The 100195-nt window shown below is 35.1% G+C and carries 53 protein-coding genes (1 of these 53 cut by a window edge); 25 read left to right on the top strand and 28 right to left on the bottom strand.

Going from position 1 to position 100195, the window contains the following annotated elements; all coding sequences use genetic code 11:
• Window positions 1-818 precede the first annotated feature (818 nt).
• Together ACFSTE_RS13165 and ACFSTE_RS13160 are read right to left on the bottom strand one after the other, a co-directional pair.
• Window positions 819-1619 carry a head GIN domain-containing protein gene (locus tag ACFSTE_RS13165; RefSeq protein ID WP_254884070.1) on the bottom strand — a complete coding sequence of 267 codons (801 nt, stop codon included), beginning with the start codon at window positions 1617-1619 and terminating at the stop codon, window positions 819-821.
• Between the two features lie 115 nt (window positions 1620-1734).
• Complete coding sequence (locus ACFSTE_RS13160) at window positions 1735-3093, bottom strand: TlpA family protein disulfide reductase (protein ID WP_378253501.1); 1359 nt, start codon at window positions 3091-3093, stop codon at window positions 1735-1737.
• Between the two features lie 691 nt (window positions 3094-3784).
• On the opposite strand from ACFSTE_RS13160, the gene ACFSTE_RS13155 reads away from it, so the two are divergent.
• From ACFSTE_RS13155 to ACFSTE_RS13140, 4 genes are all read left to right on the top strand, one after another.
• Window positions 3785-4516: a sensor histidine kinase gene (locus tag ACFSTE_RS13155; protein WP_378298177.1), complete on the top strand. Its 732-nt coding sequence runs from the start codon at window positions 3785-3787 to the stop codon at window positions 4514-4516.
• The gene (locus tag ACFSTE_RS13150) at window positions 4513-5208 is read left to right on the top strand and encodes a LytR/AlgR family response regulator transcription factor (RefSeq protein WP_378253498.1); all 696 of its coding nucleotides are present in this window, start codon (window positions 4513-4515) and stop codon (window positions 5206-5208) included. Before ACFSTE_RS13155 ends, ACFSTE_RS13150 begins: the two co-directional genes overlap by 4 nt.
• Window positions 5209-5317: 109 nt before the next feature.
• Window positions 5318-6247 (top strand): protein-disulfide reductase DsbD domain-containing protein, encoded by a 930-nt coding sequence (locus ACFSTE_RS13145; RefSeq protein WP_378253496.1) that lies wholly within the window; start codon window positions 5318-5320, stop codon window positions 6245-6247.
• 155 nt (window positions 6248-6402) lie between these two features.
• Entirely contained in the window at window positions 6403-7782 is a 1380-nt protein-coding gene (locus ACFSTE_RS13140; RefSeq protein WP_378253494.1) for a TlpA family protein disulfide reductase, read from the top strand.
• Window positions 7783-7861: 79 nt separating this feature from the next.
• On the opposite strand, the gene ACFSTE_RS13135 is transcribed toward ACFSTE_RS13140, so the two are convergent.
• Window positions 7862-9124 (bottom strand): S41 family peptidase, encoded by a 1263-nt coding sequence (locus tag ACFSTE_RS13135; RefSeq protein WP_378253492.1) that lies wholly within the window; start codon window positions 9122-9124, stop codon window positions 7862-7864.
• Between the two features lie 438 nt (window positions 9125-9562).
• Here ACFSTE_RS13135 and ACFSTE_RS13130 point away from each other — a divergent pair, with 438 nt between their 5' ends.
• Both ACFSTE_RS13130 and ACFSTE_RS13125 read left to right on the top strand, forming a co-directional pair.
• Window positions 9563-9784: a hypothetical protein gene (locus ACFSTE_RS13130; RefSeq protein WP_176027138.1), complete on the top strand. Its 222-nt coding sequence runs from the start codon at window positions 9563-9565 to the stop codon at window positions 9782-9784.
• A 343-nt stretch (window positions 9785-10127) separates the two neighbouring features.
• Window positions 10128-10763, top strand: coding sequence for a class I SAM-dependent methyltransferase (locus ACFSTE_RS13125; protein ID WP_254884072.1), 636 nt, complete (start codon window positions 10128-10130; stop codon window positions 10761-10763).
• On the opposite strand, the gene ACFSTE_RS13120 is transcribed toward ACFSTE_RS13125, so the two are convergent.
• Both ACFSTE_RS13120 and ACFSTE_RS13115 read right to left on the bottom strand, forming a co-directional pair.
• Window positions 10753-11232 (bottom strand): hypothetical protein, encoded by a 480-nt coding sequence (locus ACFSTE_RS13120; RefSeq protein ID WP_378253489.1) that lies wholly within the window; start codon window positions 11230-11232, stop codon window positions 10753-10755. The two genes, ACFSTE_RS13125 and ACFSTE_RS13120, sit on opposite strands and share 11 nt — an antisense overlap.
• 163 nt (window positions 11233-11395) lie before the next feature.
• Window positions 11396-12247 (bottom strand): carboxypeptidase-like regulatory domain-containing protein, encoded by an 852-nt coding sequence (locus ACFSTE_RS13115; RefSeq protein ID WP_176027140.1) that lies wholly within the window; start codon window positions 12245-12247, stop codon window positions 11396-11398.
• Window positions 12248-12624: 377 nt separating this feature from the next.
• Between ACFSTE_RS13115 and ACFSTE_RS13110 the strand changes: the two genes are divergently transcribed.
• Together ACFSTE_RS13110 and ACFSTE_RS13105 are read left to right on the top strand one after the other, a co-directional pair.
• Complete coding sequence (locus tag ACFSTE_RS13110; protein ID WP_378253483.1) at window positions 12625-14091, top strand: sensor histidine kinase; 1467 nt, start codon at window positions 12625-12627, stop codon at window positions 14089-14091.
• Between the two features lie 2 nt (window positions 14092-14093).
• Window positions 14094-14825: a response regulator transcription factor gene (locus tag ACFSTE_RS13105; RefSeq protein ID WP_176027142.1), complete on the top strand. Its 732-nt coding sequence runs from the start codon at window positions 14094-14096 to the stop codon at window positions 14823-14825.
• Here ACFSTE_RS13105 and ACFSTE_RS13100 read toward each other — a convergent pair.
• From ACFSTE_RS13100 to ACFSTE_RS13075, 6 genes are read right to left on the bottom strand one after another with little or no spacing between them, the layout of a single operon-like run.
• Complete coding sequence (locus ACFSTE_RS13100; RefSeq protein WP_176027143.1) at window positions 14814-15317, bottom strand: hypothetical protein; 504 nt, start codon at window positions 15315-15317, stop codon at window positions 14814-14816. The genes ACFSTE_RS13105 and ACFSTE_RS13100 overlap by 12 nt on opposite strands.
• A gap of 30 nt (window positions 15318-15347) precedes the next feature.
• Window positions 15348-16541, bottom strand: a complete 1194-nt coding sequence (locus tag ACFSTE_RS13095; protein WP_176027144.1) for a glycosyltransferase — start codon at window positions 16539-16541, stop codon at window positions 15348-15350.
• Window positions 16542-16596: 55 nt separating this feature from the next.
• Entirely contained in the window at window positions 16597-17424 is an 828-nt protein-coding gene (locus tag ACFSTE_RS13090; protein WP_378253481.1) for an alpha/beta fold hydrolase, read from the bottom strand.
• 12 nt (window positions 17425-17436) lie between these two features.
• Window positions 17437-17745 carry an acyl carrier protein gene (locus ACFSTE_RS13085; protein WP_176027146.1) on the bottom strand — a complete coding sequence of 103 codons (309 nt, stop codon included), beginning with the start codon at window positions 17743-17745 and terminating at the stop codon, window positions 17437-17439.
• The gene (locus ACFSTE_RS13080; RefSeq protein WP_378253479.1) at window positions 17733-22031 is read right to left on the bottom strand and encodes a beta-ketoacyl synthase N-terminal-like domain-containing protein; all 4299 of its coding nucleotides are present in this window, start codon (window positions 22029-22031) and stop codon (window positions 17733-17735) included. The genes ACFSTE_RS13085 and ACFSTE_RS13080 overlap by 13 nt, the downstream gene beginning before the upstream one ends.
• Before the next feature lie 26 nt (window positions 22032-22057).
• Window positions 22058-29008, bottom strand: coding sequence for an SDR family NAD(P)-dependent oxidoreductase (locus ACFSTE_RS13075; protein ID WP_378298175.1), 6951 nt, complete (start codon window positions 29006-29008; stop codon window positions 22058-22060).
• Window positions 29009-29657: 649 nt separating this feature from the next.
• Here ACFSTE_RS13075 and ACFSTE_RS13070 point away from each other — a divergent pair.
• Window positions 29658-30221 (top strand): AAA family ATPase, encoded by a 564-nt coding sequence (locus ACFSTE_RS13070; protein WP_378253475.1) that lies wholly within the window; start codon window positions 29658-29660, stop codon window positions 30219-30221.
• A 26-nt stretch (window positions 30222-30247) separates the two neighbouring features.
• Here ACFSTE_RS13070 and ACFSTE_RS13065 read toward each other — a convergent pair whose 3' ends face one another.
• The 11 genes from ACFSTE_RS13065 to ACFSTE_RS13015 form a co-directional block, all read right to left on the bottom strand.
• Entirely contained in the window at window positions 30248-31315 is a 1068-nt protein-coding gene (locus ACFSTE_RS13065; protein ID WP_378253473.1) for a YncE family protein, read from the bottom strand.
• A gap of 289 nt (window positions 31316-31604) precedes the next feature.
• On the bottom strand, window positions 31605-32336 hold the full coding sequence (locus tag ACFSTE_RS13060; protein ID WP_176027151.1) for a thioesterase II family protein: 732 nt from the start codon (window positions 32334-32336) through the stop codon (window positions 31605-31607).
• Window positions 32337-32406: 70 nt separating this feature from the next.
• The gene (locus ACFSTE_RS13055; protein WP_176027152.1) at window positions 32407-33099 is read right to left on the bottom strand and encodes a HalD/BesD family halogenase; all 693 of its coding nucleotides are present in this window, start codon (window positions 33097-33099) and stop codon (window positions 32407-32409) included.
• Window positions 33100-33283: 184 nt separating this feature from the next.
• A complete protein-coding gene (locus ACFSTE_RS13050; protein WP_176027153.1) occupies window positions 33284-34339 on the bottom strand; it encodes a MupA/Atu3671 family FMN-dependent luciferase-like monooxygenase in 1056 nt (351 codons plus the stop codon).
• 155 nt (window positions 34340-34494) lie between these two features.
• Window positions 34495-35766, bottom strand: a complete 1272-nt coding sequence (locus ACFSTE_RS13045; RefSeq protein WP_378253470.1) for an MFS transporter — start codon at window positions 35764-35766, stop codon at window positions 34495-34497.
• Entirely contained in the window at window positions 35766-43097 is a 7332-nt protein-coding gene (locus tag ACFSTE_RS13040) for an amino acid adenylation domain-containing protein (RefSeq protein ID WP_378253468.1), read from the bottom strand. The genes ACFSTE_RS13045 and ACFSTE_RS13040 overlap by 1 nt, the downstream gene beginning before the upstream one ends.
• 31 nt (window positions 43098-43128) lie before the next feature.
• The gene (locus ACFSTE_RS13035; RefSeq protein ID WP_378253466.1) at window positions 43129-54147 is read right to left on the bottom strand and encodes a non-ribosomal peptide synthetase; all 11019 of its coding nucleotides are present in this window, start codon (window positions 54145-54147) and stop codon (window positions 43129-43131) included.
• 11 nt (window positions 54148-54158) lie between these two features.
• Entirely contained in the window at window positions 54159-65297 is an 11139-nt protein-coding gene (locus ACFSTE_RS13030; RefSeq protein WP_378253464.1) for an amino acid adenylation domain-containing protein, read from the bottom strand.
• 15 nt (window positions 65298-65312) lie between these two features.
• Window positions 65313-75209 (bottom strand): amino acid adenylation domain-containing protein, encoded by a 9897-nt coding sequence (locus ACFSTE_RS13025; protein WP_378253462.1) that lies wholly within the window; start codon window positions 75207-75209, stop codon window positions 65313-65315.
• Window positions 75210-75266: 57 nt separating this feature from the next.
• Window positions 75267-76655, bottom strand: a complete 1389-nt coding sequence (locus ACFSTE_RS13020) for an aspartate aminotransferase family protein (protein WP_176027159.1) — start codon at window positions 76653-76655, stop codon at window positions 75267-75269.
• A 249-nt stretch (window positions 76656-76904) separates the two neighbouring features.
• Window positions 76905-77825 carry a cupin-like domain-containing protein gene (locus ACFSTE_RS13015; RefSeq protein ID WP_378253460.1) on the bottom strand — a complete coding sequence of 307 codons (921 nt, stop codon included), beginning with the start codon at window positions 77823-77825 and terminating at the stop codon, window positions 76905-76907.
• 126 nt (window positions 77826-77951) lie between these two features.
• Between ACFSTE_RS13015 and ACFSTE_RS13010 the strand changes: the two genes are divergently transcribed.
• On the top strand, window positions 77952-78101 hold the full coding sequence (locus ACFSTE_RS13010; RefSeq protein ID WP_217704357.1) for a hypothetical protein: 150 nt from the start codon (window positions 77952-77954) through the stop codon (window positions 78099-78101).
• Window positions 78102-78467: 366 nt separating this feature from the next.
• Here the strand turns inward: ACFSTE_RS13010 and ACFSTE_RS13005 are convergent, their stop codons facing one another.
• The 4 genes from ACFSTE_RS13005 to ACFSTE_RS12990 are packed head-to-tail and all read right to left on the bottom strand — an operon-like array spanning window position 78468 to window position 84877.
• Complete coding sequence (locus ACFSTE_RS13005) at window positions 78468-80195, bottom strand: hypothetical protein (protein WP_378298173.1); 1728 nt, start codon at window positions 80193-80195, stop codon at window positions 78468-78470.
• A gap of 2 nt (window positions 80196-80197) precedes the next feature.
• Window positions 80198-81364, bottom strand: coding sequence for a DUF4249 domain-containing protein (locus ACFSTE_RS13000; RefSeq protein WP_378253454.1), 1167 nt, complete (start codon window positions 81362-81364; stop codon window positions 80198-80200).
• A gap of 7 nt (window positions 81365-81371) precedes the next feature.
• The gene (locus tag ACFSTE_RS12995; protein WP_378253452.1) at window positions 81372-84128 is read right to left on the bottom strand and encodes a TonB-dependent receptor domain-containing protein; all 2757 of its coding nucleotides are present in this window, start codon (window positions 84126-84128) and stop codon (window positions 81372-81374) included.
• A gap of 29 nt (window positions 84129-84157) precedes the next feature.
• Window positions 84158-84877, bottom strand: coding sequence for a hypothetical protein (locus ACFSTE_RS12990; RefSeq protein WP_378253450.1), 720 nt, complete (start codon window positions 84875-84877; stop codon window positions 84158-84160).
• 233 nt (window positions 84878-85110) lie between these two features.
• On the opposite strand from ACFSTE_RS12990, the gene ACFSTE_RS12985 reads away from it, so the two are divergent.
• Window positions 85111-85992, top strand: a complete 882-nt coding sequence (locus ACFSTE_RS12985) for an alpha/beta fold hydrolase (protein WP_378253448.1) — start codon at window positions 85111-85113, stop codon at window positions 85990-85992.
• Window positions 85993-86036: 44 nt separating this feature from the next.
• Here the strand turns inward: ACFSTE_RS12985 and ACFSTE_RS12980 are convergent, their stop codons facing one another.
• On the bottom strand, window positions 86037-86651 hold the full coding sequence (locus ACFSTE_RS12980; RefSeq protein WP_176027167.1) for an FMN-dependent NADH-azoreductase: 615 nt from the start codon (window positions 86649-86651) through the stop codon (window positions 86037-86039).
• A gap of 161 nt (window positions 86652-86812) precedes the next feature.
• Between ACFSTE_RS12980 and ACFSTE_RS12975 the strand changes: the two genes are divergently transcribed.
• The 4 genes from ACFSTE_RS12975 (at window position 86813) to ACFSTE_RS12960 (ending at window position 90231) form a co-directional block, all read left to right on the top strand.
• Window positions 86813-87703, top strand: a complete 891-nt coding sequence (locus ACFSTE_RS12975; RefSeq protein WP_176027168.1) for a LysR family transcriptional regulator — start codon at window positions 86813-86815, stop codon at window positions 87701-87703.
• A 215-nt stretch (window positions 87704-87918) separates the two neighbouring features.
• Window positions 87919-88620 (top strand): YARHG domain-containing protein, encoded by a 702-nt coding sequence (locus tag ACFSTE_RS12970; RefSeq protein WP_378253446.1) that lies wholly within the window; start codon window positions 87919-87921, stop codon window positions 88618-88620.
• Between the two features lie 17 nt (window positions 88621-88637).
• Window positions 88638-89567: a GlxA family transcriptional regulator gene (locus ACFSTE_RS12965; protein ID WP_176027170.1), complete on the top strand. Its 930-nt coding sequence runs from the start codon at window positions 88638-88640 to the stop codon at window positions 89565-89567.
• A gap of 82 nt (window positions 89568-89649) precedes the next feature.
• Window positions 89650-90231 carry a cysteine hydrolase family protein gene (locus ACFSTE_RS12960; RefSeq protein ID WP_378253444.1) on the top strand — a complete coding sequence of 194 codons (582 nt, stop codon included), beginning with the start codon at window positions 89650-89652 and terminating at the stop codon, window positions 90229-90231.
• A gap of 14 nt (window positions 90232-90245) precedes the next feature.
• On the opposite strand, the gene ACFSTE_RS12955 is transcribed toward ACFSTE_RS12960, so the two are convergent.
• Window positions 90246-90878, bottom strand: coding sequence for a MarC family NAAT transporter (locus ACFSTE_RS12955; protein WP_176027172.1), 633 nt, complete (start codon window positions 90876-90878; stop codon window positions 90246-90248).
• A 259-nt stretch (window positions 90879-91137) separates the two neighbouring features.
• Between ACFSTE_RS12955 and ACFSTE_RS12950 the strand changes: the two genes are divergently transcribed.
• From ACFSTE_RS12950 to ACFSTE_RS12905, 10 genes are all read left to right on the top strand, one after another.
• Entirely contained in the window at window positions 91138-91899 is a 762-nt protein-coding gene (locus ACFSTE_RS12950) for a cyclase family protein (RefSeq protein WP_176027173.1), read from the top strand.
• 139 nt (window positions 91900-92038) lie between these two features.
• Window positions 92039-93502 (top strand): catalase, encoded by a 1464-nt coding sequence (locus tag ACFSTE_RS12945; protein ID WP_378253441.1) that lies wholly within the window; start codon window positions 92039-92041, stop codon window positions 93500-93502.
• Between the two features lie 168 nt (window positions 93503-93670).
• The gene (locus ACFSTE_RS12940) at window positions 93671-94426 is read left to right on the top strand and encodes a hypothetical protein (protein ID WP_176027175.1); all 756 of its coding nucleotides are present in this window, start codon (window positions 93671-93673) and stop codon (window positions 94424-94426) included.
• A gap of 18 nt (window positions 94427-94444) precedes the next feature.
• Window positions 94445-94678 carry a thioredoxin family protein gene (locus ACFSTE_RS12935; protein WP_176027176.1) on the top strand — a complete coding sequence of 78 codons (234 nt, stop codon included), beginning with the start codon at window positions 94445-94447 and terminating at the stop codon, window positions 94676-94678.
• Between the two features lie 79 nt (window positions 94679-94757).
• Window positions 94758-95015, top strand: coding sequence for a DUF2024 family protein (locus tag ACFSTE_RS12930; protein ID WP_176027177.1), 258 nt, complete (start codon window positions 94758-94760; stop codon window positions 95013-95015).
• A gap of 31 nt (window positions 95016-95046) precedes the next feature.
• Window positions 95047-95784: an AAA family ATPase gene (locus ACFSTE_RS12925; RefSeq protein ID WP_378253436.1), complete on the top strand. Its 738-nt coding sequence runs from the start codon at window positions 95047-95049 to the stop codon at window positions 95782-95784.
• 12 nt (window positions 95785-95796) lie between these two features.
• Window positions 95797-96393, top strand: coding sequence for a MarR family winged helix-turn-helix transcriptional regulator (locus ACFSTE_RS12920; protein ID WP_176027179.1), 597 nt, complete (start codon window positions 95797-95799; stop codon window positions 96391-96393).
• Window positions 96390-97127: a YggS family pyridoxal phosphate-dependent enzyme gene (locus tag ACFSTE_RS12915; RefSeq protein ID WP_176027180.1), complete on the top strand. Its 738-nt coding sequence runs from the start codon at window positions 96390-96392 to the stop codon at window positions 97125-97127. Before ACFSTE_RS12920 ends, ACFSTE_RS12915 begins: the two co-directional genes overlap by 4 nt.
• 323 nt (window positions 97128-97450) lie before the next feature.
• Complete coding sequence (locus ACFSTE_RS12910) at window positions 97451-99268, top strand: IucA/IucC family protein (protein ID WP_176027181.1); 1818 nt, start codon at window positions 97451-97453, stop codon at window positions 99266-99268.
• 225 nt (window positions 99269-99493) lie between these two features.
• A protein-coding gene (locus ACFSTE_RS12905) for an SDR family oxidoreductase (protein WP_176027182.1) crosses the window boundary here: on the top strand, window positions 99494-100195 show its 5' portion. The gene runs 42 nt beyond the window's last position; only the first 702 of its 744 coding nucleotides appear in the window; it begins with the start codon at window positions 99494-99496; its stop codon lies off the right edge, out of view.

Raw genomic sequence — 100195 nt, 5'->3', positions numbered from 1 at the left:
AAATAACCATTATATTTTCTTTTTCGAAAAACGTTTCTTTTTTATGATAAATGTTAAATAAACATGATTTATTTAACTAAATTTTAACATTTATATTTTTAATCTATAATGTTTTATTTTTTTGCATTATAAATCATCTTCCAGCAAAGCTCATCAAAATAAATATGTAAGATTTTTCTTTGTTTAACATCATTTCATTTTTTTTAGGAATCTTACCTTTTTATTACGTGAAGTAATTATAATAATATTGTTGTTGTTTTTAATAAGACAACATTTTCATTTCTTTGGCAACAACTATACACTTCATACTACCAATTTCTATATAATGCTTTTCCTTTTTTCCCTTTAAAAAATTCTGAAAACATGATGTTGTTAGTTATAAAATACGAGTAAAATATTCCCTATATATACTTTATCTCTTGTGTTAAGTATGTATAATTATGTATTTTAAACTCTATCAATTATACCTTTTTTGTTACTCTCCTCAGCACTATTAAGTATAATTAAACGGTTCTTTTAGAGATTGCCTTTTTCTCTATAAACCATATTTTTAATTCCTTTTAGGAAAACGTTTCTCTCTATGTTTATCTACATAGAATAAAAAGCTTACACGATGTCTCGTTTTTTTGATACTTTCAGGGAATGAATTCTTTTTATTCAACTAATCGAAAGATAAAAAGGAGACTTAACTGAACCAATACACCACCCCCTTTTGTTTCTATTACCCTAGCTAAGTCATTCTATGTACCTACAAAAAAAAGCTTTATCCGAATTAAATTCGGATAAAGCTTTTCTATTTCTACGCCTTATATGAGACTCTATAGTTGTTCTCGAATTTGTTCGATTGTAGCCTCTCCTATTACAATCCCTCTATCTATCTGTGGATTTCCGATATAGGCTACTGTTGCCTCTCCATAGGCTGTTACTTTTATCCTATCAGAAACATTCACCCGAAAACTTCCCTCTCCATAAGCCGTGATTTTTGTTTCTTTGTTTTTAACGGATAACATACTCACTTTGCTTTCTCCATACGCTGTAATTTTCTGATGCGCTACTGCCCCGTTCTTCACTTCTAAAAAGCTTTCCCCGTACATGGTAACTTTCATATCTTTTAATGCTACTTCTTTCATGATCAACTGGGATGCTCCATAAATACTCAATTGCAATCTATCAGATACAAGTGGGCTTTCCATCACAAACCGTTCTTCTCCTCTCAATGAGAATGATTTGATATTTTTATACGTTACTACTGCTTTTACAACAGTCCCATTATACAGAGGTTTACTTTGTTTCCAACCATCTTTTTTTATTTTCTCATTTTTGGTTACCATTTTAGCCCCATCTAAATATATACGAAGTGTTTTCCCGTTGACCTCTACATTTAATTTTCCTATATCTTCCGTAATTTCTTCTACAATAACAGCTTCTTCCTCTCCTTTTCTGAAGATCACTTCTATATGAGGACTTATAATTACTTTATCAAAAGATTTTACTTCATAACTTTTTATCTGAGCTATAGAGGTATATACTCCTCCTATCACAAATAAAAGAAAAACTAAAACAGTAGTTTCTGGTCTCTTTCTCTTAATGTGTTTTACTCTATTTTTAATTTTAGACATAACGTTTATTTTTTTATTGATTGATATTTAAATATACTATAATTCAAATAGATAATTAGGTGGTTACATATAGTAATACTCTTTATCAAAGACCACTAACACCTGTTGATGTTCTTTACAATAAACCGTTCAACGTGCTTTTTAGCTCAGGGCTTGAAGGTCTTTTTGCATTGGCCGTGATAATCTTTCCTTCTTTATCCAATAATATAAATCTAGGAATAGCTTCAACCAGGTATTTTTTTACAAAATCCGAATCCCAATCTTTATCTGCAATCAACTGAACACCTTTTAGTTTTTGCTTTTCAGTCATTTTTTTCCATTTTACTTTATCCTTTTGTTCATCTACTGAAATACTTACAAATGTTATTTCTTTATTTCGGAATGTTTTTTCCAGTTCTTTTAAATACGGAAGTTCTTTCTTACAAGGTCCACACCAGGTAGCCCATATATCAATGTATACGTATTTTCCCCGCAATTCTTCTAGTGAAGTAGTACCTCCATTTATATTTTCGTATGTAAAAGAAGGTGAAGGTTTTCCTTTTTCAATTTTTTCAATTTTACTATAGATTGCTTTCAGTTCTTTTTTCAGACTGTCGTTCTGAGAAACTTCCATGATTCTATCATAAATAAGCTTTACATTTTCATTTCCAGGGATAATTGCCTCTTCACTTAAATATTGAATTATATTTTTTTGTATTAGAGCTGAATTGAAGTTTTTTATCTCATCAAATGCAGTTGTTATTGTTTCTTTATTTTTTAACCGATCTTCATAATACACATGAATCAAGTTCTTATAAACTCCAATCGTCTTATAATCTTCTTCATTATCTTTATTTAATTCCTGCAAAGCTTTTCTAAAACTAGCTGGCATAGGAGTCCCTTCTATATTCTTGTAACTATCATAATAATACGGATAATCATTCATCTGTTGATAATAATGATATAGAATGTTCTTTTTCTCTATGACTTTAAAAGTCTCTGAAATATCCTCAGTCGTAGATGCTAACAATTTTTCTGAAATGTCTTTCGCTTTTTTTATCTTCTCGTCAAATGATTTTACATCGTTCTCAAACAAAGTCTTATGTTTCCCTGTAATTGCGAATATGGTTCGTTTTTTATTTTTTAAATAATTATTTTCACCCGCACCTTCTCCTGTAAATGAGATTGATTCGTCAAAATTATCGACATCTACCGTTATATTAATGTTATCCCCAGGTGTTAAAAACAGATTTGCTCCTTTCTTACCATTATATAGCACATAATACCCTTGTTCAAGTTTTAAGGTATCTAAAAAAGTTCCATCTTTTTCTATTTCAATTTTTTGAATTCCTCCGTCTTTATACAGTATTAGGTTATCTTCTTTATGGTGTTGAATATTCCCTGATATAAGAACATAATCTACTGCTTTTTTTTCTTCTTTTTTGCAACTAAATAAAGTAGCCATTAACGTCACCAGTACAATTTGTTTTTTCATTTTATTAGTTTTTCTATAAATAATTTAGGATTCGCTTGTATATTCCTAATATCAATTCTATAGGCGTCAATTAATTTTTATTGACATAACTTCTTCCATGACTTTGCAAAAGGCATATTTACACTTTAAATTTTAGATAGAAAGCAACCTCACAATATCTTCATTTTCTTTATAGATATCATTTTTTTTCGGTTGTTACACTTATTATGCAGGTAATTGACATTTCTTTATTTTTTCTTCCTATTTCGCTTTGTCAGAAGGTACTAATTTTGCAATTTTGAGAAAGATCGGCAGCCTATAGATCCTTCTACAAGACAAACAACTGCTATAAACAATACAGTTATTACTTATGAATTCTCTTTTTGTTTCTCTTCAAAGTAAGTTTTCTAAGACTTTTATTCTAATTGTATGTTTTCACGTTTTTTTCTGGGTATCCTATTTCTTCTTTCCATTATTACAATTTTGGGGAATGGAAGAGTATCATTTTCCTATCAAAAAATTACTGCTTGACATCGTATTCAAGCTCATTGTTATTTATAGTGTATTTCTTATAGGTCTTCCCTATATTTTCAGGCACAAACTTTATAAAAAAAAATGGTTATATCTACTGGGTATTGCTATTCTCATTTTTTCTGCATATCTAAATTGTCTTTTTATTGATTCCTTTTTTACCTGTAATACATGCTTCAATATGTTTTGTATCACACGAAGAGGTGTCGAAACTTTTTATTTGATTGTTTTCTTTACTCTCTTCTTTTTGTTTGAACGGTTTACAGCTCAAGAGAAAGAGATAGAGGCTGCTAAAACAGCACAGTACCAATCAGAATTAAAATCACTCAAGGCACAGATTCACCCTCATTTTATTTTTAATACTCTTAATGCTATTTATTCTCATGCTATTGTAGAAAATCTAGATTCTAAGTTTTCTAACCTGATTTTTCAGTTTTCTGACATTCTAAAATATGTTGTGTATGAAGGACAGGTTAAAGAGGTTGCTTTATCTCGAGAACTAGAAATTATCGAGAGCTATATTACCCTACAAAGTTTTCGACATGAAGAACATGTTATTGTCCAATATACTAGCGAAATAACAAATAATCGATTGTATATTGCTCCTCTTTTATTAATTACCTTTATAGAAAATGCTTTTAAGCATACAGGAAATCTGACAGGAGAACAACACCCAATTACTATCGAGATTCGGGAACATAGTAATGTCTTACATTTTTATTGCAAAAATCCATATGCTAGTAAAAATGACGACATCCTTTCTTCTATTCGAGAAACGGAATCTTCTGAAAATGGAATTGGTCTAGAAAACACCAAAAAACGATTAGACATTTTATATCCAGAAAAGCATCACTTACACATCACTAAAGAGGCTTCTTTTTTTTCTGTCCGACTACAAATACACTTATTATGAAATGCATTATTATAGAAGATGAAAGACCTGCTCAAAAATTATTAAAAAATTATATCGAGCGTTATCCCAAACTAAAATTAATAGCTATGTATACTTCTGCTCTAGATGTAGACATGGGTATGATTGCCAGTTGTGACCTTCTCTTTTTAGACATTAAACTACCACATATCTCTGGTTTATCTTTTTTGCAAACATTACCTGTAAAACCAGAAGTAATTATCACTACGGCTTTTGCTAATTATGCCTTAGAAGCATTCGAATTAGAAATGACCGACTATCTGCTAAAACCGTTTAACTTCGAGCGATTTTTTAAGGCCGTTAGCAAGGCTGAAAACCAATTTCAGTTAAAGAATAAACAGAAAGAAGGAAAAACAGAAAGAACATTTTTTTTCATCTATGCCGATAAAACTTTTTCCAGAATAGACCGAGATGATATTTTATTTATAAAGTCTGATGATGACTATATAACAATCCACACTTCTCACAAAAAATGGCTATTAAATGACACCCTGAAAAGATGGACACACAAACTTCCTAACAATATCTTTGTGAAAGTACACCAATCCTACCTTATTAATAAAAGTAAAATTGATACTGTTAAAGGGAATCAGGTATTAATCGGAGCTCACACAATTCCAATAAGCAGAAGTCATAAAAAATCTTTCTTAGATCAGTTATCTGATTATTTATAACCTCTAAACAACAGAATACCTACAGATTTCATACAGCTACCGAATATTTTTCTGCGCTCATTTTGCTATTTTCATTTTTGCCTCCTTAAATATCAATAATAAAGCAATTATGAGGCTGATAATTTTTATCTTTTTCCTAGGTTGTTCGACTTTTCTTTTTGCTCAAATACACCACCCCGTACGCCGGGATACATCCATCAAAAAAGATAGTAAAAACAGTTATCTATTAACTGCAATTGCTACTATTCAAAAAGGATGGCATACTTATTCTCTTCAGGTACCAAAAAATGGTCCTCTCCCTACTGTTTTTTCTTTTAACAAAAACAACAACTATCAATGTATTGGCAGTATTACTGAGAGCAAAGGACATATGGCTTATGATCCTGTTTTTGATATGGTAATTACTTATTTTGAAAACAGGGCGGTTTTCTCTCAGCGTGTTTATACTGAGACTCCTCCTAAAGTTATTACTGCCGAAATTGAATATATGGCATGCAACAATAAGGAATGTCTACCACCTCAATATGAAGACTTAACATTTTACCTATCACATCCTGTAAATCTAAAAAACACAGAACAAAGCGCTCGCTCTGATGAAATACTTATCTCAATTTCATCAAAAGATAAAGAATACCAGCAAGGGATAGCATATGCAAAAAAAACAAACAAACCTATTCTCCTAGATTTTACAGGTTGGGCATGTGTAAATTGTAGAAAAATGGAACAAAATATCTGGACAACTTCTAATATCTTATCCCTATTAAAAAACGAAGTCGCACTTATTTCTCTGTATGTAGATGATAAACGTCCTTTTAAAAACGGAGAACGCGTCCCCTCTAAACTATATCCGGGAAAAACACTTCGGTATAGAGGTCAAAAATGGAGTGAACTACAGGCAATACGATATAAGACTAATTCTCAACCTTTTTATGTATTGATGGATCATCAAGAAAAAAAACTAAATCCACCAATAGGATACACTCCTGATCCAAAAATATATTATCAGTTGTTACAGGAAGGAATACAAAATTTCGAATAGGATTACTCCTTATTTAAAGTAAAACACTTCTTTACATATACACGAAACATTATATAGGAAGTTGTTCTTAATTCTAGATAAACTTCCAGGTATTTACAGCTCGATTACTGAGCAATTTCAACAATAAAAAAAGAGTTAATCAAAAACATACACTAATGAAATATATTATATACAGTATCTTATTTTTGACCTTAATCAACTGCAATACTAAAACAAAACAGGCAGTTGATAAGGTAATTACAAATGACAAAATTATTATAAAAGGAAATGTGAAAAATGTCACAAAAAACAAACTTTATCTGGTAGGAAATAATTTTTCTCAATTTATCGATATTGAAAAAGACGGAAGTTTCGTCGATACACTAACTACTTCTAGTGGTTATTTTTATGTTCGGGACCTTAAAAATTATATTGAGTTATACTTATCTCAGGGAAACTCCTTGGAACTTTTTTATGATGCAGATAATTTTGAAAAATCCATCCGTTTCAAAGGAAAAGAAAGTGTTATTAATGAATATCTACAAAAAAAAAGTGAACTCAAAAATACCATTACCGGAGGAGAGGCTCAATTTAGCCTCCTCAATGAGATAGATTACAAAAAGAAAAACCTAACACTCAAAAAAAGAAGTTTAGATTTGGTAACCCCTTATGACGGGCTTCCTGAATCATTTATAATCAAAGAAAAAAAAAATATCACCTATCAATATTATCTTAGATTTTTTAAATACATATACCTTCATGCATATTATATCAAAGATAGAAACTTCAAACCTTCTAAAACATTCTATAATGAACTTGAAGAAGTAGACATAACCAATGAACAAGACTTCTTAGAGCTTTCATCATATAACAAATTAATCAGAGATTATTATAATCGTCTTATACATAACTGTTCTACAAGTAAAGAGGTGAGTCAGCTTTATAATGGTATTAATTCTAATATTATACAAAAGGAAATTCTGGATATGACGCTACGATCCATGGGCAAAAAGGATTATGCAATTGATACTTTATATTCAGGGTTGCGTTCTTTGAATCTGGATAGACAAACGCTGGCTGATCTGGAAAAGAAATACCGTTCTATCAAAAAATTAGACATCGGTACTCCTTCTCCCAGTTTTAAGTATTATAATATAGATGGGAGTAATACCACATTAGAAGACCTCAGAGGTAACTATGTCTTAATTGATGTGTGGGCTACCTCGTGCGGTCCTTGCAAAATAGAAGTTCCTCATTTAGAAAGGTTGGAAAAGAAATATCACAATCAGCAAATCAAATTCGTAAGTATTTCAGTAGATAAAAAGAAGCATTTCGAACGATGGAAAAAATATGTACATAAAAAAAAGCTAAAAGGAATACAGCTTTTTGCTGATGAGTCTTTTGATTCTGATTTCATTAAATACTTCCAAGTAACTTCACTTCCTAGTTTTATCTTACTAGACCCTGAAGGAAATATTGTTTTATCCAAAGCTCCCTATCCCTCTACTCCTGAAATGGAAAAACTATTAGATGATCTATTATCCAAAAAAAAATGACGTTATTAATTAGCTAGTTACAACAAGCCTCATTACTCCATCGATATAAATCGAACATGTGAATGAGGCTTGACTATTATTATTTGTTCTTTATAATTGTTGTTACTTCCTTAAGCCAGTTATCACTTTTTAATTCAATATCTGGCACAACCCCTTTTGCTTCTATTGATTTTCCTTCTTTCGTTTTAATTTCACAAATCGGAATATATAGGTTGTAATGCTTTAAAGAGACACCTGTAACTGGATTTCCTGCTCCTGCTGTTGTTTTCCCAACAATAGTTGCTCGTTTCATTTGCTGTAATATAAATGCAAAATATTCAGCCGAAGAGCCCGTATTCTCAGAAACCATAACATAGACTGGTACATCAAAAAAGTTAGGACCATCCGTATAATTATAAGGCACTTCACTTTGATGCCATTCCTTCTCTCCTATGCAGCGTTTTTTTAAGAGATGCTGATATTCTTTTGTAGCGAATAAATGCTGATTGATAAATCCACTAAGTTCCCCATACCCTCCTCCATTAGAAGTAATATCAAAAATTAAAGAATCACATCCATCAAGAAACTCCAACATCGCTATAACTTTTTTAAAAGCTACGGTCAGGTCAACCCCAGAAGTATCCCACTTAATATATCCGATATTTTCATCTAGTATGCTTACCTGACTAAAACCACCGTTTTTATTGTGTGTTTTTTTCTGACCTTTTATTTTTCCTGTCTTATAAGCGGCTGGGATCTCTTTAACTCCCATATAAAAATGAATATCATTGGTGGTATTCCTCAGGGTTTCTTTAATCTTCTTTGCTATTTCGGGAGGTGTCATTCCTACCAGTTCTTTATCTTTAATTTGTTGTAAAAGAACTTTCTTTACTTTTTTACTTTTTTCTTTATCAAAGTACGTTTGCTCTAATTTTGCTATAATATCAGTAACCAACGTACTAACCTGCTCCTTATTTAATCTTGAATTCAAAAAACGCTGGTGTTTATCATTAATTTTTGATAGCAATTCTCGCCAAGGTTCTTCTTCATATAGAGATTTCAAGTCTGAGTCTTTAATCAAATGATGATAATTATCCCACCCCATATCGACTGCTTTGTATACATAAGATATTGCCAACTCTTTTCTATCAGACAATGCGGCACTACAAGCAGCGTTATACATATCTTTTTTATTCAACAGTTGGGGTTCACTAGTATCAAAAGCTTTTTTATAAAATAGTATACTCTCTTCATATGCTTTATTCCTATATGCTTCTTCTGCACTCATTACAAGATCATTATATGATTGTGCTGCCAGTATTGTGGTTAAAAAAAATGTAATTACTACTGATATATTTTTCATAGTTGTTTTGTTTAGAAGCAACAAAACTACACGACCAAAACACAAAAACACTATATAAAATACTCATTAACCGATTATTAACCTTTTGTTAACGAAGAAAAAAATCTTCTGTATAATTGGGACTTTTCTTTTTTTTGACTATATTATTATATCTAATATATTAGAAACGGTATTGAAAATTTCAGATGATAAAACGTAATTTGGAGATGTCTCAAACATATTATTTTTATCTATGATTTGGGAATATACAAGGATTTTTGATCTGCTAAAAAAGAAAAAAAGGGTGTTTTTATACTGAAAAAAATATTCTTCCTATTATATTCGTTCCCGAATACCGGAAATGGACTATATTATTCATAATGAATCCAAATAAGAAGTGTTTTGTATAAGTTATGAATAAAAATATTAAACATTTTGTAATTTTATAAAAAAATAGACATGGAATTAATAGAAAGAGCCTTAGAATTCGAAAGTAGAAAGATGAGCCATATGTCTACAAGTGATAGAGTAGCAGCTTCTAGAGAAGCAAAAGAATTGATTTTAGCAATCAATGAGATTTATAAAGAAACAAAAGATACCAAATTAATGGATATCATGAAATTGCTTACTGAAAAGAAACGAAAAATCGAAAAGCGATTAAAAGGAGCAACTGATATATAAATAAAATCTTTTCTTTAATACACTGGCTTATATTATTTCAGATGCTTTTTATAAGCTGTAAATAATATCAAAACATACTGAAAACCCTCTCGTATATCCCACGAAAGGGTTTTACGTGTTTCCTGTAACAAAAACTACTATAGGTATCGATCTTTTCGTTATACATTTTTATACTAGTAAATACCTTCAAAATATTGCGTACTTCCCATATAAATTTTACTTTTGTAGTAGGGAAAACAAAAAAATAAGGGAAAAACGAATACATCCGTCCCCTTGATAAATTCATTCATTTTTTATCGAATAAAAACATTCGTATTCATTATCTTAAAACACAAAATCAAGGATGATGAATACAGAAAATGCATACAATTTATGGGCTAGTCATTATGATGATATGCCTAATAAGACAAGAGACCTGGAAAAAACAGCTGCTCTGACCACTTTACAATCAAAAGAATACCCTTTTATACTGGAACTGGGATGCGGAACTGGAAAAAATACTACCTGGCTCCGACATAAGGCTACCCAACTTACTGCACTTGATTTTTCTGTTGAAATGTTGAGAAAAGCCGAGGAAAAAATTAAGGATAACAACGTTCTTTTTGTACAATCAGATCTAACAAAAGTATGGCCTGTAGCCGATAACACATTTGATTTAATCTCCTGTAGTCTGACATTAGAACACATTCAGGATATTGATTTTATTTTTCGGCAAGCAGTACAAAAGTTACAAAAAAATGGTTTGTTTTTCTTATGTGAATTACATCCGTTTAAACAATATTCAGGAAGTAAAGCGCGGTTTACAGATAAAGGGCAGCTCAATATTTTGCAGTGTTTTACTCATCATGTCTCAGAATATACTGATTGTGCCATTCGAAATGGTTTCAGTATTGAAAAAATAGATGAATGGTTTGATGCTGATGATACAACTACTCTTCCTCGTTTGATTTCTTTTGTTTTTAGAAAAACTACTGTCTAAAAGTAGCTTCTATAAATTGATTATAATCATATTGCAAATCCTCGTGAAGCGTTGCTATTTTTTTTCGGGCATTTTTCAACTCTCGTACATACATTCCGTTAATCACCTTATGCCCCAGTATATCTATTGGAAATGCTTGTAACTTTTGGCAAAAATGTAAAAGTATTTCTATTTCGGTTTCAACCACAGATGAGTATCGGATATATTTTTTATTCGTTCTTAGAATCCGCTGTATGCTTTTCTTTATATAATACATACTCTGTGTATTAATCATTTCAAACGCTTCATCCATTTCTTCTTTAATTTGAGTAATGAATTCCTCTTCATCAGCAGCCTCAAACAACAAATATGTTAATAGTTCCTTGTTTTCCTTCTTGAATCTGGACAAACGAAGACAAATGGCAATCAATTCACTATTCGAGTATTCTGACAGTGCTGATTTTATTTCCTTTACAGTACTACTTTTCACGAAATTAATTTCTAATTTTCCTTATACATTCTTAATGTTTTCCCTCGTCAATATAACCGTTCCTGCAAGGTACTTAAAAGACACTTCTAAATAAAAGAAAGTTGTACAACAAATAGGTCGTACAACTTTTCTATAGCATATTAAAAAAATATACAAGCGTTTCTTATTTCAATACAACACTTTGTATCGCAAAATTAAATCCTCTTTCTTTCTTCCATTTTCCTAAACTAATGGAGCGTGTTCGTATAGCGTCCCCCGTGTATAACGACCCTTTTAGAGCTATAAATGGTGTTGCTTTCCCTGTTGTCAACCATTCATAAGAGATATAAAAAGGCGCTTCGACAACGATTTTCTCCTTAAAAGTATGACGTAACCATCCATCTGATCGTGTAGATGTTATATATACTGGCTCACTAAGAAGTATATTACCTGGGTTTCCTTCTTTATCGACATCATATACATTAAGTCTTAATGTATATGGTTTCTTCTCTATATCCATGTTTTTTACATACACTGAAGCAGAAACTATGGTAGCGCGTCCCCGGGGATGCATCTTCCTAGCAATCTCTGCGCCAGCTTTTTTCTCTCCTCCTATATAGCCCAGGTAATAACTGGAGGCACGTTTGATTCCTAATGTTCTCGTTTTATATTTTCTTTTTTTTCTTACAGAAATTAGTACCTCATCTAATATCGTTTCTTTCTCTTCTAATACAATTATTACCGGCGTTTCTTTCTTAAGCAATTCAGAAACGGCAATCTCTTTTGTTTTAAATCCAATACTTGAAAAAGTGACAAACTCTCCCAAATATTGAGAATTTAATATAAGTTCAAACTCTCCGTTTTCGGTAGTTACCGTTCCTATATTCTTATCAAATATCCCTACATTAACATAAGGAATTCCTTCTTTTGTTTTTTGGTTTATAACACTTCCTTTAATTGTATTAGAACCATATAACGTTATACTACAAAAGCATAACAAGAGGCCTATCATCAATGGGGTATTCACTTTTTTCATTTCTTTATTCTTTATCATTTAATCCATCTGCCGTTTATTACAAAAAGAAGCAGACATTCACTAAAATGGCTTCTGGTACCACTGATACCTATAAGACATGAATCCTTCTACGCCTTCATTATAACAATGCTGATGTTGAAATTCTTTCGGAAGCAAAAATAGAGACGAAAATCGCGGATTTCCTTAATAGAATTTTAATCCATTTTAATGAAAAGTTAATATATAGGGAAAGAACAAGTGCGTTTTCCTTCTATTTTTTTAATGATATTTCGTCAATAGCTAAACGCAAAGAAATTACTGATTTACAAAACCTTAATCTTTGTTAACAAAACCTTAATCAGTTAGCACATAGAACCTTCTTTATTAATTTTGCCTTTATGATTAAAAATAAAAAACTGACATACTGGTTAAGTACTTTAATTCTTCTTTCTATCATCAGTATTTTAATATTACAGGGGTATTGGATTTCTCATTCCTATACCAAAGAACATAACGAGTTTAAAGAAAATGTTCATAAAGCTTTATCAGAATTTGATCTAAATCTATCAATTAAAAACCGTCAGATAATTCTTCTTGATGACCATATCGAATATGAATATGAATATTACTCTCCTGATTCTACCTATAATTTTTACGGGAGCTATAGAATCGAAAAAGAACAAACAAAGGATGTCACTTTTGACAATCAATTATTCGCTGTAAGAAAGGAGCAATTCAGACAAATCAATCAATTTTTCAAAAAAGACAGCCTTGCATTTCCCAATCTACTGGAAGAAGTCGAACTTACTATCACGCAACAGTGTGTAAAATGTAGGGATTACAAAGTTTTTAATCTGGATAGTATGCTAACGGTATCCTTAAAAAAATTTGGAGTTTCTCTTCCTTTCCAGTTTGGCGTCTATAATAAAAATAAAAAGAAATGGGATTATTTATCCGATAAGCAAATCGATACACTTACCCTAAGTCAAACCACATATCAAAAACCATTTCAGGCTTCAGTAAAAAAAGACAAGAGCTTTCACCTCTTATTGCAAAAAGAGGACCGGTTTATCCTACAAAAGATACAAACTGTCATCGCATTATCTATTGCGCTGTTACTTTTGATTTCGGCAAGCTTCTTCTATCTCTTACGATTTGCCTTGCAACAAAAAAAATTATCTGAGATGAGAACCAGCTTCATCAATAATATGACACATGAATTCAAAACCCCTGTCGCTAATATTCTACTAGGAGTGGACAATATCGAGAATGCTCATATCATCAATAAACCAGCAGCAATTCAAAATTTTACAAAAATTATTCGCAAAGAAAGTATTCGAATTAATGAAATGGTCAATACCATTCTGGAACACGCACAATTAGACAGAGGTCACTGGAGGCTTAACCTAGAACATGTAGACATGCATCAGCTTATCAAACAGTTATTAGATATATGGGTTCTGCCTGTTCAGGAGAGAGGAGGAAAAATCACGGTTGATCTCGCTGCTACAAAAATGACGTTATTTGCGGATGAGGCTTTACTATATCAGGCGATTTCTAATATTCTGGACAATGCGAATAAATACTCTTTAGACACGCCAGATATTACCATTCAAACTTATAATACGATCCACTCATTACATATTAAAATTACAGATAAAGGAATTGGTTTTTCTGCCCTTGAAAAAAAGCATATTTTTGAAAAATTCTACCGTATTCCTACCAAAAACTTACACGATGTAAAAGGATTTGGGCTTGGGCTTAATTACGCTGAAAATATTATTCATTTTTTTAAAGGAAAAATTAATGTAGAAAGCGAAAAAGGAAAGGGAAGCTCTTTTGAAATTGTATTACCAATATCTTAATTATGACAACCGTTTACAAAGATAAATTTCAAGTTTTATTAGCCGAGGATGACAGCAGTTTTGGTATGCTGATGAAAAGTTATCTGGAATTACATGAGTATGAAGTTACGTTGGCTCCTGATGGGGTGCAAGCCATCACTGCTATTACTAATAAAAAATTTGACTTGTGCATTCTGGATGTAAACATGCCGCGAAAAGATGGGTTCACTCTTGCAGAGGAAATAAAAAAAAGGTACCCTGGGATACCTTTTATTTTTTTAACTGCTAAAGCCTTAAAAGAAGACCAGCTTAGAGGTTACCAGATAGGAGCAGATGACTATCTCATTAAGCCGTTTGACTCCGAGTTACTGCTGATGAAGATTTCTATTGTCATTCATAGAAACAATGCTATTAAACAGGTAACTACGCCTCTTTTATATACTATTGGTAGTTTCGAGTTTAATTATGAAACCAGGCAACTTTTTCTCGATAAAAAAACAAAAAAACTAACTCCAACAGAAGCTGAATTGCTTCGATTGTTATGTGAGTATGATGCCAGAAAGCAAGTACTTCCCAGAGAAAAAACGCTTCTTTCTATATGGAAATCTGACGATTATTACACTACCAGGAGTATGGATGTTTTTATTACCAAACTCAGAGGGCACTTAAAAGAAGACCCTAATTTCCAGATTGAAATCATCAATATTCACAATAAAGGATTCAGGCTAGAAATCCAGCCCAAATCAAAAAATTAGTTTCTGCTTTTTTCGCAAATCAATAATGGGTAAATATGTATATACTACTGCCAAAACCCCTGCTAATACGGGAACTACTCCGAGAATGTATGCTTTATCAAATCTAAAGCCCTCTGGTAATAATTGCAAGGTAACCAATAATAGTACAAAGCCTATTCCTATGGCTATTCCACCGTTTTTCACCCCTTGAATTCTGGCAAATCGCAACCACTTAAAATCTTCTTCATGTAATATTGACAATTTTTCTTTCTCGATTTCCTTATACGTTCTTTTTACTACATCCAGGGTCACAAAAAACGGAAGTAAAAACAGTAAGGGTAAAAATACCTTAGCCATTGATTGCTCTCCTTCAAAAAACGCCAGCGATTCGAACTTTAACAAGGAGTAATATTGTATCAAATAATTCAAAATACAATTAAAAATTCCATTAACAACAGCCCTTTTAAATAAGAACTTACGTAATGGTTCATGATTCTTTAATACGGTCAGCATACTAATTTCAGGTCTTAAGAAGATTATAGATCAAAGTGCTACTTGTTGTGGTACCAATCTTTCCAATTGTTTTACCGCTGCTTCAATGCCTCCTGTGGCTACAAAAGAATCTCTCACATTTTCTGCTGCCATTCGATAAGAAGCATTCGTCAATATAGAGGTTATAGCTGTTTCCAATTCTTCTTCCTTTAATCGTTTGAAACGCAATCGAATCCCACAACCTAATGCATCTACTCTTTCTGCGACTCGAGATTGATCAAACGCAATCGGTAGTACAACAAGAGGCAAACCATTGGCTATACTCTCACTAACAGTATTGTACCCGGCATGACAGACTACTCCATCCAGATAAGGCAATACTTCTAATTGAGGAATCCTTTTTTGGACAATAAAATTATCCGGCCATTCTTCGAATAAATCCGGATCTGAAATTACCACCACAATCGTATCTGTATTGCCCATAACTGCGATTACCTTTGACAGAAAATCTTTCATTATTTCTGACGGAAAAATAGTCCCTATGGAAACTAATATTTTTTTGTGGTTACTTTTTTGTAATCGATCAAAGTCAAATTCCATATCAGAAGGACGTTTTCCTATAGAAGGACCAAAAAACTGGTATCGTTTATCCAGATCATTTGCACCCAAAAACATCGATGACGCAAATACCATTGATAAGGTTTCTGAACAGACAATTGGTTGATCTGTCAATACTCCTAATTCTTGTTGTAATCCTACTACCTTTGAAGCTTCCCACTCTACAAATTTCGGATATTCTTCAGAGGGCATTATTGCTGTAGGAGCACTGAGAGAGGTCACATACGGAATCTTATTTTTATACGCATAAATTGCTCCTGCAAATGCCTGATGATCTGAAATAATTACATCTGGCTTAAACGCTTCGATATACTCAGGTATATGCTTACTCATATATCGTGCTAATGGCACCAGTACATCTTCAAACAGAACTTTTACGCTTTTTAATCCAAATGTTCTGGGAATATCTTTAAACATTTCCTCCAGATACTTCTTTTCATCTTCCTTGGTTTTATATTTTTCCTTTTCTATCTGATAAAAAATAGCTTCATCAGGTAGTAAATACGAAAAATCAGTAATACTAACCCATCCTACCTGATGTCCTTTCTCCAGTAAAGAAATTCCCAAGCTCAAAGTAGGGTTGATATGTCCCCAAAACGGAGGAACTATAAATAAAAACTTTGCCATTGTGATTTACTATTTTGTTAGTTCATATTAATAAGTGAATGTCTATACGCTATTACTAGTTGATTAATTCTCTTACTGGGGTTTGCAAAAAATGTAAGATATTATCAAAGCTATCTCCGGGATTTTCCATAATAAACCAATGTCCTCCATTTTTCAGGAAATACGATGTACTTTCTATGTGATTATGTAGCCTTTCTGCTTCTTTGAGACAATCAGATTCTTTTCCAAACAGGAGTAATACCTCGGATGTAATTTTCTCTAAATCTTCTTCGGGAAAAATATCTTCGCTGAGTAAATCTTCTAATAAGGTTGTCTGCTGACACAAGAATTCGAATGTTTTGAACATTGAAATTCCCAAAAATTTTCTCTTCTTATCTGTTTGCCCTTCTACAAAAGCAGTTTCTCTTTCTATGTTATATCTTTTTAATACATCATTAGGGAGTTCTCTTTTCACCTTCTCGATATCTGTGATCTTATTTTCTTTCATATATCGATGGATCATAGTGTGCTGTGTACTAGGACACTCTATAAGAACGATTTTATCGAATCGTTCTGGAAATTGTATTGCGCATTTTAGCGCTGTTTGCGCTCCAAAACTATATCCTAAAATATGAGCTCTTGCTATTTTTTTGCGATCCATAAGACCAATCACATCTGATGCAATTGTTGTCAAATCATACCCATAGGTTACTTTTTCTGTTTTTCCATGTCCTCTTAGATCAAACATCAGTACATGATATTTTTTGGCTAATACAGGGGCTAATGTAAAATACCATTGTGCCAATGTGCTTACCATTCCTGATACCATTACAATGGTTTGAGAACCTGAAGGGTTAAGCTCCTGTACATGAAACTTTACATTATTAACAGTGATAATTGCCATATTGCTATTTTTTTAGTTAGTGGCTAATATTGCTTTTTCCAGGTAAGCAACTACCTCTTTTAATGTCAGGTTAAAAATCTTTTCCATTTCCATAGAGGACATCCAACCTGCTAGATCTACATGTTCTCCATACATGCCTTTTACCTTATCTGCAAATTGTACAATTTCAATACTCTCCATCTCCAGATCGTCCGTAAATGAGCAATCTTCATTAATATCTTCCAGACTTAAGAAATCTTCGCCTACTACCTCTATTATCATCTGTTTTAACTGTAGTAATATTCCGTCTGCTGTAACAGGTCTTTCGTTTACTTTATCCATGCTATTATATAGTTTTTATATCGTTTTGTTTGAATCCAGGTATCTTCTATTTTGATACGCTCGTCCTTAATTTCATTTATTCTTATTTTTTTAGGAGCTCCTCCTAATCCTATTCCCATTGATTTTCCATAAGCTTCTTTTGCCGACCATCCTCTGGTGATCCATTCCCAATAAGCTTCTTTTTCTGACAGAAGAGCAACTTCCTGCTCATGAAATGAAACTGCTATAAAGCCTTCTCCCCTATCTTTTATTTCTTCTAAATCGATGCCCGGATTTCTGATTGATGAAACAGTGGCTACTGCCAGTTTTTCTTTATGTGATAAAGAGACATGGATTCCCTCCAACTCATTTCCTTCTCCGGTAACATATGGTTTTCCCGAAGGGTCAGAATGTACTGTTATCTCCCCTGGGAACAACTGATTTCCTGTCGTATCAGCAATATACTTACACACTGCATCCTTGATAGCTACTTTTCCCATTAACCAAGAACGTTGTTGAGAAAGCTTTAACGAATTAAACACTTCTTTTTCTTTAGAATTCAGGTAACGTCTCATGACATACCCCCAGGCAGTAACTCGCTTATAGTGTCCGTGAAATAATGAGATTCCTGGCAAAATTCCATCTGACAATTTATGTGCTCGTATTGATCTATAAGTTTTAGACATAATAGCATCAAAGCCCAGTCGTTTATTTTGCCAACCTGTAATGGTCGCCCATACCTGATCTCCTTTGTAAAGAATCATTTTAGCAATCAATATTTCGTCAGTTTCTTTTTCCAGTCTGCATACACATTTTATAATTCCGTCTTGTTTCAGAAAATCATCAAAAAACTGAATCTTTCTGATCTTCATTGGGAATGCCACATAATCATCAGATAACCCCCAATGGCACCATAATCCGAATAGTTGTCCTGCATTATCAAGTAAAGAACCTTTTCCTGTTCCTCCTGAGATTAACGCACTCATTCCTTTGGTTCCGTTTTGCAAAAACTGTCGAATTCCCTGATAGGCTTCGCCATGAAACATATGACGTTCTTCATACACCTGCTTTTCTGTTAATGGGGCTGGTCTCTCTTCTCCCAAATCTTCAATCTTAGTATAGGGAGGTGTTTTATATTCATCACCTATGCTGATCGTTGCTGTAGCATACTCTCCAAAAGAAACTACGGCATTATTCGCATCTTTCCAGGTTCCACTGAGCGTTATATGTACAGGACTGGCTGCTTCCATCCATTTAAATGCCTGTACATCTCCTATCGCAATGATTTTTTTAGCGACAGTCTGCTCCAATACACTTTCTGCCATAATCTCAATAAGCATGGTCATGGGAACTACGGGAAAGAAATCTTCTGGATATATCCATCCTTCTCGTTGTTCATACATTGCATGGTCTTTCAGCTCGGGGTATTTCGTTAAAGAGATCTCTATTGTCTTAGAGAAATCCTCAGGAATCGGTTCTTTTGTCAAAACAGTATCTCTATCAGTCAATTTCAGATAATGATGCTTCTCCCCTGCTGTTTTTAGTTGTTTTTCCAGTACCTCAGTAATTGCTAACTGTGCTTTCTGAATGCTTTCAAAATTTTCCTGAAACTGTTTCAATACCGGGTGTTTATGGGTAACTTTCTCATGAGTAGGAATTCGTTTCTCATAGTTTGAAGGAATTTTTATATCTCCAAAATCCTTGATCAACGTTTGCCCTAATGCCAGTTTAATTTCTTTATTTTTTACTTCTTTCTCTATACGATTCAAGAATGAAATCCCTTCTTCTCTTCCTTCTACAAACAAAGCTGCTATCACTCGCTGAATCTGATTAATTCCCGTTCGTTTTGTACTACTTGCCGATATTCCCGAATATTGCATTCCTTTCAGTATATCATCTGTAAAGCCTATCAATCCTCCTCCTCCTATTTGTATAAACACACGCGCTCCCTCTTCGTACAATTTTTGTGTTAACTCTCTAAAACGTACTGGTTTTAACAAATTATCAACGGATAATTCTTTTATTCCCTCGATATCATCCGGATATGGAGCAACAGTGGTAGCAGACCAAATAGGAATACGGGGAGCGTTTTGTATACAAACATTAATATCTTCCAGTTCTTTGGCATACTCCTGAAAAAAAGGAGAGTGAAAACCGGACTGAAACGGCAATACCTGATTGAATATTTGTGCCTCGTCCAATATTCTTTTGCAGATATCCAGCGCATATTTTTTACCACAAAGAATTACCTGGTGATGACAATTATCATGAGAAAGGTATATATCTTTTATCCCTTCAATAATTGGACGAACTTTCTCTAAACCACATCCAACTACCAGAAAAAACACATCCGGAACACTTATAGAGCTCAATCGTTGTTCTGATAATGTTTGTAAGGTGGTTTCTTTTTCACAAATTCCTGAAGACATATATCCAACCCATTCTCCCAGACTATGACCTGCTATCACATCTGGAGTTATATTCATTTTTTTAAGAGCCGTATCTAAAATAATACTACAGGCAAATACACTCATTACAGAGCCTACCAACTCTGTATTCTTTTGATACGTTAATGCAGGAATATCAAAATAACGACAAACATCTTCTGTCGTACTATCTTCCAATCCATCCAGCCCCGGAAAAAGAAAACATACTTTTTCTCCATTTTGAAGTAAAGGAGTACTCGTATACCAAATGTCATTTCTATTTCTCCAGGATCGACCTCTTTTTATAATCTTAATTGCCTTCTTTATGCGTTCAGGAGTAGGGTTGAACAATACAATACGGTGATCTCCTCTTCCCAGTTCCGTTTCTTCATTCTCCAATGCATGGATTAATGCACTCCCGGAGGTTCTTTTTAATAAAAGCACAGGGTCTTTCTCTATGTTACTTTCTATTTGCGAAGCATTTTGTTTCTTAGCAATATCTCCTCCCTCTAATACGACATGGGCATTAATCCCTCCAAACCCAAACGCATTGATACCCGCATATCGAGGCGTATCAGATTGTTTCCAGTCAATTTCTTCTTGCAAAATTGAGAATTTACTCCCCGATAATATATCTAAGGGTTCATCACAATGTAATGTCGGAGGTTGTTTTTCATGATATAAAGCCAGTGCTGTTTTAATCACACCTGCAATTCCTGAAGCTGGCATTGTATGACCTATCATAGACTTGACGGTTCCTAAACCGACTTGCGAGGTTCCTTCTTTCTCTCCAAACACCTGTTTAAGGGTTGTTATTTCTGTCTTATCTCCTAATACTGTTGCTGTACCGTGCGCTTCTATATACCCTATATTTGTTTTATCGACTCCTGCATTTTCCCAGGCTTGTTCAATTGCTTTGGTTTGTCCTGATACGGACGGGCTCATCAGGCTTGTTCCTGCTCCATCACTAGCAATTCCCACTCCTTTTATCACTGCGTATATTCTATCGTTATCTGCTAGTGCCTTTTCCATTTTTTTCAGGACAACCATTCCACACCCTTCTCCAATAACAAGACCATCTGCTTCTTTATCAAATGGTCTGATCTGTTGCTTTCTTGATAAAGCTCCTAATTGGGTAAAAAGGCTATAAAAACTCTCATTCTGACATAGATGAATCCCTCCCGCAAGAACAAGATCACATCTTCCTGAATTGAGTTCTCTTACGGCATGGTCAATGGCTATCAAGGAGCTGGCACATGCTGCATCCACAGTATATGCCGTCCCTCCAAAATCCAACCTGTTGGCTATTAATGATGCTACCAAATTAGGGATTAACCCCATTGTGGTATCTGCTCCATAGCGTCCTGTTTGTGCTAAAAATGTTTCTTTTACTTTGATTAATTCTGAGGGAGCAATATCAGGAAGTACTGTTTTTAATAAAGTAACCAAATGCTCTCCGGTTCTCATTTTTTCTGATACCATGGAAGAACGTATTCCTGGATAGTTTCCTTTCCCTAAAATAATTCCGGCTTTGTCCAGCGCAATATTTTTCTCAAAAACCCCTGCATCATCCAGAGCTTTTTTTGCCATTTTTAATGATAGCAGGTGATCAGGATCCATCCCTTCTACAGCTATGGGTAAAATTCCAAAAGCTACCGGGTCAAATGCTGCAAATTCATCTACAAAACCACCTCTTTTGCAATAAAATCTATCTATTGCAGAGGAAGAAGGATCATAATATGTTTTATCCCATCGATGGTCAGGGACTTCTGTTATGGCATCTACTTTATTAATAATATTTGACCAAAAAGTGTCTATATCTCCTGCTCCGGGAAAAACACAGGACATTCCTACTATAGCGATATCAGTTTTATTCGTCATGGTTTTTTTATTGTGTGAACTATTCTTTACTCAGCCATGATCAATACCTGACTATCTGTTCCGTATTTTACTTCATTTATAAAAGTTTCTATTCCTTCTTCCAGCGGAATCAAGCCTATTCCTCTACGTTCGTATTCTTTTTCTAGGGAAGAGGATACCATGCCTGCTCCTTTCCAGGGTCCCCAATTGATTGAGATCACTTTTCCTTGTAAGCGTTCTTTTAATTCCCAGGCATATTCATCCAACACGCTATTGGCTGCAGCATAATCAGTTTGTCCTTTATTTCCATAAACGGATGCTACACTGGAGAACAATACCACAAATTGTACATCTTCTCTCAATTTTTCTGCGATGATTCTAAGCGGGGTAACCTTCGTCGTGAATACTCTTTCAAAAGATTCTATGGTTTTGTTTTGAAATAATTTGTCTTCCAAGAGTCCTGCGCCATGGATGACCCCATCTATTCTTCCAAATTGGTCATACAGGGAATCTATTAATTCTTCCAGCCTCTTTTCTACTCTGAGGTCTATCGAATGATAGGTGACTATGGCGCCATTTTTCTCTAAGGATTTTATGGTGCGTAGCACTTGATTCCTTTTGAACAATTGCTTTGCTTTTGCTTCTATCTGTGCCGGTTTCTTTAATATTCCTTCCTGGATTAGTTTCTTTTTGATTTCTGCTATTGAATAGGTGGTTGTCCAACGATCTTCTTTTTCTTTTCTAGGATCTGAAGATCTTCCTACCAGCACATAGTTACACGGATATTCCTGAGAAAAGCGCACCATCATCTCCGCTGTTATTCCCTGAGCTCCTCCTAGAACAAGAACGACCCCATCTTTATCAATAGTCATCTCAGGTGTTGATTGATTCGTTAATGTTTCCCGGACTAACTCAAATGTTTTCCGCTCTGTATCATCATAAAAAACTTCTGCATGATCATCCACTAGTACTAACTCATCTATTAGTATTTCTGCAATGCGTTCTTCGGATAATTGGGTCTCCAGATTTATGGTTTTGCATTGTACTTGTTCCCACTCCTTATCCAAACTTTTTAAGAAACCGGCATATCCCTGAAAGTTTCTTAGCATTTTTAGATCTTTTGATGTCTCCAAATAACTTTTTAGATCAGATACCGCATATACCCATATTGCTTTTTTAGCATCTAACTGCTGTACCTGTGATACAAAATCGGTGATTTTAGGTCTTTTGGGAGATGTTAATATGTCTAGTAATATCAAACCATCATATGTATGCAGTTCTTCATTTTCTGACACAATGGTTACTAACATTCCTTTATCTTCCAGTTGTTTTTTTATGGTTTGAACCAGGCTACTCCCTTCGTCCGTTATAGCAATTTTCTTCCCCTCCAATATTCTTTTTTCTTTTGGAGCCCCCGCTTGCCTGGTCAAAGTGATTTTTTGGCGTGTCAGTATATTTTCTTTTGTAACTGAAGCCTGTTCTTCCATTATGTGATCAGTTGAAGTATCTGAAATATCATTATTGGAGATCCAGGTGATCAATCCCTGTATGGTTTTAATCGCTGTTAACTCTTCTATCAATTCTTCTTCTGTTTTACCCTTTACTTCAAAACCTCCCAAAGCCGTTCTCAACTCTCCTATAATTTCCATTCTTTTTATAGAATCAATACTCAAGTCTGCTTCCAGATCCATTTCCATTCCCAACATCTCTTCCGGATATCCTGTTTTATCTGATACGACCGCTATTAATATTTCTTGTACATTTTTCTTTTTAGGCATTTCAGTTGCGGCTACAGTAATATCCGTAGTTTCTTTACTTTTCTGATTGTGTTCCTGTAACCAATTGATCAATCCTTTTAGCGTTTTGATTGCTGCCAGTTCTTCTATCAATTCTTCTTCTGTTTTACCTGCTACCTGTAACCCTCCTAATGTTTCTTTTAATGCCCCAATGATCTCCATTCTTTTTATAGAATCAATACTCAAATCTGCTTCCAGATCCATTTCCATTCCTAACATCTCTTCCGGGTACCCTGTTTTATCAGCTACAATACTCAGTAGAACAGTCTTGACATCTATTTCTCTTTGCACTTCTTTAACAGGAGTTTCATTACTATGAACTTGCCCATTTTGTGGTGTTCTTTTGAGAGCTTCAATTGTATGCATTACTTCTTTCGAACCTTCATAGTGTCCGGGAACAGGCTGCCCCAAGTATCCAAGAATAACATCTCGCTGAGCATCTACCATGGATTTTACATTGGATAGATATTCGTGAATCAGAGCTTCTCTTTGTGTGATATCAGGAGTATACATTGTTGTTTGTTTGGCGTTATGTAACTGAATTGCGGATGTTATTGGGAATGCTCCATGCTTAGGCATCTCTCCATAGAGAGGTCTTGTATAATGTCCATTCACCAACCAGGTTGTTTTTGGTTTCTTATAATGTTCTGGTTGATCTAGATCTATCAGTGCCTTTTTTCTTCCTTCGAATAGTTTTTCATAGAGAATCGTTTTTCCGGTGGCTATATATTGGGCGATTGCATGCAACAGATATGGAATTCCTTCCTGATTTCGATGTTCTGTATCAATTGCAATTACTTCATTACCCAGACAGCTTTTTACTAATGAGGTCAATACATTCCCCGGTCCTACTTCTATAAATATTCTCGCATTGTCATCATACATTTGCTGCACCTCTTCCTGAAATTTTACAGGTTGTATCAGATGATCCGCCAACCTTTCTTTTATAGCTTCTTTACTTGTAGGATAATGTGTTGCTGTTGTATTGGACCAAACCTGATATTTTGGTACTTCTATATCGATGGTTTTTAAATACCGCAGATAATTTTCTTTTGCTTTTTTAATAAGAGGACTATGAAATGCGCAAGCGACTTCTATTCTCCTGCAAGCTATTTTATGATCTTTTAATTTCTTTTCCAGTTTTGTTATCGCCGCTGTCGTACCTGCTACAATTTGTTGTGTCGGAGCATTATTATTTGCCAAGGTTACTCCTTCTTCTGTAGCTATTATTTCTTCCAGTCTTTCTTTTGCTATAGATACAGACAACATGGTTCCGGGATCTTCTTCTATAGCGTCTAAAATTGCCTGTGCTCTATGAATACTTAACGGAACTAATGTTTCTTGTTTGATAGCTCCGGCAAAACACAGGGCTGGTAATTCTCCATAACTATGACCTGCCACCATATCCGGGACAATTCCCAATTGCTTTAAAAACGAGGCTATAGCCATATCTACAATTCCTAAAAGAGGTTGCGCTACCTCCGTACTTTTGATCGCTTCTTTTTGTGCCTTTTTAGAGTCTGTATCAAAAACAGTAGCTGGAAATACCAGCTGCTCCAGCTCTTGGTGCTGTTCTATTATTTTTCGCATAGATGGTAAGGACACAAAAAGAGCTTTGGCCATATTCACTCGCTGGCTTCCCTGACCTGGAAACATAAAGGCTACTTTTCCTTTTTGAGGATGGGTTCTATATACTCCGGATACTTTTTCTGACACCAAGGTTTTTTCCATTTTTTGCAAAGCATCCAAGGGCGTACTCGCTACTACAGTAACCTGAATCGGAGCTTCATTATATCGAAAGAGACTATAAGCGATATCTCTTAGTTTCAGTGTTTCATTTACCGAAAGTATAGCTACTGTTTTCTTAAGAACTATCATCGCTTCTTCATAGGTTGTTCCTCTGAATACTAATAATTCTGATGGCCAAACTTCCAATACTGACTTTGGAGATATTTCTTTTCTGGAAGCTTCTAAAACCGTATGAAAATTAGTTCCTCCAAATCCAAATGCACTTACTCCCGCATATTTCTTTTCGTCATTCCATAATCCGGCTGTAATATTAAATGAAAAAGGGCTGGTGGTTTTATTATAAAACGGATTCGGATTTTCTAACTGAATTGTCGGAGGTTTTATTCCGTGATATAATGCCAAAGCAGTTTTAATAAGACCTGCTAACCCCGCTGCACATTTAGTATGCCCTATTTGCGTCTTAACCGACCCTAACTGCACTTGATTTTTTAAAGCACCTGCCTGTACCATCAAGGTATCTAATGCACTGATTTCTGTTTTATCACCTACTACAGTTCCTGTTCCATGTGCTTCTATCAGAGTGATTTCTCCAGGGGAAACCCCTGCTTGTTCGTAGGCTCTCTCCAGAGCTCTGAGCTGCCCTGTTTTTCTGGGAGCAGTAAGTCCCAAACTTTTTCCGTCACTTGCTCCTCCCACTCCTTTGATAACAGCGTATATACGATCGTTATCTCTCTCTGCATCTTCCAATCTTTTTAGTACGACTACTGCTACGCCTTCTCCCAATGCGATCCCATCTGCTTCTTTGTCAAAGGTTTTGCACCTTCCTTTTTTTGACAATGCATGGGTGTTGGAAAACATTAAATAGTCATTGATCCCATTATGTAGGTCCGTTCCTCCTGCCAGTACCATATCTGATTTTTCTAAAACCAACTCCTGACAGGCTAATTCTAAGGCTGCCAAAGACGATGCACAAGCTGCATCTACAGTATAGTTTCTTCCTCCGAGGTCTAACCGATTCGTAATTCTCCCCGAAATAACATTGGCTAAAATCCCGGGAAAAGAGTCCTCGGTAAACTTTGGTAATGCTTCGTCTAACTCAGGAGGAAGTGTCCCAAATACTTGTGGGTAAAATGCTCTGAATCCATAACTTGTCGCCAGATCATTTCCTCCTTCCGCTCCAAAAATTACAGATACATTTTCCCGTTCTGTAGTATGATCCGAATACCCTGCATCTTCTAATGCACGCTTAGCAACCAGCAGGCTCAACAATTGTGAAGCATCAATAGAGGCTAATGATTGTGGAGGAATCCCAAACTCCATAGGATCAAAATCTATTTCCGGAATAAATCCTCCCCATTTTGAATCCGACTTATCGCATGCTACCGAATCATTATTATAATAAATATCTTTATTCCATCGATCATCAGGAACTTCTGTTACACAGTTTTTCCCTGTAACAATATTTGTCCAGTATTCGTCCAGATTTTTAGCTTCGGGAAATACACATGACATTCCTACAATTGCTACATCAAGAGATTTCTTATGTCGCTGGGGGTACGCAGGTACGCTTGCCTTATGTATCATCTCGATACTACCTTCAGTAATCTCTTTGTGTAACTGATCCATGGTAGTAACTTTATCTCTCAAAGCTGCCACATCGCCAATCATATACATTCCTGTCTGTAGCTGCTCCGCATCAGAGACTTTTTCCAGTATACTTCCTTTTCTTTCTATTCCTTTGGAAGCTATTCGCAATCGACCGACATTTAATTGTTCTAATTCTGCCCATATTTCTTTTTTATCGGTGCCTTTGGAGATATAATTTCTTTTTTCGCGTGTAAAAAAATCAACATAAGGGGTTTTTAGACAACGGGTCTCATGCCCTGGAGCTGTTTCCAGTAAAGTTGTTTCACTTTTTTCTATTGCCTGATGCTGAAATTGAGGTAATATGGCACCACTTTCTACGGCTTCTTGGGTAAAGAGATATGAGGTTCCCATCAAGACCCCTATTTTAGCCCCTTTAAATGCTAATGGAGCTGCTATTGTACTTACCATAGCTGCGGATCTTGCATCGTGAATTCCTCCTGCAAAAAGAATACGGATATCTTCCAGGTTATCTTCTTGTAATAATCGCTCTACTTGTCGCTCCCATAATACCAGACTCGATAGTGGTCCGACATGCCCTCCACATTCTCTACCTTCAAAAACAAACCCTCTGGCTCCTTCTTTGAGATACATATCTAATAAACTGGTAGAAGGAACATGTAAGAATGTTTTGATTCCAATAGCTTCCAGGGGCTTTGCTTGCGAAGGTCTTCCTCCTGCAATTAATACTACCGGAGGTTTTGCTTCTTTTATATAACTTAATTGTTCTTCTCTTACTTCTGCCGGAGCAAATCCCAGAATTCCAACCCCCCATGTTTTATTTCCTAATAATTCTTTAGTTTCTGAGATCATTGTCTTGGCTTTTTCTCCTTTGACCAGAGATAAAGCGATAAAAGGGACCCCTCCTGCTGTTGCTACCGAATTAGCAAACTCCGGGGTATCACTAACCCGGGTCATTGGTCCCTGAGCAATCGGAAATCGAATAGCCAAATCTTTTGCCAAAGGATTTCCTTCTTTCAAAACCGATTCTGATTTTACTTGTTTAATATGTGCATGAATGGCTTCTTCTAATCCAAAAATCATTTTTTTAAGACTTCTGAAACGCTCTTTGAACCCTTTTGCAAAAGAAGCATCCTGCCCCAAAGAAATATAACCTTCCTTGTGATTGAGTGCCCCCAGATACGATCTTATACTTCCGGAAGAAATAGCTGGTGAATCCGGACGAACCAATACTCTATTCCCTTCTATAATTTTGGTAGTAATACCATCCGGCTTTTCTAGTATTTTTTTAGTTTCATCCGATAATCTTCCTTTAGAAAAAAGAGCTAACTGACTGTCTAGAACTACTCCCCTTGCTCCAGATAAAATAAATGCAGGCGCTGTATGCATTCCTATTCCTCCCTGAATCCATATGGGTTTTTCTATTGTATTTATTAACTGCTGAAACATGATAAAAGCGGAGGTATCTCCTACAAAACCACCAGACTCGTTCCCTTTGATAATAAGCCCATCAACAGCCTTCTTTTTTGCTATTTCTATCCCTTCTTGTGCACTATTCGCCTGAATAAAGACTTTTTTATTTTCATAATTATCAATAGCTGTCATTGTATCAGAGATAACCAATGTTACCTGTTCTGGAAGTGATAGATCTATCACTCCGTTTTTAGTCATACAAACTCCAAAAGGCTTAGTGGTCTTACGAATAATTGATGAAATCGCTTCTTCTGCTATTTTTTTATTATATCCTAAATGTAGAATGGGAAATGCAGTTGTTTCTAATAGTGCTATAAGAAAATCTGAACATGGGTACTCAAAAGGAGTAATAGCTATAATCTTGTGTGAATTCATAATGCTGGCAGCGTTAAAAAGGTTCATAAGAATTTTAATCAGAAGTAGGTACAATGATCCGATACATATAAAATGATGTACACTGAACCTGCTTCTCTTTTTTTAAAAAAGCAAAAGAAGCTCTGTTCTCTAATCTATTTATTGAGAACTTTTATAAAAAACAATTACGTGTATACCGAATAGAACAACAGAATATATCTGAGCTATGAAACAAATTGTTTTATAAACTTTTTAGGTGTAATAGTTGTATTAAAAAGGAGAGTATCGAGGTTACATATAATATTATATAAAGAAAAAACAACCCTCCTTATTAAAAAGAAATCAGTATTCTATATATTGAGATTCTTTCATAATTAAGTTTAGTTTAGGTTTAAAAAGTAATTTAATTGGTTTATAAACAATCAGCGGTTATACTGAAGTACCTATTATTAATACTGATTGATTATTTGGTTATCTTAAAATTACAATAACTTTTTTCTAAAAATGTTATCGAATTGTTAATTTGATTTTTATGAATCTAAAGGGGCTTTTAATGTATTTTTTCTCAAAAAAGGTGTTTTTTTTTACTTCATTATCAACAATAAAAAAAAGGAGAATTATCATACAATAATTTATTTTTACACTTTATTGATTTTGAAGCTACTAAAACATGAAAATTATAATTTTTGGCGCTTCCGGTTCTGGTACTACCACATTGGGTAGAGAATTAGCAAAAGTGCTTTCCTGCCCTCATTTAGATGTTGATGACTATTACTGGAAAAAAACAGTTCCTCCTTTTCAGCTAAAAATACCTCTTAAAGAGCGTAATCTTGCCTTATGGAAAGATTATTCCTTACATCCATCTGTCGTTCTTAGTGGGTCATTAGTAAGCTGGGGGCCTGAATGGGAACATGCTTTTGAGCTTGCTGTATTTTTATACATTCCTCCAGGCATTCGATTAGAACGCTTGCGAAAAAGAGAAGAATTGCGTTATGGAACTTCCCTGAATACTGATATAGCAATCCGGAAAAACTCTTCTGATTTTCTAAATTGGGCAGCTCAATATGATGATCCTAATTTTGAAGGAAGGAGTATCAGCATTCATCATCAATGGATACAAAAACTCAGCTGTCCTGTTCTAAAAATTGAAGGAGATACCACCCGAAAAGATCGCTTACACAGTACCTTGGAACAAATACACATATTAAAAAATAAAAAAAAGCCACTTGAATAAGCGGCTTTTATAAGTTTCCTTCTTTCTTAATAGCTTAGAACTCCAAACGGATTTGTTCCCGAATCATGTGCTGAAATTTCTTCTAATTGTCCATTTCTTTTTATGCGATAAAAAACGACTTTGGTTGCTGTCCCTCCTGAATGAGACAAAAATAAAATGGTTCCTCTCCTATTGACTGCCAGATTGTGAGGTATATCATATGTTGTTGTTATCTCAGAAACTACTTTATTCGTATATCGATCTAAAACTCCTATTTTATTTACACCAATTCCTGTGGTAAAGATAAATCGCCTGCTATTGGCTACTCCATGTGTAGACTCAAACGGAACTTCTCCCAGTTTACTCAGGTTAAAACGGCTAAATACTGTCAATTTATTTTCATTTTGAGCCGGCACATATAATTTATAGCCAACTGGTAATAAATGGGCATCTCCCCCTACTTCTTCATGTTTTAGATATTTCATTGTTCGCGTACTATACATCACTACATAGCTTTTATCAGCTCCATCTAATATCGTTACATATGCCGCAACTCCACTAGGTGAAATGGTCACATCATGCTGTACTGCATTTTCTGTCAATTCCGGAATTTCATTCACCGGCAAAGACAATGTTTCTATAACTGTATTGGTATTCAAGTCAATGACAGAAGTTGTTTTTGATACGATATTATTAACCCACAACTGTCCTACACGGTCATTCAACCACATATGAAAAGCACCTTCTTCTATATCAATTTCTCCCTCTAACTCAAAAGTAGCACTATCATAATACACGACTTTCTTATTAATGAAATCTCCCACATATATTCTACTTTTTCTTCTACTATGTGCTAAATAAGTGGGTTGTGCTCCTGGATCAGGAAGTGTGATGTCTTTGATAAATTCTGTATTTTTTGCATTAAAAACACTCACAGTAGCAGAACCTCTATTGGCTACCAGAAAATATTCTTTTCCCGAATACCATGATCTATCGTTCTTTTTTTGATCCTGATCCCCTTCTATTACTTGATTCTCGGAAGTTGCAATATCCGTATCACATGATAACAATAATACGCATACTCCCATCATTAAAAATAAAACTGCTTTTTTCATTGTGTGAAATATTAAATAATTAGATAATTTGGTTTGTATAACATTATTAATTTACACATAAAACACAGATTTACAGACAAAAAGAAGAAACACCCTCTTTTATTTAATGTTAAAAAAAAATTAAAAATGTTAAATAAATTATACTGTTTTCACTGATAATATTTCAATTTTTCCCGTATCTCATTACAATTATCTTCATAAAAAAAACGTATTGAATAATGGAATCATTATTCAATACGTTTTCTCTATTCAGAAAAAGTTATACCGACTGTACGAAGTAATTTTATGCTTAAAAATTAGCTATGACACCAGTTGCTTCATGAAATGCATTGACAATTCTATCTACAATTTCTTTGGGATTTTTCAGAATAAAAAAATGATCTCCATGCATCCACTGTATTTTTTGAGGAGCATCTGTTTTTTCATTCCATGCTTTGATACAATCAATTGAAGTTTTTCCGGGACCTTCTCCTATTTCTTCTTCTCCCATACAGACATATAACGGCATTGGAAATAATGAAGTCATTGGAGTAAATACGTAGTCTTCAATAGCTTTGAAATCTCCTTTGAGAATCGGATAATTCAAATCCAAAAGATCTTCATACTCCAGTAACTCTTTGGGTAACCCACCCATCTCTTCTACTTCTTTCCAAAAAACATCTTTGGGAAGTGTTGATTTCTTGGTAAAGGTGACTTTATTCGGAGCTCCCCTCCCGGTAAAAAATAAACATTCCGGAAGCTTATATGATAACTGCATTAATGCTTTTGTTAATTCATATCCCAACAATGTCCCCATACTATGACCATATATCATATAAGGGCTTTCCTCTATATGAGGTTTTATCTGCCTAAGCAAATCTTCTATCATCAGAGAAATATCTTCCAGACGTGACTCTTTAAATCGACTCCCTCTTCCTGGTAACTCTAATGTTATCCACTGTATAGAAGGGGGAACATGTTTTTCTAGTTTTCTAAAACTATACTTATTTCCTCCTGCAAATGGCAATGCTATAATCTTCATGAATCTTTATACATTAATTTTCTTTCTCTAAAGATATTCTATTTATACCTAAACTGATTTTTTTTCTTTTTTAATCGTATAACAAATTTGATGAATACGACTCTATAATATCTTTGGATACCTCATCTGCATATGTAAAAACCACCACCGTCCTGTTGACTTCTTTTTTTAGTGGTAATACTCTATGTACGGAATCACTTGCTCTCATAAAATAGCTTTCGCCTTGATCCAGATACCCTCGAACAGCTTTATCAGTTCCCAGGTCTTTTATATCCAATGAATTGGGAACATATTCTAATTCCCCTCCTCCATCTTTTCCGGGAGATTCCAAACAGGTAATTAATACAAACGGATATGTGTCAACATGTCCTCCATGAATATCATTTTTTTTATGGAGTCGATGTATTGCATGTCTATCCGCAATATCAGGTGTTGGGAATAACTTATCTCCAGAAATTTCTTCGAGAAAAGCAATCAATTCTTCTTCCTGATATAGTTCTGTAATCATTGAGGATTCATTGAATATAACATTTCCTGATACTGTACTAATTTTTCTTGGAGTAAATTCCGTATCCTCCATTAAAAAGTCTTTTCTTTTGGAGTATGTATCTAATAAATGTATGGCTTCATTAAATAGTGTCTGAAACTTGTCTTTGGTAAAAAAGCCCGGGAGTTTAACGTACTTATTTTTCTGAAACTCTTCTTTTAGGCGATGCATATCTTCATACGCTATAATGGGTGTTTTTTTTGCTATTGTTTTCATTGTGTGAACTTGTTTTAATACATTATTGATATAAACAAAGCTGTAATGGCTTTCTATTTTTGCCAGAAACAGTCGTCTTTTAATATATGCTGGTTATTTATTTGGTAATTGAGATTGTAAATGCTTAGGACTTGCACTAATGGTAGTTTACTTCATAAAAAAAGAGATAAGAAACTCCCTATTTTCAGGCCTCAACTAATTGATATGCCTCTTTTAATTCTTTTATATTTTGAAGATTCTCTAGAATTTTATCAGCTGGGGGACCAAAATCCAATAGGCAAACGATTTCGTCTACTCCTGCCTCCATAACTTCTTTTACTAATGCATGACATGATTCTTTATCCCCTATCATGCCTTTCGTATTTGTAAACCGATCGTATAAAAAATCTACAAAATCATCTAATTCATCCTCTTCTAAGTTACTTAGAGAAAAACTTCGATCTCTATTATGTGCCAAGCCTTCAAAGAGTTTTCTATTTCGTTTCAAAAAGCTACAATACGGATCTCTGGCTTCTTCTTTTGCTTTTTCATCATCTGTTCCTATATACGTATGAAGCATTAAAGATACTTTTCCTGCTTTTGGATCAAAACCATGCTCAAGCCTTGCTTGTCGGTATATTTTAATTTTTTCTGCCAGCTCTTCCACTGTTTGATCTAATACAGATGTCAGAATATTAATCCCCAGTTCTCCTCCTTTCCTAAATCCATCTGGGTTTCCACTTACAGTAAGATGTAATGGGATTTCTTCTTGAACTAATGAAGGATAAATGCGAATGGGAGTCATCTTCCCGTCACCACTCAACCTATCAATGGTTTCTCCCTTCCACAGCTTCCTAACCACTGATAAGTTTCTATGCATTACCTCATGTTTGTTTTTATAATTGGAAGGAAAAAAAGCAAAATCACTAGGGTTCCAACCAGAAGCAATTGCTATTCCTGCCCTTCCATTAGAAAGATTATCTACCATTGCCCATTCCTCTGCTACTCGTATGGGATCGTGAAGTGCCATCACCACACTACCACTATTGAGTCTTATCCTGTTCGTAATACTAGACAATGCTGCCTGAAGTACAGCCGGATTATTATAAGCTCCTCCGAATTCTGTAAAATGTCTTTCGGGTACCCATACCGATGAAAAACCATTTTGATCCCCATAAATGGTACATTTTTTTACCAAATCATATATATTGTTTGATAAGGAATCTTCGCTACTGGCGAAGAACATAATTCCAAATTCCATAGTTTTGTTTTTAATTATCTAAATTGTATAGTTGATATCGACTACTATACGATGTATACTTAGGTTGTGATTTTTTGCTTAATTACAGAGATATATTGCTTTCATACCAAAGGCTTCCTCATTCTTTGTGTAGCTGTATGGCAGTTCTAATCATATTATTTCTTTTCCAATGCTATTTTATACAGTGCATCTAATTTTTTTAGATTAGGGTTTCTTCTGTATATAAGAGATAATATTGTTAATAATGATCCTGCGATAACAAATACAACTACGATGGATGTCGTAATACTTGTCCCTGGAAAATGATTCATAAAATCAATGGTATTAGCTTTGAAAAAATGATTCAATTGATCTACTACAAATCCGGATAGTAAAAATGATAAAGGAGCTGCTGTTCCTATAAAAAAGCCAGAAAACCCTGTTAACCTACCGAGTATTTTTGTAGGTACTACCGTTTGAAAAAAAGCCTCATTAACTATGGCGGATACTGAGATGAGTGCTAAAATCATCATCCCTCCTATCCCTAAAATCCAAGGATTAACCTGAATGAAAAAACTAATCAGTATCAGCCCTACAAAAACATTCGCCCATATAATGATTTGTATAGGGTTATTAAATGTTTTTTTACTGGCCATTGCTCCTCCTCCTATAAGACTTCCTACACCTACACAAGCTAATACTAAGCCCAATACGTATTCATTAGAAAAATCCAAAATCAAAGGGGTAAACAATACGGTAATAAGTCCTACTAAAAAGTTAATCAGAAAAAAGAAAGAATACAGATATAAAAAGCCTTTTTGTTGTTTTATAAACTCCTTGACAACTTTGTAATCATTCTTCATACTGAATTTCTCTGATGATATTTCTACCACTACAAAACTCAATATTGAAAAAGCAATTACAGAGGTAAAGAAAGTTATTCCATCAAAAAGAAAGATATTACTCATCCCTATCAGCTTATACAAAATAGGAGCAACAATGGGTAACCCCATCTGAATTGTCGCATTAAGAGTACTTGATAACCCTTGCGCTCTTACTAATTGATCTTTGGGAACTAATGCTTTTGTAGAAACATAAAATGCTTGAAATACAAAAGTACTGGCAATCGATCCTACTCCTGCCACAATCATAATATGCCATGGGTGTAATTGCCCTAAATAATGAAGCGTCATAAGGATCATACTGCCGATCCCCGCTACTAACTGACCATATATGATCATTTTCTTTTTATTCCACCGATCGATTAAACTTCCTATAACAGGGGCTAAAAAAACGGCAGGAGCTGCTTCACAAAACCAGACAAAAGAATATAATGATATGCTCCCATCTGGTTGATCCAATATCCAAATGCTGAGTGCAAAATCAGTAAGGTCAGTCCCCATTAATGAAAACATTAACAGGGATAAATACGTGATATACTTCTTCATTATGAAATCAATGCTGTTTCATACTCTTCTTCTGATACCTTTTTATCTAAATGACCTGCTATCAAAATCGCATTAGCGGGATCTAATAGTGTTAAATGATTTCCTGGAATTGTATGAATACATACCTCGCTATCTATATAAGCACTCCAGCCATAATCATTTTTACTCAGCAAGGCTGCTTTTTCAAATCCATCATCCTTCAACACCTCTTCATCGACCTGTTCCTCCGTTTTAAACAACACAATACTGGTTCTCAATTTTTCATCTAACTGAGGTGTATATGAACAATTAATATTGTTTTTGTGTACTGCTACATAGGCTTCTAATTGTTTTCTGGTTAATCCTAAATTTGACATTTTCACAATGTTGTATAGCATGTCTAATTGTTCTTCACTGGATTTTCCTTCCAAATCAGAAAGCGTTAGTATTGTATGCGTGTTAAACTCTTTATTAATAAATACTGTTATCCCTGCAATAAGTTCTTCAAAGCTCAGTTTGATATCTTTTTGATGTGGAGGAATCGCATCAAACATGATTATTTCCTCTATCTGATACCCTCCTCTCTGTAATTGAATTGCCATTTCTAATGCGACTTCGCCTCCAAAAGAGTATCCTCCTAATCTATAAGGTCCTATAGGGTCTATTTTCTGCATTTTGGAAATATATACCGACGCCATCTCTTCTACAGTTTCCAGAACTTTTGTTTTCCCATCCATTCCCGGGGCCTGAAATGCATAAAAAGGCTGCTCTTCTCCTAATGAGAGGGCTAATGAACGGTAACATAATACCGTTCCTCCTCCTGGAGGAGCACAGAAAATCGGTTTTCTACTTCCTTTTCCATTTAAGGTTACTAAAATCTCATCCTGAATATCTATTCCGGAGAAACGCTTCTCTGCTAACTCTATAATGGTTGGGAACTCAAATAAACTAGCCAGACTTAGGTTCATAGAAAATACATGATTAATCTTTGCTATTAACTGTACTGCTAGTACAGAATGCCCTCCTAATTCGAAGAAATTATCATGAATTCCTACTCGTTCTACATCTAACAACTCTTCCCAAATAGCTACTAATTGTTTTTCTGTTTCTGTTCTTGGGGCAACATATGCATCTTTATAAAGAGAAGAAATATCTGGATCAGGTAATGATTTTCTGTCTAATTTCCCATTACTGTTTTTAGGGAGTTCTTTCATTGAAACCCAAACATCAGGTACCATATAGTCAGGTAGCTTTTTTCTCAACTCTTTTTTAATTTCCTGAGCATCTATTTCCTCATTTTCTGATACAAAATATCCAATCAAACGGTTATCGTTATTGTGATCTTTTTGTACGATGACACAGCCTTCTTTTATCGTTGATATGGCTGCTAATTGATTCTCTATCTCTCCCAGTTCTATTCTATGTCCTCTAATCTTGACCTGAGAATCTTTTCTTCCTATGTACTCTATCTTTCCATCTGCCAACCATCTTGCTAAGTCCCCTGTAAAGTACAGTTTTCCTTCTTTTTCGAATGGATTATCAATAAAGCATCTTTCTGTAAGTTCTTTTTTATTCAAATATCCTTTTGCAATACTATCTCCTCCTATACATAGTTCTCCGATGACTCCCATTGGGACTACATTGGTATTGGCGTCTACGATATACGCAGAATAATTAGGAAGCGGCACCCCTATAGTCACATCATTATCAGATGTCAGTTCTTCTATAGTTGCCCAAATGGTTGCTTCTGTCGGACCATACAAATTCCACAATGAATCACATAGAGGAAGTAGTTTATTTTTTAACTCATCACTAACTGCTTCTCCACAGCATAGCATGGTTAACCCTTTATTATATTTCAACCCACTAGACACTAACATCTTCCAATTAGAAGGGGTTGCCTGAATAAAGTCTGCATTATACTTTTCTATTTGTTTATGTAATGCCACTCCATTCGCTGACACTTCTTTATCAATCAATACTACCTGGGCTCCGGTTAATAACGGACTGAATAATTCCAGATAAAAAATATCAAATGTGTATGTCGTAATTGATAACAAGGTTTTCATATTCCTCATCTCTAACTGATCAATTGCTCCAAACAGAAAGTTAACTAAGTTTTTATGCGTTACCATTACTCCCTTAGGTTTTCCTGTACTACCAGATGTATATAATACATAGGCTACTGAAGCTGCTGTGGGAGCATACATATCAAGTTGTGCTGGTTCTTCTTCCATGAGTTCCTGAGCAATTTGATCCCATAATACTGTTGTTACGGTAGGGTTTTCTATTGCCGTTATCAAATCACTCTTACTCAATAAAAAGGCTATTTTGGCATCTTCTACTATATAATTAATACGATCCTGAGGGTACTCTGGACCAATTGGAACAAAGGTTCCCCCTGCTTTTAAGATTCCTAAAATGCTTATCACCATTTCCTGAGAACGATCCATCAGGATTCCGACCTTGGATTCTTTCTGAAGCCCTCTTTTTCGTAAATAGGTTGCTAATTTAGCAGATGCTTCATTAAGTGCTGCATACGACCATTTCGTATCTCCGAAAATCAATGCGGTTTTTTCCGGAGTTTTTTCTACTTGATCAGTGAATACATCGATTACGCTTTGATCTAAATCAAAACTTTTTGCTGTATCATTAAAAACATGAATTAATTGCTCTTCTTCTGCCTTGGTCAACATTTCTAGTGCCCCTATTGGAACTGTAGGGTCATTAACGATATTTTTTAACAAATTATCATAATGAAGCAATAACAGTTCGATGGTATTTTTCTTAAAGAGTGTTGAATTATATACCACATTCATCGATATCCCATTCTCTGTTTCTGTCGCGGTTAAAGTAATGTCAAACTGAGCCGTTTCTGCTGTGTATTCATAAGGAGATAATGTGATATCGTCCATTACAACATCCTCTATGTCCGGTGTATTCTGAAGTACAAACATTACCTGAAATAAGGGACTCATACTCATATCACGAGTGGTAGTTACCTTATCTACCACCTTCTCAAATGGTACCATCTGATGCTGATATGCTCCTAATGTAACTTCTTTTACTCTTTTCAATACCTCTATAAATGATACGTCCCCATTTACCGTTGTTCTCAGCGCTAATGTATTTACAAAAAAGCCTATTAAATTTTCCAGCTCCTGATAAGGGCGGTTAGCAATTGGAGTTCCGACACAGATATCCTCTTGTCCGCTATATCTATATAACAATACCTTAAAGGCTGTTAACAGGGTCATAAACAAGGTTGCTCCTTCTTGCTTTCCTACTTCTGCCAGACGTTTACTTACCTCTTCGTTTAATTCATATGTTATACTGCTTCCTTCTGTTGTTTGTTGAGCAGGTCTGGGATAATCTGTAGGAAGTGATAAGGAAGGAACTTCTTGTAATTGTGTTTCCCAATACGCTAACTGCTGTTCTAATACATCTCCAGACAAATATTTTCGCTGCCATATTGCATAATCGGCATATCTGAATGACATTTTTTCTACTGGAAGCTCTTGCTCCGCTGTAAGGTACTTATAATTATTCACCAGTTCGTCAAACAAAATTCCGTCTGACCATCCATCACTGGATATATGGTGCATTACCAATGCCAATACATATTTATTACTATCTTTTAATGTATACAAACACACCCTAATCATATAATCTTTTGCAAGATCAAAAGGCATATCTATAAATGTTGCAATTGCTTCTTCCAAATGAGATTCGTCTGTGACTATTTCTCGTGACATTAACCAGTTGTCACTATCCAAAATATCCTGATATCCGATTCCTTCCTGACTTTTTATAGTTGTTCTCAGAATATCATGTTTCTCTACAATCGCTTTAAATGATTTTTCTAAAACATCGATATTTAATACTCCTTCAATATGAAATATTCCTGGCATATGGTATTCTCTACTTCCTTGAAGGGTATCTAAAAACCATAAGCGTTCCTGGCTAAATGACAATGGAATTACCCCATCCCTTTCTTGCGGGGTAGGAGCAGGAATTGTTATATTTTGAGTTGTTCCTTCAATAAACTGACATTGTAATACTATTGTAGGATGTGCAAAAATATCTTTGATAGCGATCTCTGTATCAATAGCTTTCCTTATCATAGAAACCAGACGAGTCGCCAGTAGTGAATGCCCTCCAATCTCAAAGAAATTATCCTGAACTCCTACCTTATCTAATTTTAATAGTTCTTGCCATATTCCCGCCAATTGTTTTTCTAATGAAGACACTGGTGCGATATAAGTCGCTTCATCGACTTCCTTATTTTCAGGGTCTGGGAGGGACTTTTTATCAATTTTACCATTAGCTGTCAAAGGCATTTTTTCTAGGCTTACCCATACAGAAGGCACCATATATTCTGGTAATTTGCCACCCAGGTGTTCCTGTAATACTTCTTTTTGCAATGCTTCTTTGGTCACTACATAGGCAACTAATCGATTGTTATTACTTGTATCTCTTTTAGCTAATACACAACAGGTAGTAACAGAAGGGTGTTCTGATAAAACACTATCAATCTCTCCCAACTCAATTCTATGTCCTCTGATTTTTACCTGATCATCTTTTCTTCCCTGGTATTCCAAATTACCATCTGCTAACCAACACCCCAGATCTCCTGTTTTGTACAATCGATCTCCAAACACATCTGAGAAAGGGTTTTTCACAAAGCTCTTATTGGTTTTTTCATGATCATTTAGGTAGCCTCGTCCAACACCAACACCCGCTACGCATATTTCTCCTCCCACTCCTATTGGGGCTAAATGTCCCCAATTATCTACTACATACATTTTCATATTCGCTACTGGTTTTCCTATAGGAACTGAAACTGTTTCGGGGGATGCATGCATGAAATAGAAACTCACATCATCCGCAGCTTCTGTCGGACCATATGCGTTTGCTACAGGAATAGCAGGGTACGTATTAAACCATCGATCCAACAAAGCCTTTTGAACAGCTTCTCCCGTTACTAAGAAATACTGTAGGTTATTAAGGCTTTGCTCCTGATCAATGGTTAAAAGGCTATCTAAATAAGAAGGTACTAATTGTAATAAATTTACTTTTTCTTCAACCAAAGAGGATAGTAAATTCGCTGGTTCTAGGATCATTTCTTCATTATAAACAATCACCTGTCCTCCACATACAAGAGGGCTTAATATCTGCCATACAGAAATATCAAATGTAAAAGGAGCGGTAAACGCCATGACAGTTTCTTCATTCATTTTGAACTCATCAACCATAATCAACAAATGATTTAATAATCCCTTGTGCTCAATCATAGCTCCTTTGGGCGTTCCTGTACTTCCCGAGGTATAGATAATATATGCTAAGGAAGAAGGGGTCGCATACGGTGTATAAGTAACTTCAGTTGTTGTTTCCGTCGATGCTAAAAATTCATCTAATACAAGAGGGGTCACATTTCTGGCTGCAGTTATTATTTCTTTACTGGAACGATCAGTTATTACCACTTTTGCAGTAATTTCTTCCAGAATATATGCTAGTCTGGAATTTGGGTAATCCGGTTTCATAGGTACATATGCTGCACCTGCTTTTAGGATTCCCAGAATTCCTATTACCATTTCTGAGGTTCGTTCTAAACAAATACCTACTAAAGTGTCTTTTACAACTCCCTCGGCTTGTAACTGTGCAGCTACCTGATCTGATTGAACATCCAGTTCTTTATAGCTTATCTTTTTATCGTGATATACTACTGCAATTGCATCTGGATTTTTATTGACTTGTTCTTTGAATATCTGTGTTACTGTTTTGTCTAACGGATAACAAACTTCCGTATCGTTAAAATCATACAAAATCTGAGCATTCTCTTTTTCTGTCAACACATTAATAGAAGATAAAGCTCCATTAGGAGCTGCTAACATCTGTTCCAAAACAGTTCCGAAATGTCCTTGAATCATTTCTATTACTGTATCTTCTAACAAAGCTGTATTATAACTAAATTTCACATCCAATTCCTCGTTTAAGGTAATAGATATGGTTATAGGGTAATTGGTTTGTTCTTTTCCATCTACACTATCTATTGTAAGGTGAACATCTTTACCCTCTGATGTATCTGTAATAGGGAAATTCTCAAATACAAATAAAGTATCAAATAAATCTTCTTTTACACCAGTAAACTCCTGTATTTTTGCCAGGTTGATATACTGATATTCTCTACATGAGGTATGATTTCCCTGTATTGTTTCCAACCAATCGACAATGTGTTCTTTTTCGCCCAGTATGGTTCGTAAAGGAAGGGTATTTATATATAACCCTACCCGCTGCTCCGGGTTTCCGATCTCTGCAGGTCTCCCTGATACGGTTACTCCAAATTTTACATCTGTATATCCAGTATATTTAGACAATAAAAATGCCCATACTCCCTGCAGAATTGTGTTCGGAGTCAAACGATAACGTTTTGAAAAATCAATTAACTTCTGAGTGACATTTTTATCTACAACCAAAGAAGATTCCTTGAATTCCCCTGTTATTTTATTTCCAGAAGTTTCTGTTTTAGAAAACGGTAATAAAGTAGGAGCCTCTACTCCTTCTAAATACGTTCTCCAAAAATTTTCCTCTACTTTGGTATCTTTATTAGCGATGTATTTTATGTAATCTTCATAAGAATCCTCTGCAACATCCTCTGGTGTATTTCCAACTATGTAACAGTTATAAGCATATAACAATTCATTAATCAAAATAGGTAATGACCATCCATCCATAATAATATGATGATTGGTAAAGACCATCTTATAAGTGGTTTCATCTAATTTGAGTAATGCGATTCTTATCAGTGGAGCTTCATTAAAAGAAAAACCCCTTGTATAGTCCTCTTCCATAAAGTGGGCTACGCGTTCTTCTTTCTCTTCTCTAGAAAAAGAGCTAAGATCTATTTCTGTAAAAGGTAGTTCAATACTTTCATACACACGTTGTACAGGTAAACTGATTTCTTCATAAAAAAAGGCTGTTCTCAAAATCGAATGTCGACTGATCACATATTCCCAGGATTTTTTTAATACCTCAACATCTACTTTTTTTGTAAAATCGAATTCAAACTGAATGGTATAAGAACTAGAATCCGGATCATATAAGCCATGAAATAGCAATCCTTCCTGCAGAGGGCTCAATTTATAAAACACCTGCTTTTTTGCTTCATTTCTCAAGTGTTCAATCAATCCAGGTTTATTATCTCGTATAAACTCTATAATTTCTTTATTCTTCTTTACTTTTTCAGTTTCTTCTTTTGTCAGTTTCCCCTGAAGTCCTTTTAAAACTAATTTCCCCTCTTTTTCTACTAAGAAAAGATTTAACTCTTTTAGTTTCTTTATAAAAAATTCCATGTTGATGTTGATATTTTTAAGCGTGTGTGAATTAAAACTCTAATATGTCACTTCCTTTTTCTGATAAGTCTTCTTCTAAAAAAGAGGTGAACTCTTCGAGCTCTTTGTAATTTATTTCTTCTTGTAACCCATAATCAGAAGGGGTAAATTCTCTGGTAGTATGCATACTGCAATACGCAATAATTGCCTGGAGGTTTTTAATAAATTGCTGAGCTATTTGTTCTATTGTCTCACTCTTGTATTCTGCTGTCGAGTAGCTCCAATTTAGTTGTAATGTTCCTTGTGTTATTGAACCATTTATTTCTATTTTGTTTTCAAAAACAAGGGAATCTCCTACCATACCTCCCGGAGATTCTTCTGCTGTAGCAATCATAGAGTCTTTCTCAATAATATTATCCAACTGTCCCAGATAATTAAACACAATATCCCAGCTTGTTTTCGACAGTCCTTCTTTTATCTCCTGGTTTTCGTGTAGATATTTCAGGGCTCCATAACTCATTCCTTTTTCAGGGATGTTTCGCAACATCTCTTTTACTGACTTTATAACCCCTCCTAGGTCTTTGGCATTTTCTACCTCTAGCCGAACTGGATAGAGATTCGTAAACCATCCTGCTGTATTACTGATATCCAATCTATCCGATATCTCTTCTCTACCATGCCCTTCCATTCCAATCACCAGATTTTTATTTTTTGTCCAATCAGTTATGGTAATTGCCAGACAACTTAGCAGAAGATCGTTTATCTCTGTTCCAAACAGATGATGAACATCCTGAAGCAATTTGGTCGTATCTGTATTACTCAGAGAAACAGTATAGTGTCGGACACTTGCTCTTGTTTTATAGCTTTTATTAATATCTACAGGTAATGGATTATAAGCACTTATTACTTTCTTCCAATAATGTTGTTGGTTTGTAATTGCCGGGCTATTGGCAAACTCCTGTAGTCCTAAAGACCACTCTCGGTAAGAGCTTCCCTTGCTTCCTAAATCTATTGTCTCTTTTGAAAGCAATGCTGTAATTACTCTGGCAAAATCATCTAATATCGTTCTCCAGGATACTCCATCTACAACTAGATGATGCCCTACTAATAACACCCGATTTTGTCCATCTCTCTCGGGAGTTTGTAATAAAACTGCCTGAAATGTATTCGCTGGAGTTATTTTCTTCTGATATGTGTTACAGATTCTTGTGATCTCATTAGCTGTTGTCGTTTCTGGAGTAGCTTTGACTGAAACGATTGCCAACTCACAATACCTTTCCGTATATTGCTGTATCCAGTTTTCTTCTTTTTTGATATATGAAAATCGCAAAGCATCGTGATATGCACTAATCAATTGAAGCGCTTCTTCTAAAATCGCTATTGTTATGGATTTATCAACAGCGAGTAATACAGACTGATTAAAAGGGGCTCCTGCTGTATGTAAGGTTTCAAAATACCAGTGCTGTATCGGAAGTAAATCACTTTTCCCGCTCAAGATTCCTTGTTCCCCCTGAGTCATTTCTATCTGATTAACAACAAACTGTGCTAAACTCTCTATAGTTTGATGATCAAAAACATCTCTGGGTTTAAGTTGATACCCTAATCGCTTTATTCTACTTACTAACTGAATGGTAATAATAGAATCTCCTCCCAATTCGAAGAAATTATCCTTAATCCCTAACGTATCTACAACTAACAGTTCTTTCCATACAGTTACCAATGCCTTTTCAATTTCTGTGGATGGTGCTACATATGCTGCTTTAGAGGTCATGGTGACCGCCGGATCTGGCAGTACCTTCTTATTGATTTTTCCATTACTGGTCAAAGGCATTTCGTCTAAAAATGTCCAGATAGCAGGTACCATATAATCTGGTAATTGCGCTCCCAGGTATTTTTGAATTTCATAGGTATCAATCGGGGAGGTCGCTACTACATATCCAATTAACCGGTTGTTATTATTTTGATCTTTCTTAGCCAGCACACAACAAGATTTGATAGCTTTATGCTGAGAAAGCACATGTTCTATTTCTCCTAATTCTATTCGGTATCCTCTGACTTTTACCTGATCATCCTTTCTTCCTAAAAACAGTAAATTTCCATCTGAAAGCCATTGTACCATATCTCCTGTACAATACATTTTTGCTTGAGGACCAAATGGGTTTTCTATGAATTTTTGCGCAGATAATTCAGGACGGTTAAGATATCCTCTGGCAACTCCGGCTCCTGCTATACAAAGTTCCCCTGGTACTCCTATCGGTACAATATTACGATCATTATCCAACACGTATACTTGTGCATTTGCTATCGGACGTCCAATAGGAATTAAGCTTGAGAATTCCTCTTTGAATATAGTGGCACATATACTAGATTCTGTCGGACCGTATGCATTGATAAACTGACCTACTTGGGCATATGCTTTTGCTTTTTCAAAAGCAGCTTGTTCTCCTGCTGTTACTATCGTACGAAGACTTTGAATATCTTCTGTTTCTAATAACCTAAAAAACGCAGGGGGTAATGTTGCCCAATCAATTTGATTGCTGACTATATATGCAACAAAGCTTTGTATATCTGATTTAGTCCCTTCATCGATAATATATAATGTTGCTCCTTTTATCAAGGTGATAAATATCTCAGAAACAGAAGCATCAAAAGCCTGACTCGCAAATTGCAAACAATGATCTTCTTTATGAATCTCAAAATCTTCTATCTGGGCATATATCGTATTCATAATACTTTGATGCTCGATCATAACCCCTTTAGGTTTTCCGGTACTCCCTGAGGTATAAATCACATACGCTAATTGAGCTGATTCTGGTGCAGGAAGTTTTTTTACCGGTGTATTCATTACTATTTCCCAATCCTGATCGATTGCTAATTGCTGTATATTTTCTAAAACGATATCAGGACAGGTCGAATCTTTAACAAGTATTGTTGCCCTGGTATCTTCCAGAATATATTGTACTCGTTCCAGAGGATACGAAGGATCAATAGGAACATACGCTGCTCCTGCTTTTAATATCCCCAGTATACTTACAATCATTGTTGTGGAACGTGCAGTACAAATACATATTAACGTTTCTCTCGTTACTCCTTTTTCCAGTAAGTACATCGCCAGTTGATCAGACTGCTTATCTAATGCATGGTAGGACAACTTTTCTTTTTCACCCACTACAGCTATCCTATCAGCAGAAAGAAGTGCTTGTTTTCTAAAAGCAGTTACCAGATTTTTTTCTTCCGGGAAGGGAACAGCTGTATTATTAAACGTGGTAAGAAGTTGTTTTTTCTCTTCCTCTGTTACGATATTGATATCTTTTATAAAAGTTTCCGGAGCTTCCAGCACCTGAGATAAAAGTTTCTCATAGTGTTGCATCATACGTTCTATTCTGGCTTCTTTAAATAAATCTGGATTATAAATAACATCTAATGAAATTCCTTTTTCCGATTCATTTGCTGTTATCGTCAAATCAAATTGAGAAAAAACTTCTTCTACTTCATAGATATTCAGGGATACTCCTCCCATCATATCAGACTCCTCTTCAGGTGTATTTTGTAATACAAACAGTACCTGAAATAAAGGACTTATACTTCTATCTCTGGTGTCAACCACCCGATCTACTACTTTCTCGAATGGAGTATCCTGATGTGTATAGGCATCTAAAGTTGTGTTTTTTACTTGCTGTACCAGGTCGCTAAAGGAAGTAGTTCCCCGGACATCAGATCGCAATGCTAATGTATTAGCAAAAAAGCCAATAATCTCTTCTAATTCACTATGGGTTCTATTCGCCATAGGAGTCCCAACACAAATATCATTTTGCCCACTATATTTATATAACAATACCTTAAAACCGGCTAACAAAGTCATAAAAACAGTACTTCCTTCATTTTTTGTAAGTACTGCCAGTTGCTTTCTGATATTTCCTGTCAATTCATATGAAAAAATCGCTCCGGACGTTGTCGGCATAGCAGGTCTGTCAAAATCAGTAGGCAATAAAAGAGGGGGAGTTCCACGTAATTTCTCTTCCCAATACGACAATTGACTCTCTAAAACGTTATGAGACAACTTTTTGCGTTGCCAGACTGCATAATCCGTATATTGAATCGGTAATGGATCTAATATTCTTTCTTTTCCTGACTGATATTGATTATACGCTTGGATAAGTTCCTTTTGCAAAATTCCATTAGACCACCCATCTCCTGAAATATGATGAATTACAATTCCCAATACGTATGATGTCTCGCTTTTTTGAAAAACAACAGCTCTCATCATATAATCATCAGAGAGATTAAAAGGACGTACAATAAACTCTGAAATAGCTGACTTTAACTCAGATTCATTTGTTATTTGTTCATACTGTAATTTCCATGACTCCCAAGGTTTTATTTCCTGATATCCAATTCCATCACTCGATTTTATCACTGTTCGTAATGCCTGGTGTCGTTCCATCACTGTATAAAAAGCTTTCTCCAGCAATTGTATATCTAGTATCCCTTGTAAGGAAAATACGGTAGGCATATGATAGGCTGTGCTTCCTTCTAACTGATCTAAAAACCAAAGACGTTCCTGACTAAAAGATAAAGGAATCTTATCCAGATTGTCTGTTATCTTTTCTATGGGTATTGAATTATCTACTGCTTTTTGATCTAGTATATGAGAGGCTAATGTTTCTACTGTTGGGAATCTGAAAATATCTTTAACCGTAATTTCTGCTTTCGTTTTATCTCGTATCGCTGCCATCAATCGGGCTGCTAATAAAGAATGTCCTCCTAACTGAAAGAAATCATCTGTAGTCCCTACAGTATCCAGATGTAGTAATGCTTCCCAAATTTCGCAAAGAAGCTGTTCTGTATCATTTTTAGGTGGTGTATAAGTGGTTTGTAAGGCTGAAAAATCAGGAACAGGAAGTCTTTTTTTAGCTACTTTTCCATTTTCAGTAATCGGTAATTCATCAATTGGGATCCATACTACAGGTACCATATAATCAGGTAACTTTGATTTGGCAAATTTGATAAGCTCCTCTTTCTCCAGTTGTATATCATTTACCCAATACCCTATTAAGCGTTTATTTTTATTAGTATCTTCCTGTACCGTAACAACAAGCTGCAACCCTGAAGTATATTGTTGTAGGACGTTTTCTATTTCTCCTAATTCTATTCTATGCCCTCTGATTTTTACCTGTTCATCTTTTCTACCTGAAAAATGCAACGCTCCATCAGTCCGCCACTTAACGATATCTCCTGTTGCATACATAATGGTTCCCGGACGAAACGGATTCTGGATAAATCGTTCTTTTGTCAATGTTTCTTGATGCAAATACCCTGCTGCAACTCCTTCCCCACTTACATATAACTCTCCTTCTACACCTATTGGAACGAGCTTTTTTTCTTTATCCAATACATAGACTTCAGTATTTGCTATTGGGCTTCCTATGGCAATTTCTCCTATATCCTGACCAGTAACTTTATAATACGTACTCACTACCGTATCCTCTGTTGGTCCGTAATTATTGTAAATATTGAGTTTTGTAGATTTTGGTAGCTGCAATGCCTCTCCTCCTGTCAGGATAGTAATCCCTTCTATCTCTATTTCTTTTTGTACGATTCGCTGGCATAACTGGCTTGGAATATAAGCATGTGTGATTTCATGCGTTTGCAAAAAGTGTATTAATGCTTCTATATCATACCGTACCTCATCTTCTGTAATTGGATACAGTGTAGCTCCTGACATAAGATATGGAAAAATCTCCCATATTGAAGCGTCAAATCCAATGGCAGAAAATAAAGTCGCTCTACTCGTAGCATTTACTTTATACACTTCTTTATGCCAACAGCACAAATTGATTAAACTACGGTGTTTAATCTTGACCCCTTTAGGTTTTCCTGTACTTCCTGAAGTATAAATAACATATGCTATTGCCTCTGCATTAAAGTGTTCTGTTTTTTCTCTTTCTTTAGGCTCTCCTGCTACTGATTGAACAACAGTATCCAAATCAATGTATTCTACTTCTTTATCATGACAATCCCTAAGCAGAATTTCTGAAGTCTTGACAACCCAATGAAGCTGTGCATCGTCTATTATATGTTGAATCCGTTCTGCTGGATATTCCGGATCAATTGGTACGTAGGTTGCTCCAGACTTGAGAACTCCCAAAATAGTCCGAAGTAAATTTGATGATCTAGAAATACAAACTCCTATCAAATCACCCGCAGCAACTCCTTGTTTATTGAGGTAATTTGCCAATTGGTTTGATTGTTCATCAATTTCTTTATAGGAAATTTGCTCTTCAACTGTGACCACTGCATACTGTTCTGGGTGTAGTGATACTTGTTCTTCGAACAGATCTACAAAAGAAGTAGTTAACGGATATGATTTTTTAGTAGCATTAAATTCTTCAAGTAATTGATACCTTTCTTCTTCTTTTAGTATATCAACCTTTCCTACTGGCACTTCAATATCAATTACAATTTGCTTTAAAAACTCCTGATAATGAGCAGCTATTTGTTGAATTGTTTCTTTTGTAAACAAATCGGATTTGCTAACGAAGCTTATTAATAACTCATCATTATCTGTTTCATTAACGGTTAGTGTGATATCAAAATGAGAAGTGTTTTCTGTAAAATCATATGGTGTAACCATTATTCCTTCTAAAGGGACTTCTTTTGTTTCCGGCAGGTTTTGTAATACAAACATTACCTGAAACAAAGGACTCATACTCATATCTCGTACCTTGATTACTTTATCAACAATTTTTTCAAAAGGCACCAACTGATGATCATATGCTTCTAAAGTAGTTTTCTTTACTTCTTGAAGAACGTTTTTAAACGTAGTTGTTTCTTGTATGGATGTCCGTAATGCCAATGTATTGACAAAAAAGCCTATCATTTCTTCTAACTCCTGCTGTAGTCTGTTTGCTATCGGAGTTCCTACACAAATATCTTCTTGACCACTATACTTATGTAAAATCACCTTGAACGAAGCCAATAAGGTCATAAATAAAGTAACACCTTCTTGCTTACTTATGTTTCGTAACTTTTTAGTGATTTCTTTATTTATTCTTCCTGCTACAGTAAATCCTGCTGTAGTCAACTCAACCGGTCGGGAATAATCTAGAGGGAGCTTTAATGGGGAAACCTCCTTTAGTTTTGTTTCCCAATATGTCAGTTGATCTTCTAATTGTTTTTCCGATAAAAATGAACGTTGCCATATTGCATAATCTCTATATTGCAATTCCGGAATTTTGGGAATATAAGAACTGTCCTGGTGGTATTTTTGATACAACTCCATTAAATCTTTGATCAAAATACTGTTAGACCATCCATCTCCTGCGATATGATGCAGAATAAACCCTAAAACATAACTTCCTTCTTTGAGAGTGTACAAAGTGGCTCTCAACATATAATCTTCTGACAAATTAAAAGGTGTTTTTATATCCTGCTCCAACACCTCTTCTATTCGCTCTTTGGAGGTCAATACTTTTTTATGTAATTCCCATTGATCTGCAGGAATTAGCGACTGATAAGCCACCCCTTTTTCTGAACGAATAACTGTATGTAATATCTGATGCCTGGTAACAATTGCTCGTAAAGATTTTTCGAGCGCTTCCATATCCAAGTCTCCACTTAACTGGATAATTCCCGGTATATGATATTCCAGACTTCCCTGAAGTTGATCTAAAAACCAAAGGCGTTCCTGGCTAAAAGACAAAGGGCTCCTCTCTACTCTTTCTTGCACTGTTATTTCGGGCAGAACTGGCGTTCTTTTTTCTGCTGTTATAAACTTCACTTGTTCTGCCAACGTTGGGAATACAAATATATCTTTGATCATAATCTCAGTATCCATCGCCTTTCTAATCATGGCTACCAAACGTGTCGCTAATAATGAATGCCCTCCCAAGTCGAAAAAATTATCAAACATTCCAATTTTTTCTATCGACAATAATTCACTCCATATTGCTGCCAAGGAAATTTCTAATTCACTAGCAGGTGCCACATATGATTGTTGAGAAATTGTAGCAAATGCTGGTTCAGGAAGTGCTTTCTTATTCAGTTTCCCATTACTATTCAAAGGAATTTTATCTACCTGCATCCAAACATCGGGGATCATATACTCAGGAAGTGTCGTGCGGATTTCAGCTTCTATATCGGTTGACTTCAATTCGCCTTGTACCGTAACATAAGCTATTAATCGTTTGTTTTTTGTACCATCTTCATGTACCAATACACGGCATTCTATTACTTCTTCCTGAGCAGCTATGGCGCTTTCTATTTCTCCTAATTCAATTCGATACCCTCTGACTTTTACCTGAGCATCTTTTCTTCCGATAAATTCGATGCTTCCATTAGGAAGCCATTTTGCTAAATCTCCGGTACGGTATATTTTTCTGCCTTTTAGGTATGGATTCTCAAGAAATTTTTCTGCGGTTAAGGCGGCTCGCTGAAGATAACCTTTTGCCAGCCCTTCGCCTCCAATACAAAGTTCTCCAACAGCACCGACCGGAACCATTTTTTGCTGTGTATCCATAACATAGACTGAGGTATTAGAAAGCGGATATCCAATCGGAACAGTATCTTTTATTTCATCTTTGCTATCAACCGAATAATAGGTAGCATATACAGTTGTCTCTGTAGGACCATAAACATGAATGAGCTTACCTGCCCCCAGGATAGATAGTGCTTTTTGTACATGTCCTACGGATACCATCTCCCCTCCAAACAATAAGCTTTTGAGACAGGAAACCGTTTCTATACCACAGTCGACCATCGCATTAAACAAAGCTGTAGTAACAAAACATTTTGTGATTTGATAATGTTTAATAGTTTCTGACAATCGCAGTCCATCTGAGGCAACCTCTTCTTTTATCAAAAACAAAGTAGCTCCTTTTAACAAACTGCTAAAGATCTCATAAACTGATCCGTCAAATGCATAATTCGACCATTGGAGTACGTGGTCTGATGCTGATACCTGAATAGGGTTTGCGTCATATACCAGCTTCAAAATGTTATGCTGTGTTATCTCAATTCCTTTTGGCAATCCTGTTGTCCCCGAAGTGTACATTACATACGCCTCTTTTTGATAGGCTATTTCTTTTGCTTCTTTCGTATATGAATTCAGGATATTGGTATCTAAGAACTTTGCTCCGGTGATTCCTATGTCCAAGCTCATCGCATAGTCATTGCAAACAATGTAGGTCAAAGCTGCATCCGCAACAATATGTTTCAACCTACCTAAAGGCAAGGTTGGATCCAAAGGAACATAAGCCCCTCCTGCTTTTAGAATTCCCAGAATACTAGCAATCATATCCATATTACGCCTGGAAAGTATTCCTACTTTTTCTCCTGGCATAACCCCTTGTTTCTGTAGGTAATCAGCTATCTGATTTGATGAATCTTCTAGCTCCTGATATGTCATTTCTTCATTTTCAAAAACCAACGCTTTTTTGGATGCATTTTTTTCTACCTGTACCCGGAAAATATCCACTATGGATTGATTTTTAGGGTACGTAATTTCAGTTGCATTAAAAGTATGTAGTAATTTATGTGTTTCCTCTTTCGTAAGAATTGTCAGATCTGCTATTCGCTGATCCGGAAGAATCAGTTGTTCTAAGACAGTTTTGAAATGTTCCTGAATCGAGCAGATACTGGATACAGAAAGCAAATCTGCATTATAGTTAAACTTTATCTCTAATTTATCTCCCAGACTAGCTACAATTGCTAATGGATAATTGGTTTGTTCTTTATCATCCATATTCCCTATGGAAAGTGCATTGTCTACTTCTGATAATGCCTCGGATATCGGGTAATTTTCAAAAACAAGAATACTATCAAACAACTCTTCCTTTACCTCACAAAAACTTTGAATGGTCGCCAGGTTGGTGTATTGATATTCTCTACAAGCTGTATGCTCGGATTGTAACTGTAATAACCAATCTGCTACTTGCATTTCATCTTCCAATCTGGTTCGTAAAGGAAGGGTATTGATAAATAACCCCACTCTATCTTCAGAATCTTTTAGATCTGTGGGACGTCCTGATACTGTAACTCCATATACAACATCCTTATTCCCTGTATATTTAGTCAATAAAAAAGCCCATACCCCTTGTAAAATCGAGTTGACTGTTACATGATTTTTTCTGGCATATGACCTGATCTTTTCTGCTAAAAAATGATCTATTAACAGGGTTGATTCTCCTGATTCCCCTTTCGTTTTATTTACAGAATTCACTGTTTCTGTAAAAGGTAATAAGGTAGGAGTTTCTATTCCCTGAATATAGTTTTTCCAGAAATTCTCTTCTGTATTTTTATCTTTTCCTGCAATATATTTTATGTAATCTTCATAGACATCTTCTTCTTTTACCGGAAGTTTTTGTCCTTTTTCTAATGCATGATAAGCTTGTAACAGTTCTGTAAATAAAACCGAAACAGACCAACCGTCTAACAAGATATGATGGAATGTCAATACCATCCTGTATGAGGTCTTACTTCTTTTTATCATTGTCACTCTAAGCAATGGTGCTTCATTAAACTGAAACCCATTTTGATGATCTGATTTCATGAAGGCTTCAAGCGCTTCTTCTTGTTCCTTCTCTTTATAAGAACTATAATCTAATCGTATAAAGGGAAGGGAAACATTCTCAAAAACGCGTTGCACTGGTATTTTGAACTCTTCATGAAAGAATGCCGTTCTAAGAATACTGTGATTATTCAACACATACTCCCACGCAGCCTTTAGTGCTTCAACATTTATTTCCTGAAGAAAGTCCAGAGAAAACTGTACGGTATATGCTGTCGCTTCTGGATTGTATAACCCATGGAACAAAAGCCCCTCCTGAAGCGGGCTTAATTTATAAATCCTATCTCTGGAAGAATTCTGTTTCTCTTTAGTTTTTTCTTCTTTCAGGTGAGCTAAAAGTGCTTCCTTATTCGCCTTTATAAAAGCTATTATCTCATGTTTACTTGCTTCAAATGAGGCTTGTTTATTATCGGTTCTGTTTTTATATTTTTTTAAAACCAAGCTATCATTTTCTTCGATGATAAAAAGGTTTAACTCATCAAGTTTATTGATAAAATCTTTCATTTTATGCCCCCTTAAAATTTAAATAATTCTTCTGATTCTGATGTTGATTCAAAAAATGCATCTAACTCTTCATGGCTTACTTCTTTTTCTAACCCATAATCTGATGGTGTCAGCTCCTGATTCTCTTTTTGTAAGCAATGCATAATTAACTCTTGTAAATTAGTGATGTATTGAAGTGCAATTTCTGCTATAGTACTTTCTTTATACTCTTTAGAAGCGTAACTCCAGGTAATTAACAATTGCCCGGAAGAGATAGAAGCATTGATTTCCAGTTTACTGGTAAAAGAGAGTCCTGCTGCTATTTCTATTCCGGAACTCTCTTTGGCATTATCCAACCAATCAATAGTGTCCAGGGTATTATCTAATTGTCCCAGGTAGTTAAAAACAATGTCCCATCGATTATCTGTAAATACTTCTCTTACCTCATCTGACGGATGTAGGTATTTAAGTGCTCCATACCCAATCCCTTTATCCGGAATCAATCGAAGTTCTTCTTTGGTCGACTTTATTAAAGTGCCATCATCCATTTGATCGTCATAGGACAGACACACCGGATATAAACTCGTAAACCAACCTACCGTATTACTAACATCGATATCGGTGGCTATTACTTCTCGCCCATGTCCTTCCATCCCTATGACTATTTTGGAATGACTTGACCATTTTCCTATGGTCTTACTCAGGCAACTTAAAAGTATGTCATTAATTTCTGTTGCATATACCTGATTGATCTCCTGCAATAACATACTTGTGTATTTGGAATCCAGGGTTATGGTATAGTCCACAACGTCTTTTCTCTTCTTAGGAAGTGCTACCTTATAGTCTGTTGGTAAGACTCTATATGATTGAGTAATGGATTTCCAATAAGATAACTGACTATATACAGACTGGCTATTGGCTATTTTTTGCATCGCAGTAACCCATTCTCGGTAAGAGCTACTTTTAGCTCCAAGCTTTACAGTTTGTTCTCTTTTCAAAGCATTAATAATCGCCTGCATATCATCAAGCAATATTCTCCATGAAACTCCGTCAATTACCAGGTGATGTGCTACCAGGAATAACCTGTTATTTTTTTCCTTCGAGGGTGTTTTAATAAGTACGACTGCAAAAACATGTTCCTTATCAAGTGTGGTTTCATTCTGATAGGTATTACAAACCTGCTCAATAGAAGATCCGAGGTTTTGCTGTGTTTCTTCTTGGAGATTTTCTATTAGTAAAGACGGAATCCTATCGGTATAATCCTGTTTCCATCCTTCATTTTTCCTTGTGTACGCAAAACGTAATGCATCGTGTTGTAATACCAGTTCTTCAACCGCTCTTTCTAAAAATGCCTCATTAATCCCTTTATCTATTTCCATTAAAACAGATTGATTAAATACCTGTTTATTCTCTACATGTACCTCATCAAAATACCATTGCTGAATAGGTAACAACGCACTTTCTCCTCGGAGCAATCCTTGCTCGCCAAGGATCAGATCTGTATGATTAGTAATCATTTCAGCTAATGATGCAATGGTCTGGTGTTCGAAAATATCTTTTGGTTTTAAAGTATACCCCAATCTTTTGATCCTGCTTACCAGTTGAATGGTTATAATTGAATCTCCTCCCAACTCAAAAAAGTTATCTTCTATCCCTATTTGAGAAGCACCTAAAAGCTCTTGCCAAATTTGTGCTAATTCAATTTCCAACTCTGTCTCAGGAGCAATATATTTAGACGTTAGTAACGTTGATATATCTGGATCAGGCAGTGCTTTTTTATCCAGTTTACCGTTAGCTGTAAGAGGCAGCTTTTGTAATGGTACCCATATCGCAGGAATCATATAATCCGGTAATCGTGATTTCAGATATTCCTTTAACACTTCTGTTTGCAATGAATCATCCATAACAATATACGCCACGATACGTTTATTGCGATGCTCATCTTCTTTTACTAAAACACAACATCCTTTTATATCTGTATGCTCGGAAAGGCAATTTTCTATTTCACTCAATTCAATCCGGAATCCTCTTATTTTTACCTGAGTATCCCTTCTCCCTATAAATTCAATAGTTCCATCCACTTGCCATCGAACCAAATCCCCAGTTTTGTACATTTTTTCTTGTGGATTGAATGGGTTTGCTACAAATTTCTCAGCTGTCAATTCAGGCTGATTAAGATACCCTGTAGATACACCAAGACCAGCTGTACACAATTCTCCTATGACCCCTACAGGGCAAGATTGCATATTTTCATCTAATACATAAACGGTGGTCCCGGAAATAGGAGGTCCTAATGGGATACTCTTGTTGGTTTCCAAACTTCTTGGGATAGTATAACAACATGTAAAGGTGGTATTCTCTGTTGGTCCATATCCATTTACAACTTGTACTGATGGTAATGTGTTATAAACTTTGGCAACACTCTGAGGATTCAGAACATCTCCTCCACTTAAAATATAGGCTAATTTTAGAGAAGCGATATCACTGTTCGCCCACTGATCAAAAAGGGCTGAGGTTAACCAGATGGTGTTAACATTATGTCTAGAAATACTTTCATTGATAATCGATAAATCAATTATATCAGATGGATATAATACTAATGTTCCTCCTTGTAATAAAGAGCACCATATCTCGAAAGTAGCTGCGTCAAAAGATACGGATGATAATTGCAGTATGGTTGTCTGGTCTCCCAGCGGAATTACATCCATCTGTGATAATCTGACAACTCCCCTATGTGGAATCAATGTCCCCTTGGGTTTTCCTGTTGATCCAGAAGTATATATTGCATATGCGATATCTTCTGAAGAAATAGAAATCTCAGGAGATCCCATTGACATCTCTTCAATAGTCTCCCATTCACTATCTACTAAAAGTAATGTTGCTTTTGATATAGTTTTTATACACTCAGGACTGGTATTATTTCCTAAAACAGTTCTTACATCTGCATCTTCCAGCATATACATAATACGTTCCGATGGATAGGAAGGGTCAATAGGCAGGTATCCGGCTCCTGCTTTTAAAATTCCTAAAATACCAACTATCATTTCTAAAGAACGAGACATACATACTCCTAATAATGCTCCTTGCTGCACCCCGGATATTATCAGATAATTTGCTAATTGATTTGACTTCTGGTCTAGGACTTCATAGGTAATTCTTTCTCCGTTAAGGATTACTGCAGTTTCCTGCCCTCTTACGTTCACTTGCTCAGAAAACAAATCAATTATTGTTGTCTCTAAAGGATAGGTAACCGATGTATTATTAAATTCCTGAAGTAACTGTGTTTTTTCTTCTCTGGAAATAATCTCTATAGCACCAATAACTGAAGAAACATTTTGGGTAACCGTCCTTAAAACATTCTCGTAATGCTTAAGAAAACGGTGCATCGTTTCCTCTTTGAATAGGGCTGTGCAATACTCTAACTCTATAATGAGTTCTTCTTCTTTTTCGATCGCTATTAATGTTACATCAAACTGAGAGGTTGTCGCATTATGTTCAAATGGAGTTAATGTTATATCATCCATAACTACATCTATTGCTTCTGGTGTATTCTGTAATACAAACATTACCTGAAACAACTGATTCATACTCATATCTCTTGTTTCTACCATACGATCCACGACCTTTTCGAAAGGCACAGACTGATGTTCATATGCTCCTAAAGTCACTTCTTTTACCTTTTGTAAATACTCCAAAAAGCTATAGGTGCCTGTAATAGGTGTATGTAATGCCAGGGTATTCACAAAGAAACCTATCAATCCTTCAAGTTCCTGATGTGTCCTATTTGCAATAGGAGTTCCGACACATATATTCTCCTGACTTGTGTATTTGTAAAGCAACACTTTAAAAGATGCTAACAATACCATAAAGAGCGTTGTACCTGACTCTTTTGCTAGCCTGTTTATTGCACTGGTTAATTCGGCATCCATTGTATATCGAAGTGCTGATCCTTCTGTGTTTTTTATAGAAGGTCTGGAAAAATCTGTTGGTAATAGCAATGGAGTAATTCCCTCGAGACTATTCGTCCAATACGATAATTGTGCTTCTAACAGGCTGGGAGTAAAATACTCTCGTTGCCATACAGCGTAATCAACATACTGCAATGGAATATCTGACAGGTTTGGTGTTTTTTCATTTTTATACTGTCTATACAATTCAGAAAACTCACTAAACAATACCGTATCAGACCAACCATCACTGGAAATATGATGAATTACCAAAGCTAAAACGGAAGAAGTCCCTTCCTGTTCGTACAAACAGCCTCTCAGCATATAATCTGAAGACAGATCAAAAGGTCGCGCGATAAACGCTTCTACAGCTTCTTGTACGGTTTCTGATTCTTTTAATCGAACACACTCCAAGGACCAGGCATCAGCCGCTATTTGCTTTTGGTATCCCACCCCTTCATTAGATCGAATAACAGTACGTAATACTTCATGTCGTTCAATGATTTCTCGCAGCGATTTCTCCAAAGCTACAAAATCAATATCTCCATGTATCGTAAACACCTCCGGAATATGATATTCCAAACTTCCTTGTAACTGATCTAAAAACCACAATCTTTCCTGACTAAAAGACAAGGGCATAAACTCGGTTCTTTCTCGCTTTTCGATGGACGGTAACACTGCTCTATTGCTAGTTGTATTGGCCAACAAATACCTTCCTAAATCTGCAATTGTTGGGTATAGAAATACATCTTTTATGGCTACTTCTAATGAAAGTGATTTTCTAAGAACTGATACCAATCGTGTTGCAAGAAGGGAATGACCTCCTAATTCAAAAAAGTTATCATGCACCCCTATTTTCTCCACCTGTAATAAATCTTGCCAGATAGTGACTAAAGTTTCTTCTTGTTCATTTCTGGCTGCTACATAAGTGATTGTCGATAATGAAGCAGTATCAGGATCTGGTAATGCTTTTTTATCTAATTTCCCGTTATTGGTCAGAGGCATTTCTTCTAAAAACACCCAAATCATCGGAACCATATATTCTGGTAATGTTTCTTTTAGGTACTCCTGTAGTATTTCTTTATTTTCTGTTGTGATGGTTGTAACCACATATCCGATCAAACGCTTGTTTCCACCTGGATCTGGTTTAGCGACTACACAGCAACTCTTAACTGATTCATGGGAGACTAATACTTTCTCTATTTCTCCCAATTCAATGCGGTATCCTCGTATTTTTACCTGATTATCTCCTCTTCCAATAAAGTCAATATTCCCATCTGGTAACCATCGTGCTAAATCCCCTGTACGATACATTCGCTTTCCTTTATCAAAAGGATCTGAAACAAACTTTTCTGCTGTTAATTCCGGGCGGTTTAGGTATTCTATAGCAACTCCTTCTCCTCCAATACACAATTCTCCTATAACACCAATGGGAAGTAATTGTAGCGCTGAATCCAACACATAGAACTTTGTGTTTTGCATTGGTTTTCCAATAGGTACATTGGGTAATTTTTCTAAACTGGAAGTTTCTGTAGTTTCGAAAAAAGAACTATCAATCGTTGTTTCTGTTGTCCCATAACTATTAATAATTCTAAATGCTTTTCCAAAACGTGATAGCAACCGCTGAAAATCAGCGGAAGTACATACATCCGATCCCAGAATTAACAACTTCATCCAGGAAAAATCCAGTTTTTCTTCAAAAATGTGATCCATTAACGGAACTGCTAAAGCGGGCGTTAGCTCTACTATATTTGCCTGATGTGTTGCTATCAATGTATATAAACTTGGAGGATCGAATCGAATATCGGTAGGGCAGATAATCATTGTCCCTCCTGATAGTAAACTACGACAAAGATCTCCGGTAAATACATCAAATGAAAAACTAGCCATTTGTAGCAAACAGGTTGTATTATCCAATGAATATGCTTGCAACCAGCCATGTGCTATATTGTATACCCCTCCATGAGAAACTGCCACCCCTTTTGGTCTTCCTGTAGTCCCGGAGGTATAAATAACATAAGCTGTTTGCTCTTGTCCGATTTCTACAGATAAGGTAGTAGTAGGATATCTACTAAGTTTATCCTGATCAAGATCTAGTATGATTGCTTTTCCTCTATTAGAAGAAGTTACCTTCTGAATATCGACTTCCGTACTGAGTAACGTATGTATTCCTGCATCTTCGATCATATAGTTAATTCGATCTTCTGGATATTCCGGATCGATAGGAACATACCCTCCTCCTGATTTTAAGACCGCCAATACACTTACAATCATCTCAACAGATCTGGATAGACAAATCCCAACCATTGTATGTCCGCTTACCCCCCTATCCAATAACAACTGTGCTAATTGGTTTGACTTTTGATCCAGTTCCTGATATGTGAGTGTATGTTCTTTGTATACCACCGCAACTTTATCAGGTACTAAAAGCACTTGTTTTCTAAACAAATCACAGATTGTTTCTTCTGTGGAAATCTGTATAGAAGGAGGATTGAATGCTGTTACCAACTGTTCTTTTTCTTCTTCTGAAAGCATAGGTAATTCTAACAAGGAATAAGAAGTATTTTGAACGACACTTTTTAATATATTTTCATAATGTCGGATCATACGATGTATCGTATCTTCCTTAAACAAATCTGTACAATACTCAAACTCTAGAGAGATTCCTTTTTCTGACTCTGTTACGGTTAATGAGATATCAAATTGAGAAGTGATGGTTTCAAATTCGAACTGAGAAAGCGTTACTCCTTCCATTGTAATATCATCCACATCTGGAGTATTTTGTAATACAAACATCACCTGAAACAGTGGGGTTGTACTCATATCACGAACAGAAACTACTCTATCTACCACTTTTTCAAACGGAACCAACTGATGATCATACGCTCCCAGTGTTACTTGTTTTACCTGATTAACGAGTTCTTCAAAGCTTCCATGCCCATCTAATTGTGATCGCAATGCCAATGTATTAATAAAGAAACCGATTAGCCCTTCAAGTTCCTGGTGTGTTCTATTGGCAATTGGCGTTCCCACACAAATATCTTCCTGTCCGCTATATCGATATAACATCACTTTAAACGCAGATAACATTGTCATAAATAAGGTTACCCCATGTTCTTTACTCCATGAAAGAAGTTGCGTTCTCATTTTTGCGTCCAGCTCATAATTAATAATAGCACCGGAAGTACTTTGAATAGCCGGTCTGGTATAATCTGTAGGCAATGCAAGACTAGTTGTATTCGACAGGCAAGCCTCCCAATATGATAATTGTTGTTCTAAAATATCCTGAGTCAAATACTTTCGCTGCCATATTGCATAATCGATATACTGTAATGGTAACTTTTCAATATCTGGGGAAGTATTATTTTTATATGCATCGTATAAACGCACAAAGTCTTTGACCAAAATAACGTCTGACCATCCATCATTAGCAATATGATGCATCACTAATGAAAGAATATGTTCTTCTTCTGAAATACGATATAAACACGCCCTCAACATATAATCTTTTGATAAATCAAAAGGTTGTGAAATAAAAGCTGGTAATAGTTGTTGCAATGTTTCTTCTGATGGGACCTGCACACTGGTCATTTCCCATTGATCAATTGTTAACACTTTTTGATACCCCACTCCATCTACCGGTTGTATTACTGTACGCAATACTTCGTGCCTTGACAAAATTCCTTTCAGCGTTAATTCCAGTGCAGTAGCATCTAACTTTCCTTTGAGACGAAATACTTCTGGAATATGATATTCTAAACTTCCTTGTAACTGATCTAAAAACCACAATCTTTCCTGACTAAATGACAAAGGGATCAACGTTTCCCGAACCTGTGGTTCCAAAGGAGGTAACAACAAGGTGTTTTGAGCTTTGCTAATAACTTCTTCTGTCAGCTTTTCGATCGTCGGATGTACAAAAATGTCTTTAATAGCTATTTCTACTCCCAGTTCATTTCGTATCATAGAAACCAATCGGGTAGCCATTAATGAATGTCCTCCTAAGGTAAAGAAATCATCTGTAACGCCGACTTTAGTTACCTGTAAGAGCTTTTTCCAAATATCTGCTACAACTGACTCGGTTTCATTTCTGGGGGCTACATATTCATTTTGTAATAAAGCAGAAGCATCCGGGTTGGGCAAAGAACGTTTATCCAATTTTCCATTGCTAGTTAGGGGCATTTCTTCTAAAGGAACCCATAATGCAGGGACCATATACTCTGGCATATTGGCTTTTAAATGAGCTTCCAAATAGGCTTTGTCAAACTCATTTTTTGTAACTACATACCCTACTAATCGTTTACTCCCGGCACTGTCTTTTTTTGCTAATACACAACAAGCACTTACTGCTTCTAATCGGATCAGTACATTTTCTATTTCTCCCAATTCAATACGATATCCCCGAATTTTTACCTGATCATCTCCTCGTCCTATAAAATCTACATTCCCATCTGGTAACCATCTGGCTAAATCACCTGTACGATACATCAGTTCGTCTGATGCATACGGATTTTTTACAAATTTATCTCGTGTCAGCTCGGGTCTATTAAGGTACCCTTTTGCCAATCCTGCTCCTCCTATACACAATTCTCCTACGACTCCTACTGGCAATAAGTTTAGAGCAGGATCTACAATATAAAAACACGTATTTTGCATCGGTTTTCCAATGGGAACATTGGTCAAATCATCTAAATATGCTGGATCTTTAATTTCATAATAAGAACTATCTACGGTTACCTCTGTTACTCCATAGCTATTGATGATTCGAAATTGATCTCCAAAGCGTCTTTGTATTCTCTGAAAGTCTATTGAAGAGCATGTATCAGATCCCAGATTAAGGATCTTTACCCAGGAAAAATCAAGTTTATTGTCATAAATGTGATCCATTAATGGTACTCCTAAAGAAGGAGTCAATTCTATAACATTTGTTTTTCTTTCTGCAATGAGGGCATATAGACCTTCTAAATCAAAACGAATATCATTTGAGCAAATAATCATTTGTCCTCCAAACAACAGGCTTCGGCAGACATCTCCTGTAAAAGCATCAAAAGAGAAGCTTGCCATCTGCAATAATCTGGTGTTACTATCTAATTCGAACTCTTTTTCCCAACTAAGAGAAATATTATACAGGCTAGCATGCCCTACTTCGACTCCTTTTGGTTTTCCAGTGGTTCCTGAGGTATAAATCACATAAGCTGTGGTATCCGGCATTACATGTACCGGTGTCGAATGCATTGGATAGGCATTAATTTTTGCCCAATCATCATCCAGTAATACTTTCTGAATAATCTTTGGTGAGCTCACCAAATGAGCATCCATACGACTACTCACAACTACCTGAATCCCTGAATCTTCTATCATATATGCTATTCGCTCTGCCGGATAAGAAGGATCTATTGGGATATAAGCATTTCCGGATTTTAAAATTCCTATAATTCCAATAATCATCTCAATGGATCTGGAAATACATATTCCTACAAAAGATTTCTCTTCTACTCCTACAGCAATCAGGTAATTTGCTAACTGGTTAGATTTTTCATCCAACTCTCTATATGTCAATTTCTGATGCTCATAAATCAGCGCAATTGCATCTGGCGTTTTTTCTACCTGCTCTTTAAAAATATTCAGAATTGTCTGATCCTGAGGAACAGGAAATGCTGTATCATTAAATGTTTGAAGCAACTGATACTTTTCTTCTTTACTTATAATTGATAAATGTGCTACAGCGGTTTCTACCGATGATACCATACTGTGTAATACATTTTCAAAATGCACAAACATTCGCCGCATTGTCTCCTCTTTAAAGATGGCAGTGCCGTATTCTATTTCTAGGGAGATTCCATGCTGTGTTTCTGTAGCTGTTAAAGAAATATCAAACTGAGCAGTTGTCGCTCCGTATTCATAAGGCGTCAATACAACATCCTCCATTGTGATTTCCTGATTATCCGGAGTATTTTGTAATACAAACATCACCTGGAATACAGGAGTCATACTCATATCGCGAGAACTGACGACTCTATCTACCACTTTCTCAAAAGGAACCATTTGATGATCATATGCTTCCAGGGTCGTTTCTTTTACATCTTGTAATACTGTCTTAAAATCCGCTTGACTATTGACTGTTGTTCGCAACGCCAATGTATTGATAAAAAAACCGATTAACCCTTCTAATTCCTGATGCGTTCTATTCGCTATTGGAGTCCCAATACAGATATCTTCTTGTCCTGTATACTTATGAAGAACTACTTTCAAAGCAGTAATCAATGTCATAAACAGGGTAACTCCTTCTTTTTCGCATAAGGCGATGAGTTTATCTTTTAGCGTTTCTTTCAATTCATAATGAATCACAGCTCCTTCTGTGCTTTGCTGAGAAGGTCTAGGAAAATCTGTCGGTACTAAAACCGGAGTTACATTCTCTAATTTGGACTCCCAATATTGCAATTGATCCTGAAGCGTTTCTTCTTCTGCACTGCTTCGCTGCCAAAAAGCATATTCTTTGTATTGGAATTGCAGATGTGGTAACGTTGGAGTAACTCCATTTTTAAGAGCACTATACAAGCTTACAAATTCTTTAATCAGGATATTATTAGACCAGCCATCACTGGCAATATGATGCATCACCAATACCAAGATATAGGTCTGTTCTCCTGTCTGATACAGCCTCCCTCGCAACATATAATCTTTTGATAAATCAAAAGGTGTATTTATGTATTCGGACAGTATATCGTCAATAACTGCTGTTTCAGAAACTGTTTGTATTTCCAAAGACCAGTCATCTGCCGGCATAATCGTCTGAAAGCCTTCTCCCTGAGAAGAAGTAATTGTCGTACGGAGAACTTCATGTCTGGTGATTATGGTTTTAAAGGAAGCTTCTAATGCAGTACAATCTACTTTTCCTTTGAGATAAAACACTCCAGGCATATGGTATTCAGTACTTCCTTGTAACTGATCTATAAACCAAAGACGTTCCTGCCCAAAAGACAAAGGGATTGGATCCGAAGTTTCTAATTTATTTGCTTGTAAAAACTCTGTTATTGAAGATTTTCTTCGGTTGTTAAACCGTTCCAGATAGGCTATAATATCTTCTTTATTTGCTTTTATAGATTGGAGCAATTCGGGATCAATTGAAGTTTTCTTTGATTTTATCTGAAGTGCTCCTTCATTAAGTACCAGTTTTGAATCCTCTTTTTTAACTTTCTTAAGGATTTCGATTACATTATTTTTCATTTTTAAAAAGCAGCCTTATAAGTTGATAGTTACAGCATATTCTTCTTCTGAAGTCTTGTTTTCTTCCCGGAAAGCATCTACATAAGCCGCTAACTCTTCTATTGTTCTGGAAACAAAAATGTCTTTGATATAGATTTCTATTTCGAAAGTGGTTCGCAGTGCTGCAACAAGCCTTGTTGCTATCAGAGAGTTCCCCCCCAGTTCAAAGAAATTATCTCTAACACCTATTTTTTCAACGCCTAATAAATCTTGCCAAATACGGGTAAGTTCCTGTTCAGTCTCTGTAGTAGCTGCTATATATTCACTTCCTGAAAAAGTAGAAACATCTGGTTCTGGAAGAGCTTTTTTATCTATTTTCCCACTAGTATTCAGTGGCATTTCTTTCACTATAATCCATATTGCAGGGATCATATATGCTGGCAATTTTTCTTGTAACTGCTGCTGTGCAATTTTTTTATCAAAATTTTGACCTACAACATAAGCTATCAGGTTATATTGTCCATTACTTCCTTCCTTAGCTATTACGCAAGCATTTATTACTTCGGTTAATTGATCTATTGCATTTTCTATCTCTCCTAATTCTATTCTATACCCTCTTATTTTGACCTGATTATCCATTCTGCCTACAAATGCGATTGTCCCATCAGGGAGCCATCTGGCATAATCTCCAGTTCTATACATACGTTCCCCCTCACTAAATGGATTCGGTAAAAATCGTTCTGCTGTCAGCTCTTCCTGATTTAAATATTCTCTTGCTATTCCGGCTCCTGACACACATAATTCTCCTACTGCTCCTATAGGAAGTATTTCCAGATTCTCATTTAGAATATAGGCTTTGGTATTAGCAATAGGACGACCAATCGGAACTCCAGAAGACATGATTGCCCCATCAAAAACAGTCGCGCATATTGTTGTTTCTGTCGGTCCATAAGCATTGAAGAATATACCGCCTCCTTTGACATATTGTGCGGACTTCTCTATATCTGCTTGCTCTCCTGCCGTTATAATTGTTTTAATTCCTACAATTTTATCTGTGTCTAGAAGCTTAAAAAAACTAGGGGGTAAAGTTGCCCAACTAATTTGATGTCTTTCGATAAAATCACTAAATAGTTCTGTATCTGCTTTTGCTTCTTCTTCTATAATATACAAGGTTGCCCCTCCTGATAATGTGATAAATATCTCCCATACAGAAGCATCAAATGAAGGGCTTGCAAATTGCAAACACGCATCTTCTGGGCTTATTCCGAATTTCTTTACCTGAGGAAGAATGGTATTAGAAAGATGACCATGCTCTAGAACAACTCCTTTGGGGTTTCCTGTACTTCCCGAAGTATAAATCACATAAGCAATATCTGATGGCTGTATAGTCTGTGCTAATGGGTTTCTGGATTCGTTTTCTATATCTTTTTTATCTCTTTGCACCGATATTTCCCGAACGTCACTATCTTTCATATACGGTATCGGTTCTTCTTGATCTGTAAGGATCATTTTTACCTGTGCATCTTTAATAATATATTCCTTTCTTTCCTGAGGAAGACCAGGATCTATAGGTACATATCCGGCTCCTGATTTTAACACCCCAAAAATACTTACCAACAACTCAGGGGATCTGCTCATCATCATTCCGATCAGTTCTCCTGATACTACATTGTTTTTTCGTAAATAATGTGCCAATTGATTTGATTGCTCATCAAGTTGATGATATGTCAACTCTATATCTTTATATACAACTGCTACAGCTTCCGGGTTTTCTATTACCCTTTTTGTAAATTCTTCCAAAACCAGGTTCCCTATGGGGTATATATCCTTAGAAAGAGAGAAATCATTTAATATCCTCGCTTCTTGCTGTTCGGATATCAATGTCAAAGTGCTTAATTTCTCTTCAGCTTTCTTTGTAATTTCATATACCAGGTGCTGAAATGACTGTAGCATTTCTTCTGCCAGTACATCACTTAAAAAAGAGGTTTTATAATCTAGCGTAATATGGAAATTTCCGAATTTTTCCAGGGTATTAATGGCTAAATCAAAATTAGCATATAGGGGTTTATGCTCATGTATATTAACCGCCAGTCCATCCATTTCCAATGCATTTAATCCCACATCAAAATTAAAAAGGACATTGATTATGTTATCAGTAGCATCGTAACCTTTATCCTGTAACAGTTTTAAAAATTCAGCATATGGATAGGTTTGGTGGTCATATGCTTCGAACAATCGTTTTTTTAATTCCTGCTGATATGTTTTGATAGTTTGTTCTTTATCATATGAGGTCGCTAATGGCATGATATGAGAATAATACCCTATGGAGTTTTCTACTCCTTCCATATCTCTTCCTCCAACTGGAATTCCCATGACCAGTTCTGATTGTCCTGTTAATTTTAGCAACAGTATTTCAAAAGCCGATAATAGTGTCATAAATAATGTTACACCATTTTGCTGACTCCATTTCTTTACGGTTTCCATTTCCAGAGAAGAGATACAAATCTCTCTGGAGTGACTTTGATGGCTTCCTTCTCCATTATTTTTCTCTCCTGAAAAAAGCGAAACTTTACATTGTTTTGCAGAAAACGTATCTAATAAGTACTGCTCATGCCCCTGCCACTCTTCTGTTTCTTTTTCTCGCTCCAGCCAGCTTGCATATGCATTAAATTGTATGTATTGTTTCTTTTGCTTTCTTTTTCCTAATGCTATAGCATTATAATTTTCTGATATTCCTTTTAAAAACAAGGAGCAAGACCACCCATCTGCAATAATATGGTGTATTGATATCAGGAGTATATGTTTCTGTTTATTCTGTTTTATAAAACTCAGGCGTACTAATGGTCCTTCTTCAAAAGAGAAAGGAGTTGCTAAACTTTCATCTACCAGCTTCTGAAAAGCGATTTCGAAAGTATCTTCTGTTTCGGATAGATCTACTTTTGTAATAGGGATTTTTACCGTTTTGTCAATAATAAATTGTTCTCCTCCTGGGGCTACTTTACTTTTTAAAATCCAATGGTCTTCTGCCAATTCATTAACTGCCATTTTCAAGGCTGTAAAACTTACATTCCCTGTTAGTTCTAAACTAAATGTTTGGGTATATGCCAATGAATTTTCCTGATGTATCTCATGCAATAGATATAATTGCTTTTGCGCCAAAGTCATGTCAAAAGCCATTATTTTTTCTTCCTCTACAGCGACTTCTTCTGGAAACACATAATCTTCTGTTCCATCTGACTTATATACCATATAAGCACTCTCGCAAACACATCTGTATATTTTTTCCAGATCACTATCATCGTGTGCAAAGTTTATAAAGAGGTTATTTGCTGCCCAGGCATAAACTCCTTTGGCAATCATATGATACTTAAATAACTCGAAATTTCCTCTGAACTTAAACCGGAACAGAGAACCAAAATTTACAGCTTCGACCGGAATGTCTTCTTTCTTGAAGAACTCATTTATCCTATTCATCAAATCATCTGCTTTTTGATTTAATGCAACATACGCCTGATACCCAAATTCTTTTATTTTTTCCAAAACCGCTTTTGAAGCTGCCATAGCCAGCGGATGTCTTGCAAAGGTTCCCGCTACTAATGTTTTAGTCGTTTCCGGATAGGATGTATCTCCATACTTCCATACACCTCCATCTACTACATCCAGATATTTTGCTGCTCCTGCAACGATTCCAATAGGCATTCCTCCTCCGGCAATTTTACCATAGGTAACAATATCTGCTTTGATTCCAAAATATTCTTGTGCTCCTCCTGGTCCTATTCTAAAGCCGGTAACCATTTCATCAAAAATCAAAGGAACCTGTAATGCTGTTGCAAGTTCTCTTAATGCCGTAAGAATTTCTTTTGGTTGAAATTCCGGAAACCTACTGCGTACCGGTTCTACCATGATTGCTGCCAATTCATCTTTATGAGCTCGGATCTGATCCAGCATATCTTCATCATAATAGTTTAATACGATAATATCTTCTACCATATTATGTGTAATACCTGGAACCATTGGATCTGTCTGCTCATCACCCTGAATTCCCAATACACCATCCAGGTGTCCATGATAGGATCCAGAGAATATTACAATCTTATTTTTCTGAGTAACGGTTCTTGCTAATCGCATAGCGAATGAAACTGCTTCTGTTCCCGTATTGGCCAGACAAACTCTCTCTAATCCCGTCAGTTCTGAGACTAAAGAAGCTACTTCTCCCGAGAGTTCATTCATAGGACCTATATTGATCCCTTTGTCGAGTTGTGCTTTTATCGCATTTACAATAAAATCCGGTTGATGACCGAAGATACAGGATCCATATCCCATAGTGATATCTATGTATTCATTCCCATCAATATCTATAAATCTTGCTCCATGTGCTGATTCACTAATAATCGGATATACCATTTCTTTTACTGACATTCTAAATCCTGCCGAAGAAAGATACTCCGCATGAACGTCTCTATATTTTGCAGTATATGCTTTTGATTTAGCTGTTTTTGTCGTATATGCTTCTATTAATTTCGGCAATTGTTTTTCCTGATTATCGGGTAGTTTTTGAAAGAAAATATCAACACTTCCCCCTCCTCCGGGCAGCACTACTTCTTTGGACTTTGATCCAGACTTATTCTTAGGAGTCGCTACGATTTTTTTGTCCGACATCACCACTGATTGCGCGACTTTTACTCCTTCTAATCCAGAAGAAGATTGTATGTATCTTGACAGAATTTCATTTTGTTCTGAAATATGTTTAGACAATAAGGAATTTTGATTCGAAAATTGATGTAACAAACTATCTAATCCATTATTCTCCTGCAAGATTGTATTCTGAGAAGAGATCGAAGGCGTCGTCTCTATAGGTTTTATTGATGATTCAGATGTTACTAGTGGTACCGTTGCTGTTACACTCGTTTCTTCTTCCAAGAGCCCTTTTTCTTCAATAATAAATCTGATAATATTATTTAGGTTTGATAAATCTTCAAAAACTCTTCTTATCGGAATTTTAATTTTGTACTGTTTCTCTATTTTTTTTGTCACTTCTAACAGGACTAGGGAATCTGCTCCAAAATCCAATAATGACTTATCTAACAATATCTCATCCTGATCCATTTGAAGGGTTGCAGAAATTGTTTTTCTCAGATACGCTTCTATTTCTTTAAATATTGTTGATGTGGATGATGACATAGGTTGCTTTTTTTCAGAAGTTGTGGTTATAGCAATGGGAATATTTTGTTCTTTTTTGGTTAAGGGAATTGCCCAGAAGCGCTTTCTTTGGAATGGGTACGTCGGGATCGTGATTGTTCTGGTTTCTCTGTTAATAAAGACTTGATCCCATTGTACATTTCCTCCACATAGATACCACTCAGAGAGACATTCTAACAATTGGGTATTTTCTTCTTTTCCTTTAATCATAGAAGCTAACCAGATTGCTTTTGTGCTATCATGGACACACTGACTCCCCTTAGTAGTTAATACCGGGTGAGGTCCCATTTCTATATAGGCATCTATTCCTATCTTTTCCAGAGTCAACATTCCTTTAAGGAAATCCACCGGAGCACTTATATGATTAACCCAATAAGAAGGGGTTGTGATCTCTGCGTCAACTAATTCTCCATTAATATTCCCTATTAATTTACAGTTTGGTCGATGATATGTTATTGTAGCAGCTATTTTTTCAAATTCTGCTAGCATTGGATTCATTAGCGGAGAATGAAATGCGTGAGATACTTTTAGATACTTATATTTAATTTGCTGATCTGTAAATACCTCGCATAAGGCTGCTATTTCCTTTTCTGCTCCTGATATCACGGTATGATTAGGGCTGTTAATTGCTGCAATGGAAACCCTCGGATATGAATCCAGGTATTTTATAACTTCTCGATGTGAGTGGTGCAGGGATACCATTGCTCCTTTTTCCTGAATATCTTGCATCAATCTAGCCCTGTGACAAATTAACTTCGCTCCATCTTCCAGACTAAATATCCCCGCTATACATGCAGCAGTTATCTCTCCTACACTGTGCCCCATAACAGCTTCCGGGGAAGCTCCCCAGCTCTCCCATAATTTTGCTAATGAATATCCGATCGCAAATAATGCTGGTTGGGTATACACTGTTTGATGTATTTCTTCTTTTTCTTTGAATAAGAGGCTATATAAGTCTTTTGATAAATAAGGGTTTAATACTTTTATACAAGTGTTTAATGTCGCTGTAAAAACAGGTTCTGTTTCATACAGTTTTTTTCCCATTTCGAAATACTGAGCACCTTGTCCTGTAAATAAAAAAGCTGTTTTTACAGGGTACTTCGGATCTGATGATTCTACTATATAATCTGCCTTCTTAATCGCTGAGAGGAATGCCTCTTTATCACGACAGACAATGCTTGTTCTTGTGTGATACTGTGTTCGTCTGGTTGCCAGGTTATAGGCTAATTCTTTCAGCTCAATATCCGGGTTATTTTCTACATATTTTGCTAATTGCTGTAATTGTTGAGTTACTGCTTTTGCTTCTTTTGCTGCTACTGGTAATATCGTTACAGCTCTATTGTTTATATCACTTTCAATAGATAAATGATTGGTTACTTCTGGGGCTTCTTCCAAAATTATATGTGCATTAGTTCCTCCAAAACCAAAAGAGCTTACTCCTGCTCTTCTTCTACTCCCTTCATTTTTCTTCCAAGGTATAATCGCATTCGGGATTTGTATATTCATACGCTCCCAGTTAATATGATGATTTGGTGTTTGATAATGTAATTGCTTAGGGATTTCCTGTTGTTGAAAACACAATACCGTTTTTATTAACCCTGCAATCCCTGCTGCTGACTCCAGGTGACCAATATTTGCTTTTACTGAACCTACTACCAGAGGAGCCTCTTTTTTTATTCCATTTCTGTACGTATTGTGGAGGGCTTCTATTTCTATTGGGTCTCCTAAGGAAGTACCTGTTCCATGACTCTCTATATATGATACAGTTTCCGGAGCTACATCTGCTACTTTTAGAGCTTCTTGTATCACTTGTTCCTGAGCCAATCCATTAGGAGCTGTAAGACCGTTACTTTTTCCATCTTGATTGATAGCTGATCCTTTAATAACACCTAAAATGGTATCTTTATCTTCTAAGGCAGCAGATAATCGTTTTAACAAAACCAAACCTCCTCCTTCACTCCTCACATATCCATTAGCGGTATTATCGAATGTCTTGCATCGTCCATCTATCGCCATCATATTAGATTGAGATAAAGCCACTGTTGGTTCTGGAGATAAAATAAGATTCACTCCTCCTGCAATAGCCATACTACATTCTCCATTTCTAAGACTTTGAGCCGCCATATGAACACCTACTAAAGAAGAAGAGCAAGCTGTATCAATAGCCATACTAGGACCATTTAGTCCGAATTGATAGGAAATTCTATTCGCAGCAATGCTTAATGCTACTCCTGTTCCGGAATAGATATCTTTTTCGCTATCTTTTAATAAGGCTCCATAATCACTATGTACGATCCCAATAAATACACCTGTTTTAGAGTTTTTAAAACCCTTTGGCAAATATCCGGATCGTTCTATCAATTCATTCGACAACTCAAGTAGCATTCGCTGTTGAGGGTCCATATTATTTGCTTCTCTGGGAGAAATGTTAAAAAAACCTGCATCGAAAGTATCAACTTCTGAGAGAAAACCTCCCCATCTTGTATTCATTTTATCTCCTCCAAAGTCTTCTTGGTCAGAATAAAACGTATTCGCATCCCAACGATCTTTAGGAACCTCTACAATCGCATCTTTTCCTGTCTTTAGGTTTTTCCAAAATTCCTCAATAGAAGTTGCTCCCGGGAATCGCCCTGCCATACTAATAATAGCAATAGGTTCTTTATGAGAAGTAGTTTCTGCTACAATGGAGCTTTCTTCTTTACTTTCAGGGAATAAATAATTCGATAATTCTTCAATTGTAGAGTAACTGTATAAAGATGCCGGAGAAATTTCTTTTTCTACATACGCTGATAGCATTCCTGAAAGCCTGATCATTTGTACCGAACTCATTCCTAATTCAGAAAAAGATGTCGTAGGATATATTTTATTCTCAGGGATTTGTAATTCAGTGCTTATCGTTTTTTGCAACCAAAGTGTAATATGAGTATTGCTAATTTTTCTTGTATTCTTTACCTCTGCTCTTGGGGATATTTCATTCGTCTCAGTAGTACGATATACTGTTTTCTTATCCCAGCTTTCTAATACACCATCTATTTCTCCTGCCTCATAGGCTCGTTTAGCACCTACACGTTGTATTTTTCCACTAGACGTTTTAGACACACGTCCTGGTTTTACCATAAGAATACCATACACTCCAAGCTCATGTTCCTGAAATACTGAATCACAAATGCTTTTTACAATTTCTTTGAAATTATAATTTCGCATACTGGTTCGTTTTACTTCCTGAACAATTACTAATTGCGCAACTCCATCAATAACTGTTTCAAAAGCAGCTCCCGCATTATTCTGAAGATCTGGATGAGCTTCCTGTATCGTTTTCTCTATATCTTGCGGATAGTAATTTGCTCCATTAAATATCATTACTTCCTTTAACCTTCCCGATACAAATAATTCTCCTTCATGAAAAAATCCCATATCTCCGGTTCTCAAAAAAGTACCGGCTTTGGTATTTTCTTTTCCATTAGCATATACTGTTGTCGCCAAGAAAATTTCCTGGCTTAGTTTTTCACGGTTCCAGTACCCTTTGGCAATACTTTTTCCTGCTACCCATATTTCTCCAATTTCTCCTTTTTTGCAAACTTGTCTGGTTTCCGGATTTACAATTTTTACTTTTAAATCTCCTAAAACAGGTCCATTGCCGACAAAACCAATCTGGTTGGTCTTTTTTTCTTCGCGATGTATGCTAATTATTCCTTGATGGAATTTATCTTTTTCCAGATATAACATATTCGGTACACTTGTGTATTTACTCGAGCTTACCACCAATGTTGTTTCTGCCATCCCGTAACACGGAAATAGTGCTTTTTCTTTGAACCCTACTTTTTCAAACTTATCGACAAAACGATGTAGTGTCTCTAGACGAATAGGTTCTGATCCATTAAATGCAGATTTCCATCCTGAAATATCTAGTTCCTTAAGTTGTTCTTCCTGAATTTGATTGACACATAAATCATAGGAGAAATTGGGACCTCCACTATAGGTTGCTTTATAGTCTGATATTGTTTGTAACCATCGTATTGGTTTCTGAATAAAAGAAGTAGGAGACATGATAATCAATTCGAACCCTACACACAGTGCTTCCAGAATATTACCAATCAATCCCATATCATGATAGATAGGTAACCAGGTAACCCCGATTGATTTTGGACTAAGTCGAAAAGAATCTTGGATCAATTTGGTATTATGAAGGATATTTTGATGAGTTACCATAACCCCTTTGGGATCTCCGGTTGATCCAGAGGTATATTGTAAGAAAGCAATAGTTTGCGCTGTGATCTCTACATTTTTTGAGACTTCTTTAATAGTTGTCAAGACATTTGTTTGTAACCATTTTACTTCAGAAAACACCTCATCACTAAACCAACTATGGCACTTTTTATAAACTTCATCTGTAGTTATAATAAGCGTCGCATTACAATCTGCTACAATTGTTTCCAGTCTCCCTATACGTCTTTTTCCTTGCGGAGGAAAAGCAGGTACCGCAATAACTCCAGCTAATAAACAGCCAAAAAATGCATCGGTAAAATCCAACCCTGAAGGGTATAATAGCAGTACCCGGTCTCCGGGAGTTGCTTTTTCTAAAATATGAGATGCAATTACCTTTGATCGTTCATATAATTGTTGAAATGTTCTCGAAGCTGTTTCTTCTTCTCCGTTTGTTAGAAAACGATATATGGTTTTATTAGGAAACCGGACTAAGTGTGTATTGAATAAGTCTACAATTGTTTGTTCCATGAGTGACTTCTCTTGACTAAGTGATGATTTATAGTGTGTTTTTTGAAATTTAAATGTCTAGTATACGTCTAAGGCTACATATTTCTCCATGCAGCTTTCAATGGCTATCTCCATAACATTTATGGCTGCATCAATAATTTTATGAGTAGTTACTAAAGGAGGAACTAACCTCATTACATTGCTATGATGGCCTCCTACTTCGAATAGCAATCCTTTTTGAAAACATTCTTGTCTAAACTCTTTTAGTAATTCGGGGAAAGGTTCTTTGGTTCTTTTGTCTCTGACAAATTCTACTCCAATCATCATTCCTCGTCCCCGTACTTCTCCGATAAAAGGATTTTCTCCCTGAATGTTCTTGAGCTTATTCATTAGGTAGGCACCTACTGTTTTTGTATGTTCTTTAATTCCGTGTATTTCTACAAAATCAAATGCTCCTCTTGCTGCCGCAATACTCACTTGATTTCCTCTAAATGTTCCTATATGAGCAGCAGGTCCCCAGGCCTCTATTTCTTTCTTATAAATCAGACCGGATATCGGAAATCCAACACCTCCAAATCCTTTTGAAAAAGTAATAATATCAGGGATAGCATTGGTATTCATGAATTCCAAGAAACTCCCTGTTCTAAAGAAACCACTCTGAATTTCATCGAATATAACCAGTACATCATTTTCGTGAGCAATATTGACCAATGCTTCTAAATACCCTTCTTCCGGAACAATGTTTCCTCCTTCTCCCTGAATAGGTTCTACAATAATCGCGGCGGGTTTAGAAATTCCGGAATGACTATTGGTAAAAATACTTTTGAAAGCTTCTATTCCATCAATCTCATTAGTTCCTTCGGTTTTACTTCTATATGGATAGTTGTATGGAATGAAATGTACATTAGGCATTAAAGAAGTTAGATGATTTCTGAAAAAAGTATCTGATGTTACTGCCAGAGCTCCTGATGTCATCCCATGATATCCTCCTGTAAATGCAATTATTCCATCTCTACCTGTCTTTATTTTTGCTAACTTAATAGCTGCCTCGACTGCATCTGATCCTGTAGGTCCTCCAAAACTTACTTTATAATCATCCTGCATATGTACTGGCAGATGGTTTAATATTTTTCGGATAAGCATCATCTTATTCTCTGTAGGAAAATCCAATGCATGGATTAAATTTTCTTGTTGCTCTTTCACATAGTCCAATACAAAATCATTTCCATGTCCTACATTTAAAACACCACACCCACTAAAAAAATCGATAAATCTATTACCATCTACATCTTCTATAATACTTCCTTTTGCCTTTTTTATGGCAATAGGCATACTTCTTGGATATGAAACCACATTCCCTTCTATTGCTCTTTGCTCTTCTAATAAAATGGCAGATTTTTCACCCGGAACCGAAGCTGAAACAATGCTAGGTTCTTCTGATAAGTGGTATTTACTCAATGAATTCATAATTAATTGTTTGTTATATGTGTTATTATTGTATCTCTTACATATGATTCCTTCATCAAGGTGTGAATAATGAAGACCCACAGAGATCGTATATTTTGCTATTTCATAGCAAATAGGCTTTTAGCCCATGATTTTTCTCTTGGAAAATCACAGGAAAAAAAGAGTTATAAAATAGTATGAGGTAAGGGGGGAACTCTGGTTTTTACTATTTATGCTAAATAGTATTCGGAGTTAATCTGATCATTGCTTTTAAAAGCTAATAATCTCTTCAAATTTATTTTTGAAGAATGCTACGATATCTTCATTTGAAGCATCTGGACGGATTTCATCTTTTAGAAAGAATCGCAAAATTTCTAACTGATCATCCTCTGGATTTTTTTCGATATGATTACATAAACCTATATATTCCTGATCGTATAAAAAATTCCAAGTTATAGAAATACTATCTGACTGGCTTGTCACATCATGAAACCAACCTGATGGAAATAAAACAATTTCTCCTGGTTTCAAAACATCTTCATAATCATATGTTATCTTAGAAAAATCAGGAAACTTCTGATGATCCGGTTGTTGGATATCAACAAATTCTTTTCCGTTCATTACCTGAGACTCTTTTTCCGGGTTATAAAGAAAAATCTTTTTTTCTCCATAAAACTGACACAAGATAGCATTGCTATTAAACGGATCTTTATGTAAGCGTGTTCTGGATCCTTTTCCTGAAACAAATAACCCTTTATAAGGATATCGGTACTTGGTTATATCCCTTTGTTGACCACTTTTACTATATGGAACTACTAAGGATTCATTAGGCAAGAAATAAGGGTGGCTCCAAAAACCCTCAAGGGACTTAAACACTTTATCTGACCAATAAAAGTCAACTTCTTTTAATTTTGTATACCATCGCATATACTCTTTGGTTAATCCTTCTTCTTCTGTCCTTCCAAAGTTTTTATCTATATATTCTCTAAAAGGAACAACTCCTTGTAGATCAAAAAGCTCATCATACACCTGTACCTGTTCTTCTCCAAATTCTTTCTTAAAATAGTCTGGCGTAAATTTACTCAAATCCCAGTCTTTCATTCCATCTGTAACGATTACTGGCTTATTAGACATTATATATTCTTCTATATATTCTTGTTTAGTAATGGCATGAATTCTTTCTATTTTCATCGTGTTGTAATTATTTTTGTCTTAGAATTGATTGTATAGAAATGTCGTATTGATTATAATTTGCCAATTAAAAGCTGACATATTATAGTTACTGAAGAAAAATCGTTTCTATATTTTTTGAAAAAAATGGTCTTATCAGATGTAGTAATTATTATTTCTAAAATACTACACTTGGATACTGAGCAAAGCTTCGCTTCTTTAACTCACACAACCATGGGATCGTTAATGATTAAATTTAGTATTAGAGAGCTTCCTAATATTGGAAAAGGAATATAAAACTAAATGAATGGGGATTCCGTACTTATGTGTTTCTAAACACGTACCAAATATAGATATTTTACCACGTCAATATGTACGCTTAAACCTCACAAAGTATACGGTTAAAAAAATCAAAAACAAGCCAAAAAACCAAAATACTGAAAACCAGCAACATAACTAATTAAAAAAGAAGGCGGTATTTATTTTTTTACTTTTTTTTAACATTGATATCCCTAAATCTAACCTTAACTAAAGGCTTTTTTTATGTTTATAAAACAAGAAAACAACCTGCTATGCTCTTTTTCTAACTTTTAGTAGCGGAGGACAGTTATAATTATTGATTTATGTAAAATAATTATACCCTCATGTTAAATGCAAGCAATATTATTCTACGATAAAGTAATTTGTACTATTTATATACACTCCGTCATTAGTATACCCGCTGAGTTTGATTTCATATTTCCCAGGCACATCAGAAGTATAAAAGTTTACCGTTTTACTTTCTGAATCTAGTATAAACTCGGGATCCCAAAATAACTGCACTCTATAATCCGGAATTCTGTCTAACTTTTTATCCGTATAATCAGGTGTATATATCTTTTTATAAGGAGTGATCCCTTGTAGTTCGACTTCTTTGATATACTCCCCGTTTAGTATAGGTTTGAAGTCTCCTTTTTTAGTACTTACAGCAATTATTCCACTATAAATCTTCGGACCATATCGATATGATTCATTTACAATCCGTATACTTTCTACTTTTTTAGGATCATAATCGACAAGCTCTTTAGCATTTTGAATTAAAACTCCATCTATTAAAATTAAAGGATCCATTTTACTAAACAGAGACCTATCTTTATCTGTTCCTGTTGTAATCATCACAAACTTTTCTCCTTCTTTCCGCTTTCGAATCCCGACATTTTCTATGATTTCTACAAAGACTTCTTTCATTGTAGGAAAATGATTATACTCTGATAGCACATAGTTTTTTCCTTGTAATTCAAAAAATGGTGTTGTTTCTTTTTTCTTTTCCGCGATCGTCTTTTTTGTGTCGTAATAGGCATTTTCTATTTGTAGTTGAATACTCCTTTTTTCTAACCAGTTTTTAATCGTTGCATCCAATATAACAGGAGTTTTCTTATCTTCTTTCTTTTGACGAAAGACAACCGTATTCACTTCTAATGAGTAATCGTCCCTATCTTCTTCATGCACTTGAAAAATACTATTTGCCTTGGTATAATCTTCAGGAACTACAAAAAAGAAATGTCCTTTACTATTTGTTTTTGCTAATTTGAATATGGTATTATCTCCGGAAATTGTCAAGGATATTACTTTATCTTTAATACTTTTATCAGGGCGAGATGTTTGTATATAACCTGAAATAATCTCTCCCCGGATTTCTGGAACAAAGAAATTAGTTTGTTCATTATTAAAAGGCTCATTTATCTCTTCTTCTGAGTATACGTTTATTGGAGCAACTTTTCGAACGGATAAAACGCTAGATTTATTGACCTTATTCATATTCTTAAAAATAAGCTTCACTTTTTCCCTGGGTTTATATACTTTTTTATCCGTTTCTAAACCAGCTACTTCATCATATTTCCTTTTTACAGATATCGTGTCCCGCTCAATACTTGTTTTTACTTCTGTTATTCCTTTTTCCTCCTTATCCATTATCAATGGAGTTTTTTTAAAAGGGTTTATCAAGTATATCGGACTCTTCGCATATGGGGCTTTAGTATTGTTTAGCGAAAAGTTAGTATATGCTATCAAATGGTATTTTCCTGTTTTTAATGTTCCCGGAATAAAATAAGCTCCTACAGATTTTCCGTCTTTCAATTTTAATCTATGTTGAAAAACGATGGAATCACTTTCATTTCTCAACGATACATATCCAATAGCACTTACTACTTTTTTCCTAACAGGATCAGACATACTAAATATTTTATATAGTAGTTTTTCTCCTGTTAATAATACTTTATCATTCGTAATTAATTTTGGAGATTCTCTTATCGTAAACTGATCCATATTGACTGTAGCTCTATCGATACTCACTTGAGCAGATACAAAACTACATGTCCAAATCAACCCTAAAAATATATATTTCGTACTCATAATTAATCTTTCCAAAAATCTGGTTTTGTTTCCGTTGATATATCCGTACAGACAGTACATAGCTCTTGCATGAATATTGGATCTCCTGTCATTGTAATCTCTATTACCTGAAACCCTGAATTCAGCAAAGAAATAATTTGCAATCGCTTTTCTGGTACCACTTTTACACAATCAGCTATAAAATCAGGTTCTTCTATATTGAGTTCTAAATGGTCAAAAAATATTCTTTTCATGGAAACAGGAGAAATTTCAAAATACCCTAACACTTTTTCATCTGGATTATTTTTAGAATTGATGTTTCCTGGTAAATACCCTGGCTGACTCTGAGTCAAAAGTCCTTCTACACTTCCTAATTCCTTCATTTTTTTATAAAATGTATATGCTTCAAGACTCTGAATATATTGTTTTACCAAAATACTATATCGTTCTTTGATCATGATACTATTTTTATCAATCTTCCTCACTGGAAACCGATATACCCGATTTTCATTTAATTCAGAAGTTGCTGTTTGATTAATTCCTTTAGAATACTTTGTTTTAGAATAGCAGACTTTATCCCAAACTCTTAATTTATAATCTATATCAAAAGTTAGAGCTATTGAATCATAATTTTTGATTGTTGTAATATAAGATGACGGATATGGAGGTTGAACTTTATAGGTTTCTTCATATTCATACCTAAAATACTTTGCCTTTCCTGTTTTATCATAGCTATCAACCAAAACCTGGACTTCTTCTTTCCCGTTTGTAGCAATTACCTCTGGATATACCCTTTCTATTGCCACTGTTTGTGGCGTTTCTACTGTTTCAGATTTGTATTGATTCCCATCTGAAGTACGTATTGTCAATGTATACATAGTACCAGGCATCGCCTTAAATGCTTTATCTGAGACATACGCTTTTGTACTATCCTGAGAGAATGTAAAAACTTCTCCGTTGCTAGCTTCTACTATCACATCAGCATTATTTTCATAGATAATATCTTTACCTTCTAAAGCAGAAGTTCTGGTTAGTTTCACCACTTGTTTTTTTACTTCATTAGTGATACTACTCTCTACGACTAAAACATCCGTAAAATCAAAAGTTTTTATCTCAAAAGGTTCTGTACAAGATATTTGTAAAAATGATAAAATGACACAAATCGGAATTATTTTTATAATTTTCTTCATTACTTTCTTAGAACTTAAAATTATAGGTAATTGTAGGAATTGGAACAGAAAAAATAGTTGTTTTATATGCCTTTATGTCTCCTCCTTTATTGACAAAGAATACAGAATAAGGGTTATTTCGTCCTAACACATTATATATAGAGATATTTACAAAGCTATGCGCCAATTTATTTCGCTTATGGTTCCCTTCTATATTAATTCCAATATCTAATCGGTAATAATCCGGAATTCTAAACTGATTCCTATCACTATATAATACTTGTTCCTGTCCTGCAAATGTAAATTTCCCTATGGGATAGGTAACCGGTCGTCCTGTCTGATATATAAAATTAGTAGAAATACTATAGCGTTTCGTTATTTTATAGTTTGCTACTAAAGAGAAATCATGAGGTTTATCAAAATTAGAAGGGAAAAACTCTCCATTGTTTACGCGTTCTTCGTCAAGCTCACTATCCAATTTAATCATTGATCTAGAATAACTATACCCTAAATGTCCATTAAGCCTTCCTTTTGTTTTTTTGGCTAAAAACTCAACTCCATATGCCTTTCCTTCGCCCTGTAATAAATCGGTTTCTAAATTATCATTTAAAATTAATTGGGCTCCAACTTTATAATCTAACAGGTCTTTCATCTTCTTATAATATCCTTCTAGACTAAATTCCAGGTCTTTATCCGGAATATTCTTAAATACTCCTAATGAAAATTGGTTTGCTGTCTGGGGAGCTATATTAAGATCAGATAATTTCCAGATATCCATAGGAGACATCGTTGTATTCGTAGATAATAAATGTAGATACTGCGCTGTACTGGTATAGCCAGCTTTTATTGAGAAATCATTTCCTAACAAATATCGACCTGAAATTCGAAATTCAGGGTTCCCATAAGTTTCTATTACTTCATTCGATTTATAATCTCTCACTTCGATAACCGTACCTTCATTTTTTGGCTCTCCTGGAGCGTATTTTTTTTGAGTGGAAGCTCCTAATGCTGCATAAATAGAATATCTAATTCCTATATCTAACAAGAGTTTTTCGTTTACCTTGTAGAGGTCTGAAATATACAAGGCTGACTCTAGTCCCTTTTCACTTGCTATCGTTTTAGGAACAATATCTGAACCTTCTCCAACTGGAAATATTCTTCCTGGATCTATATTGTATAATTTACTACTTACACCATAACTAATCTTATGTTTCTCGCTATGGTCATAATCAAAATTAAACTTTAGTTGTGTCTCATTTAATGTGTACCCGAAGTCAAAGTTCTGATTTCCTCCTCCTTCATGCAAAATGTTATATTTATACTCGCTATTGACTAAAATTGCATCAAATCGATTAGCATCATTAAAACTATGACTCCATTTCACAGACCCTAATCTATTGGAATATGTCAATAAAGAATCTTGTGTAATACTGAACCTATCCTTGCTGTAATACAATGTAGCTTGTACTGCATTATTATTGTTAATTGTATGTTTATATTTCAAAATACCGTCATAAAAAGAAGCTTCACTATGTTTCAATGCTTCTTCATCTAAATTTCGCAAGATATAATCTGAATAGGTAGCTCTTACTCCGGCAATAACTGAGGCTTTTTCTTTTACTACTGGTATTTCTAGCGCCAAATTCCCTGTTACGGGACCTATTGACCCTTCTCCCGCTATCTTTTTTGTATTTCCTCCTTTTGTTTTTATGTTAAATACTGAAGATAATCTTCCACCGTATTCTGCAGGTATGCTTGCTTTAAATATATCCAGACTAGAGGTTGTAAAAGGGTTTACCGCAGAAAACAACCCTAAAAAATGAGATGGATTGTACATAACTGCATCATCTAACAAAATTAAGTTTTGATCAGCTCTTCCTCCTCTTACATTAAACCCATTTGCCCCTTCTCCAACAGTTTTAATTCCCGGTAAAGTCGTTGCCACTTTTAATACATCTCTTTCTCCTAATACCAGAGGAATAGTTTTAATTTCTTTTACTTTAATTTGGTTTGCTCCTACAACTGCGTCTTTTACATTCGCATCTTTTTTAGATTCAATTACTACTTCATCCAGTGCTTCCGCATTTTGCAATATCTTCAGATTTAAAGTTCCTGTCCCATAGAGAATTACTTCCTGATACAACTTTTCATATCCGAGTATATTTGTTTCTAGCTTATTATATCCATATGGCAATTGAATCCTATACCTTCCGTTCTTATCTGTAATTGCATATTTTAGTTTATCAGTTGTATGAATGGAGACATTTGGTATTGGTTTATTGGTTTTAAAATCCTGAATAACCCCAGAAAGTTCAAATGCCTTTTTTGAGATATTCAGCTGTTGCTTCCCTATAGTTACTAGTTTATTTTTTCTACTGACAGAAGTAGTTACATACGCTTGCTGAAATATGGGGATATTATCCTTTTCTTCTGGCTTCTGATTTTGCTCCTTCTCTTCAAAAAAGCTTTCGGGAAGTTTTGCATAAATAATACTATTGTTCAATAGTATTATTCGATCATCCGTAAAATAAAAGTTAATATTTGTCTCTTCAAATATTCCTTTTAGCACATTTTTTATCGTTTCCTGATGATATTTTTTGGTTACTTTATGGCTTTTTAGCCAATTTTCTTCAAAAAAGAATTTTTGATGTATTTGACGTTCTAATTCCAAAAGCGCCTCTTGAAGAGGAGTATCTGCAAATTCTATAGAAATCTTCTTATTCTCTTGGCTGATTGCAATAAAAGTAGAAATACAAAAAGTAAATAAAATTGTTATTTTTTTCATGAATGTAAAGAAAATTAAGTGCTTCTATCCTAGTTTATATATCCTTCGAGATACTTTATCAAACTGACCATAAAAGCATCCAAATCTTTTTTATATACTTCTTTATAACTTTTATAAAAGCTACGAACTTGACGTTTTTCCAATTCAGGGAAAACAGAAATAACATCTTTCGGTGTATCTATACGATTATATGTGTTTTTATAATATACTATATATTTATTATCTCCTTTGAAGCTGTATTCTATTTTCTTTCCAATAATTTTTCTGCTTACTCTTTTAGCTTGTTTTATATAAAGCGTAAGCTCCTCTCCTACATATGCTTTCTCAAAGAAACCGTTATTCTCAAAGGGCATTGTAGTGTTCATCAAACGAACAAAATCTCTCCCCTCAATGGAAAAATTCGAAATATTATCAGGTAATAATTTGGTATTAAAAACACTCATATTATCCGCTGATCTAATGATAACATTATCCTCTAAAAGGTCATATTTCAATAACACTTCCGGATAAAATTGTTCTTCGTACACTATAGTTCCTAACACATAACCTTGATGTTTAAAAAATCGATTACTCCCATCCGTATACAGAAACAGGTCTCTAAATTCTGTTCCATTATATAAGCTTGTATTAGCTAGCCCCATAAGTTGATCATAAGCCGCATATACTTTTTCTTTGGACTGTTGCGAAAATGACAGAAAACCGATACACATAAAAGCAAGCAATAGTAACTGTACTTTTTTAGTTTTCATTTTTTGATTTTTTTTGTGAAATTTCTTCCGAATCTACATATTTAACTCAAATTTGTTATTGTTTTTGCACAAAAAGCAACAAACATTAACACACTTTAACAGGACTCATACAGCGCAGCCTTAACGAAAACCTTTTCGTTATTTTTTAAATTAATCCCTCTTTCATCAATTTATTTTTTATTTTAACATTCTAAACATCAAAACATAAGAATTAAAAAGTTCACCCATATACCATGAAAACTTCTTACAATATCTTTCCTACCTTATTTTTCTTTTTTTCTTTTTCATTATACATATCTGCACAAGTAGAGATGAAGATGGATTTTACTACCCCATATGGGAATAATCCTATAGCTGGAAAATATGTAACGGTAAACGGGGCTAAAATCTATTATGAAGAATATGGAACTGGAAAGCCTATGTTTTTAATTCATGGAAACGGTGGTAGTATAAAAGATATGGGAAATCAAATTGATTATTTCAAATCTAAATATCGAGTAATCATTGCTGATAATCGGGGACATGGAAAATCTGAACTAAAAACAGACTCTTTAACCTATACTCAAATTGCTCATGACTGGAGCGAGCTCGCAACCAAACTACGCATTGACTCTCTCCACATTATTGGATGGAGTGATGGAGGGATCGTTAGTTTATTAATGGGAATTTACCACCCAAGCAAAACAAAAAAAATCGCTGCAATGGGTGCCAATCTTCGACCAGACACAACAGCCGTGTATCCCTGGGCGGTTAATTGGGTAAAAGACACCCGAAAATTGGTTGCCCAAAAAATAAAAGACAAGGATTCTTCTCAAAACTGGGAACAACAACGACAACAACTCGGATTATTAGGGGATCAACCCATGATTAGTATTGCTTCTTTGCAGACTATTTCTGCCCCTGTACTTATCATTGCGGGGGATAAAGATATTATACGAGAAGAACATACTGTAGAAATGTATCAAAATATACCAAATGCACATTTATGCATTCTACCTGGAGAAACTCATTTTACACCTGCTACGGACCCTGATACATTTAATAAAACAGTAGAAACTTTTTTTAACAAGCCTTTTTCTCGACCAGATTCTGATTGGACCAAACAAAAAAAATAACCTGACATTTTATGCAGGTTATTTCCTTTAAAAAAAGAAATATGTTAGTACCACTGATCACTAACAGCCGTGATTTCTTTTTTGGCTTTTTCCAATATTTCAGAAAGACGATCTCCATATTGTTGTAAACCAAATGCGCTAATGTGCTTACTTGGTATACCAATAAATTCCAGATCCGTTTTTATCAATGGAGTAGCATAATTCATGCTATCTAATGGAGGCACCCCAAAGTCACTCCCCGTAGTCATAATCGTTAGGGCTTGTTTTCCCCTACATAACCCCACATACCCTTCTTCTCCCAGCATAAATGTCTTCCCTGTCTGGATAATAGCATCAACCCATGCTTTGACTGTAGCCGGTAATGAGAAATTATACATAGGGAATCCGATTACAATGTAATCCGCTTCCAAAACCTGTGATACCATCTTATTATTTTTTTCTAAAACCTGCTGCTCACTATCAGATAAAGACTCCTCTGTATAATTATCTTTAAAAATTAATCCAAGGTTTTTTTCCAATAACAAGTCCGGAACTTCTTTTGTCAGATCTAAAATCGAAAATTCCGTTTTTTCCTTATTGATAGATATAAAATGATCTATTAATTCTTTGGTATTGGAACCTTCTCTTGGCGTATACGTTACTACTAGTGTTTTTTTCATGTATGTATTTTTGTGCGCTTATTAATTAATACATAACACCCTCTTTTAAATTATCAGAAACGATTAAAAAGGTGCAATAGTTTTCTTTTCAATACAATATTAAAACTTCTAATCATATAATTAATATTATATTTGTTTACTCAAACCATAATATTTGTTATATGATTAATTTTGAATGGTACCGAACCTTTAAAACAATCTATGAATGTAATAGTATCTCAGAAGCTGCAAAATTGCTTCACATGACACAACCTGGAGTGAGTAAACATTTGGCCGCTTTAGAATCCAGAATAGGCAAAAAACTATTTATCAGAACAGCCAGAAAAATTCTTCCTACAGAATTTGGAAAATTTTTATACACTCAGATATATTCTTCGGTTTCTGGATTAGAAAAAGCAGAAGCTACCTTTAACAAAAAAGGAAACGAGCATTGTCCTTCTATTGTTATAGGATGTCAATATGAGTTTTTTAAAAGCAAATTACTCGATCTTATTTCTTCACTGGACATGTATATCACTGTAAAATTTGGCATCAATGAAAATTTAAAAAATGCACTCGAAATAGGACAAATCCATCTGCTTATAGGAACATACAGATACAATACATATCCTCATATTTTTTCTCCATTAACTACTGAAAAATTAGTGCTCATTGCTTCGAATGATCTCGAAGTTCCCGAGGTTATACAAAATAACCAAGCAGGACCAAAAGCATTAGAATCCTGGTTAAAAGAACAAAATTGGTTTGCGTTTGATAATGAACTTCCTTTTATCAGAATGTTTTGGGAGCATCATTTCAAAAAGCGTCCTCCTATCAAAGCCAAAATTGTTTTTTCTTGTTTTGATGGAATTATGCAAATTATGCAAAAGACAAAAGGTGTCTGTATTCTGCCATATCACTCTTTCGCTAATGAGCTCAAAGATCAGAAAGTAAAGTTAATTTCTCCCAGCCTGGAAACAACAAATAATAAGCTTTTTTGTGCCCATAAATCAACCAGTGAAAATTTATATGAAATACGATTATTTAAGGAGCGAATGGGGCTAGAACTCTGAAATTAAAATTTCCATTTCTGCTTTTCATTGTATCAGGGCTCTATAACCGGGTGACCCAAATGAGCAAAAAGGAATCTTTTTTAGGGGATTTATTTTTTAAAAATTTCATTAAAATAAGCAAGAAGAATTCGTTTATAATATCTTTATTAATTACTTTTGCGAAGTACTCTCTAAAGCCTCATAAAAACTCGTTATCCCCATTTTTAGCCTAGCTTATGAGAAGATCATTAATAGCGATTCTTATTAGTATACCCACTCTCATCAATGCACAAGTAATTGCCTTCGAAAAAATTGATGAATCCGATATAATCAATCGAAGCTCTGATGTTATAGAAGATTATGAAGGCGTCTATCAATTTGGTAATTCTGAGACCGCATCAGAAATTGTATTGTTATTTAATGGTCATTCTATAATTGCCCAAATCAAATCCGGATCTTGGAATACAGAAAAGAATCAATGGGTAGATACTTTCGAAAACTTAACGAATACTAGTATTAAGAATGGGGTCTTCTCTTCTGATCAATATCAAGGTCGTTTCATTACCTATATAAAAGAAGGAAAATACCATTATGGACTGAAAATAAAAAAACCCTGGACGCAGGGAATCCCTGAAGGACAGTATGAAATTGGTTTAAAAGAAACCGATGTTTTTTATTTTAATGGAGAATATACCGAAGCATCTATAAAAGATTTATCCGAAGACCACCTCAAAAACCTATCCAACAAGGAATTACAACTCATGAGAAATGAGATTTTTGCACGTTACGGGTATATTTTTAACTCAGAAGGAGAAATGGATATTTATTTCAAGTCAAAAAGCTGGTATAGACCACAACACGAAGATGTCACTAATTTTCTCACTAGCATTGAACGAAGAAATATCCAACGAATCCGTAATTTAGAACAGGAAGAATAACACTAAAATCTGATTTTATGGAGTCATCAAAAAAAACAACTCTTTATTTTTATGTTACTGACCAAGTGCATTTACTAGATTTAGGAGGAGTTTTACATGTATTCCAGGAAGCTATTGATCTTGGGTTTCCATATCAATTAGAGTTCATAAGTAGCTCCCAAAAAATCAAAAGCTCTGCCGGGTTATGGCTCTCAGGAATCAAACTTTTTACAGAAGTGAGCCTGACACAGAATGATTTTATTTTTATCCCCGGATTCAGCAGTCATGATACAGAATTCTCTTTCCCCACTACGGCTTTTAATGATTGGCTGATAGCAAAACACAACCTGGGATGTACAATTTGTAGTATCTGTTCAGGTGCTTTCATATTAGCAAACTCAGGAATTCTTAATCATTTACAATGTACAACACATTGGTCTTTAATCGATCGATTAAAAAAAGAATACCCTACTCTACACGTAAAAAAAGATGTTCTTTTTACTGAGGAAAATCGCATCTATACCAGTGCAGGCATTGTTACTGGTATTGACCTGGCTCTCTATCTTATAGAAAAAAGACACGGAAAGGAAGTTGCTATTAAAATTGCTAAAGAACTGGTTGTTTATAAGAGGCGTAAAGGAACTGAATCTCAAGAAAGTGTGTACCTCCAGCATCGCAATCATATAGACGAAAAAATTCACATGGTTCAGGATTGGATCATTCACAATCTAGAAAAAACCGCGACCATTAATGATTTGGCAGCATTGGTAAATATAAGCCCTAGAAATTTAACTCGTATTTTTAAAAAACAAACCGGAACTACCATTGCTGCATATCGTACAAAAATAAGAGTAGAAAAAGCAAAAAGCCTACTCATCCATTCAGACCATAAGATTGCCTACATTGCTACTTTATGCGGTTTCAAAACGACTAAACAACTACAGCATATCTTAAAGAATCACCTTTAAACCTGTCCCGAAACTCCCTCTTTTTGTCCTTTTAATCCTCTGTCAATACTCCTAATTTTGTTTCTATCAAAAGAACAAAGTTATGTTATCAAAAAATCAAAAAACACTCCCCGTTTTATTACTAATCGATATCCAAAAGGGATTCGATGATATTGCATATTGGGGCGGAGAACGAAACAATCCGACTGCAGAAGAAAACATAAAAAAAATTCTCGATCTATGGAGAGAAAAACAACTTCCTTTATTCCATATTCAACACTGTTCTGTTAACCCAATATCACCATTAGCTGCAAAAAACCCAGGTAATGAATTTAAAGATATTGTCACTCCATTACCTACAGAAGTTGTTATTAAAAAAAGCGTAAATAGTGCATTCATAGGAACAGATTTAAAAGAAAGACTGAATTCTTTACATGCAGACACAGTTATCATTGTGGGATTAACCACCGACCATTGCGTCTCCACTACAACACGAATGGCAGCTAATTTCGGATATAATACTTTCTTAATCCACGATGCTACTGCCACATTCAACAAAAAAGATCACAATGGACAGCTATATAGTGCTCAAGAAATTCACGATACTGCCATTGCGAGCCTTCATGAAGAATTCGCAACAATCCTGAATACAGATACACTTCTATTAAAAATAACCTCATCATAAGTGAATACTTTTTTTTAGAATTCAATTGTTTTTATAATTCCTAAAACAGCAGAAATAATGTACTCTACACCTATCGCTATAACAATAAAGCCAATAATTCTAGACAAGCCATTAATCCCGGAAGCACCGAGCATTTTTACGATCAGGTGAGAGCTTTTTAATATTCCATAAATCGTTATAGAAGTAAATATAATAGCTCCTGCAATGATCAGGATATCCTGCACCCTGATATATTCCTGATTATACGTGATCAATAGTGAAATTGTTCCTGGACCGGCTAACATCGGAATCGCCAGAGGAGTTAGAGATATTTCTGACCGGGAATTAATATCATCCTTTACTCCTTTTTTCTTCATCCCCTTATGTTCTGCAAATTTTCCTGTAAGCAAAGCAAAACCCGAAGAAGTAATAATCAGTCCTCCTGCGATTTTCAGAGAACTAAGGCTAATTCCAAAAAACGTAAGAATATATTTACCTGCAAAAAACGATAAAAATAAAATCACTAAAACATTTACAGCGGTCCAGAAAGCAATCACAGATCGTTCTTTTTTGGAAAGATCTTTAGATAACCCCACAAACACCGGAACTGTCCCTAAAGGATTCATTATTGAAAACAACGCTCCAAAAGCATACACAAATAACTCCATTTTTTTTTCGCGCAAATTTCGCTGCATTATCAATAGCTATAATTCAATAAAAAATCAAAATTTAATTAAATAAAGGTTAAGAGAAACCAATAGTGGTTATTTTAAAAAACTGTTCATTATCTTAGAGATAGATTAACGCTAACTAATATAATTCCACTAAATTAATTCATTCAAATGCTGCTCGTAGCGACATTGATTATCTATATTAGCCAACTCAAAAAACTTAACACCAGATGTACCTTAATTTAAACATTAGTAAATGAATATTATAGATCTATCAAAACCCATCCAATATAACAAGACCGACCCTTGGTTTATGAAAGTAAAAATCAAGCATAAACCACACAAAAAAGCAAAGTGGTTACTCCGATTTTTAGGATTACCTTTTAGACTATTCCCTAAGAATTTTACTGGATGGGCTGATGATACTATTCAGAAAATGGGTGTACACTCCACTACCCATATTGACGCTCCCTGGCATTATTCCCCTACCTGCAACGGAGCTCCTTCCAAGACAATCGATGAAATTCCTCTCGAGTGGTGCTATGGTGACGGAATTGTTATAGACATGGCACATAAAGCTGATTTTGATGAAATTACCGCTGAGGATCTCCAACAGTTTTTACAAACACACGAGCTTACACTTACTAAAGGAATGATTGTTTTAATAAAAACAGGAAGAGATAAATTCAATGGAACTAAAGACTTTCATAAAATAGGTACAGGAATGAGTGCAGAAGCCACAGAATGGCTAATTGATCAAGGAATAAAAGTCATGGGAATTGATGCCTGGGGGTGGGATCTCCCCTTGCCTTATTTAATACAAAAAGCTAAAGAAACAAATGATTCAGAACTTTTCTGGGAAGCACATTTAGTGGGGCAAAGAAAAGAATATTGCCATATGGAACAATTAGTCAATCTGGACAAACTCCCATATACAGGCTTTAAAGTTGCGGTATTTCCTCTAAAAATTGTAGGAGCCTCTGCAGCACCTGCCAGAGTTGTTGCCATGATTGAATAATCAATTTTATCACCGGTACACTTTATATGAGTACAAAGGCATTTATACTTGTATAGTTTTTTGTTATTATTATATTAAAACAATCGATTTTGTTTATACATATTAATACTGTAGTTTTGAAACTATAAAACAACTAGTTATGGATGCGAATAATAAAAAACTAACATCAGTATCGGGGAAACCGATTGCTGAAAACCAAAATGTACAAACAGCAGGAAAAAGAGGTCCTATGTTATTACAGGATGTATGGTTCCTGGAAAAACTGGCGCACTTTGACAGAGAGGTAATCCCTGAAAGACGAATGCACGCAAAAGGTTCTGGGGCATACGGAACCTTTACTGTCACTCATGATATCACCAAATACACAAAAGCCAAAATATTCTCGAAGGTCAATAAAAAAACAGATGTTTTCCTTCGGTTTTCGACAGTTGCCGGAGAAAGAGGAGCTGCAGATGCAGAAAGAGATATTAGAGGATTTGCCGTTAAATTTTATACAGAAGAAGGAAACTGGGACTTAGTAGGAAACAATACACCTGTATTTTTCTTACGTGATCCATATAAATTTCCAGACCTAAATAAAGCAGTAAAAAGAGATCCTAAAACAAACCTTCGAAGTGCTAATAACAACTGGGACTTCTGGACATTATTACCAGAATCTCTACATCAAATCACTATGACCATGAGTGAACGAGGGATCCCTAAAACTTATAGACATATGAATGGCTATGGTAGTCATACATTTAGTTTTATCAATCATGATAATGAACGGTTTTGGGTAAAATTCCATTTCAAAACAGCACAGGGAATTGAAAACCTAAGTGATCAGGAAGCTGCAGAAGTTGTCGGAAAAGATAGAGAAAGTCATCAAAGAGACTTGTTTGACAGTATCGAAAATAAAGATTTCCCAAAATGGAATCTAAAAGTGCAAATTATGCCGGAAGCAGAAGCCAAAGATTATCACATCAATCCTTTTGACTTAACTAAAGTATGGCCACATAGTGATTATCCGTTAATTGATGTTGGTGTCTTAGAATTGAACCGAAATCCCGAAAACTATTTTGCAGAAGTTGAACAAGTAGCTTTTAACCCGGCGAACGTTGTCAATGGAATTGGTTTCTCCCCTGATAAGATGTTACAAGGTAGATTATTCTCATATGGAGATGCACAACGATACAGATTAGGAGTTAATCACTACCAAATCCCTGTTAACGCACCTAAATGTCCTTTCCATAATTATCACAAAGACGGAGCAATGAGGGTAGATGGAAATGAAGGAGCTTCTGTTCATTATGAACCTAATAGCTATGGTCAGTGGAAAGAAGAAAAATCACATGCAGAACCCCCATTGGCTTTAGAGGGAGATGCATACCATTGGAATCACAGAGAAGATGAAGATTATTATTCGCAACCTGGAGCTTTATTTCGAATTATGACCAAAGAACAACAACAAACTCTTTTCGAAAACACCGCCAGACAAGTAGGAGGTGCTGAACGATTTATTCAGGAACGCCATATAAGCAATTGCTTTAAAGCAGATCCTGAATATGGGAAAGGAGTAGCAAAAGCACTCGGTATTAAAATTACCGAACTGGATCTCGTATAAGAGCTCTCAATCATCTAAATTCGATTAAAGGTATTCAATCAGTATTGAATACCTTTTTTTATACCATATAATATCCATCTATGACATTATAAGAAAAACGTATACATAATAGTTAGGAATCCTAACTATTATGTATACATTCGCATTATAACTTAATAACAATAACCCATGACAAGCAATTCTTTATCAAAACTACATGTTGTTTTATACATTGTTTCTATGTATTGCATATCAAGTTTTGCAAGACAACAAACAAATGAACATGAGTCCTTTTCTACCAGCGAGGACTTAAAGATCATTGCAACAGAAGTACAGTATGATCAAGCACTGGAACAGCTAATTTTTTCAATACAGGTTAAAGGGACTGCCGGACAAACAACCCCTATAACTTATGGAAAATTAGACGGAGCCCCTGTACTGGGATATGTATTCCCCACTACCCTCTCTCCTATTGATGTTGGATTCTCAGCTACTACCGGTATTGTTGCCCTAGCGATAACATCTCATCCGGATTTTGATGACACGCCATTATGGGATGAGAATTCCAATATGAATTATACCGATGATGGAATTATATGGCATCCGCACTGGGTTATTTTACAGGAAGATAAAAGAGTCCCCGGAGGATTTTCTGTGAAACAATTCTCTAAAGGCGATTCATCAATAAAACTTCCTCCTACAAATCCCGGAATGCCAATGTTTATGGATTCTCCTGGATATTCTGTACTCAAGAAAGAGAACTATATAAAAGTACTAGTTCCCAAATCCAGAATAAATAACAAGACACAATTCTCTTTTGATGCTGTCACTGCTTATATGCAAGTAAACACTTCTAAAAAGGACATTCCAATGCTTGGGGTTTATAGTGTATATAGCATAGCGTCAACCAACCTTTCACTTCCATATACTGTCACTATTAAATAATTATTATAAATCAATGTTATGAGTAAATCAATTTTTTATCACGCCGGATGTTCTGTATGTGTTAGCGCAGAGCAAGACCTATTATCATTAATTAATCCTTCTGAAGTTGAGATTGTAAACTTTGCAGAAGACACTTCCAGACTTCCAGATGCAGAAAAAGCTGGAGTACAATCAGTCCCTGCACTGGTTACCCCTAATGGAAATGTACTCCATATCAATTTTGGAGCATCTTTAGCCGATGTAAAAGGCTAATCAACAATAGGGTTGCCAAAAAATCTTTAGCTGATTCTTTGGCAACCAACTTTTTAAACAATTTTAAATAAAAGAAAAAATGAAAGTATCAGTATACGACACCTATGTACCTAAAAATAAATCTGTAATTATGCATTTTGATATTCTTGTTGAAGAAAATACGCCTGTAGAAAAAGTATATGAATATGGAAAAGCATATTTATCTTCAAAAGGGGTGTCTGACATTGGTTTAACGACCTCAGCTTGCAGGTTTTGCCACATAGAAACGGCCCCGGAAGAAATCGAAAATCACATTAAAAAAAATAATTTTTATATTATAGAAATGGAAAATTGTTAATCCATTTATAACAGATGATTACATTAGCACTATGACATTATCCGATTTGTATTTTGAAGAGGAAGGGACTGTTGACCTTAATGATATCACTTTCGATGCTGAAGGAAAGGAAAAAATAGATCAGTTTATCAAAGAATATTCCCATGCAGAAGCCTTAAAACAGTATAATTTACCTATTAACAATAAATTATTTTTTTTCGGACACACGGGTTGTGGAAAAACAATGACCGCAAAAGCGCTTGCTAAAGCACTTGGTAAAAAAATTATCGTCGTTAATCTTGGAGCAATTGTTTCTTCTCGTCTTGGAGAAACCGCTAAAAATATCACTACACTATTCAAAAAAGTGACCCGGCAAGGTTCAATTCTGTTTTTGGATGAATTTGATTCTTTAGGAAAAATCAGAGATTATGACGATACTGATTCCAGTGAGATGAAGCGGATTGTCAATACACTAATCCAGTTAATCGACTATCTCCCGGATAATGCAATCATTATTGCTGCTACCAATCAATCTCATGTCATTGACACAGCATTGCTGAGAAGATTTGAAATTAAAATTCATTTTCAACTCCCTCATCACCAATTATTAGACTCTTATTACAACCATATTCTGGATAAGTATCCAGCGAAATTCAGAAATATCAAACGAGAATATGACATCTCTTTTGCCGAAGCTAAAGTGCTTGCTATAAATGCTGTCAAAAAACAAGTCATTGAAGAGGAAGAGAAAAAGAAAGCTGCTCTGATCAATATAAACATCACGAACTAATATTTTTGTACTATGGATAGTATCTTTAATCCCAATGCTGATGACATTACGAAGAAGATCATCGTATCTCTGGAAAGAATTTCTCAATCTTTTCGGGTACTTTTATGGGAACAAGCCAAAGAATATCGATTAAGTCCTATCCAAATACAAATTTTGATTTTCTGTATGTTTCATCCGGCTGAAAAAAGAAAAATCGGGCATCTGGCATTAGAATTTTCTCTAACAAAACCAACGGTTAGTGATGCCGTAAAATCACTAGAAAAAAAAGGGTTGATTCTCAAAATTAAAGAAGAAGATGCCCGAAGCTATTCCATTCAATTGACAGAGAAAGGGAAAGAAATTACTGAAAAAACAAGCCATTTTGCTAATAGCATGGAAAAAGGGCTTTCTTCTCTTTCTGTAAATGAGAAAAATACTTTTTTTATGAGCCTGCTACAAATGATTCATTCACTTAACAAGCAAGATATCATTACGGTACAACGCATGTGTTTTACTTGTTTTCATTATCAAAAAGAGAAGGACAATCATTATTGTACGCTTATCAAAAAACCATTAAAAACCAAAGAACTCAGGGTCGACTGCCCTGAACATCAAGCCATTTCTACATGAAAAAACACATCATTAACAACCTACATACTATACAAAAACGCATTCAGACTGCCTGCCATAAATCTAATAGAAACCCTGAAGAAGTTCGTTTACTACTTGCTACAAAAACCGTTTCTCCTGATCGGATTCAAATTGCAATCGATGAAGGATTTTCTCTGATTGGAGAAAATAAAGTACAGGAATTAAAACAAAAGGCGAGTACCATTTCTGTCGCTAAACCGGAAATCCACTTTATAGGGCATTTGCAAACTAACAAAATTAAGGAGGTCCTGAAATGGGCACATTGCATAGAATCCGTAGACCGAATTTCTCTAGCTCAAAAGCTCCATAATCGGCTTGCTCTGGATAATAAAACACTAGATATTTTTGTACAAGTAAACACCTCCGGAGAAAAAAGTAAGTTTGGTGTCTCCCCAGAGAATGCGATCCCTTTACTCAAAGAAATATCCCAGTTCGAGACATTAAACATCAAAGGGCTTATGACTATTGGTCTATTAAGTACAAAATCCGAAGAAGTACGAAAATGTTTTAAAACACTTAAAACAATTCAGGAACAGGTAAATGCCTCAGCTATTCCCAATATAAAAATTGAAGAGCTTTCTATGGGGATGAGTGGAGATCTGGAGATAGCAATAGAAGAAGGCGCTACTATCATTCGGGTAGGGACTGCTATTTTTGGAGAAAGAGAATATCCAGACACTTATTACTGGAACGAACAGAAAACCATCATATAAAAATACAATATTTCTACAGTCAGGTATTAATATTTTTAATTCTTAAACAAAATATACACCTCTAGATAAGTTGATATATTCGGATATCAGCTTATCTTTCTTTATCCCTCTCCCTTCCTATTACTTATTAAGAACTCACAATCAAACAACTATTTTTTTTAATACAAAATTCACCCCTCAAAAGTCATAGATATAGGCAGGTTTATAATATATTTGCAATCACGATTATTAATTTTAATAAATCTAAATAAAAATATCACACTTTAACTTCTAAGTGATATTTTAAAATGTATTCTCATAAACCTAAACCTAAAAACCGTTTCATGAAATCAACAGCATATAGAAATGAAGCAGAAAAAATTTCCTTTACCGCCCTACTTAACTGTTATATTGTAGATATTCACAAAGGAGGAACTGTACTAAACTCTCTATCCAAAGAAAGTAGTTCTTTACAAAATCATTTTAAAGACACTTCGTATACAAACTGGATACATCTACCTTTAAATTTTGTCAACAAGGATATTTACTGTCCGGTTACTTTTAAATCCTTAAACAAGTGGAGATATTCTTTGCAGCTTCCAGTAATAGTGGTAGATCGGGTCTCAGATACGATTAATTTCCCAAACCTTTCTGATTTCTCAGAGATAGTATTAGAAGACCTAACGAAAGGGCAATCTACTACTAATGAAACTATGAAGGATTTCAAAAATAGCATCCTTAATAGTTGTGATAATACTGAAATGTTTCTAAAATACAGAGACCTCAATTTTAATGACATAGAAAGCATTCATGCTATAAAAACTAATTTTATAGATGCAGATCAAGCTATCATCCCCGGACCTCCGGCACATCCTGTTCCCAAAAGCAGATCTGCCATTTCTGATGATGATTTAATTAAATACTCTCCTGAAACAAAAGCTAAATTTAAAGTTCATTATTTTTTAGCACATCCGGAGTACATCCTAGAAAATAATGCAGAAGCTTCCCCTGTTTCTACCATATTGATGAAAGCGTTAAAAGATAAACATCACTTAACGCCATTAGCCAAACAAAAAATCACAGAAAATCCTACATGGAAACTTCTTCCATTACACCCTTGGGAAGCCACCTATCTGCAAGAAAATGATGATGTCTTTAAAGAACTATTAGAAAAAGAAGTATTGTTCTCTTTAGGAGAAATGGGACCTGACTTTACAGCTACCTCTTCTTTTAGAACTGTATATGCAGAAGACAGTGATTTTATGTTAAAATTCTCTTTGCATATCAAAATTACCAATTCAGTACGATGTAACTTATATCAAGAAATGGTTACCGGATATGAGATTAGTAAATTAATGAATTCGGAATTCGGAAGAAAGTTTAAAGAAGCGCACCCTAATTTTGTCGTAATAAAAGATCCAGGCTATATTACATTAAAAAGTGGAGATCATATCATCAAAGGATGTAACACCTGTCTTAGAGAAAATCCGTTTACCAAACTCGATCAAAACATTTTTATGCTTGGTCAATTATGTCAGCAAGGGGTATTAGGCTACTCAGATCGTCTGCATAATATCATATCTCATATCAGTAAGCAGGAACAACGTTCTCTTTCTGAAGTATCCCTTATCTGGTTTAAGAAATACATTCATATTTTCTTAGACACAATCATATCGGTATACAATGAATTTGGTCTTATATTCGAAGCCCATCATCAAAATACGATGTTGGAAATTGATGAAGCCGGATATCCTTATAAAATCTATTTTAGGGATAGTCAAGGGTTCTATTTTAGAGAATCTAAATCCGAAGAAGTTGCTGCCTATGTACCCGATATCGAGCTTCCTACAAAAGCATCGGGAGCAGATGATGAAGTAGGGGCCTGGTATGCCTATTACTTTTTTGCCCGAAATGTAATGGAAATCGTCACTAGTTTTGCGATACAAGATCTCATTGAAGAAAAAGTACTCTTAGAACACCTTCGTGAACGATTAGCATATTGGAAAACGAAGGATGAAACCCAATTAGCATCCTACTTATTGGATAGCGATACCTGGCAATTAAAAAGTAATTTACTAACTCGACTTAGTGGAAAAGATGAGGCTTTAAATCCTGTAGGAGCTGTAACTCATATTCACTTCCCGAACCCATTAGCAATCTAAACAAAATACGTCCTTACTTTTTTTTTAAAATCACGGAAAGCTTCTCTTTTATTTTTTATAGTAAGAGAAGCTTTTTCTTTCAGGTTATCCCATATCAACGGACCTCTCCCCTATCTGAATCCAATCATTTACTTTTCTTAAAAAACAAAAATAATGCGATTGATCTAAATCAATGCATATCTGTTGTAATCACTATTTCTTTGTTGTCATTAATTCAATATGGTTATGATACTTAGAAACAACACTATTTTAATTACCGGAGGAAGTTCTGGAATTGGCTTAGCACTTGCCAAAAAATTGATTCACCAGAACAATACAGTTATTATCTGTGGAAGATCTGAAAAAAAACTTGAACGGGTAAAAACTGCTTATCCTGATATAATTACTTATTCCTGCGACTTATCCAGGCAACAAGATTGTGAATCTCTCGCGCATAAAGTAGCAAGTATTTATCCCAGGTGTAATATTATTATTAATAATGCCGCACTAGTTCACAATACCAGTTTTATGGACGACCCGAATATGATCGATAAAGCAATTACAGAAATCAATACCAACCTTATCGCTCCTATTACACTCTCTAAACTTTTTTTACCCATATTAGCTCAAAATAACAAGGCTACGATCATCAATATCACCACAGGTTTAGTGTACGCTCCTAAAGCCAGTTACCCCATTTATAACGCGACAAAGGCCGGGTTACATTCTTTTACACAAACATTGAGACTACAGCTAAAAAACACTCCCATAAACGTAATAGAAGTATTATTCCCTCTGGTAGACACACCATGGCATAAAGGTGCTAAACTCCCTTCTTTTGCAATTCAGCCAAACCAGGCGGTCTCAGAAATGATACAAGCCATTGAAAAGGGTAAAACTGAAGTTAAAGTAGGAAAAGTAAAGCTTTTTTACCTTATATCACGTCTA

It is taken from the genome of Aquimarina hainanensis, from assembly GCF_042684685.1.
Taxonomy (GTDB): Bacteria; Bacteroidota; Bacteroidia; order Flavobacteriales; family Flavobacteriaceae; genus Aquimarina; species Aquimarina hainanensis.
Note: the sequence above shows the minus strand (reverse complement) of the source record. Positions and strands in the feature narration are given on the sequence as shown.

What these genes read in the sequence shown, in the direction of transcription:
- ACFSTE_RS13165 (WP_254884070.1), bottom strand. Translation starts at nt 1,619, where the DNA reads ATGTCTAAAATTAAAAATAGAGTAAAACACATTAAGAGAAAGAGACCA.
- ACFSTE_RS13160 (WP_378253501.1), bottom strand. Translation starts at nt 3,093, where the DNA reads ATGAAAAAACAAATTGTACTGGTGACGTTAATGGCTACTTTATTTAGT.
- ACFSTE_RS13155 (WP_378298177.1), top strand. Translation starts at nt 3,785, where the DNA reads ATGTTTTGTATCACACGAAGAGGTGTCGAAACTTTTTATTTGATTGTT.
- ACFSTE_RS13150 (WP_378253498.1), top strand. Translation starts at nt 4,513, where the DNA reads ATGAAATGCATTATTATAGAAGATGAAAGACCTGCTCAAAAATTATTA.
- ACFSTE_RS13145 (WP_378253496.1), top strand. Translation starts at nt 5,318, where the DNA reads ATGAGGCTGATAATTTTTATCTTTTTCCTAGGTTGTTCGACTTTTCTT.
- ACFSTE_RS13140 (WP_378253494.1), top strand. Translation starts at nt 6,403, where the DNA reads ATGAAATATATTATATACAGTATCTTATTTTTGACCTTAATCAACTGC.
- ACFSTE_RS13135 (WP_378253492.1), bottom strand. Translation starts at nt 9,124, where the DNA reads ATGAAAAATATATCAGTAGTAATTACATTTTTTTTAACCACAATACTG.
- ACFSTE_RS13130 (WP_176027138.1), top strand. Translation starts at nt 9,563, where the DNA reads ATGGAATTAATAGAAAGAGCCTTAGAATTCGAAAGTAGAAAGATGAGC.
- ACFSTE_RS13125 (WP_254884072.1), top strand. Translation starts at nt 10,128, where the DNA reads ATGATGAATACAGAAAATGCATACAATTTATGGGCTAGTCATTATGAT.
- ACFSTE_RS13115 (WP_176027140.1), bottom strand. Translation starts at nt 12,247, where the DNA reads ATGAAAAAAGTGAATACCCCATTGATGATAGGCCTCTTGTTATGCTTT.
- ACFSTE_RS13110 (WP_378253483.1), top strand. Translation starts at nt 12,625, where the DNA reads ATGATTAAAAATAAAAAACTGACATACTGGTTAAGTACTTTAATTCTT.
- ACFSTE_RS13105 (WP_176027142.1), top strand. Translation starts at nt 14,094, where the DNA reads ATGACAACCGTTTACAAAGATAAATTTCAAGTTTTATTAGCCGAGGAT.
- ACFSTE_RS13100 (WP_176027143.1), bottom strand. Translation starts at nt 15,317, where the DNA reads ATGCTGACCGTATTAAAGAATCATGAACCATTACGTAAGTTCTTATTT.
- ACFSTE_RS13095 (WP_176027144.1), bottom strand. Translation starts at nt 16,541, where the DNA reads ATGGCAAAGTTTTTATTTATAGTTCCTCCGTTTTGGGGACATATCAAC.
- ACFSTE_RS13090 (WP_378253481.1), bottom strand. Translation starts at nt 17,424, where the DNA reads ATGGCAATTATCACTGTTAATAATGTAAAGTTTCATGTACAGGAGCTT.
- ACFSTE_RS13085 (WP_176027146.1), bottom strand. Translation starts at nt 17,745, where the DNA reads ATGGATAAAGTAAACGAAAGACCTGTTACAGCAGACGGAATATTACTA.
- ACFSTE_RS13080 (WP_378253479.1), bottom strand. Translation starts at nt 22,031, where the DNA reads ATGACGAATAAAACTGATATCGCTATAGTAGGAATGTCCTGTGTTTTT.
- ACFSTE_RS13075 (WP_378298175.1), bottom strand. Translation starts at nt 29,008, where the DNA reads ATGAATTCACACAAGATTATAGCTATTACTCCTTTTGAGTACCCATGT.
- ACFSTE_RS13070 (WP_378253475.1), top strand. Translation starts at nt 29,658, where the DNA reads ATGAAAATTATAATTTTTGGCGCTTCCGGTTCTGGTACTACCACATTG.
- ACFSTE_RS13065 (WP_378253473.1), bottom strand. Translation starts at nt 31,315, where the DNA reads ATGAAAAAAGCAGTTTTATTTTTAATGATGGGAGTATGCGTATTATTG.
- ACFSTE_RS13060 (WP_176027151.1), bottom strand. Translation starts at nt 32,336, where the DNA reads ATGAAGATTATAGCATTGCCATTTGCAGGAGGAAATAAGTATAGTTTT.
- ACFSTE_RS13055 (WP_176027152.1), bottom strand. Translation starts at nt 33,099, where the DNA reads ATGAAAACAATAGCAAAAAAAACACCCATTATAGCGTATGAAGATATG.
- ACFSTE_RS13050 (WP_176027153.1), bottom strand. Translation starts at nt 34,339, where the DNA reads ATGGAATTTGGAATTATGTTCTTCGCCAGTAGCGAAGATTCCTTATCA.
- ACFSTE_RS13045 (WP_378253470.1), bottom strand. Translation starts at nt 35,766, where the DNA reads ATGAAGAAGTATATCACGTATTTATCCCTGTTAATGTTTTCATTAATG.
- ACFSTE_RS13040 (WP_378253468.1), bottom strand. Translation starts at nt 43,097, where the DNA reads ATGGAATTTTTTATAAAGAAACTAAAAGAGTTAAATCTTTTCTTAGTA.
- ACFSTE_RS13035 (WP_378253466.1), bottom strand. Translation starts at nt 54,147, where the DNA reads ATGAAAGATTTTATCAATAAACTTGATGAGTTAAACCTTTTTATCATC.
- ACFSTE_RS13030 (WP_378253464.1), bottom strand. Translation starts at nt 65,297, where the DNA reads ATGAAAAATAATGTAATCGAAATCCTTAAGAAAGTTAAAAAAGAGGAT.
- ACFSTE_RS13025 (WP_378253462.1), bottom strand. Translation starts at nt 75,209, where the DNA reads ATGGAACAAACAATTGTAGACTTATTCAATACACACTTAGTCCGGTTT.
- ACFSTE_RS13020 (WP_176027159.1), bottom strand. Translation starts at nt 76,655, where the DNA reads ATGAATTCATTGAGTAAATACCACTTATCAGAAGAACCTAGCATTGTT.
- ACFSTE_RS13015 (WP_378253460.1), bottom strand. Translation starts at nt 77,825, where the DNA reads ATGAAAATAGAAAGAATTCATGCCATTACTAAACAAGAATATATAGAA.
- ACFSTE_RS13010 (WP_217704357.1), top strand. Translation starts at nt 77,952, where the DNA reads ATGGTCTTATCAGATGTAGTAATTATTATTTCTAAAATACTACACTTG.
- ACFSTE_RS13005 (WP_378298173.1), bottom strand. Translation starts at nt 80,195, where the DNA reads ATGAGTACGAAATATATATTTTTAGGGTTGATTTGGACATGTAGTTTT.
- ACFSTE_RS13000 (WP_378253454.1), bottom strand. Translation starts at nt 81,364, where the DNA reads ATGAAGAAAATTATAAAAATAATTCCGATTTGTGTCATTTTATCATTT.
- ACFSTE_RS12995 (WP_378253452.1), bottom strand. Translation starts at nt 84,128, where the DNA reads ATGAAAAAAATAACAATTTTATTTACTTTTTGTATTTCTACTTTTATT.
- ACFSTE_RS12990 (WP_378253450.1), bottom strand. Translation starts at nt 84,877, where the DNA reads ATGAAAACTAAAAAAGTACAGTTACTATTGCTTGCTTTTATGTGTATC.
- ACFSTE_RS12985 (WP_378253448.1), top strand. Translation starts at nt 85,111, where the DNA reads ATGAAAACTTCTTACAATATCTTTCCTACCTTATTTTTCTTTTTTTCT.
- ACFSTE_RS12980 (WP_176027167.1), bottom strand. Translation starts at nt 86,651, where the DNA reads ATGAAAAAAACACTAGTAGTAACGTATACGCCAAGAGAAGGTTCCAAT.
- ACFSTE_RS12975 (WP_176027168.1), top strand. Translation starts at nt 86,813, where the DNA reads ATGATTAATTTTGAATGGTACCGAACCTTTAAAACAATCTATGAATGT.
- ACFSTE_RS12970 (WP_378253446.1), top strand. Translation starts at nt 87,919, where the DNA reads ATGAGAAGATCATTAATAGCGATTCTTATTAGTATACCCACTCTCATC.
- ACFSTE_RS12965 (WP_176027170.1), top strand. Translation starts at nt 88,638, where the DNA reads ATGGAGTCATCAAAAAAAACAACTCTTTATTTTTATGTTACTGACCAA.
- ACFSTE_RS12960 (WP_378253444.1), top strand. Translation starts at nt 89,650, where the DNA reads ATGTTATCAAAAAATCAAAAAACACTCCCCGTTTTATTACTAATCGAT.
- ACFSTE_RS12955 (WP_176027172.1), bottom strand. Translation starts at nt 90,878, where the DNA reads ATGGAGTTATTTGTGTATGCTTTTGGAGCGTTGTTTTCAATAATGAAT.
- ACFSTE_RS12950 (WP_176027173.1), top strand. Translation starts at nt 91,138, where the DNA reads ATGAATATTATAGATCTATCAAAACCCATCCAATATAACAAGACCGAC.
- ACFSTE_RS12945 (WP_378253441.1), top strand. Translation starts at nt 92,039, where the DNA reads ATGGATGCGAATAATAAAAAACTAACATCAGTATCGGGGAAACCGATT.
- ACFSTE_RS12940 (WP_176027175.1), top strand. Translation starts at nt 93,671, where the DNA reads ATGACAAGCAATTCTTTATCAAAACTACATGTTGTTTTATACATTGTT.
- ACFSTE_RS12935 (WP_176027176.1), top strand. Translation starts at nt 94,445, where the DNA reads ATGAGTAAATCAATTTTTTATCACGCCGGATGTTCTGTATGTGTTAGC.
- ACFSTE_RS12930 (WP_176027177.1), top strand. Translation starts at nt 94,758, where the DNA reads ATGAAAGTATCAGTATACGACACCTATGTACCTAAAAATAAATCTGTA.
- ACFSTE_RS12925 (WP_378253436.1), top strand. Translation starts at nt 95,047, where the DNA reads ATGACATTATCCGATTTGTATTTTGAAGAGGAAGGGACTGTTGACCTT.
- ACFSTE_RS12920 (WP_176027179.1), top strand. Translation starts at nt 95,797, where the DNA reads ATGGATAGTATCTTTAATCCCAATGCTGATGACATTACGAAGAAGATC.
- ACFSTE_RS12915 (WP_176027180.1), top strand. Translation starts at nt 96,390, where the DNA reads ATGAAAAAACACATCATTAACAACCTACATACTATACAAAAACGCATT.
- ACFSTE_RS12910 (WP_176027181.1), top strand. Translation starts at nt 97,451, where the DNA reads ATGAAATCAACAGCATATAGAAATGAAGCAGAAAAAATTTCCTTTACC.